We start from the raw sequence: 114,579 nt of genomic DNA on the forward strand, positions 1-114,579 counted from the left end.
ATGAATGAATTCTGGCAGTCCTGCGTTCAGAAATTGGAGCAGGAGCTTCCCCCCCAACAAATAAGTGCGTGGATACGTCCACTGGTTCCCCTGGACTTCGACAGCGAAGCCGGGGTGTTGCGCGTTTCTGCTCCTAATCGTTTCAAACTGGATTGGGTCCGCAAGAATTTCGCCACTCGCATAGAGGAACTGGCTTCGGATTTCTACGAATGTCCCGTAACGGTTCAGTTCGAGCTGCCTTCGGCCAGCGCGGCGCCTCGTCGCGCCCTGGCCGATCGTGCCGCTCCTGCGCCTGCAGGCAGCCCCGCCGGTGAAAACCTGGCCCCTCCTGTTGCCAACCCGGCCATGACGGCGGTGGTGGATGCGGTACAGGATCGTTCGCGCCTGAACGCCGAACTGACTTTCGACAACTTCGTGACGGGTAAAGCCAACCAGCTAGCACGCGCAGCGGCCTTGCAGGTGGCCGAGAACCCCGGTGTCTCCTATAACCCACTCTTTCTGTATGGCGGTGTGGGTTTGGGCAAGACCCACCTGATTCACGCGATCGGCAATGCGCTGGTCGCCAATGGCAATGGTGTGCGGGTACGTTACGTCCATGCCGACCAATACGTGTCGGACGTGGTCAAGGCGTATCAGCGCAAGGCGTTTGACGAGTTCAAGCGCTACTACCATTCGCTGGACTTGCTGCTGATTGACGATATTCAGTTTTTCGCCGGCAAGAACCGTACGCAGGAAGAGTTTTTCTACGCCTTTGAAGCGATGGTGGCTCAGCGCAAGCAGATCATCATCACCTCGGATACCTATCCCAAAGAGCTGGCCAATATTGATAGCCGCCTGATCTCGCGCTTTGACTCCGGCCTGACCGTGGCCATCGAGCCGCCCGAGCTCGAAATGCGCGTGGCGATCTTGTTGCGCAAGGCTCAGGCCGAAGGCATTGCCATGCCCGAAGAAGTGGCCTTCTTCATTGCCAAGCATCTGCGCAGCAACGTGCGCGAGCTGGAAGGGGCGCTGCGCAAGGTTTCGGCCTACGCGCGTTTCCATGGCCGCGATGTCTTGACGGTGGAAGTGTGCAAGGATGCACTGAAGGATTTGCTGTCGGTCTCCAATGGACAGATCACAGTGGAAAATATTCAGAAAACCGTGGCCGATTTTTATAAAATCAAGGTCGCGGATATGTACTCCAAGCGCCGCCCCGCCAATATCGCCATGCCGCGCCAGGTGGCCATGTATCTGGCCAAGGAACTGACCCAAAAGAGTTTGCCGGAAATTGGCGATCTTTTCGGTGGTAGGGACCACACTACGGTGCTGCACGCGGTGCGCAAAATCTCGGATGCACGCACCAAGCAAGCCGAACTGAATCACGCATTACACGTACTGGAACAAACTCTCAAAGGATGACCATGCAACTCGTTCAAGCTACCCGCGACGCATTGCTAAAGCCCTTATCCACAGTAGTTGGCATTGTGGAGCGCCGCCATACTTTGCCGATTCTGGCCAACATCCTGCTGCGTAAAAACGGCTCTGATGTCTCTTTCCTGGCAACCGACCTGGAAGTGCAGATCACCACCAATGCCGACTTTGGCGTGGGTGAGGACAATGCAGCCACCACGGTGGCGGCCCGCAAGCTGCTGGACATTCTGAAAGCCCTGCCCGACTTTGGCGATGTGCGCCTGGGCCTGGACAGCGGCAAGCTGACCATCCAGTCCGGCAAGAGCCGCTTTCAGTTGCAGACTCTGGAAGCTGCTGATTTTCCAGTGCTGAACCTGCCAGAGCAGTGGGACGTGTCCTTGAGCATGCCCCAGCGCACTTTGAAGCACCTGTTCAATACGGTGCACTTTGCCATGGCGCAGCAAGACATTCGCTACTACCTGAACGGTATGTTGCTGGTGTTTGAACCCGGCCTGGTACGTACGGTTACCACGGACGGTCACCGTCTGGCTCATAATGCCACCGCAATTGACGGCGTGCAGGAACGTCACGACATCATCGTGCCGCGCAAGACGGTGCTGGAAATGCAGCGTTTGCTGGGCGATACCGACGATCTGGTCAACATTGATGTGTCCAGCCGTCAGATTCGTTTCCGCTTTGGCGATGTGGAGTTGGTCTCCAAACTGGTTGAAGGCAAATTCCCCGACTTTGCTCGTGTGATTCCTTCCAACTACACCCGCCACTTCGATGTCAGCCGTGAAGTGCTGCAAGGCAGTTTGCAACGTGCTGCCATTCTGACCACCGACAAACTGCGTGGCGTGCGACTGCAACTGTCGCAAAACCAGCTGAAGATTTCTGCTTCCAACGCTGAACAGGAAGAAGCCGTCGAAGAGCTGGATATTGATTATGAACACGAAAGTCTGGACGTTGGCTTTAACGTCAGCTACCTGCTCGATGTGTTGGCCAGCATCAAGGACGAAACAGTCCGCTGGTCTGTGCAGCCCGATGCCAACGCCTCTGTGTTGATGACGCTGCCCGAGCAAGAAGACTTCAAGTACGTGGTCATGCCGATGCGCATTTAATGCAGCATGTTTGACCGGTATGGCCCGCCGGGCCATACCCGCTTGAAGCAGACAGGCTATTACAAGGTTTTATGCTATGACCGATCAAACCACGACCACCCAGCCAGCCGATTACGGCGCTGATTCCATCAAAATGCTCAAAGGCCTGGAGGCCGTGCGCAAGCGTCCAGGCATGTACATCGGGGACACCTCCGATGGCACCGGCCTGCACCACATGGTTTTCGAGGTGGTGGATAACGCGATTGATGAGGCCTTGGCCGGTCATTGCGACGATATCGTCGTCACCATCCACTCCGACAACAGCATTTCGGTGTGCGATAACGGCCGCGGTATTCCAACCGATATCCACAAGGACGACGAACACCAGCGCAGCGCCGCTGAAATCGTCATGACCGAACTGCACGCCGGCGGTAAATTCGACCAGAACTCCTACAAGGTGTCTGGCGGTTTGCACGGTGTGGGTGTGTCTTGTGTGAACGCCCTGTCCGAATGGCTGTTGCTGACCATCTGGCGCAATGGCAACGAACACCAGGTCGAGTTCCGCCGTGGCGAGCGCACTGCGCCCCTGGCGGTGACCGGTCCTGCAGAAGGCCGCACGGGTACCTGCGTGCGTTACCTGGCCGACGTGGAAATTTTCAGCAATATCGAATACCACCACGAAATTCTGGCCAAGCGCCTGCGCGAGCTGTCCTTCCTGAACAATGGCGTGAAGATTCGTCTGGTTGACGAGATTCAGGGCAAGGAAGAAGACTTTGCCTTCCTGGGCGGCGTCAAAGGCTTTGTGGACTTCATCAACCGCAACAAGACCCCGCTGCACCCTAACGTGTTCAGCGTGGCAACCGAGTCCAATGCCGGCGGTACGCCAGTATCGGTTGAAGTGGCCATGCAGTGGAACGACAGCTACGCCGAAACCGTGCTGTGTTTCACCAACAATATTCCCCAGCGCGACGGTGGTTCCCACCTGACCGGTCTGCGTGCGGCCATGACCCGCGTGCTGAACAAGTACATTGCCGACAACGAACTGGCCAAGAAAGCCAAGGTCGACACCTCCGGTGACGACATGCGCGAAGGCCTGGTCTGCGTGCTGTCGGTGAAGGTGCCCGAGCCCAAGTTCAGCAGCCAGACCAAAGACAAGCTGGTGTCCAGCGAAGTGCGTCCCGCCGTGGAAGAAGCCGTGGCCCGCACCCTGGAAACTTGGCTGTTGGAAAATCCGAACGACGCCAAGGCCTTGTGCGGCAAGATCGTGGAAGCAGCCCGTGCCCGTGAAGCGGCCCGTAAAGCCCGCGAAATGACCCGTCGCAAGAGCGTGCTGGAAGGCGCTGGCCTGCCCGGCAAGCTGGCCGACTGCCAGGAAAAAGATCCCGCCCTGTGCGAACTGTACATTGTGGAGGGTGACTCTGCAGGCGGCTCGGCCAAGCAAGGCCGAGACCGTAAATTCCAGGCCATTCTGCCGTTGCGCGGCAAGGTGCTGAACGTAGAAAAAGCCCGTTTCGATCGTCTTATTTCCAGCGAGCAGATCACCACCCTGATCACCGCCCTGGGTACCAGCATCGGTCCGGACTTTGATATCGACAAACTGCGCTACCACCGCATCATCATCATGACTGACGCGGACGTGGACGGTGCTCACATTCGTACCCTGCTGCTGACACTGCTGTATCGTCAGATGCCCGAGCTGATCGAGCGTGGCTATGTGTACATCGCGCAGCCGCCCTTGTTCAAGGTTAAGGTTGGGCGTGAAGAGATGTACCTGAAGGACGAGGCCGAGGAAGCGGAATTCATGTTGAAGCTGGCCCTGCGCGATGCAGTGCTGACGCCAGCTGAAGGTGCAGCTCCTATCACAGGCGAAGCCTTGTCCGACTATGCTCATCGCTACGTGAAGGCCAAGGCCGTGATTGAGCGCCTGTCGCGTCATATGGACGGTGATGCCCTGTCAGCATTGGCTGAAGGCGTGAAGTTGAACTTGGATACACAGGAAGCCGCCGAACAAACTGCTAAGGATTTGGAGAAGGCCCTGTTCGACGAAGCTGCCCCCACCGTCGTCAAAGTCTTTGCCGCCTTTGATGAAGGGAGCGAATCCTGGCGTGTGGTGGTGCAGCGCCTGCACCATGGCAACATCCGTGTCACGGTGTTTGACCGCAACTTCGTGCGTGGTGGCGATCACCAAACTCTGGCCCGCGCTGGCGAGACCTTTGCCGGTCTGATCGGTGATGGCGCCATGGTGGCTCGTGGTGAAGGCGAGAAGCGTCGTGAAACCGCCGTGGATGACTTCCGTGAAGTCATGCAATGGCTGTTGACCGAAGCCGAACGCGGGCTTAGCAAGCAGCGCTACAAAGGTCTGGGTGAGATGAACCCCAGCCAGCTGTGGGAAACGACCATGGACCCCACTGTACGTCGTTTGCTGCGTGTGCAGATTGCTGATGCTATTGATGCGGATCAGATCTTCACCACGCTGATGGGTGATCACGTTGAGCCACGTCGTGCCTTTATCGAGTCCCATGCCTTGCAGGCGGGGAACCTGGATATTTAAGGCTGTCGGTGTTCACAGTTCCTGAAAGCTGTTCGGTTTGATGAAAACTGATCTCAGAAATTTGTGAAAAACCTCGCAGTGATGCGGATAAGAAAAATGGGCTCCGGCGTTCCTGCTGGGGCTCATTTTTTTGGTGATGACTGATGAGCTCTGAGTCTTAAAGATTCAGCGTCTTTGGGCAGGCTCAATTAATTTTTGTCAGTAGACACGGACTGATCAATTGCCTGGTGGGGTGGTGGCAATGGCGTCACGCGCCAGGAATGGAAAGGTGCGGAATCAAGCTGATGTGGTCTACTTGCAGTGATACACCCTGCTTCAGAACGAATTAAAAGAAGGGGCGTGGGGATCTGATGGTGGTACCTGGCGTCGGCCTTGCAAGGCCTCTTGATCGATCGTAAAGACGCTGTAAATTATTCAATAATTCTTTGTTTGGAAATGGAATGCGACTGGACAAGTTTCTTGGTGAGAGCACGGACCTGAGTCGCTCAGACGCGCGTAAAGTGCTTAAAAGCGGAGAAATCACCGTCAATGGCGAGGTAGTGACCAAAGGCACTCACGTTGTACAAGAGGGTGATGTAGTGTGCTGGGATGATGAGCCGCTTGCCCTGATTGGCCTGCGTTACATCATGCTCAATAAGCCCGCTGGTTACGAGTGCAGCCTTAAAAATAGCGCCTACCCGTCCGTGATGATGCTGATTGATGTGGATAAGCGCGAGCGCTTGCACACCGTTGGTCGATTGGATGTGGATACCACCGGCTTGATTTTGATTACGGATGATGGCCAGTGGACGCATCGTATTATCTCGCCCCGCCATCAATGCGATAAGGTCTACGTGGCGACCTTGGCAGAGCCTTTGCCTGATAATGCAGAAGAATTGTTCAAGGCCGGTATCTTGTTGAATGGCGAGGACAAGCCGACGCTGCCAGCCGTGCTGGAACGCATTGATGAACGTACCGCAAGGCTAACCATCCAGGAAGGGAAATACCATCAGGTGAAGCGTATGTTTGCCTCCTTGGGGAATCTGGTTCAGACCTTGCATCGCGAGCGTATTGGCTCCCTGTCCTTGGACGACAGCCTGGAGCCAGGCGAGTCGCGCTACTTAACGCCTGCCGAGGTGCAGCAGTTTGTAGAAGAAGGCTGAACTCCTGGCCCTTGGTTCTGGATTTGATAAGTCAAAGGTGTATCAAGCCCAAGGCTTTGATGTCCTGACATTGGGAAACCAGTCAAAAAAAGCGCTCAAACACATTCTGTTTGAGCGCTTTTTTGTACCTGAATTAATTTTCAAAGTGGCTGGTGGCGCGGTGTCCTGCCTTATTTAAGCGCCTTGCGCATGATGCTGGTGTTGTGCTCATAACCCAGTTGCTCATATAGCGCGATAGCGCCCCGATTATTGCTCAAGACTCCCAGCTCGATGTAGTCCAGTCCACGCACTTGTGCCCACTCCTGGGCGGTCTGCATCAGCAGTTTGCCCAGTCCCATGCCTCGTGCCGATTCCGTCACGACAAGATCAATCACATAGGCAAAGTCATGCGGCGTGATGCAGTTGTACGGCGGGGTCTTTTGCTGCTGAACAATAATAAAACCCAGCGCCTGATCGTCCTTCTCGGCCACAAACAAGGCTGCCTGGTCCGACTCGATCATGGACTGGATAAAGCCCTCGTCCTGCCGTGCTTGCAGGTAGTAGTGCGGTTGCAAATGATGCATGTGGGCGAATAGCTCGGCGTACATATCTCCAATCGTGCCAATGTCAGCAAGTTGGGCGGGACGTAGGGTGGGCATGGTTGGGGCTCTTGGTCAGTAATAAAGCGGAAGCGAAAACAGAAGCGTCTTGATGGTAGGCCGGGCATGGGGAGGAGGCAAATCTTCTGTTCAGAATATCCCTTCAATAACAAGGGGTAATCCGCTTTCATGCAAGCCTGAAGCTTGGGTCCAGCTTCGTTCTCTGTACACCTTTTCGTCGTGAAAGCCGCTTCTGTACATTTACTCCTGTTTTTGTAAAGTATTTGTGCACGTACTTTACGACCGTCTTTTTCCTGCAAGCTCTTTGCCCGGGTTTCATAATGAGGCTCTGAAACCCTTGTGTATTCAGGTTTTTTATAAATATTTAATGGAAAACCCCAAGCTTATTTTTTTCAAAAAACTAGAGGTTTAAAGTAATATCACACTGTTTTTGGGCAAATTTTGTGTACATTTAATGCACGAAATTTACACGAGGCACTGAAATTTACACGAGGCACTGAAATTTACACGCAATGCCTATAGAGGGGAGGAGATTGATGCAGACCCGTTTCTTGCGTCATGTTTGTAGTTGGATGTTCGGGCTGTCCGCACTGGCCATTCTGGCCTTGATGGCGGTGGCCTTTGCCGATGTCATGATGCGCAGCTTCGTGCGGCCGCTGTCAGGCGCTTTTGAATTAACCGAGGTGCTGGTCGGGGTGATGGTGTTTGCCGCCCTGCCCTTTGTCACCTTGAGTGGCAAGCACGTCAAAGTGTCCTTGCTGCGCTCTCTGGTGGGCAAGAACGTGCTGGTGCAAGGTCTGTTGCGCTGGTGCAGCCGCGTGGCGACAGGCGTGCTGATGGCCTTTCTGGCTTACCACCTGTGGGCCCTGGGTGTGCAGTTTGCACAGACCAATTCGCGCGCGGTTTTTGCGGACCTGCCCCTGGCGCCTTTTGCTTACTTTGCAGCGGTGATGTGCGCCCTGTCCACGCTGGCCGCACTGTTCAGTGCCGACGGCGACGAGCTCGCTGAGGAAAAATAATGACTGTCGTTGTCACTGGCATGATCATCCTGATCGTGCTCATGGTCCTGGAAGTACCCATCGCCGTGGCGATGGCTCTGGTTGGTATTGGTGGCTTTGCTTACGTAGTTGATTGGGGTCCGGCTGCCTATATGGCCGCAGAAACCTCGTATCGTCTGGTTCACAACTATAACTTGTCCGTCATCCCGTTGTTCATCCTGATGGGCAATCTGGTGACACGGGCGGATGTCTCTAAAGATCTGTTCGATCTGGCTTATCGCTTTGTAGGCCATCGTCGTGGCGGTCTGGCCATTGCAACGGTGCTGTCGGGCGGTATGTTCTCGGCCGTATGCGGCTCCAGCTTTGCGACGACGGCCACTATGGCTCGGGTCGCCTATCCCTCCATGAAGCGCTATGGCTATGCCGATTCCCTGGCAGGCGGCGCTATTGCCTCGGCCGGTACCTTGGGTGCCATGATCCCGCCCAGCGTGCCCCTGATTGTCTATGGCGTGCTGACCAGCAATGACATCGGCAAGCTGTTCATTGCGGCTGTATTGCCGGGCATCCTGGGCATGGTGCTGTACATAGGCGCGGTTATGGTGGCCACTCGCATGACACCCGGCCTGGCTGGCGCGGGCGAGCGCAGCTCCTGGATGGAACGTGTCCGCGGCTTGAAGAGTGTGGGTTCGGTCTTGCTGCTGTTCCTGCTGGTGATTGGCGGGATTTACGGCAACTTGTTCACGCCGACTGAAGCGGCCGGTATTGGTGCGGTCGGTGCCCTGCTCATCATGATCTGGCGTCGCAAGTTCTCCTGGCAGAGCTTGATGGGTGCCTTGCGTGAAACCGCCATGACCAGTGCCGCCATCTTCGTGATTATGGTGGGGGCACAGATCTTCACCACCTTTGTGAACGTGGCCGGCTTTACCGCCCTGTTGTCCGATGCGGTCCAGCAATGGGACTTGCCGGGCTGGGGCATTTTGCTGGGCATTGTGGTGCTGTACCTGGTCCTGGGCTGCATGCTGGAAGGTATGTCCATGCTCTTGCTGACCTTGCCCATTGTTTACCCGCTAATCATCAACCAGGGTCTGGACCCGATCTGGTTCGGCATTCTGGTGGTCACCTTGATCGAAGTGGGTCTGATCACACCGCCCTTGGGGATGAACGTGTTTGTGCTCAATTCCGTGGTGCCGTCCATGTCGCTCAGCACTATTTACCGCGGCGTTATCTATTTTGTCTTTGCTGATCTGCTGCGCCTGGCGCTTTTGATTGGCATTCCCGGCATTGCTTTGTTTCTGCCCTCATTGATGTAAGCCATTTTTATTGAATCTGATTTTCTCGAAGGAATAAGCATGATTAAGCAAGTTAGCAAATGGGTGGGGGTAGCGGCAGTCGCCCTGGCAGCCAGCACCAACGTTCAGGCACAGAACGTCACGCTGCGTTTTTCCAATTGGTTGCCACCCACCCATCCCATGGTGACCGAGATGTTGAACCCCTGGGCCAAGGATGTGGAACAGGCAACGGAAGGACGGGTGAAGATTCAGGTTTTGCCGCCTCTGGGCACCCCGGCTTCGCACTACGATCTGGTGCGCAATGGCGTGGCAGACATGACGATTGGTGTGCACTCCTATACCCCGGAGCGTTTCAAGCTGACGGAAATGGTGGAGCTGCCCATGACGGCCGAGAACGCTCAGGTGAATTCGCTGGCCTACTGGCGTACCTATCAGAAGTACTTCATGGGCAAGAACGAACACGCCGGCACCAAGCTGCTGGGCGCGTGGGTTCCTGGCTCGTACCAGTTGTGGACCGCTGCCAAGGTAGACAGCCTGGACAAGCTGGATGGCACCAAGATCCGTATTCCCGGCGTGCTGGTGGAGCGTATCGCCAAGCTGCTGGGCCTGGTGTCGATTTCCTCGACGCTGACCGAAGCCTATGACCAGATTTCGCGCGGCATTATTGATGGCATGTTCCAGAACTACACCACGGTGATCGACTTCAATCTGGCGCGCTTCATGCCGAACTTGTTCGTCTTGCCCGGTGGTTTCTCTGCCTCCAGTCAGTTCATGGTGGTTAACGAGCGCAGCTGGCAGCGTATCAGCGAGGCCGACCGTGCCGCGATTGATGCCTTGTCAGGTGAAGCACTGGTCAAGCGTTTCTCGGGTATCTGGCAAAAGAACAATATGGCGGCTTTTGATCGCTTGAGCGCTGAAGGCATCAAGGTGCACCGCATTGAAGGCGAGCAGCTGGAAGCCATGAAGACCAAGCTGGCGGTGATTGAGCAGCAATGGTTGAGCGAAGCCAAGGGTGTGGAGGCTCAGGAAGCGCTGAACTTCTACCGTGCCGAGCTGGATCGCGTAGCTGCCGAACTGGGCGTTCCCAAGGACTAAACCCGTCATGACACAGCATCTGGAAAGTGAGTACAACGCCAGTTGGCATGTGCCCGACCATAAGGAGATTGTGGCCTCGTGGTCGGGATTGGCCGAGCAGTTTCGGGCTGGTTCGCGTCATGAAGCCAATCAGCCTTACGGCCCGGAAACGCGTAATGTCATGGACATCCACTTTCCGGCTGTGGAACGCCCGGATACGGCAGTGCTGATGTTCATTCATGGTGGCTATTGGCAGTCCATGGATCAGCGTCGTTTCAGCCATCTGGCACAAGGCAGCGTGGATAACGGCCTGATTACGGTATTGCCTACCTATACCTTGTGCCCGCAGGCGAGCGTGGCGCAGATCATTGATGAGCTGCGCCTGGCTTGCGCGACGGTCTGGCGACGTTTCAAGCGTCCGATCGTGGTGGCAGGACACTCGGCAGGGGGCCACTTGGCAGCTTGCCTGCTGGCTACGGATTGGCCCGGCTTTGCACCGGACCTGCCCCACGACATGTTGCAGGCGGGCCTGGGTTTGTCCGGCTTGTATGACCTGGAACCGCTGACGCATATCGGCATCAATGACGCCTTGCAGCTCAATGCCGATACCGCCCGAGCCTCCAGCCCCTTGTTCTGGCCTGCCCCTGCCAATGGGCAGCCTTTCGAGGCCTGGGTAGGCGGTGACGAAACCTCGGAATTTCATCGTCAAAGTCAGGAACTGGCCAAGGCCTGGTCGGGGCAAGGGGTGGATACGGTGTATCGCAGCTTGCCGGGAACGAATCACTACAACGTAATTGCGGCCTTGGCCGTTAAAGAGTCCGTACTGTCAGAGCGCCTGGTCGCGCTGGCAAGCAACTGAGTTATCTCTGTCTTTCGTTAGACACACCACTTTTACCGGGCCTTTGGCCCGTTTTTTTTGTGCCTGCTTGATTCTCTTTAACTTTGTTCATTGTTAATAATTCGTCTTTAAACGAAAATAACGCAGAAAGACCGCATGGGGCGCTTATTTATTGGCAGGACTGGCAGGAGAGAAAAGACCATGAGAAGCAGATCACATGATGAGGCTATGGCCGATCTGTATCGCAGTGATCCGGCCTTGGCATTAGAGACTATCAATCAGATTTTGGAGGACGGGGATCAGGCCGAACTCCTGATCGTGTTGCGTCAATTGGCACAGGCTTTTGGTGGTGTGCAGGCAGTTGCCGAGCAGGCGCAGTTAAATCCGACGCAGCTTTACAGGACCTTGTCCCCCAAGGGGAATCCGGCCTTGAGCAGCCTGACGGCCATTTTGAAGGCAATGGGCCTGCGTCTTGCGGTGCAGCCTTTGTAGGCTTCTGGCGGATCATGATTTAGCATGACATTTCCCGCCCTGGACTTATTGTGATTCAAAGCCATTCATGACTGAAAACACCCCTGATACTCGCCCTGTGCATAAAGCGGCCTGCCATTGCGGAGCCGTTCGTTTCAATGTGAAGCTGACCGATGGTCTGCGTTCGGCGCGCCGTTGCAATTGCTCCTATTGCCGCATGCGTGGCGCGGTGGCGGTGTCGGCTAACCTGGCCGATATTCAGGTGGAGCAAGGGCAGGATGCATTGACGCTTTATCAGTTCAACACCGGGCAGGCCCGGCATTATTTCTGTTCGCATTGCGGGATTTATACCTTCCATCAGCGCCGTTCCAACCCGGAGCAGTATGGAGTGAACGTAGCCTGTATTGAGGGCATGAGTCCCTTCGACTTTGAAGAAGTACCGGTTAATGAAGGCCGTAGTCATCCCAAGGATCGTCCGGGCGGTGGCAGTGTGATTGCTGGCTGGTTGCGTTATCAGGCAAATCCCCAGGCGCAGGACGACTGACGTTGCGTGCCTGCTTTGTGCTGCGACCAATAAGAAATACCCCAAAGCTGTACCTTCGGCTTGCAGCCCCCTCGAGGGGCGCTTTTACATGGGGCACCGAGTCTTGAGACGGCCAGGTGGTAAAAAAACGCCCCTGACGACTTACGTACAGGGGCGTATAAAAACAGATAGCGCGGAACAGAATCGCGTATCTACGGAAAAACAGTACAGCGAGTCAGGGTGTGGCCCCCGAAGGGGCGTCCCGCTTTAGAACTTGTGGTTAAAGGCTACGTACAGCTGTGTGGCGCGTGCGTCTGGCAGGAAGGTCAGGTTCTGTGCATAGCCGCCGTACACGTACACCATGGTGCGCTTGGACAGGTCGTACTGATAACCCACCGAGTACACATGCTGACGTTTGGTCTGCGCATTGGGGCCGGTAATGCTCTCTGGCAAGTTGCGTGGATCAGCCATGTTCCAGCCCAGCGAGAAGCGGCCGCCTGCCAATGGTGTGGTCACACCAAAAGAGTAGGAGTTGATCCGCAGGCCTGGCACTGCAGCAAAGGAAGGCAGCGGGTTGGTGACGTTACTCAGGCCAAAGACCTGGGTGGCGAACAGGCCGTCGCGAGTCTGGCCGATGCCGGCAAATACTTTGATCACATCAAAGTCGTAGCTGGCCGCCCCCGCCCAGGCGCTGACACGGGTAGAGTCGGCGGCAGGGCGTGCGCCGCTGGCAGACTGTTTATTGATGTGCAGTTGGTCGTAGACCAGAGCGGCGCTCAAGGGTCCGTTGTTGTAGCGCAGGCCGGTGGTCACTGCACGGATGTTGTTGTCCTTGCTGTTGGTGCCATCCGGGCGCTCGCTATCCCAGTGCTGCTGCCCGTTGATGTTGAAGGAATAGCCAATACCGAACTGAAAGCCGTTCAGCGTGGGCGATTGGTATTGAATCTGGTTGTCGTAACGCACCGTGTTGGCCACGCTGAAGGTCGATCCAAAGCCCACAATCCCACCACCGCCCCCCAAGGGGTGAGCCATGCTGAAGTATTCAGTCGGCATATTGTTCTTCAGGCCGAAATCCACCTGACCCCAGTCCTCGCCTGCCAGACCCAGTGTGGCCTGGCGGCCAAACAGGCGACCACCCTGAATGGACTTGCCGGTAGGCACATCAAAGCCGCTTTCCAGCACAAACTTGGCTTGCAGCCCGTTGCCCAGATCTTCCGTGCCACGGATACCCCAGCGGCTGCCAAAGTGCACCCCGCTGTTGGGGCCCAGACGCGAGGTCTTGAACTCGGTGGCATCAGTCCGGTCCCGGCTGTAGCTGCTATTACCCTTGTTCATGTCGTAGCCAACACCCGTATCCAAAATCCCGTACAGGGTGATGGATGCGTGGGCTGCCGAGCTGGCCATCAGTAAAAACAGGGCCGTACCGACAGCAGTTTTATTTCTTGTTTTCAATTCCTCTTCTCCTTCGTGGTAGATAAAAAAGCGTGCAGCAATCCCCCTACCGCAAGTGATGCAGCAAGAAACAGGCGCAACAAAGCAGGCAGGGCAAAGTGCCTGCGCCGTGTACCAGCGAAGGGGGTGTGGGGCGAGTACCGGCGGTACTCGCGGCAGGGGTCTTAGATCAGTTCAAGATCGACCAAAGTTTGGCGTATGACGTCTATCTCGGTGTCCTCGACCTCCAGAATGGGGCGGCGTACATAGGGCTGCACGGGTACGCCGCGCATCTTGAATGCAACTTTCAGCACCGAGGGCGAGGAGCCGTAGCGGCCGATCAGCTCAGGGGTGTACCAGCGTTGCAGAATCTGTATGTCTTTCTGGCCGCAGGCGCGGGCAGCGTCTATATCGCCGCGCCAGATGTGGTTGTAAAAATCGGGCTGATAACGGCCCAACACGCCGCCTGCGCCAATCGTGCCGTCGCCATCCACACTTTGCAGCAGGGACAGGCCGTGTTCGTCCATGCGAAAGCCGTACACACGGACCTTGTCTTTCAGGCGGAACAGCGTCTTGATGAACTGTTCAATGCTGGGGCTGGATTGCTTGATGCCGACGACACCATCGATATCGCTCAGTTGCTCCAGCAAATCCACCGACAAATCGATTCCGGTCCCGGCAGGCCAGTTGTAAATCACGATAGGCAGGGTGATTTCTTTGGCGATCTGCTGGTAAAAGGCCAGTATTTCCTTGTCATTGGGGCGTACATAGGGGGGCGGTGCAATCACGACCCCTTCATAGCCCAGTGCCTGGGCCTCTTGAGCAAGAGCGACCACTTCGGCGGGTGTGTAGCCGGTACAGCCTGCCAGTAAAGGCAATTTGCCGCGCATGGCGTCGGCACTGGCGCGGAACAGCTCTACCCGTTCCTGGTTGGACAGGCTGGTCCATTCGCTGGTGGTGCCGCCTACAAACAGACCGTGCATGCCCTCGGCATGCAGCCATTCCAGCATGCTGTGCAGTGCCGGTACATCCAGCTGTCGTGCTTCATCAAAAGGGGTGATGATGGTTGGGATATAGCCCTTCCAGTTCACCCGGTGTTTCTTGCTCATGTGTGTCACTTGTATGGGTTGAAGAAAAGAGGAGGCCTCTGGCTCAGGGCAGACGTGCCGTGGCTTCGATCTCGACCATCATGTCTGGCAGCGCCAGATTGGCCACTCCCAGCAAGGTGTTGGCAGCCGGTTCGGCCCCCTCGTAAAACTCGTTGATCAGTGCGCAGATCGGGCCCAGCTCTTCAGGTGTATGGCCGACCAGGTAGGTGCGCAAACGCACGACATCGCGCGGGCTGGCACCGGCTTCCTTCAGGACGGTTTTCAGGTTCTGTAAAGCCTGGCGGGTTTGAGCGATGCGATCGCCCGCGCCTACTAATTGTCCTTCGCCATTCCAGGCGACTTGTCCGGCCAGATGCACGGTGCGGCTGTTGTCCTGCACAACAGCGTGCGAAAAACCGAAGTTGGTGCTGTTGTAGAGCGATGCCGGATTCACGCATTCACGGCCCTGGGGGGCGTTCAGTGGTTGGCTGCGCTGGACCAGCTCAAAAATATTGCCCCAGGGGTCGGTGAAGTACTGGAATTGAGCACCGGCGGTCGGGCCAGAATCAAAGGCGATGCGGTCCAATACTGTGCAGCCGTGCTGTTCAAGTTGTGCCACCGCCTGATCCAGATCGGCCACCAGAAAACCCAGGTGATGTGCACCCACATGATTGGACTTCAGGGCCTTTTGGGTGTCGCTGGCAGGTTGTGCGTAGGCAAACAGCTCGATATGAAAGCCATTGGGCAGGACCATAAAGGCCAGTTCCAGCTTGGCATCGGGGACGTCCAGGTGAGCGTGGGTCCAGTCTTTGCCTTGAGCAGAACGGGGCAGATCGGCACTGTTGATGGGCCCCAGACGGTAGAGTTGGCGGGCACCAAACAGGCGTTCATAAAAAGCAATGGCCGCATCCAGATCGGGTACGGTCCAGGCGGCGTGATCAATTTGTTCAATAGCCAATGGCAAAACAGGCGATGTCATGAAGTCTCCGTTTATGCCCGTACGGGGGCTGTATACAAGATTGTGCAATAAAACTGCACATAATTTACGGTTAAATAATACTTTAGGCCTGTAGTTTTTTGTTGAAAAACCAGACTACGTATTTTCCCTAGGTAAAATATTGTTTATAAACAATGGCTTGTGATTTGTGTCTGTGAGGTCTATATCGATGTGACGTGTAAAGTGCTTGTGCACACGTGTAAAGTCTGGAAGAATTCAGCACTGAAACTGCACGGTTTGTGTAGTTTCGGAACATGCATTTGCACACCATTAGGCTGCCTCTCTTACCCTATAATTCGTGAAGTTCGGCTACACATAACTACACGAACATAGGACTTCAGAATGATAGGCAAACGACTTCATGAGCTGCGCGTGGCCAAGGGTCTGTCCCTGCGGGAGTTGGGTCAGATGGTCAAGCTCTCGCCCACGCTGCTCAGTCAGGTAGAACGCGGTGTCACCACACCCAGTTTGACGACCCTGCGCAAGCTCAGCGGGATCTTTGGGGAATCCATGTCTTCCTTGTTCATGGATACCAGCAAGGGGCCGTCGGTATGGATCAGCCGCCCTGGTGAACGCATGTTGTTGCGTGGCCCGCGTGGGGGCGTCGTTTATGAACGGCTCACCCGGGGCAATGGCGAGATGGAAGTGTTCCGGGCTGTTTACGAAGTCGGTCAACAGTCCATGGACGATATGTCGCACCCGTCCCTGGAAAGTGTCTATGTGGTCCGGGGTGTCATTACTGCAGAGATTGATAAGGTAAGTTTTGACGTCAAAGCTGGTGAGAACATCAGCTTTGATGCACGCCAAAGCCACCGTTACCTGAACCGGGGAACGGAGGAAGCGGAAATCATCATGTCGATTACCCCGCCCGTCCCCTGATTTGTCTTGATCCGGGGCGAACGGTGTACCGCATCACTACACTATGAGCCCCAAGCCTGATTCTCTTTCCCCCCTACCTGCCTGTGCCCCTGGCACCCTGCCCACCCGGACGGATGTCCTGATCATTGGCGGCGGGCTGCTGGGCTGCGCCGCTGCCTACTATTTGAGCCTGGCGGGAGTGCCCGTTACCTTGATCGAACAAGGTGAGCTGGGCCTGCAGGCATCCAGCCAGAATGCGGGCAGCCTGCATTTCCAGATGGAATACCGCATGATCGAGGCGGGGCTGGAGGCCAGCAAACGCGCCTTGCAAGCCATGCCCTTGCATGTGGACGCCATTGCCCGCTGGCGGGCTTTGGAGGATCAGTTGGGTGTATCTGTGGGTGTGCGCCAGAAAGGCGGCTTCATGCTGGCAGAGACGGCCCAGCAAGCCCAGGTTCTGGAACAAAAAAGCCGTCTGGAAAACCAGGCCGGCCTGAAGGTCGAGCTACTGGACCGGGCCGCTTTACAAGCCAAAGCGCCCTATTTGTCGGACTCCGTGCTGATGGGGGCTTTTTGTGCTGACGAAGGCAAGGCCGACCCGCGCCGTGCCAGTCTGGCCCTGGCCGCCGCCGCACGTGCCTTGGGAGCACAGATCGTCAGCCAATGCCAGGTGGTGGACTTGAGGCGAGTGGGTTCTGACTGGCAAGCCCAGGTGCTCAGTGGCGAGCAATGTCGCAGCAAGCAGGTTCTGATTGCGGCCGGTGTCTGGTCCGGGCGTATTGCGCAAATGACCGGCTCGCAGTTACCTGTCAGCCCGATTGCCCTGACCATGACCGCCACCGCACGCACCGCGCCCTTTATGGATTACCTGTTCCAGCACGTGGGACGACGTCTGTCCTTGAAGCAAACGGCTGAAGGCACGGTGCTAATTGGCGGCGGCTGGCCTTCCACACTGCATCACCGTAAGGGGATAGCGGATCTGGAACGCAAACCCAGTCTGAACCTGGATTCTTTGCAACGCAGCGTACAGACCGCCTGCAGTGTCGTCCCCCAACTGGCCACCTTGCCTGTCTTGCGCTCCTGGACCGGGGTGACCTCTCTGGTGTCGGACCAACTGCCATTGCTGGGCCAAGTGCCGCACCGCCCCGGTTTGTTCATTGCTACTGGTGGAGCCGCCTTCACCCTAGGTTTGACCTACGCCCACTTGCTGATAGCGCAGATGCTGGGCCAGCCGCCCAGCCTGGATATCTCTGCCTACGATCCTGATCGTTTTAGGAGTTTGACCTTTGCCTGACGCACAACGTTTGCTGCACAAACGCCAGCGCTTCGAGCCTGCCGTGGTGACAATCAATGGTCATGAGACAGCCTGTTATCTCGGTGAAACCGTGGCGACGGTTTTGCTGGCGGCCGGAGTCGGCGCTTTTCGTCGCACCGCCAGTGGTGCGCCACGTCGTCCGGTGTGCAATATGGGCGTGTGCTTTGACTGCATCGTGACCATTGACGGTATGCAGGGGCAGCGCAGTTGCATGACTACGGTGCGTAGCGGTATGCAGATCGAGGTAGCCGACGATGTCTGACATTCTGGACTTATTGATTGTGGGGGCAGGTCCGGCAGGACTGTCTGCGGCTCGAGTCGCCAGCTCACAGGGTTTAAGCGTGGCCGTGCTGGACGAGCAGCCGCGCTTTGGCGGACAGGTATTCCGGCAGGCACCCGAGGAGTTTGCGGCAGCGGACCCGGACTCCATGCACACTTATCCTTTTTCACACCGCTTGTTTGAATGGGCGCGTGGCACCACGGCCGTGCAGTGGCATTTCAGTACCCTGGTGTGGGGGATTTTTGACGACCCGCAGGATGAACATGTGCGTCAGATCGGCACTGCTGGCCCACAGGGTGCTTCCGTGCTGAAAGCTCGCCGGGTGTTGATTGCGACCGGGGCCTATGACTTGCCCGTGGCCTTTCCGGGTTGGACCTTGCCGGGCGTGCTGAGCGCCGGTGGGGTGCAAACCATGATCAAGAGTCAAAGCCTGATGCCGGGGCAGCGTTTTTTGCTGGTGGGCGGCCATCCCTTGCTGCTTCTGGTCGCTGAGTTGTTGCTGGATGCCGGTGCACAGATTGCCGAAGTTGCCATCGCCCGCAGCTTGCCGTCCATAAAGGAAATGCTGCGCGCTACACGTGCTCTACCGGGACAGTCACGACTGGTTAAACAGCTGCTGGCGATCTTGTTGAAACTGCGTCGCCATGGCGTGCCGTTGCGCTTTGCAACGGGCATAGAGCGTGCGCATGGGGACGAGTCTGTTCAGGCGGCTACGCTGTGTAAAGTGGATCAAAACTGGCACGCCATCGCGGGCACACAAAGACGTGTAGAGGCAGATACGGTGGTCGTGGGTTATGGCCTGCTCGCCAGTACGGAATTGGCGCGCCAGGCAGGCTGTGCCGTGCGGTGGGACAGTGCTGCTGGCGGCTGGCTGGTGCAGCATGACGACAGACTGCACAGCACCCAGTCAGGCGTGCTGGTTGCTGGAGAGCAGACAGGCATTGCAGGGGCATTCAATGCCCATTTGCAAGGTGAGTTGGCCGCGTGGCAATGTGTGCTGGAGTTGCAGCAGCCAGTTGCCGAGACAGAGATAGCAAAAACCATTGCTGACCTGCAGGTGCGCCTTGGTCGTAATCGTCGTTTTACCGACACCGTTATTGCCTTGTCTGCCCCCAAGCTGGAGGCACTGGCCCAGGCAATCACCCCGGATACAGTGGTGTGCCGCTGCGAGGAAGTCACGGCACAGGAGGTGAATCAGTTTCTGGACGCCCATCCTTATGTGACGGACATCAATAGCATCAAATTGGCCTGTCGTACCGGAATGGGCATGTGCCAGGGGCGCTACTGTCAACACACCGTGGCGCAGATGCTGGCCAGCCGTTTGGGCAGGGGTATAGATCAAGTGGGAATTTACAAGGCTCAAGCGCCAGTGAAGCCTGTGCCGGTCGCGGCGTTGGCGCATATGGAGTAAGAGGGGCTTCTAACAAAGGACGTACAGTGCAATGAAGAACGCCCCTTTTTTTACAGGGGCGCTTTGTCCTTGGTTTTGTATTGTTCTTACACCGGCTGTTCCAGTATTTCCTGCAGGCGAGTCAGCAGCTTGTCGCTGGCGTTGTGCATATGCCGTTCGCAGATGGCAAGGGCGCCTGCTTCGTCGCCCGATGCAATGGCCGCAGCCAGTTCCTCATGCTCGTCCCAGATGGACAGACGCTGTTCTGCTGATTGCAGTACAGCCCCCATGACACGTCGCAGGTGTACCCAATGAACCTGTGCGCTCTCGGCGATCATGGGGTTGCCCGACGCTTCGTAAATCGCTTTGTGAAAGGCTTCGTCGGCTTCGATCATGGCGCGTACGTCATGACCACGAGCAACCTTGCGGCCCAGACGGATCAGGTCCGGGTCCAGTACGGCACTTTGACGTGCCGCCAGCTTGGTTGCCAACGCTTCCAAGGCACCCCGCACCTGGTACAGATGCCCGATATGTTCCAGATCCAGCGGGGCCACCATGACGCCCCGCCCTTCGGCGTCTTGCAGCAATCCATCTTTCTTCAGGAGCTGGATGGCTTGCAGCACGGGCGAGCGGGACACGTTGAGCTGCTCGGCAATGTCTTCCTGAGTGATTCGCGAGCCGGGGGCCAGGGAGCCGTCGCTGATGGCATCGAGCAGGATGCGATAGACCTCGTCAACATAGTGTGGACGGGCCTGCAACTTACCGGAAAGCTTGGCATGCATGAGGTCTGGAACTCCGCTACAAACAAAAAACAAGTTAAGGCCGCAGCCTGGCTGCGGCCCTGGGTTTACATCAGGGCGTGGTCCGCATGGATTGCAAGAGCGCAGCCATGGGGTCCTGGTCTGACGTCGCTTGTACCTCGAACGGGTTGCTTAGCGGATCGTCTGCCTGTGTCGCACCTGGGCTGAGCATGGGGGCGGGACGGTTCAACTGGAGCAGGATTTCTTCTTCGCTCAGGCTGACTGTCTTGTGCAAGCCTCCCGTTACCAGTTGCGGATAGGCGATGACGATTCCTACCACCAGCAATTGTAGTACGACGAAGTAGGCTGAGCCCTTCCAGATCTGCTGGGTACGAACCCTTGGAATAGTTTGCTGGCTAACGGAATCCACATAGTCGGATCGGGGTGCCACGCTGCGCAAATACAACAAGGCAAAACCGAACGGGGGTGTCAGAAAGGATGTCTGCAGGACCAGGGCAATGACAATCCCGAACCAGATCAGATCAATGCCCAGACTGTTGGCAACGGGCGCTAACAGCGGGACCACAATAAACGCAATTTCGAAGAAGTCCAGGAACATGCCCAGCACAAAGATGATGGCGCTGACGGCAATGACAAAACCCAGTTCGCCGCCGGGAATGGCATCAAACAGGTGCTCTACCCACAGGTGGCCGTCTGCGGCACTGAATGTGAAGCTGAAGACGGTGGAGCCGATCAGGATGAACATCACGAAAATAGCCAGCTTGGCGGTATTTTCCAGAGCTTGATTGAGCAAGGACCAGTTCAGGCGTTTGCGTATCAAGGCCAGTATCAGCGCGCCAATTGCACCCATGGCCCCGCCTTCTGTTGGTGTAGCAATTCCCAGGAATATGGTGCCAAGGACCAGAAAGATCAGGATGACTGGCGGGATCAGGGCGAAGACGAAGCGTTCGGCCAGTTGCGAGAGCAGTCCCCATCCTGTCACGCGATTTACCGTCGCAAACAGCAGCGCACTCAGGGAGGCGACAACCAGGGCGGTGATGGCCACTTGATCCGTGGGGGCCTGAGCCGGCTGGGAAAAGACCTGGGCCATGACTTCGTTGTGCAGGCCTGCCCAGGTAAACCCGATGAAGGCGCACAGCAGGACCAACATGCCCAGCGACCGTCGTCCGCTTGCACCAGTGGCTGTCACCTGACTTCTGGCCTGTTCTGGCAGTGCGGGCATCCAGGAGGGACGGAACAAGGCCAGAACAATGACGAATGTAATGTAGATCACCAGCAGCAAGAGACCGGGGCCCAGTGCCGCTGCGTACATGTCTCCGACTGAGCGGCCCAATTGATCGGCCATCACAATCAGGACCAGAGACGGCGGCAACGCCTGTACCAGTGCTCCTGAGGCGGTGATGACGCCCGTAGCAATTTCCGGTTTGTAGCCGTAGCGCAGCATGACGGGCAAGGAGATCAGGCCCATGGAGATCACCACCGCCGATGTGACGCCAGTGGAGGCGGCCAGAAGGGCCCCTACCAGGACAACCGAAACGGCCAAGCCACCGCGGACAGCACCAAAGAGCTGGCCCATGGTTTCAAGCAGGTCTTCGGCCATGCCCGAGCGTTCCAGAATGATGCCCATCAAGGTGAAAAAGGGGATGGCCAGCATGGTTTCGTTTTGCATGATGCCAAAGATGCGTAGCGGCAAAACCTGGAACAGATTGGTCGGAAACAGGTCCAGTGCAATGCCTAGTACGCCAAATACCAGGCCGGTGGCGGCCAGTCCGAAGGCCACAGGAAAGCCGGTCAGCAAGAGCACAATCAGGCTCAGGAACATGATGGGGACGAAGTAGTCCGTGATAAAGGTGGCAATCATCGTGCGCCCTCCTGTGCGGTCGATAGCGCTTCGGCTGGCACATGAATAGGCGTGTCCTGGGCATTATCTTCAGCAATGCAGTCCGGCCCTTTGCCTGTCAGGAACAGGATACGTTTGACCAGCTCGGCCAAGCCCTGAAGCAACAGCAGGCTAAAGCCGGCAGGAATCAGCAGATAGGCGGGCCAGCGCACCAGCCCGCCGGCATTGCCGGACATTTCACCCGAATGCCAGGCGGCGGTGAAAAATCCCCAGCTCAGGTTGATGACAAAAATACAGAACGGGATCAGGACGACAACAATCCCGGCGATGTCCACCAGGTTGCGTCCCCGCGCCCCCAGGCGGGTGGAAACGAAGTCGATACGAACATGGCTGTTATGCAGAAATGCGTAGCCTCCTCCCAAGAGAAAGACAGCCGCATACAGGTACCACTGAGCTTCCAGCATGCCGTTGGAGCTCAGGTCAAAGGCTTTGCGAGTGATGGCGTTGCTGGCGCTCAGAATGGTGGTGGCCAGCAATAGCCATTTGATGATGAATCCGATACAGCGGTTCAGGTGGTCTATTCCCCCCACCATGGTTTTCAATGCAGTCATTTTTGTCTCCGCGAATATTGTTGTGTTCGTCGTTGTGCTGCCGGGGAGTGTTTGATGGCGGCCGTGTGCAAGCCGCTCTGTAGCAGGTGCTGTGGTGACTCCTTGGGCCATGAGCGTGCCCGAAGTAAATGGGGTGTGCCCTGGCGGGAGCCAGGACCAGGAGATGGCCTTACAGGTCCAGAACCAGTACGCCCGAGCGTGCGCGTGAAACGCAGGCGGTCAGGCAATGGCTTTGCTCGTCGGGACTGAGGATGTAGTCCTGGTGATCAACATCCCCTTGCAGGTAGTTGATGCGGCATGTGCCACACAGGCCCGATACGCAGGAGGTGGCAATAGGCACACCGGCTTGCGTCAAGGCATCGCTCAGGGATTGATCGGGAGCAACCTCAATGCACTGGCCGGTACTGGCAATCTGCGCCACGAAGGCACCGGGAGGCAGGGTATTGGCATTAGGGGCAGGTTCAGGCGCCTTGAAGTGTTCGCAATGCACGGAACCGGCAGGCCAATGCGAGCTGGCCTGCGCACAGGCTTGCATGAAGCCGGTTGGGCCGCAGTAATACACGTGAGTCCCTTCAACTGCATTGGCCAGCAGATCCTGCAGATTCAGACCTTGTGCGGGGTTGCCGTTGTCCAGATGCAGATGCAGGCGGCCTTGTTCTTGCCATGTGAGCAGTTCGGAGCTAAAGGCGGCCGTGTCGTGGCTGCGAGTGCAATAGTGCAATTCAAAGGGCTGACCCTGAGACTCCAGAAAGTGGGCCATCGCCTTGATGGGCGTGATACCTATACCCCCGGCTAACAGAATGGAACGGCGTGCATTCGGGTCCAGTCGAAAATGATTTCGGGGCGTGCTGACGGTGACTTGCTGCTGGACCTGCAAGGCGTCGTGCAAGGTGCGTGAACCGCCTCGTCCATTGGCATCACGCAGGACAGCAATGACGTAGCGATGACGCTCATGAGGAGGGTTGCACAGCGAGTATTGGCGGATCAGGCCGGGTTGAATATGTACGTCTATATGGGCACCGGCTTCGAAGGCAGGCAATTCGCCACCCTGAGGACAGCTGAGTTCATAAGAATTGATGCCTTGCGCTTCGTAGCGGATTTGCCGGATCCGCAGTGACAGCAGCCCGTCCGGGTTGGTAGCCGCCTGGACGGGAGTGGCGGGTTCTGCAATGGCGTTCATGGCGCTCTCCGTATGGGGCACCCGCCCCTTTGGAGCGGGTGCGGCAGGCGATCAGGATTCAGCAGCGACAGCGCTGAGCGATTGTTGAAGTTCTTGCATGCTTTGTTTGACGAAAGCCTCGCGTTCCGAGCCTTTCAGATTGTCGGCCGAGGTCAGGATGCGCACGATTTCGCGCGTGGCGTGTCGGCGGCGCGCGACTTCCTGGGCTAAATCCTCGGACTCGGGAATCGCCAGAACATTGCCCGAGCAATAGCTGTTGGGGGCACCCCCACAGTCTTTCAGCCATTGCGCAAAGCCTTCGGGGGTTGCCGCAGGGTTGGAGCCACGCAAGGCATCGCGCAACATCTTGCGGAACATGTACAGCCCGGCGTCGAACTTGGTCGGGTTCTCCAGAGCATGGACCGCAATCGGGCGCTGGCTGATGATGGCCTCGTAATCGCCCGGTGCCTGCTGGCATTCCTTGTAGTTGTGACGGGCACGGTGGTCGGACGGGATGGGTGGCAGATCTTCCAGCTTGTATTGCCCAAAGCGCTCGGGACGGCGCATCGCAACCTGCCCTTCCAGAAAGTCGATGGTCTCGTAGCCCACCATATCCTTGTTGCCCACTCCGCGTGTATCAATGCCAGGGCCCATGACGCGCCAGCCAATCATCTTGCTGTTCTGGTCGTCCACGGGGACGGTCCAGCGCACGATGTGAAAGCGGCTGAAAAACTTTTGCTGGGCACCGTCTTCGGAGGTGTAGGCATGCAGGCTCAGATTGGGTAGGACCTGGTGCTGAACACGGATAAACAGATTGTCCTTGCTGGCACGACGCGCACCCGCGCAGGCCAAGCTGCGGCCATTATGTACAGGGATGAACTGCATGTCGGGCGCCACTTCCATGGAGGCCGCGCCTACTTCGTCAAAGGTGGTGCCCTGGTAGTTGCCGCCTACCACGTTCTTGGCAGCGTGCAGTGCGGTGGGGTGGAAGTTGTCAGCGGCGTTGTCCTGTACTTGCAGCCAGTTGCAGTGCTGGAAGTTGCTGAACGCCACCAGTTCATCACCGGGCATGACGGTGAAGTTTTCCTCCCATTCGGGGAAAGGAGGTTCGGCATCGGGCGGGCCCATATAGGCAAAAATCAGGCCATGGCGCTCGAAGGCCTTGTAAGCACCCTGACGGATGGAGCAGGCGTATTTTTCGCCCTCGGCCTCTTCGCCTTTGGGGTAAGGGACATGCAGACAGGTTCCGTCTACGTCGAACACCATGCCGTGATAGCAGCACATAATGCCCTTTTCCTGGATGGCACCGTATTCCAGGGAGGCGCCACGGTGGGCGCAGTGGGCGTGCAGCAGCCCGATCTGGCCGCTTTTGTCGCGAAAGGCGACCAGCTCTTCCCCCATGATTTTCAGAAAACGCGGGGTATCAGTCAGTTCGGCGGCCATGCAGACGGGATGCCAGAAGCGGCGCATGTACTCGCCCATGGGCGTGCCTGGGCCGACTTCGGTCAACTCAGGGTCGTGATCAGGAATGCGGTTGGTGTAATAGCCGCCGTAGGGAATCAGTTTCTTTTCGGTCATGTCGTCCTCGTGTACAGATCAATGGTGGAAAGGGTCAGGCTACTTTTCGGTCGACCAGCGCCTGGGCGCTGATCCAGGGCATCATGGCGCGCAGCTGCTCGCCGACGATTTCAAGGCGGTGGCGCTGGTTCAGGCGTCGATGGGCATTCAAGGAAGGTTGGCCGGCACGGCTTTCCAGGATGAAATTCTTGGCATAGGTGCCGTCCTGGATGTCGCGCAGCAAGGCTTTCATGGCCTGGCGTGTGTCTTCGGTCACGATGCGTGGACCGGCCTGGTATTCGCCAAACTCGGCATTGTTGGAGATGCTGTAGTTCAGGTTGGCGATGCCACCCTCGTACAGCAGATCCACAATCAGCTTCAGTTCATGCAGGCATTCGAAATAGGCCATTTCTTCGGCATAGCCCGCCTCGACCAAGGTTTCGAATCCACACTTGACCAGATCCACCATGCCGCCACAGAGCACCGCCTGCTCGCCAAACAAATCCGTTTCGGTTTCTTCACGAAAATCGGTTTCGATGACGCCGGAGCGTCCGCCGCCATTGGCGATGGCGTAGGACAAGGCCAAGTCACGAGCCTGACCGGAACGGTCGGCATGAATGGCGATCAGGTGGGGAACCCCGCCGCCTTCCACGTAGGTGGAGCGCACCGTGTGGCCGGGTGCCTTGGGGGCGACCATGATGACGTCCAGATCGTCGCGGGGCTGGATCTGGCCGTAATGGATGTTGAAACCGTGGGCAAAGCCCAGCGTGGCGCCGGGGCGGATATGGGGAGCGACTTCCTGCTCGTAGACGCGGGCAATGTCCTCGTCAGGCAGCAGCATCATCACGATGTCGGCTTGTTGAACGGCAGACGCGATGTCTGCCACAGCCAGACGGGCAATGGCGGCCTTTTGACGCGAGGCACTGTTGGGGCGCAAACCCACGACCACTTCCACGCCAGAATCACGCAGATTCAATGCGTGAGCATGGCCTTGAGAGCCGTAGCCGATGATGGCAACCCGGCGTTGCTGCACCAGGGCCAGATCGCCGTCCTTGTCATAAAACACCTTCATACTGCCTCCTTTTTGTGAGTTCTGTGTTCTGTATACAGAGTTCAGTATTGTGGGGCGATATTCGAGGTGTCAAGGAAAAATTGGCAGGTCGGGGGAAATCCCTAGGACGGAAATTTTGCTTAGCGCATCGGGGTCAGGCTGGCCTCGCGCAGCAGCCATTCACGCAGGTGTTCCACGCGTTTGAGCGTGTCGCGGTGGTTGCGGTAGTAGAGAAAATGCATCTCGCGTTGCAGGCTGCGACCATTGGGGGCGGGCAAGACGATCAGTTCCCGATTGTCCAGTTCGCGTTCGGCAAAGCGTTGTGTTTCCAGGCAGACACCCAACTGGTCCACCGCTGCTGCAACTGCCATGGCACCGCGGTCAAAGGACAGACGTGGACCGGGGGAGGAGGCCATGCCATTGCTGCCAAACCAGTCAGCCCAGCTGACCGGACTGATGGTGGAATCGATCAAGGGCAAATGCAGGTACCAGGGCTGATGCAGAGCCAGACTGGCATAGAGTTTGGGCGAGCATAAAGGCAACAGGGGTTCAGGATGCAGCGACTCCACCACCAGCCTAGGGTCGTGGCTGGGGGCATGTCCGTAGCTGATCACGCAGTCAATGTCGGTGGACTGGTGCAGATCGGGCGGCGTGGCATCCGTGCGCAAATGGATGGCTAAGCCGGGATGATCCCGCATGAAAGCATGTAGACGGGGCCCCAGCCATTTCACTGCCAGGCTGGGAGCGCAATGCACGGTCAAGGCGTGCGTACCCCCGCTCTCGCCCTGTGTGTCCTCGCAAAGCCGGGCCAGCTTGTCCAGCAAGGGAGTCAGTTCCCGATAGAACTCCTGGCCTTGGCTGTTCAAGCTGACACGCCGGTTGTGACGGACGAACAGGCTGCGTCCCAGATGAGTCTCCAGGCTTTTGACCTGATGGCTGATCGCGGAAGGAGTCAGGTGCAGCTCATCGGCCGCCAGGCTGAAACTCTCCAGCCGGGCGGCCGATTCAAAGGCTCGTAGCCAGGCGAAATTAGGGATGGCTCGCATGAGGGTGCCTTAAACAGGTGAATATTTTTAATCAATAGCTGAAAAAGCTTCATTTGTCATTCATGGTTTTCGACCTCTACCATGGTTTTACGTTTCACCCGTACGCTGCGCTGGATGGGCTGGCGTGCGGGCAACGCAACATCTTGCCGAACCCGAAGGAGACCTTCCCATGAACGCTAAACCCGATATCAAAGAAATTTTGGCCATGACGGGCCGGAAGTCGATTTATCAGCCCGAACAGCAAGGCCTGATCTACCCGGAAGAGCCCCAGTTTGATTCTTTTGAAGAAGCGCGCACACATTTGAAGCAGCGCCTGGTGGCCGCTTGCCGCGCTTTTGCCCTGCACGGTCTGGACTATGGCTTTGCAGGCCATCTGACCATTCGCGATCCCGAGCATCCCAGCCTGTACTGGACCAATCCCATGGCCGTGCACTTTGCTGACGTGAAGGTTTCGAACCTGATCCTGGCTGACCATGAAGGCAAGGTGGTGGAAGGGGATTACGCCCTGAACCGCGCAGGGTTCGTACTGCATGCCGCCGTGCACGAGGCTCATCCTGACATTGTGGCGATGTGTCATGCGCACACCGTCTATGGCACTGCCTTTGCCTCGCTGGGTCAGGAAATCCTGCCCATTACGCAGGATGCCGCCGCCTTTTTTGAAGACCATGTCGTCATTCGCGAAGAAGCCGGTCAGGTGGCGGTGGAAACCAAGGCTGGTCACAAAGTGGCCAACGCCTTTGCGGGCGTCAAGGCTGCCATCCACCAGAACCATGGCTTGCTGACGGCCAGCCGCCACAGCATTGAAGCCGCCGCCTTCTGGTTCATTGCGCTGGAACGCTGCTGCCAGCAGCAATTGATGATTGCTGCAACCGGCATGACGCCCACATTGGTGACCCCCGAACGTGCCCGTTACAGCCGTGAGCACGTAGGGAGCGAATACATTGGCTGGCTGCACTTTCAGCCGATCTGGGAAAACCTGTTGCGCACCCAGCCCGATATGTTTGATTGATCCGTCCCGCAAGCAGCTTGATCCGTTGGGGGCAAGCTGCTGACTTTGCATAAATAAAACGAGGAGACACAAGCGTGGAACGACGAGCAATGCTGAAACTGACCGGCCTGGCCGGCATTGTGGCCACTGGCATGGCCCCTGCGGTCGTCAAGGCGCAAGAGAATTTGCGCTGGCGACTGGCATCCAGCTTCCCCAAGCACCTGGATACGATTTATGGCGGTGGGGAAGTCTTTGCGCAGAAAGTGCGCGAGCTAAGCGATGGCAAGTTCAATATCTCCGTTCATGCGGGCGGGGAACTGATGCCGGCCATGGGTGTGGTCGATGCGCTGGAACAGAACTCGGTGGAAGCGGCTCACACGGCGCCCTACTATTTCTTTGGGAAGAATGAGGCGTTTGCCTTGAGCTGTGCCATTCCGTTTGGCATGAACTCTCGCCAGCTGACGGCCTGGATGTATCACGGCAATGGCTTGAAACTGACACGTGATTTTTATGCCAACTACAACATCGTCAACTTCCCCTGTGGCAACAGTGGTGTGCAGATGGGCGGCTGGTTTCGCAAGCAGATCAATACCCCGGAGGACATACGGGGCCTGAAGATTCGTATCGGTGGTTTGCCAGGCAAAGTTATCGAGAAGCTGGGTGGTATTCCACAAAATATCGCCGGTGGCGAGGTGTATCAGGCACTGGAAAAAGGCGTTATTGATGCCGCCGAGTGGGTGGGGCCGTATGACGATTTGCGACTGGGCTTTCACAAGGTCGCGCCTTATTACTATTACCCAGGCTGGTGGGAAGGTTCAGTAGGGCTGGATCTGCTGGTCAACAAGAAAGCGTATGACGGTTTGTCGCAGCACTACAAAGATATTGTCGCGGCAGCCAGCACTTATGCGCATCTGGATATGCAGGCGAAATACGATGCCCGTAACCCAGGCGCCTTGAAGGAACTGGTTGGTCAGGGAGCCAAGGTCCTGCCTTTCTCCAAGGAAGTGTTGGATGCCTCATTCAAGGCGAGCGAGGAACTGTATGCCGAACTGAATGCAAGCAATCCGCAATGGCGAACGATTTATGCGGATTACCGTGCGTTCCAAAAGGATGAGCTGCTGTGGTTCCGCTTCGCGGAAGCGCGCTTTGATCAGTACATGCAGTCCGTGTCTTTATGACCCGAAGGCGGGGGCTGAATCGATTTGCTGCCTACGCAAGAAATACGAAGCCTCCGCCAGTTTCAAGAATCCCACCATCTCGGTACGCGCATACTCCGGATCCCCGCTGGTCAGGGCTTTGCCCAGCTTTTCCAGCGCCTCTACCGTGGCCTGGTAGTTATCGGTATCGCTGGTATTGGCAAAGCGCACCTGGTTGGCGTGGTCGGCGGACATGGCGATGGCGTCCAGCAGGCGCTCGTTGTGTACGCATTGCAGCCAGGCTTGGCGAAAGCTGGCGTTGGCGCTGAACATCAGGGCGGCGTCTTTGTGCACCATGGCTACTTTAGCCAGATCAATGGCTTTGCTAAGACCGGCATGGAGCTGATCGCGGTCGGCGATGTTGACGGCCAGCGCGGCAGCAGCCGGCTCCAGAATGCGGCGTAACTCAAAGATGTCGCGCACCATGGCGTCGGTCAGCACCGGGACCTGAAACCCCCGTGTGGTGCTATTCAATAAACCTTCGTTGACCAGTCGCAGCAGGGCCTGGCGCACGGGCATGCGAGTGCAGCCAAAGCGTTCGGCCAGCTCGTAATCCAGCAGGCGGTCGCCGGGGTGCCAGTCGCCTGCATTCAAACGCTTGCGGGTGTCCCGGTAAATGGTGTCTACCAGCGTTTCCGCCTTGCTTGCCTGTGTGGATTTACCAGTCGAAGTCGCCATACGAAACCGATCAGAAAAGAATGGATGATTGTATCGTACAGACTCTGCTGCGCTGATCGGGTTTGTGTCTAGAACTTGGTTCGTATCCCCACCCTTAACAAGGTCTGGTTACGCCCCGTGGAGCTGGGCATGCTGATTACGTTGGCCGTTGCGCCCTCGCCTTGCGCGTGCTGGATGATGGCCTGGGTATAAATATCCGTGCGCTTGGACAGGAAGTAGTCGGCCGTCAGGTTTAGTTGGTGGTATTTGTTCGATCCCAGGGTGGTCAGCCCATAGCCCGGTCCCAGTACCAGATTGGGTGCCGCGCGCCAGGCAAAACCCAGCTGATAGTTGCGGAAGGTATGGTTCTTTTGCTGGCCATCGGGAGCCACGTACAGGGCTTGTGAAAACACACCGTAGATAGTCACTTTGTCGAAGGCGTAGTTCGCTCCTATGCCCCAGTCGCGCAGGTAACGGCCACCAACTCGATTGGGCGCGCCGCCGCCGGTCAGCGGGCTGATGTCCAGGCTGGCTTCCTGCACCTCGGTATAAGCGGCACCCGTCGCAAAATTGCCGTTTTTATAGTTGGCCGTAAAGCTGATGGTGCGCCCGGTTTGTGCCTGCCCTTCGCGTCGTTCCGGGAAGCCGTACATGGCACCCAGCTCAATACCGGCAAAGGAAGGCGTCACGTATTTCACCGACTGATTGACCCGCTGGCCGCTCATGCGGTCGTTGTCCAGAGGGCTATTGGAATAGCCGCCTGCCGACCAAGTGGGGGTGTAAAAGGCCTGCAAGGTGTCGGTGAAGAAATCGTATTGTCTGCCCAGCTTGATGCTGCCCAGATAATCGGATTTCAGGCCCACCCAGGCTTGTCGGCCCCACAGGGCGCCGCCTTGCCCTGCTTCCCCAGTCGCCACGGAAAAGCCGTTTTCCAGTTGAAAGATGGCAGTCAAACCATTGCCCATCGACTCGGAGCCACGCAGACCCAATCGGTTGCCTTGCATGACGCCGGTATCCAGCGTGGTTTTGGAGGGGCCGTTGGCATTGCTGATCCAGGTCAGGCCCGCATCCAGAATGCCGTACAAGGTGACGTTGTCGCCGGTTTGCGCCGTGGCGCTGGAGCTGGCGATCAGCGTGGCCAGTCCGACACAGCTAGCCAAGACGATTTTGACGTGACGGCGCATCATTGGGCACCGCCTTTGCTGGGGACAGCGTGTAATTTAGCGGCCTGATCCAGGGCGTTTTGCTGTCGGGCAGATGGCAGGGCAAAGACGCACAAGCCACCCAGCACGGCCAGACCGGCAATGGTCAATACAGCGGTGCTGGTGCTGCCGCTCATTTCTTGTGCCAGCCCCATGGCGTAGGGGCCAAATAAACCGCCCAAGGCTGCTACTGCATTGATCAGGGCATAGCCGGTTGCGGCGGCGCGGCCACTCATGAAATTACCGCCCAAGGCCCAGACCAGGGGTGTGCCGCCAATGAACATGGCCGTGGCGATGATGACGCCAATAATGCGCACGGTCGGGTCCGGTGCCAGGGCAGTCATCAGCAGGCCGATAGCACCACCGGCGCAGGCAATGGCCAAGTGCCAGCGACGTTCCCCAAAGTAGTCGGAGGAGCGGCCCAGAATCAGCATGGCCAGAGCCGATGCGGCGTAGGGCAAGGCGGCAATATAGCCAATGTGGGTCAGGTTCTTGATACCGGCTTCCTGAATGATGGTGGGTGTCCAGAAGATCACCGCATAAATGCCCAGATTCAGGGACAGCAGCACGCAGGCCAGCCACCACACATTGGGTTTGCCCAGCACTTCAGCAATTTTGTCCTTGCGCGGCAGCTCGCGTTGCGCGTCCTGGTTCAGGGTGTGCAGCAAGGTTTTTTCTTCCTGGCTCAACCATTTGGCGTCTTCAGGACGGTTGGGCAAGGTCGCCCACAGCAAGGCCGCTACAAAGACAGCGGGCAGCCCCTGCAAGAGGAACAGCCATTGCCAGTTATGCAGGTGTTGGGACTCTGAAAACACATCCATGATCCAGCCCGAGAGCGGGCCTACGATCATGCCGCCCGCAGCAGCGGCAGTAACCAAGGTCGCCATGACGCGGCCCTGGCGTTGTGGGGGGAACCATTGCGCCAGGTAATACACCACGCCAGGCAGAAAGCCGGCTTCCGCCACGCCCAACAGGAAGCGGACGATATAGAACTGTGTGGGGGTGGTGACGAACATGGTCAGCACGGACAGGATGCCCCAGGTGACCATGATGCGTGTCAGCCAGGCGCGGGCACCAAAGCGGTACAGCAAGAGGTTGCTGGGGATCTCGAACAACAAAAAACCCACAAAGAAGATGCCTGAACCCAGGCCATAGACCTCGGCTGAAAAATTCAGGTCTTGCAGCATTTGCAGCTTGGCAAAGCCCACGTTGACGCGGTCGATGTAGGCAACGATGTAGCTGATGAACAAGATGGGCATCAGCCGCCAGAGGATTTTGCCGAAAAGCAGATCCTCGGCCTTGGAGGGGACCGGGTCTGCGGGGCGCGATTGTTGTCTCATGATAGTCCTTATTGGTAATCGCAGTAAGTGAATTCAGTTGAACTCATTTTTTGTGAATATATTCATTTTCATACTTGATGGTCAATAAGTGCTATAGGTATAAAACAAGTTAGAAATTACTTAATATTTTGAAATTAAAAGAATTTATAAAAATTAAAAAGCCAATTTCTAGTACAAACACCTAGGCTCGTTGACAGCGATATACCTGCTCTATAAACTGAATTCAGTTTTTAATAATAGCAATAAGGAGCTGGCATATGAGCAGGCAGGAGGCCCCTTCGGCCCAGGTGATCGAGCATGCTTCGTCCCTGATTGGCTTTGATACGGTAAGCAGAAACTCCAATCTGGCATTGATTGAATGGGCCGCCAACCGGCTCGAAGCGGCGGGTGCCCAAGTGCGTTTTGATTACAACGAATCGCGCTCCAAAGCCAATCTGCTGGCAACCTTCGGTCAGGGGCCGGGGGGCGTGGTCTTGTCTGGCCATACAGACGTGGTGCCGGTCGACGGGCAGGTATGGTCCAGCGATCCTTTTGAAGCCCAGATTCGTGATGGCCGCTTGTTTGGCCGTGGCGCTTGCGATATGAAAGGCTTTATCGGCGTGGCCATGGCACAGGCGCAACGCCTGGGTTCCATGACACTGCGCGAGCCCGTGCATCTGGCCTTGAGCTACGACGAAGAAGTGGGCTGTCTGGGCATTCCCGGCCTGATCGAGGAAATGCGTAAAGCCGGCATCCAGCCCAGCGGCTGCATTGTGGGTGAACCCACCAGCATGCGCGTTGTGGCGGCCCATAAAGGCGGCCGCATTTATCGCTGCCGCGTCAAAGGCTGCGCCGCCCATTCTTCTTTGACACCACACGGTCTGAACGCAATCGAGTACGCCGCCAATCTGGTTTCGCACATTCAGCATCTGGCGGATGAAGAGGCCCAGGTCGGCAAGCGCATTGAAGGCTTTGATGTGCCTTTTTCCACCATTTCCACCAACACGATTTCCGGTGGCAATGGCATGAATATTATCCCGGCCCATTGCGAGTTCTCCTTTGAATACCGCTATCTGCCTGGCGTGGACCCGGATGGCTTCATCGGCAATTTGCGCCGCTTTGCCTATGAGCAGGTCTTGCCGCGCATGCAGGCACGCCATGGTGATGCGGCGATCGAATTCGAATGTCTGGGCAGTATTCCTGCCCTGGATGACGAAGACAGCCAGGAGCTGAAAAAAATGGCGCTGGCTTTGCTGGGTGAGTCCGCCGCACAGCGTGTGGCCTATGGCACCGAAGCCTCGTTTTTCCAGGAAGCGGGCGTGCCCAGCATTGTCTGCGGGCCTGGCTCCATCACCGTGGCGCACAAGGCTGATGAATACGTCAGCCTGGAGCAGTTGGCCGCCTGCGAGTCCTTTCTGGGCAAGGTGATCCAGTCCTTGGCTGCTTAGGGCGGGATGGTTTCCGGCAGGTCTTGGGGCCTGTCTTATTTTGAAGGAATTTTTTTTCATGAAGCTAGCAAAACGCATTACCGGCACCTCCCAAAAATCCTTTGGCATGTACGAGCAGGCGGCTCGCCTGCAAGGCGATACCTCGGACCTGATTCATCTGGAAGTTGGCCGCCCGGACGCGGATACGCCGATGGCGATCAAGCAGGCGGCCGCCGATGCCTTGATGCGCGGCGAGGTGCATTACAGCGATCTGCGTGGGGTGCCCGCCTTGCGTGAAGCCTTGGCCGCCAAGCTGCGCAAGCAAAACAAGCTGGATGTCGGGCCGGATGATGTGCTGGTCACCAATGGGCTGACGCACGCCTCCTTTGCCGCTTTCTTCGCCATTCTGGACGAGGGTGATGAGGTGATTTTGCTCTCGCCGCACTACCCGCAACATATAGGCAAAATCGAGCTGGCCGGGGCGCATCCGGTGCTGGTGCCGCTGAATAAGGAACAGGGTTTTGCCATTGATGCGCACGCCATCGAAGCGGCGATTACGCCCCGTACCCGGATGGTGGTGCTGGTGAATCCGGCCAATCCTACGGGCCGTGTGTACCGTCGCAGCGAGCTGGAAGCTCTGGCGCAATTGGCTATCAAGCACGATCTGATCGTGGTCTCGGACGAAGTCTACGAGGACATTACCTATGACGATGCCGAGCACATCAGCATTGCCTCCCTGCCCGGCATGCAGGAGCGCACCGTGTCCATGTTTGCCTTCACCAAGTCCTACGCCATGGATGGCTGGCGCATTGGGTATCTGGCCGCGCCTGCCTGGTTGATGCCCGGCTTGTTGAAGATCACCGCTAACGATGTCACCCATGTGAATACCTTTATTCAGGCGGGCGCGCTGGAAGCGGTGGTTGGGCAGCAAGAAGCCTTGCGCGGGATGATTGCGGACGACGACGCCAAGCGCCGCCTGATGCTGCAACGTCTGAATGCCATGGCGAATGTCAGTTGCGCCCAGGTGGAAGGCACGATTTATGCCTTTGCCGATGTGCGCGCCACGGGAGTGCCTTCGCAGGAACTGGCCGAGCGCTTGTTAAAGGAAGCCCGCGTGGTGGTTGAAGCAGGCAGCTTCTACGGTCCGCAAGGTGAAGGTTTCTTGCGCCTGTGTTTTGGTTCTGCCTCGTATGAGCAGATCGAGCAGGCCATGGATCGTTTGCAACTGTTCTTTGCTCAATTGGAGGCTCAGACCAGCCAAACCGCCGCCTGATAGCGTGAGCCGACAAGATTTCAAGGCCGCTTTCTGTCATGGAAAGCGGCCTTTTTGTGTCTACCAGCGGGTGTTTTGCCCTGACGATCTAGCGAAATACATGCCCAGACCATGACTTTTTCATATAAATATATAGACTAAAGTCCGTACAAATAAACCGACAACCCATGTCGGTGTTTTCCCTTAAATTGGTGCGTATCCCCCTGTAGGAGCTGGTTATAAGGTCATTATCAATCCATATTTCCATAGACAAGTATCGGCTCCTTATTATATTGTTCGTATCAAACAACAATTATGTCCGGTCAATTAATAGGAGCAGGTCCATGAAATACGGGATACGGGGTGTACTGGCAGCAGCAGGGATGGTGGCCGCGCTGGGCGCGCAGGCTCAAACGCTCAAGCTGGGTGTGGTAGGAGGCATGACAGGTCCAGGCGCGCCCTGGGGTCTGGCTATTGATGGTGGCGTGAAAATCGCCGTGGATGAAATCAATCAGGCCGGCGGCCTGGAAGTGGGCGACAAGAAGTACAAGGTTGAAGTGCTGACCTACGACGACCACTACAAGGCAGCGGATGCAGTAACCGCCACCAACCGTCTGATCGATCAGGATGAAGTGAAATACATCATCGGCCCGATTGGCTCGGCTTCGGTCATGGCCATGAAGCCGATTACCGAGCGCAACAAGGTCATCATGCTGTCCAACAGCTACTCGACCGAAGTGCTGGATGCGAATACGCAATACATGTTCCGCGTGCTGCCTACGCAGTACGAATACAACCGTCAGCTGATCGGCTGGTTGAAGCAGGAACGCCCCGAGCTGAAGCGGCTGGCGATCCTGTCGCCTAACGATGCAACCGGCTGGAGTACGCAAAAGATCCAGACCGCTGCATACAAGGACGCCGGTTACGACGTGGCTGAAACCAAGTTCTTCGAGCGCTCGCAAAACGATTTCCGCACCTTGCTGACCAGCATTCTGGCCAAGAACGTGGACTTCATCGAACTGGATACGGTGCCACCCGGCCCGGCCGGGATCGTGATACGTCAGGCACGTGAAATGGGCTTCAAAGGCCAGTTCACCAAGTTTGGCGGCAATAACGTGGCTGAAACCGTGAAGTCTGCCGGTGCGGACAATGCGGAAGGAACCTTGGTGTATTTGTCTGCCGATCCGTCCAGCGAACCGTACCAGAAGCTGAGCCAGGCTTACGCCAAGGTCCACAGCAACAGCATGGATGACTTCGTTTTCTACTTCTACGATGCCACCCGCCTGCTGTTCAAGGCCATTAACGAAGCTGGCACCGTGGACGATACCGATGCCGTGCGTGCCCGCATTGAAGCCAATAGCAGCTTTGATGGTATTCAAGGCGCGATTGTCTGGGGCGGCAAGGATGTCTATGGCGTGAACCACCAGATCGCCACCCCGGCCTACCTGGGTGTGATCGAGGGCGGCAAGGCCAAGGTCATCAACAAGTTCGACGCCCGCTAATTACCGGTTTTGTTTCAGTACGCACTCCGCCACGGCGGTGGAGTGCACCTTGATACGGTTAGCAATTATGCAGATCGCAATGCAAATCGCCATCATCGCCCTGATGTCCACGTTCGTGTACGCCCTGGTTGCCCTGGGTTTCACGCTGGTGTTTGGCATCTTGCGGGTGGTGAACTTCGCTCACGGCGAGTTCTACATGCTGGGCGCTTACGCCATGTATGTGTTTTATGGTCAGTTTGGCTGGCCCTACCTGCCCTCTATCGCGGCCGCTGCCGTGCTGGTGGGATTTCTGGGCTTACTGGCTGAACGCGGCCTGTTCCGTCGCTTTGTGGGCGACGAGATGGGCGGCATGATCATGTCCCTGGCTTTGGCGATTACCTTGCAGGCGGGGATCTCGCTGCTGTTCTCGGTGGACGAGCAATCGGTACGCCGTCCGGTGGAAGGTGCATGGCAAATTGGCGAAGCCTTTTTCGCCAAGGATCAATTGCTGATCGTAGGCATGAGTGTGCTGGCGCTGGCCGCCTTCTATTTTCTGATCGAGCGCACCCGTATCGGCATGACGATACGTGCGGTGGCGCAGGATCGGGAAGTGGCACGTCTGCAAGGCGTCAGTTCCTGGAAGATCATGGCCTTCACCTTTGCCTTGAGCTGCGGCCTGGCCGGTTTGTCGGGTGCCCTGATGGCGCCGGTTTACACCGTGCACCCCTATATGGGCGAAGCCGTGGTGGTGAAAGCCTTCATTATTGTGGTTCTGGGTGGTCTGGGCAGCTTGCCCGGTGCGGTGGTTGCCGCCCTGATTCTGAGTGTTACCGAGGCCGTGGCGTCCACCTTCTATAACGCGACCGTGGCCACCATGTTGTCCTTCCTGATCGTGATGGCCGTGTTGCTGGTCAAACCCAGCGGTTTGATGGGGAAATCGTCATGAGCGCGATCAAAACTGCTTCGTTCTATCCGCGCGATGGCGCCCTGCAATGGGTCTGGCATGCCGTCGTGGTTGCGGTGCTGCTGGGCTGGCCCATGTGGGCCGGACAGCCTCGCTTTGCCCTGCATCTGGCCATCATGGTGTCGCTGTACGCCTGCCTGGCCATGAGCATGAATCTGGTTTTGCGCATCGGCCAGCTCTCGCTGGCGCATGGCGCCTTGTTCGGGCTGGGGGCGTATGCCTCAGCCATTTTGAGTCGAGATTATGGCTGGTCCTTTCCAGCCGCGTTTTTGGGCGCCGGAGTGCTGACGGCAGCATTAGCTGTGATCACCGGTCCCATTTTTATGCGTATCAAGGGTGTGCATTTCGCGCTCTTGACCTTCGCCCTGGGCGAAGCCGTGGTGCTGTGCTTTATCGAGTTCCACGAACTGTTTGGCGGCAATAACGGCTTTGGGCAGATTCCGGCCCTGCAAGCCAGCTTGCCGATTCCTGAAGGGCGTTACGGCGTTTATCTGGTGACGGTCAGCTTTGCCTTGGTGGTGTATTTCGTGCTGCGGGCCCTGTACCGCCGCGAATGGGGCATGGTGGCGGACTCCCTGCATCAGAACGAGCAATTGGTGCGTTCCGGTGGTTTGAATGTGCTGCGCTTTCGGGTCAGTGTGTTTGTCCTTAGCGCCCTGATTGCCGGCTGGACAGGCAGCTTGTATGCCCACTACCAAGGCTATATCTCGCCTGATTCCTTCGGTTTCTGGACAGCGGTGAATGCCGTCATCATGAATGTGCTGGGTGGTGTGGGTGCCCTGGCTGGTGCCGTGGTGGGGGCCGCAATCCTGATCCCCCTGCCCGAGTTGCTGCGCGACTTGCAGCAGTATCAGCGCCTGATCTATGGCCTGACTTTGATTTTGCTGCTCTTGTTCATGCCGCAAGGTTTGGCGGGTCTGTGGCGTAAGTGGCGCGGCGCGCGCAAGGAGGCAGCATGAGCGTGCAATTGAATGTTCAGGGGCTTAGCCGACATTTTGGTGGGATCCGCGCGGTGGACGAGGTGTCCTTCAGCACGGCTCCCGGTCAGATTACCGGCGTGATCGGCCCCAACGGCGCCGGTAAAACCACGCTGTTCAATCTGATTGCCGGTACGACCAAGCCCAGCGCGGGTGCTGTCACCATGGATGGTGCCGCGATTACGGGTCGCCCGGCCGCGTCCTTGGCGCGCCAGGGTCTGGTGCGTACCTTCCAGATGACGCATGTATTTGCAGGCCACACGGTATTTGAAAACCTGTATCGCGCGGCTCTGTTCCGTCAGTTTCCTTCGCCCTGGTCGTTGTTCAACCCTTGGGGTGTGCGTCGTGGCCGCGAAGAGGCCGCGCGACAGGCTGAACAAGCCTTGGCCTTGATTGGCCTGGAGTCTGTAGCCGATGAGCAGGCCGATTCGTTGGCCTACGGTTTACAGAAGATTTTGGGTGTGGGTATGGCCCTGACAGCCATGCCCCGCCTTCTTTTAATGGATGAGCCCGCTGCTGGTTTGAACCCGGTGGAAACCGTGGCTATGGCCGACCTGATTGAACGCATCCACGCCAGTGGCATTGATGTGGTGGTGGTCGAGCACGATATGGGCCTGGTGATGCGCCTGTGCCAAAAGCTGGTGGTGCTGGTTAACGGTCGTTTGCTGGCCGAAGGCCCGACCGCACAAGTGCGTCAGGACCCGAGGGTGATTGAAGCCTATCTGGGTGCGGATCTGGATAAGGAACCTGGTCTGGAACCAGCCGTGGAGGTCCGCGCTGCGCAAAACGGGAAGGGACACTCGGCTTCGGTCTCTACGACTGGTCAGGGAGCTGCCAAGGTCAGCAAGCCTGTGCCCATGCTGGAAATCAAGGACTTGAGCGTGTCCTATGGCGCAGTACGGGCCTTGGACAAGGTCAGTTTTGCGGTGGAAGAAGCCAGTGTGTGCGCCGTGATCGGAGCCAATGGAGCGGGTAAATCGACCCTGATGAAAGCCATTAGCGGTCTGGTGCCGGTTGCTGGGGGAGAAATCCTGCTGGAAGGCCAGCCTATCCAGAACTTGAGTGCAGAACGCCGTGTGAATCTGGGTATTGCCCTGTCTCCTGAAGGCCGTCGCCTGTTCCCGGAACTGACGGTACGCGAGAACCTCTTGATGGGGGCCTATCTGCGTCGCGATCAGGTCGACATTACGGTGGATCTGGAACGTATTTATGGCTACTTCCCGCGTCTGCTGGAGCGCGAGCAAAGCCAGGGTCGCCACCTCTCGGGTGGCGAGCAGCAAATGTGTGCGATTGGCCGTGCCCTGATGTCCCGGCCCCGCCTGCTCTTGCTGGATGAACCCTCCCTGGGTCTGGCCCCGGCGGTCACCTTGGAAGTGGCCCGTGCGATTCGTCAGATCAGCCAGGACGGCACCACGATTGTGCTGGTGGAGCAGAACGCTCGCCTGGCGCTGAAGTTGTCGAATCACGCCGTTGTGCTGGAAACCGGGCGCTTGAGTCTGGCCGGCGACAGCAAAGACATCATGAATAACCCACAAATTGCAGCAGCCTATCTGGGCCACGCCGCAGAGGCTTCGCATCATGCCTAATATTTACCAGGTCGCCATGTTTAATGCCGAACGCTACCCCGACAAGGTAGCGGTTTCGGACGAGCGCCAGGCCTTGTCCTTTGCTCAGTTCTGCGCCCGTGCGCGCGCCTTGTCGGCTTACTTGAAAGGGTTGGGCGTACAGCCGGGGGATCGGGTAGCCATCATGACGCCCAATTCCATCGACTATCTGGCCTTGCTGCATGCCACAGCCGTAGGCGGTTTTTCTCTGGTGCCGGTGAACACCCGTTACGGCGCTGCCGAACTGCGTTACTTGCTGGACGATGCCCAGCCTACCGTGTGTATTGTGGACCCGGCCTACCGTCCCTTGCGCGAGCAGATCGAGTCCGAAGGTGGTTTGAACAGCGCCGTCCAGTGGCTGGAACACCTGCCTGAGTCCTTGCCCGATCACCGTGCGGATGATCCGGTGCAGCACCGCTTTGGCCGTGTGGGGGATGAAGATGTAGCCATCATCATGTACACCTCGGGTACGACCTCGGCCCCCAAGGGGGCCATGCTGACACACGGCAATTTGTCGGCCAATGCGGTGAACTACATCATGGAGCTGGGCATTGATGCCAACAGCCGCTCCTTGCTGGCGACACCCTTGTTTCACATTGGCGGCTTCGGGGTGGTGAATGGCCCCATTCTGTATGCCGGTGGCAGCTTGCACGTGGTGCCGCGTTTCGAAGCCGATGCGGTCATGGACGCGTTGCGTTTGTACCAGCCTACGCATGTGTTTTTGTTGTCGGCCATGTGGGTGGGCTTGACCGATCATCCTGAATTTAAAGAGCTATCCCTGCCCGGTGCCCAGTTTGTGCAAACTGCGGCTGCGCCTTTGGGCCAGTGGCGTCAGGATTTGATCCGCACCGTGTTTCCCAATGCTGAATTCAGCTGGGGCTTTGGCATGACGGAAAGCTGTGTCACCACCATCAAGAATCGCTACACGCAGGAGATTCTGGAGCATCCCGGTTCCATCGGTTACCTGTGGCGGCATGTGCAGTATCGACTGGTTGATGCCGACGGCAAGGTGCTGCCCGATCAGCGCGGGCCGGGTGAAATGCAGGTGCGTGGCCCGACTGTGTTCAAAGGCTATTGGCGGCAGCCCGAGCTGACCGCCCAGGTGCTGGATGCCGATGGCTGGCTGCACACGGGTGATTTGATTCGGGTGGACGATGAAGGCTTTGCCTATTTCATGGGCCGCAGCAAAGATATGATCAAGACAGGTGGCGAAAACGTGGCCGCGCTGGAAGTGGAAAACTGTCTGGCCAGCCACACCGATGTGCGCGAGGCCGCCGCCTTTGGCCTGCCCCACGAATATTGGGGCGAAGAGTTGGTCGCCGCGATTGTGCCTGCCAATGGTCGTGAGCCGGATGTGGAAGTCTTGCGCGAGTTTTGCCGGGAAAAACTGTCCGGCTTTAAAGTACCCAAACGCATCTTTATTGTGGATTCCCTGCCTCAGTCCTCTTCGGGCAAAGTGCAGAAGTTCCTTCTTCGACAAAGGTATGTCTGATGCTGACGTCTTTATCTCTGTTTGACCCTGCTGTGCTGGCTGCCTGGGCCAAGCGCGCCCGCGCCGATGATTTTGTGCGGCAGCATAGTGTCCTGGCCGATGTTTGCGTGGCGCTGCGCAATACCGACACCGGCGAGCATAGTTGGCTGGCCGTGTCCGAACAGGATGTGCAGGCGGGCACCGGCCCGCGCGAGGTGCCGTTCTGGCTGGAAGGCGATAGTGCTGCTTTTGCGGATCTGGCCCAGGGCTTTCCATTTAACCGCTTGGTGCGTCAGCACCGTCTGGTTGTGGGAGGCGATTTGCGCGCCTGTGTGCAGAACTGGATGTTGTTGTACGCCCTGACCCGTCTGACGGGCGAGCTGGAGGTCTGAGCATGCCTTATGTGACAACTGCGGATGGTATCCGCGCCTATTACGATCTGGCTGGTTCCGGTCCGGCCTTGGTGATGGTGCACGGCGCCAGTCAGGACAGCCTGTCCTGGCAATATGTGCTGGACCACTTTGCGCCCTTTTACACGGTGTATGCGCTGGATTTACCCGGTCACGGCAAGAGCGGCATGCCATTGGGTGGACCTCATACCGCCACCTCGCAAAACGCTCAGTATCTGCTGCAATTTCTGGATGCGGCGGGTATTCAGAATCCGGTCCTGATGGGGCACTCCATGGGCGGGGGCGTTGTTGCCCAGGCCGCTGCCATGGCGCCCGAGCGTATTCGTGGCCTGGTGCTGGTCGATGGCGCTTCGGTGAACGTAGTGAAATCTTCCGGCTATAACCCGCGCATTCTGGAGATGGCGCGTATCAATCCGGGAGACTGGTTTGAAGTGACCTTCCGCACCTTGATGGGCACCTTGTCCGACCCGGCCCGTGCGCTGGAAGTGGTGACGGATGCCCGTCGTTGCATTCCGGCGGTGGCCTTTGCGGATATCTGCGCTTTTGGTGGTTTTCGCATGGAACAGATTCTGGACGATATCCGCTGCCCGGTGGTGATCGTGGAAGGCAGCGAGGACTGGTCCGTGCCGCCAGAGTCCGCCAGAGAGGTCGAACGCTTGCTGCGAGAAGGCAAAGTTCCGGTGGAATATATAGAATGGCCGGGCATCGGGCATTTTCCCCAAAGTGAATGTCCTGAGCAGTTCACCCGCGACACCCTGGCTGCGATGCGCCGCCTGTCTCTTTAAGCTGAAAACCGTATGGCAAACACCGAATCCCAGTCCAGCGCCAAGCCAACCCTGTATCAGAACATGAGCGATCGCTTGTTGGAGCTGATCCGTTCGGGCCATTACCCCGTCGGTTCCAAGCTGCCCACCGAGATGGAGCTGTGCGAGATGTACGGGGTCGGTCGGCACACGGCGCGTGAAGCCATACGCAAGCTGACCGATCTGGGTTTGATCGAGCGGCGTCGCCGTGCCGGTACCACCGTGATACGCCAGCATCCCAAGCCGCAATTTGGCCTGGCGCTGGACACCACGGATCAGTTGCAACGCTATCTGGAATTTACCGATTTGCACGTGCATAAAAGGGCGGTTTGTGTGGATAAGCAGCCACCCGAAACCGCGCTGGACGGTGAGCCGGCAGATTGGGTGAAGGTGGAAACCTACCGCAGTGTGCCGGGCAGCAAGCGCGGCATTTCCTGGACAGATATTTATCTGCGCAAGGAATACCAGGCGGTAGCTGACCTGATTTCGACCCAGCCTGGCGGTGTGTACCCGCTGTTGGAGGAGCACTGTGGCGAAGTGGTGGAAACGATCGAGATGGAAATCTCCGCCTCGCGTTTTCCCCCGCATGTTGCCCGCTTTCTGGGCTACGAGGACTCCGACCCGGCGCTGCTGATTATCCGTACCTTCCGCAATCTGGCGGGCAAGGTCATGGAAGTGGCGGTCAGCTTTTACCCACCTTATGAGTTCCGCTACGTCACGCGCCTGTCGCGCAGTGATGGGAGCCACCGCTCGCAGAGCTGATTTTTCCGAACCTTTGGGGAGACATTCATGAAACGCAAATATGGCCGCAGTGTGACGGTCAAGGTGACGGGCGACCATGCGCTGGTGCGCTTTGATCGCGGCGTGAACCGCAATGCTATTGATCAGGACACCTTGCTGGCCTTGACGCAGGTGGCGCAGGATCTGGCCTTGTCGCTGGAGATTCATACCGTGGTGCTGACCGGGGCCAAGGATATTTTCTCGGCCGGGATTGATCTGAAAGACCCGCAAAAGTGGAACGACGAGCAGGCAGGCTTGCTGGAACGCCGTGATGTGGCCCAGCGTGGTGCACGCTTGTGTCGCCTGTGGGAGGAACTGCCTCAGTTGACGATTGCCGCCATTGAAGGCGCCGCCGTGGGTGGTTCGGTTGCTCTGGCGCTGGCGTGTGATTGGCGTGTGGCATCGCAGTCATCCTTTCTGTATCTACCTGAAGCCAAGGTGGGCCTGAACATGGGCTGGGGTGCCATTCCACGCATGGTGAACATGCTGGGTGCCGCTCGTACTAAACGTGCCATCTTGCTGGCCGAACGCTTCGGTGCTGAACAGGCGCTGGACTGGGGTCTGCTGGATGAGGTCTGCGAACCCGGTCAGGCCGTGACAGTCGCGCAGTCTTTGGCCAAGCGGGCTTCGGAGTCGCCTGCGGCGATTATCCGCATGACCAAGGAGTCGGTGAATCAGGTCGCCAATGCCATGAACCGATTGGGTATTTATATGGATGCTGATCAGGCGCTGGTGTGTCGCGACAGCGTAGAGGGAGCCCAGGCGCGTGCGGGGTTTTTGTCCGCTGGTCGAGCCTAGATAAAACGGCTCTGCTTGGGGGCGGTCAGCGGACCGGCGACCAGGGCGGGAGAAGGTATTTTGTCGGACCGCGCTTGAGCGCACTGCGGGCGCATCGCTTTTGATGTTGCAGAGGTCTGAACAATAAATCCTGAAGCCAGTTGGGCGTACACCCCAGAAGTTGGAGACTGCTCCAGCCTCTGGGGTGTTTTTCATGGCGACGTACGATGAGCACAACACAAGCTGCGTGGCGTTAGTGTGCGTAAATAGTGTGTTACGTGCCCCTATCCGCGTTTGCGGACAAGGGGCTATCTACATCGAGGGATCAGGCGGTTTGACGCTCTTGTGCCAGTCGTCCCATCCCCTGCGGAAATAAATCCAGCCCAGCCGTCGCCACCAGATCCCAGAAGCCAGCAGGCGAGCTGGACACAACAGTGACGCCCAGCTTGTCCTCGACCTGACGCACGGCTTCCAGCGACACCAGGCCGCCGCAAGACAGCAGCAAACCTTGTGCCTGACCGGGGGCCTGCTCTTGGGCGATGTCCCACGTCTTCAGACACAGGTCTACCAGCTCCTGCGTGCTGATTTTCGACATGGCCGTGACGTCATTAACGCCCAGTCCATAGGCGCAGACGGCCTGGATCTGGTTCTGGTCCAGAAATCGGACCAGGCGCTGGTTTACGTCATCAATATAGGACGAGGCCACCGCTACCCGTTCGATGCCGCTGACACGCAGACCGCGCAAGATGGCATGGCTCATGGTGGAGCATGGCAAGCCGGTGGATTCGCGCAGACGTGCCACCAGCTCTTCGTTAAAGTCCGAGCCGCGGTAAAAGCTCAGCGATGTTCCCATCAGGGACACGGCCCGGGCGCCACGGGCAGCCAGTTTCTGGGCTGCTTCCACCACCTGGTCGATAACCTGGTCATAGCCTTCCTTGTCCACCGAACTGAGCGCCAGACCTTGGGCGATGAAATCGATTTCCGGGTACATTTCCGGACCTTCCGGAGGCACCAGACCGGCGGCCGGTGGCACGATCAGGCCCAGTACGGGGCGCTTGGTGTCAGAGTTGTCAGTCGTCATAACAGTAGCTGCTTATTTCATTGTTTAAAGTCGAGTTGGGCGGTCTTGATGACATTGGCCCAGCGTTCTGTTTCTTCACCTAGCCATTTTTCGGTGGCCTGGGCATCTTGATAACCGGCTACCGAGCCTTGGGCCAGGAAGGCATCCTGTACTTGCTTTTGCTGCATGCTGTTTTCCAAGGCCTTGCTGACGGTGGCGATCAAGGCCGGGTCCACGCTTTGTGGGGCCAGCATGAACAGCGACGGTGTCACGCTATAGCCAGGAATGGTTTCCGAGACGCTGGGCAGATCGGGCATGCCGGGGAAGCGGCGCTCGGACAAGGTGGCCAGCAGACGAATGCGGCCGGAGTTGGCCAGGCCAATCGAGGAGGCCAGGCTGGCAAAGGACATGGACACTTCACCGGAGGCCAGAGCCTGACTGGCGGGAGCGCCACCGCGGTAAGGAACGTGCACCAGTTCGGTTTTGGTCTGCAAGGCGAACAGTTCACCACCCAGATGGTGCACCGAGCCTACGCCCACCGAGGCGAAGGTTTCTGTTTGAGGAGGTGCCTTGCGAATAGCTTCGATCAACTCGGCCACGGTTTTGACAGGGCTGTCGCCCGGAACGGCCAACGCCAGATCAGACTGGCCCACCATGCCGATAGGGGCAAAGTCACGCTGCAAGTCGTAGCGCAGAGCCGGGTAAATATAGGGGGCGACCAGCAAGGAGGTATCGGCAAACAGCAGCGTGTTGCCATCGGCCTGGGATTTGGATACGTAGTCGGCAGAAATGGTGCCGCCTGCGCCGGATTTGTTTTCCACAATTACGGTGCGGTCCAGCTCCTTGCTTAGCGCCTGAGCGGTGACGCGGGCCAGGGTGTCGACCCCGCCGCCAGGGGCAAAACCCACGACAAGGCGAATGGGTTCGGCAGCGTGTAAAGCGGCCACAGGGCTTAATGTCAGGGCGAGCGCAGCCAGCGCACGCCGTGTGAAACGGCTTGCAAACATGAGAAAGTCTCCTCGGTATGAGTGGTAGTTTTTTTAGCTAATTATTAATTCAGTGCCGCATATAAAACCCGGCTAAAGGGTTGAGCTGGGCGTTTAGCCAGCTATAGCGCTCGCGCTTGTCGAACTCCCATTTTTCGGGATGGGCCTGGGCGACACGGCGCAGGGATTCGGCTCCGGACAGCACATGGCTGGCCGCGGCCTGCATGGCGCTGGGGCCGTCGCGTTGGGCCAGTGCCTGGGTCAGTGCCTGATGCTCATGCCAGGACTGCTCCATGCGGTTTTCCTGATCCAGATGGCGGTGGCGGTAAGGGTTGGTCAGACGGCGCAGATGTTCAATTTGCTGCACCATGAAGGTATTGCCGGCAATGCTGTGGATCAGGGCGTGCAATTCGGCGTTGTACGTGGCGTAATCAGCCAGGCTTTTTTCTTGCAGGGCCTTGGCACCGCGCTTTTGCAAACGCTCCAGTTCGCGAATCTGGGCATTGCTGATGCGGTAGGCCGCCAGCTGGGTACAGGCGCCTTCCAGCAGGGCCAGGGTTTCCAGCATTTCTTCCAGCTCTTCAATCGTGTGCTGGGTGACAAAAATACCGGCTCGGGGGGCAATGCGCACTTGTCCGGTGGCTGCCAACTGCAACAAGGCTTCGCGTACCGGCGTGCGTGATACCCGGAAAAAAGTGCACAGCAAGGATTCATCAATGGCGCTGCCCGGCGGCAGATCACCGCTGGCAATGCGGTGCTCCAGTTCGATTCGTACCCGGTCGGTATTGCTAAGCGTCATGTCTGTCTCCCAAGCCTTTTCCTGTTTTTTAGGCTTAAATGATTCTAGGGAGGGGTTTTTGATATATCAATTAAGGCTTATCCGAGGGTAAAGAAAGTTTTGCCCCGTTTTGATTCGGGGAAATTTCACGGATAATCATTTTTTGCGCCCCCTCTGGCCCTGTTCGGTCATAGGGAAAAGCACGCTATTTTTCGGATAAAAAAACCATGAGCGAAGAACGTAAACCGCTGGATGCGCTGGCCAGCAGTGCCATGCTGGTTTTGTGCCTGATCTGGAGCTTTCAGCAGATCTTGCTCAAGGCGACGGCGCATGACATGGCGCCTATTTTCCAGATTGGTTTGCGCTCGGGCGTTGCCTGTGTACTGGTCGCTTTGCTGGTTCTGGTACGCACACACAAGCTGGCCTTTACGGAAGGGGCCTGGCGGCCGGGGCTGATGGCCGGTTTGTTGTTTGCGCTGGAGTATTTGCTGCTGGGCGAGAGCCTGCGCTTTACCTCGGCAGCTCATGTCGTGGTGTTTCTCTACACAGCCCCCGTGTTTGCGGCCTTGGGTCTGCATATTCTCTTGCCTTCGGAGCGTTTGGCCCGCCTGCAATGGGTGGGGATCGGGCTGGCAGTGGCGGGTATTGCCATTACCTTTTTGGGCCCGGCCAGCATGGACGGGGCTGATCTGGGACGCATGTTGATCGGGGACCTGATGGCCTTGGCAGCCGGGGCCTTGTGGGGCTTTACCACCGTGCTGATTCGTAGCACGCGCCTGTCTGCCGTCCCGCCCTCGGAAGCTTTGCTGTATCAGCTGTTCAGCGCTTTTGTGATTTTGATGGTGGCCGCTGTCGTGACCGGGCAAACCGATATTCATTGGTCAGGCTTGTTGGGCGCCAGCCTGGTGTTCCAGTCTGTGGTGGTGGCGTTCTTGAGCTTTCTGGTCTGGTTCTGGTTGCTGCGTCAGTATCAGGCGTCGCGGCTGGGGGTGTTCTCCTTTGCCACTCCCTTGTTCGGGGTTCTGTTCGGGGCGTTTTTGCTCGGTGAAACGATCGAGCCGCGCTTTGTCACCGGAGCCTTGCTGGTGCTGATGGGTATTACGCTGGTCAGTGCTTATAGCTGGCTTAATCAATTGCGCAAACGCGTCCGTTGACTATGAGCGCTTACTTTTTACAGGTAGCAGGAATATGAAAGCGGCTGCCAAATCTGCGCCTATTCCGGTCACCTTGCTGACTGGGTTCTTAGGCAGTGGCAAGACCACCTTGCTGAACCGCGCTTTGCAAGAAGCGCAGATGGCCGACACCCTGGTCATCATCAATGAGTTTGGGCAGACGGCGCTGGACCATCATCTGGTGGCGCATAGCCAGGAAAATGTGATCGAGGCCATGGGCAGTGGTTGCTTGTGCTGCACCATACGGCGCGATCTGGTACAGACCTTGCGCGACATTACCTGGCGTTTTTCGCGGGCAGGCCAGAGACAGTTCCGACGGGTTCTGATTGAAACGACCGGGCTGGCCAATCCTGCCCCTATCTTGCATACCTTGTTAAGCGATCCGCAACTGGCCGGGAAGTACAGCCTGGCGGGTGTGGTGACGGTGGTGGATCTGGAGCATGGGCTGGAAACGCTGGCGCGCCATGCCGAAGCGCAACGACAGGTGGCTGTGGCTGATTTGCTGCTGTTCAGCAAGCGTGATCGGGTGGATGCAGGGGCGGAAACGGCGCTGCGTGAATACGTGCGCGGTTTGAATCCTTTGGCGCAGCAGCAGATTTTGTCGGCCGCGCAGCCCGTTGCGCCCAGTTTGTTGGGCTTGGGCGAGCAAGCCGGACAAGGTCGGGCCTGGAGCTTGGAAGCGTTCGAGGCATTGGGGCAAGATACTGGCGATCACGATCACGATCACGATCACGATCACGATCACGATCACGATCACGATCATGTGCATAGCCATAGCCATAGCCATAGCCATAGCCATAGCCATAGCCATAGCCATAGCCAAGGCACGGGCACCATGGCTGGCAACGGCAACGGCAACGGCAACGGCAACGGCAACGGCAACGCTGACCGCCTTGAGTCTGCTCACCTGCATGTAGCAAGCTCCAGCGCGTCTGCGGTCAGCCTGCCTGATGTCTCCCGCCATGGAGATTCCATCTATTCGTTAAGTGCCCTGTTCCCTCAATCTTTACCTGCTGACAAGCTGCAATCCTGGCTGTTGGATCTGTGCCAATGGGCAGGCCCTCGTCTATTGCGGCTGAAAGCTGTTCTGCCCGTGCTGGGCATGGACCAGCCGCAGGTGATTCATGCTGTGCAGCATCAGTCCTATCCTTGGCAGGCCGTGCCGCAGTGGCCCTGGCCGGATCAACAAGGGCGCATGGTAGTGATCACACAGGACCTGGATTTCCAAGGGCTTTGGGCGCGGTTGCAGGCTTTGGATACGGCGGTTCGAAAGACGGATTGATACTCGCAGAGTCCGAGCCTCTCTTGGCCGGATTTTCTCTAGTCGTTGACTTCGAGCCTTTCTTGATCGGATTTTCTTGAGTCGCCGGGAGCTTGATGGAGCGTTGTCTCTTGGTCATCCGAACAGGCTATCCACCGCTGCGGCAGACAGCACCCCAAAGCCGAAAAAAAGGACGCCTAAGCGTCCTTTTCAAAAGCCTTTGGGCTAACAGGTTTTATTGGGGCTCTACGCCCACTTTCTTGAACAGGGCGGCCCACTGGGGCACTTGTTGCTCCACCTTGGCCTGCAAGGCGGCCGGGTTGGCTTCCTTGTCCATGACCGTGGCTCCCAGAGTGGCCATACGGCTTTGGAAGTCCTTGTCAGCCATGCCAGCTTGAAGCGCTTTTACCAGGGTATCCACGACAGGTTGGGGTGTATCTTTCGGTGCCCACATGCCGTGCCAGATGCCTACTTCAAAGTCCTTGAAGCCGGATTCCTCCATGGTGGGGACGTCCGGGAAGGTCGGGACGCGCTCGCGGCTGGTGACAGCATAGACCTTCACCTTGCCGGATTTGATTTGCTGGGTGGTGTTGGTGGTTTGGTCACACATGATGTCCACCTGCTTGCCCATCAAATCCGCGATGGCCGGGGCGGTGCCTTTGTAGGGCACGGTCAGCAGTTCAATACCCAGTGCCTCAGTGAACATGGTGCCGCACAGGTGGCTGGCCGCGCCAATCCCGGCGTTGGCCAGGGAAACCTTGTCCTGGTTGTCCTTCAGGTACTGCACCAGCTCCTGAATGTTGTTGGGTGGGAAGTCCTCACGGGCAATGATGGTCATGGGAACGTCAACGACCAGGCCGATGGGAGACATGCCGTTGATGGCGTCATAGCCGGGCTTTTTGTATAGCGAAGGGGCGGTGGAAAAGCCGATGTGCATCAGCAGTATGTTGTAGCCATCCGGCTTGGCGCGGGCGACCTGGGAAGTGCCAATGGAGCCACCTGCCCCGCCTTTGTTTTCCACCACAATGGTTTCACCCAGAACTGGGCGCATGGCTTCGGCCAGAGCGCGTGCCACGTTGTCCGTGGGACCGCCCGCCGCAAAAGGCACCACCATATTGATGGGGTGGTCCGGATAACCGGCTGCCTGTGCGGTAACCGAGCAGGCCAAGGCCGCGCCCAGACTGACAAACAGCTTGTTTAATGCAACAGCCATAATGCCTCCTTGATAAGGATTACTTATTCTTTTGGGAGATACTTGGGTCCGGTCGCTCTGTGTTGCGAAGCGTTGCAGGAGTGGCTTTATTCTACTGAGGGTGGACGTGTTTCTTTTTCAGGTCTAACCCTAGTAAGGGGCCTGAATGGACTAGGGGAATATACGGGGGCTCGCATGGCGAGCAAGCCACAGCCAGAGGTTGTGGCTTGCCAAGGTGCCTGCTCAGGCAGAGGCCGGTTTATGCAGTACCGGCGTCAGATAGGCGATGATGGAAACAGTCAGTGCGGCGGTGGCGATCAGACTGCAGAAGATCATCAGGCCCTGGTCCAGACCCAAATGGTCGGCCAGCCAGCCCAGACCCAAAATAGGCAGGATGGCACCCAGATAGCCGGTGATCAGGTAGGTAGACGTCAGACCGGCACGCTGATGCGGGGGCGAGACACGCTGCACGATAGACATGCCGCCGTACATGCACAGGCCGTGGCCAAAGGCGGTCAGCAGCACGCACAGGATGAATAACAACGAGGAACTGGCCCACAGATTGATCAGCAAGGCGATACAGGCCAGGGTAAAGGACAGCAGGCCCACGATGACGCTGCGCTTGGCGGGCCAGCGGCGGATCAGCAGCTGAAAGCCCGAGGACAGGAACAGAATAATCCCGATGGAAAAGCCGCTGGTGGCCGGGCCGTGCCAAGGCACCATTTGCGCCATGAAGCTGGGCGCCAGAGAGGCGAACAGGCTGAACATGGCAAAGGCGCAACAGGCGGACAAGCAGCCAATCAGATAGGGGCGGCGCAGATGGGTGGCGGGCAGTGTCAGGCGCGGCATCCAGGTGCGCCAGTTGGTCTTTTGCGGTACCGGCTGTTTGCTGGCAATGGGCTTGATCTGAAACAGGGCATAGATGGCCAGCACACCCAGGGCCATGGAGGGGATATAGCTGGAGAACAGTGGATTTGGCACCCACTGTGCAATCAGGCCGCCTACGACCGGACCCAGACCAAAACCAAAGGCCAGCATCAGTGAGGTGGTAGCGGCAGCACGTTGCACGTCTCCGCCCCGGTTAAATTGCCCCAGACCGATGGAGGCTGAAGTCACAATCATGCTGGAGGCCATCCCGATCATGATGCGGCTGAACACAAAGCTGCCTACATCCCAGGCAAAGGCGGACAGGGTTACGCCGCTGGTCACCAGAATCAGGCCGGTACGCAGCACGGGCATAAAGCCTTTCATGTCGCTCAAGCGGCCCAGAAACAGTAGGCCCGTCAAACCAGCGGCCATATAGGCCACGTACAGTTGGGTAATGTGACTGGCGTTCAGGTCCCAGCGGTCCTGATACAGCGGGTATAGCGGGCTGGCCAGGGCTGTGCCCATTACCCCGATACACATGGCGATACTGATCCACACGTAGGGGTCCCACTTGCTCTTCTTGCACGCCGGGCGCGCAGCCGCAGGCTTGTCAGCAGCCTTTTGCTGGGCTGGATGGTTCAGGTTCTGTTCGACCCGTGCTTTTTGCAGGGTCTGAGCGGGGGCGCTGGCGTGAAAGTCCTTGCAGCTTTGGGAGTCTCGCCAGCTTTCATGCAGCACCCATTGTCCTGGGGGCTGGTCTTTGCGCAATACATCGAAGCGTAAACAGGCGCTGTTGGCCCGGGCTTGTTCAGCCAGCGAGTCTACATAAGCGGCCTGTGCCTGAGGGTCCAGATCGGTGAAATGGTAGTTTGTAGTGCGAAAGTACGTATCGCCCATACGGCGCAATCCTTGACAGCGAAATCATTCGGGACCATCAAGGATACTCTTTCGTGTCTGCACTGACATGGCAATTCGCTGACACTAGGCTGGCTGGCGTAAATCCAGATGTATATCAGCCACACGCACAATTTCGGCTTCGTGGTCCGGGTCGCGCCAGGTGTCCTGACAGGCCATCTGGTGCCAGCGCTGCATGGCAGGCAATTCCAGTATGCGATTCATGTAGTCCTGACAGGCTTCGTCCAGTTTCAGACCATAGGTTTGCAGGCGAAATACCACGGGAGCGTAAAAGGCATCGACGGCACTAAAGCGCTCTCCGGCCAGGAAAGGGCCGCCAAAACGGCTCAAGCCTTCTTGCCAGATGGTTTGCAGGCGTTCCAGCTCGCCTTGCAGACGCATGTCCTGCTGATGGTGGTGGGCGCGCAGGGCGACGGCAAAGGGGCAGAGATTCCGTAGCGAGGAAAAGTTGGCGTGCATTTCTGCACTGGCGCTGCGCGCCCAGGCGCGGGCAATAGGGTCTATGGGCCAGACGCCGGGATGCTGTTCGGCCAGGTATTCGGCAATAGCCAGACTGTCCCAAATGATCTGCCCATTGGTGTGTAGCACAGGTACTTGGCCCGCCGGGGCCATTTCATGGAAAGCCAGGGTGCTGAAGGAGGGGCCAAAATTGAACCAGCGTGCGTCAAAGTCTATGCCCAAGTGGCTCATTAATAACCAGGGGCGCAAGGACCAGGACGAATAATGGGGATTGCCCAGAACAAGGGTATAGCTTTTTGAGGGTTGCATGGCGGCAAGCTTTCACGAAGGTGATGGTGTTTGCACTTTAGTAGGCTTTGTTCTGCTTGGGTAGTACCAGTGCCGGCTTAGCGTTTTGGTATGCTGGTTTTTTTTGCGGATTTGGGGAGCGGTGTGCATGGCGTATGACCTGGAGAAACGGCTGGTGATTGGGCTGGCTTCCAGCGCTTTGTTTGATCTGAGCCAGTCTCATCAGGTCTTTCTGGAGCAAGGTGAGGCAGCGTATCGTGATTACCAGCTGGCGCGCGAGCATGAGCCCCTGAAGCCGGGCGTGGCTTTTTCCTTCATTCGGCGCTTGCTGGCCCTGAATGATCTATCGCCCGACGATCCCTTGGTCGAGGTCGTGCTGCTGTCCCGTAATGATCCCAATACAGGCTTGCGGGTGATGAATTCCATTCGCCATCATGATCTGGACATTACGCGGGCGGTGTTTCTGCAAGGGGGCGACCCCAGCCCTTACATCCAGCCGCTGTCCATCAGCCTGTTTCTGTCGGCTAATCAGGAAGACGTGCATCGGGCGGTGCAGCAAGGCTATCCCGCAGGTCAGGTTCTGAATTCCTCTTACGAGGATGCTTATGACGACCAGCCCATTCGCGTGGCTTTCGACTTTGACGGGGTGATCGCGGACGACGAGTCCGAGCGCGTGTATCAGCAGGAAGGTGGTTTGCCGGCCTTTTTCGAGCATGAAGTGCGTTTGGTGCAAAAACCGCATAATCCCGGCCTGTTACAGGCGTTTTTGCTGAAATTGGCGCATATTCAGGAAGTGGAGCAATTGCGCCAGGAGCAGGATGCCAGCTATGTGCCGCGTCTGCGAATTGCGATTGTGACGGCACGCAATGCGCCGGCTCACGAGCGTGTCATCAATACCATCCGCAGCTGGGGTATTGAAGTGAACGAGGCCTTCTTTCTGGGTGGCATTGAAAAACGTCGGGTGCTGGAGGTTTTGCAGCCCCATATTTTCTTTGATGACCAGACCACCCACCTGATTCCCACCGCGCAGACTTTGCCGTCCGTGCATATTCCGTTTGGGGTGGTGAACCATCCGCCAGTGAAAGTGGTGGTGCCGGAGAAAAAGAAAGGGCGGAAACAGGCCAAGACAAAGCCGCGAACTGATGCTTGATCAGGCGCGGCTTGGTTCCTGGGGGCACTCAGCCCTCAGACTTGGGCCAGGGCGCGGCTAACGGCGCGTGCAGCGGGCTGGATCAGGCTGGCTAGCGCTTCGGGGCTGATCGCCTCAAAGCGTTCCAGCGTACCCAACAAGGTCAGGCTGCCGAAGATACGTTTGGCATCATCAAAAATAGGCGCGGAAATACCGCCTATGCCCGGATTGATCTGCTCTTTGGTGATGCAATAGCCCGCACGGCGCAGTTCCTGCATATGGGCGGAAAACACCGGCCATTCCTTGCCCAGGCGCTGTACGTAATCAATCTCCTGATTTTTCTCGTACAAGCGGCGCAGATGGCGGGTGGGCAGATAAGCCGTGACGATACGGGCTGTGGAGCTGCGGAACATATCCATGGTGCGGCCCCGGCCAAACAGCAGCTCGAAACGCTCCGGCCCGGTTTCCTGATGGGTAGTCAATATGCGTTCGCCATATTGCTGGCCGATCAGGACGTCCAGTCCGGTCTGCTCGACCAGCGAACGCAGCAAGGGGCGGCAACGGCTGACCAGCGGATCAAATTCGCGGATCAGCAGATCCATTTCTATAAACCGGGGCCCCAGCGCGTAACCTTCGGGACTGCGTATCAGCAGGCCGCTAGTGCATAACTCTTTCAGGTAGCGATAGGTTGTCGCGGGAGGGTAATTCAAGCGAGCGCAGATGGTTTCCACATCCAGAACCGGAGTGTCTGCACCGTACAAGTCCAGAATTTGCAGCATGCGTCTTAGACTATTCATGTGCCCTCGTAGAAGCGGAGTTGTTGGTTCTCTATTCTAACCATGCTGCGGCGTGTCAGTGGAGCGCAACATCGGGCATTGGCCGAGTCTACTGGTTTATACCTAAACCATCAGATTATTCAAAAATTATTCTCAGACTGCGGTAATAATCTGAGGCATAAGCGGGTCTGTTAAGCATTTGCTTACACATGGCCTACTCCTTTTGTGGCGTCGGGTTCTACGCGGGCCCGAACCCGGTTTTTTTTGAGGCGGACATGGATCAGGCTCAGCCCAGTCAGGTGTCTTTAGAGATCAAGAATGTGCTGTTCATCATGTGTGACCAGTTACGTGCAGACCACCTGTCCTGTTATGCCCCTGGGGGCGCATTAAAGACCCCCAATCTGGATCGCCTGGCCGCCATGGGTGTGCGCTTTGATCGTGCCTATGTGAACTCTGCCGTCTGTGGCCCGTCGCGGGCCTCGTATTACACCGGCCGCTATCCCTTGTCGCACCGGGTCACCTGGAATCGCGTTCCCCACCCCATCGACGAGCTGTATCTGGGCGATTATCTGGCCCAGTCCGGGCGAGAGTGCCATCTGCTGGGCAAGACCCATCACGTGCCGGACCCGGCCGGGGCCAATGCCCGACGCTTCCAGGTTCAGCCCGAGGCGGCCGAGCGCTTCTGGCAAGGCGGCTTTACGGCGATTGAACGCTATGACGGTCACTTTGAAATGGGCCCGGATAGTGAATACCGCCAGTATTTGCAGGCTCAGGGTTACGACAGCGAGCGTCCCTGGGAAGACTATGTGATTGGCAGCCAGGATGCCCAGGGTCAGTTTGCCTCCGGTTGGTACATGCGTAATGCCAGCCTGCCAGCACGGGTACAGGCGCAGGACTCTGAAACCGCCTACTTCACCCAGCGGGCCATGGATTTCATCACGGCCAAAGGCGAAGAGCCCTGGGCCTTGCATCTGTCTTTCATCAAACCGCACTGGCCTTATAAAGCGCCAGCGCCCTACCACGATCGCTTTGGCGCGGAAGACGCCTGTACGCCCCTGCGTGCAGAGCACGAGCGCCAGAATGCACACCCCGTGCATGCGGCCTATCAGCAGCATGAAGAATCCCTGTCTTTTGCTCAGGACGAGGTCTGGCGCACGATCAAGCCTGTCTATATGGGCCTGGTTCAACAGATCGATGATGAAGTCGGCCGTTTGCTGGACATGCTGGAACAGCAAGACCGCCTGAAAGACACCCTGATTATTTTCAGTTCTGATCACGGCGATTTGCTGGGCGACCACTGGCTGGGCGAGAAAGAGTATTTCTTTGAAAACGCCATACGCGTTCCGCTGATCGTGGTTGATCCACGGACTTCAGCGAATGTCACACGTGGTCAAAGCAGTGAAGCTTTTGTCGAGTGCGTGGATGTCACCCCTACGATTCTGGATGCCTTGCACCTGCCCGCCCAGGAACACCGGGTGGAAGGCCGTTCGCTGATTCCCCTGTTGCACGGCCAGTCCGACTGGGCGCGTGAGTACACCGTGGCCAGCCTAGATTACGCCTATCGGGAAGCCCGCCAGATTCTGGGCCGTGGCGTGGATGAATGTCGTGGCCTGATGCTGCGCGATAGCGACTATAAATACATACATTGGCAAGGCTATCGGCCACAATTATTCGACTTGAAGCAAGACCCTGACGAGCTGCACGACCTGGGCGCAGACCCGGCGTATGCAGCGGTTTGTCGGCGTATGAAAGAAGGCCTGCTGGACTGGCATGACACCCTGAAAGGGCGTGCCAGCGAGAGCTGGGCTGCGGTAGAGGATCGTACCAATGCGCATGAGCGCATGATGAATATCTTGATTGGACGATGGTAAATGCGCTGCGGGGGGCTACCAGTCGGTGGCGGGCCGCAATCAATAACGATAAGGAGTGGACAATGAAGCAGCTTAAAAATACGACGCTGGCCCTGTTGTTGGCAGGTGTGGGTGCTTTGGCCCCGATGATGGCTCAAGCCGCCTGGCCGACTACGGACCAGGTGCGTATTGTGGTCCCCTACCCACCCGGCACCGAGCCTGACATTCTGGCCCGCGATCTGGGTGTGCATCTGAACAAGGCCACCGGCAAGGTCTTTGTGATTGAAAACCGTCCGGGCGCCAACGCCATTATCGGTACTGACAATATCGCCAAAGCCAAGGGGGACGGCTCGGCCCTGCTGATGGTCGATAGCCTGGCGGTATCGACCAACCCGCTGCTTTACAGCAACCTGCCCTACAAATGGGAAAAGGACCTGAAGCCGGTCACCACAGTCGCTGGCGTGAACCTGTATCTGCTGGTGCGTAATGATTTCCCGGCCAAGGACTACAAGGAATTTATCGCCCAGGCCAAGAAAGCCAATGGTGATACCAATGTGGGCACCGGTGGCCGTGGACACGTCACGCACCTGGGCATGGGCTTGCTGGCCCGTGAAGAAGGGGTGAATTTCACCTACATCCCCTACAAGGGTATGGCCCCGGCGACAAACGCCATTCTGGGCGGTGAGACAGATGCCATGCTGGTCGGTGGCATTCTGGCATCCCAGCACGTAGATGGCGGCAAGGTGCGAGTCTTGGCGGTAGGCGCTGACAAGCGTACTGAACTGCTGCCAAATGTGCCGACGGTGCAGGAAGCAGGTGGCCATGCCAACAGCATTCCGACGACGACTTTTGCGCTGTTTGCCCCCGGCACCACGCCGGATGACACCGTGAAAGAAATTCAGGAAAAGGTGGATGCTGCCCTGAAGACCCCCGAAATGCAGGCTGCCTTCAAGAGCCGTGGTCTGGCCCAGTTCTTCACCACCCCGGCCCAGACGCTGGAGCGCGTGCAGAACGACTCCAAGGTCTATTCCGAGCTGATCCCTACCCTGGGCATTCAGCCTGAGTAATGGGCTATCTGGCAGAGCCATACATCTGATCAGTAGCCTGGCTGCTGAAGGTTATGGCTCTGTGAATCCTCAAGGTTGGAAAGGATAAAAAAACACCACACACGCCCCGTTCAGGTGAGGCGTGTGTGGTGTCTCTTGAATCTGGAAGTCGCTACAGACCAGGTTCAGAACGCCAAGCCCGCGCTATGCAGGGTTAGAACCGATAGTGTGGCCGGGCGGGCTGCGTTTTACTGATCGTTGTAGTCGTGCTGCTCGGAGATCAGACGCCGCAAGGTGGTTTTGAGGGCGCCGACATCCAGCGGTTGCAGGCGCTGCACCACTTCCTGCTCGTGCAGGCGAGCCTTGGCAATCAGGCCGGAGATCAGCGTTTGGCCTTCTTCGGTGATACGTACCAAGGTGATGCGACGGTCCACATCGTGGGCCACGCGGCGCAGCAAACCTTGCTTTTCCAGGCGATCGAGCAAGCGTGTGACGGTGGGTTGCTTGGTGGTGGCAATGCGAGCCAGATGGCCGATGCTCACTTCGCCCGCGCCGGACAGGGTGGACAGCACACGCCATTCGGAAATGGACAAACCGTTGCTTAGCACCACTTCATGGAATTCGGCAGAGATCAGCTGGCTTGCCTGGGCCAACAAGGCGGGCAGGTAGTTTTCGACAAAGACGGTGTCGTGTTCGGTGGGGCTCATGGTGCTTATTGTCATTACAGGCTAATGGGTGCCGCAAGGCAGCAACAGGGCTCACTATAACCAAGCTGTCCGCTCGCGTGTCGCAAATAATTTAGCTACTTTACTAGGGAAAACCATGAGAATGGATATGTTGAGATATAAACATATTCCGATGAAAATAAATACCATGTTCACAATGAGCGGTAAGTAAGGAAAGAAAAATGGCTGAGCGATCGTTTGTCGAAGAAGTCAAAAAGCTGCGCCTGGGTGATGGAGACGTATTCAGTGGCGAAGGCATCCTGGCGGTGACCAAGGCCCTGCTGGAATCGGGCGTGTCCTACGTGGCCGGTTACCAGGGTGCGCCTATCTCGCACTTGATGGACGTGCTGGCAGATGCCCAGGACATCTTGCAAGAGAACGGAATCCGTTTTGAAAACAGTGCCAGCGAGGCAACGGCTGCGGCAACGCTGGCTGCATCGGTTAACTACCCGCTGCGTGGCGCCATTACCTTCAAGGCAACGGTAGGTACCAACGTGGCCTCGGACGCGCTGGCCAACCTGGCCTCCGGTGGGGTCAAGGGCGGTGCGCTGATCATTGTGGGCGAAGACTACGGTGAAGGCTCGTCCATCATGCAGGAGCGCAGCCACGCTTTTGCCATGAAATCCCAGATGTGGATGCTGGACCCCCGTCCCAATCTGCCCTGTATTGTGCAAGCAGTTAAAGACGGCTTTGATCTGTCCGAAGCGTCCAACACCCCCGTGATGTTGCAGCTGCGTATTCGCGCCTGTCACGTGCATGGTCAGTTTGTGGCCTCGGATAACCGCCGCGCCAAGTTCACCATCAAAGAAGCCATGGAGCAGCCCACACGCGACATCAATCGCATTGTGTTGCCGCCTGCCAGCTTCCTGCACGAAAAAGAAAAGATCGAACAGCGCTGGCCTAATGCCGTCAAGTTCATCGAAGAGCGTCAGTTGAATGAATTCTTTGCTGATGGCACCGATGACGTCGGTCTGATCGTTCAGGGCGGTGGCTACAACACCGTGATCCGTGCTTTGGAACACCTGGATATGGCTGACGTGTTCGGCGAATCCAAAGTGCCGATGTACGTGATGAACGTGGCTTACCCGCTGATCGAATCTGAAATCGTCCGCTTCTGTGAAGGCAAGCGTGCGGTGCTGGTGCTGGAAGAAGGTCAGCCCAACTTTGTGGAACAGAACATCTCCGACATCGTGCGTCGTCACAATGTGGACGTGACCTTGCACGGCAAGGATCTGTTGCCTCTGGCCGGTGAGTACAACACCGCCACTATGTTGAAAGGCCTGCGTGCCTTCATGGAAAAATACGAGCGCATTGAGCCCCTGCCAGCCCGCAAACCACGCGTGATCCCGATGAAAGTCGAGACCGTGGAGCGCCCCAAAGCTGAGCAAGCCAGCCTGGTGGAAGTGGAAGCGGCTGAAGTCAAACCCTTGGGCAGCCTGGACGAGAACGTTCACGCCCGTCCGCCAGGTTTTTGTACCGGCTGTCCCGAGCGTCCTATCTTTACCGCTTTGAAGCTGGTGGAGCGCGAGCTGGGCGAGCACCACGTGTCGGCCGACATTGGCTGTCACCTGTTCTCCATTCTGCCGCCCTTCAACCTGGGCAACACCACCATGGGTTACGGCCTGGGTGGCGCCGGTTCGGCCGCCTTGAACGTGGATTCGGACAAGCGTGCGATCTCGGTCATGGGTGACGGTGGTTTCTGGCACAACGGTTTGACCAGTGGTATTGCCAACGCCGTGTTCAACCGCAGCGACAACCTGACCATTGTGATCGACAACAGCTACACCGCGGCTACCGGTGGTCAGGACATTCTGTCCTCCAAGGCCAAGAACGAAACGCGCAGTACCGGTCACCTGATCGAGAAAGCCGCGCGTGGCGTCGGTGTGGAATGGCTGCGCATGATTCGTCGCACCTACGACTTGAAGACCATGACGGCAACCCTGCGTGAAGCCCTGACGACCAAGGAAAAAGGTCCCAAGGTGCTGGTGGCGCAAAGCGAATGTATGTTGAACCGTCAGCGCCGCGAGAAAGGCCAGGTGCGTAAAGCCGTGGCGGCGGGCGAACGCGTAGTGCGCGAGCGTTTTGGTGTGGACCCGGATACGTGTACCGGCGATCACTCCTGCATCCGCTTGTCCGGTTGCCCTTCGTTGTCGATTCGCCCCAATCCGGACGCTCTGCGTCAGGACCCCGTAGCGAATGTGATGAACAGTTGTGTGGGTTGCGGTCTGTGTGGTGAGGTTTCCCACGCGGCGATTCTGTGCCCGTCTTTCTACCGTGCACAAGTAGTCAGCAACCCGACCGGCTGGGACAAGTTCCGCGAAAAAACCCGCCGTAGCTTTATCGGCTGGTTGCAGCGTCGTGACGCTGCCCGTCGTGAACGTCTGGCCTTCTAAGCACACCCGTAGAGATTTTTATCATGCAGATCAAACCAATCAAGATTGCTATTTTGGCCATGGGTGGCGAAGGCGGCGGCGTGTTGGCCGACTGGATCGTCAACCTGGGCGAACAAAACGGCTACTTTGCACAGACCACCTCGGTGCCGGGCGTGGCCCAGCGTACCGGCGCCACGATTTACTACGTGGAACTGTTCCCGCACTCGGCCGCCGTGGATGGCAAAAAGCCTGTGCTGGCCCTGATGCCCATGCCCGGTGACGTGGACGTGGTGCTGGCTTCCGAACTGATGGAAGCCGGTCGCGCCGTACAACGTGGCCTGGTGACAGAGGACCGCACCACGCTGATCGCTTCCACCCACCGTGTCTATTCCATTGCCGAAAAATCGGCCATGGGCGATGGCCGTGTGGACGACAACGCCCTGATTGCGCACGCAACCCAGGCTGCCAAGCGCTTTGTTTACTTCAATATGGAAAAAGCGGCCGAGGATTCGGGCAGCGTGATTTCCGCCGTGCTGTTTGGCGCATTGGCCAGCACCGGCGTGCTGCCCTTTAGCCGTTCGCAGTTTGAACAGACCATCGAGCGCGGTGGTGTGGGCGTCAAGCCCAGCTTGAAGGCTTTTGGTGCCGCTTACGCCCGTGTTGCGGAAGGGGATGCAGGTAAAGCCGATTCGGAAAACAAGCCGGTTGATATGGCGACGCTGGCCCCCCGCGACCCTGCGGTGGCCAAGCTGATTGACCGCGTCCGTGCCGAAGTACCCGCGCAGGCCCAGCCTATCGTGGTGGAAGGTGTGCGCCGTGTGCTGGATTTTCAGGACGTGGCCTACGCCAATCTGTACCTGGACCGCCTGAAAAAGATCAGCCAGTTTGCCCGCCCTGACGATGTGGCCCTGATCCGCGAAACCGGCCGCTACCTGGCGCTGTGGATGTCCTACGAGGACGCCATTCGCGTGGCTGAACTGAAAACCCGCTCCAGCCGTTTTGACCGTGTGCATAAAGAAGTGCGCGCTGCCGACGGCCAGATCGTGGCAATCAATGAATACATGCACCCCCGTGTGGAAGAAATCAGCGAAATCCTGCCGTTTGCCAGCGTAGGCCGTTGGTTGATGCGTCCTACCTGGGGCAACAAGCTGGTGAAATCCCAGACCAAATCCGGTCGTGTGATTCAAACCAGCTCGGTGCGCGGCTTCATTCCCTTGTACCTGCTCTCGGGCTTCAAGCGCTGGCGTCGTCGTACGTTGCGCTACCAGGCTGAGCAGCAGCGTATTGAGGGCTGGCTGAAGCAGATTGAACAGGCTGCCGATGCTCATCCGGCCCTGGCTCTGGAAATTGCCCAGTGCCAGCGTCTGGTCAAAGGGTATGGCGATACCCATGCCCGTGGCTTGCGTAACTACCAGACCGTGATGTCGGCTCTGGAGCGCAACCCCAGCACCCTGTCACCTGCCATTTTGGGCGCCTTGCGCGATGCGGCTTTGGCCGATGAGCACGGCGTCAAGCTGGAGGCTGCACTGCGCCAGTACGCACTGGTGTAAGGGCAACACCGGGCCGCTTTCGGGCGGCCTTGGTGAAAACCCTTGAGGAAGCGTTTTTATCCCGCCAAATACTTTATTTCTAAAATATTCATAGTAGAATATAAATTCGGATTGGCACTGCGACCAAGGCCCTGAAAGCCAGACATCCCGTGTCTACTTGGCCACTTGTTCAAGCAAGAATATCCCGCCTGTTGGTCAAACTGAATTAGCCAAAGCTTGGGGGAAAAACAATATGAATCAAAGCGAAGCAGCACTCGAATTTTTGGTAGAACCGGCTGATGCCGGCTTTGAAGGCCGCGTCGGTCCAAAGGACCCCGCCAGCCTGAAATTGTGGTTGCGCATGCTGACCTGCACCAAGCAGATCGAAGACGAAATCCGTCGCCGCTTGCGCCAGAATTTTGATATTTCGCTGGCCCGTTTCGACTATATGGCCCAGCTGTATCGTTACCCGCAGGGCCTGAAGATGGGCGAATTGTCGCGCTATCTGATGGTAACCGGCGGCAATATTACCGGACTGACTGACGAGCTGGCCCGCGAGGGTATGGTGTCTCGCCAGAGCAGCCCCACCGACCGACGTGCTTGGGTGTTGCGTCTCACCCCCAAGGGCAAGAGCAGTTTCGAGGCGATGGCCCAGGCCCACAGCGACTGGATTGCGGAAATGTTTGAAGGTCTGGGCACGGAAGAGGTCGTGCACATCCATCAGCATCTGGGCCTGTTGCGGGTCCATCTGCAAAGCGCTGCTGGCTAGCATAAGGTGCATCCTGCCAGGCCTGTAAACCAGGCAGGATGCGGATAGCGTCACGAACAGGCGCACAAAACACTTGCTAAAAAGGTGTCTACAACATGGTTTCCAAGCTGTACGAACAAGAACATCGCATCCGTTTTTCGGAATGCGATCCAGCGGGTATCGTTTTTTATCCGCAGTACTTTGTGATGTTTAACGACCTGATGGAAGCATGGATCGACTCCATGACCCCCGAGGGTTTTCACAACATGATCGCCAGCAAACGGGTAGGCATGCCCTCGGTGCATATCGAAGCCGAGTTCAAGTCCATCAGCCGTATGGGTGATGATGTGGTGATGAGCCTGGGTGTGGAACGCATTGGCAATAGCTCCTTGAAGCTGCTGTTGCGCTGCATCGGTAAAGACGGTGTGTTGCGTATGCAAGTGCGCCAGACCGTGGTGACCACCTCGCTGGAGACGCACCTGGGTATTCCTATCCCTGATTTCCTGCGCAACCCCATGCAAGAGTATGTGATTGCCCAGCCAGAAAGCAGCAAGGCTTGATCTAGTTTGAAGTAGTAGCAGGCAGTGTGCAGGTCAGGTATTTTTTTTGATTTAAATAGTTGACTTGTATAATATTTATTAATAAATATACTATGCTCAGAAGCATGTATTCAGACCATACGGACATATCATGAATATCGTATGTATTGGCGGAGGCCCAGCCGGCTTGTATTTCGGTTTGCTGATGAAGTTGCAAAACCCTCAGAACGAGGTTTTTGTTGTCGAGCGCAACCGACCGTACGACACCTTCGGCTGGGGTGTAGTGTTCTCGGACGCGACCATGGAAAACCTGCGTGAAGCTGACCCTGTGTCCGCGCAGACCATCGGTGACGCGTTCAACCACTGGGACGACATTGAGTGCCATTTCAAGGGTAGCGCCGTGCGCTCCAGCGGTCATGGCTTTATCGGGATTGGTCGCAAGAAATTGCTGAACATCCTGCAGGCTCGCTGTGAAGAAGTGGGCGTCAAGCTGGTGTTCGAGACCGTGGTCACGGACGAAGCTGAACTGGCCCGCAAGTACAACGCCGATATCCTGATTGCTTCTGACGGCATCAACAGCGCCATTCGTACCCGCTACGAAGACGTGTTCCAGCCCGATATCGACACCCGTAACTGCCGCTTTGTGTGGCTGGGTACGGAAAAAGTGTTCGACGCCTTCAACTTCATTTTTGTTGAAACCGAGCACGGCTGGTTCCAGGCTCACGCCTACCGCTTCCAGGATGGCCTGTCCACGTTCATCGTGGAAACGCCTGAAGAGACCTGGCAGAAAGCCGGTATTGGCGAAATGTCGCAGGAAGAGGCCATTGCCTACTGCGAGAAGCTGTTTGCCGACCACCTGGATGGCAACAAGCTGATCAGTAACGCGACTCACCTGCGCGGTTCGGCCATCTGGATCCGCTTCCCACGCGTTATCTGCAACAAGTGGGTGCACTGGCAAGATTACGGCACCGGCAAGAAGGTTCCTGTGGTGCTGATGGGCGATGCCGCTCACACCGCTCACTTCTCCATCGGTTCCGGCACCAAGCTGGCCCTGGAAGATGCCATTACGCTGGCTCAGCACATGGACCATGAGTCCATGGAAGAGGCCCTGAAAGATTACGAAGCCGCTCGTAGCGTGGACGTATTGCGCATTCAGAACGCCGCCCGCAACTCGACCGAATGGTTCGAGAACGTGGCCCGTTACGCCAATATGAAGCCCGAGCAGTTCACCTACTCCATGCTGACCCGTTCGCAGCGCATCTCGCACGAGAACATGCGTATGCGTGACGCGGCCTGGCTGGAAAAATACGAGCGCTGGATGGCGACCGAAGCTGGCATGAAGCTGGCCGACGGTGAAAAGGCTCCCTCGCCCATGTTCACGCCCTTCAAGCTGCGCGATATGCAGTTGAAGAACCGTGTCGTGCTCTCGCCCACGCTGATGTACAGCGCCAAGGACGGCATGCCCGGTGCGACGCACCAGGTGCATTACGGCAGCCGCGCCATGGGTGGCGCAGGCCTGATCATGGCTGAAATGACGGCCGTGACGCCTGAAGGTCGTGTCACCCCCGGTTGTACCGGTCTGTGGAACGACGAGCAGGCCAATGCCTGGAAACCTGTGGTGGCTTTCGCCCACGAACAGGGTGCCAAGATCGGTGTGCAGCTGGGCCACGCTGGCCGTCGCGGTTCGACGCAGCTGGGTTGGGAAAAAGCCAATCAGCCGCTGGCTGAAGGCAACTGGCCTTTGGTGTCGGCCTCCGCCCTGCCTTACCAGGCTGGCGTCACTGCCGTGCCTGCCGAGATCACCCGTGCCCAGATGGACGAAATTCGTGACGCCTTTGTGGCCGCCGCCAAGCGCGCTGACCAGGCTGGCTTTGACTGCATCGAATTGCAAGCCGCCCACGGTTACCTCTTGTCCAGCTTCATCTCGCCGCTGACTAATCAGCGTAGTGATGAATTTGGTGGTAGTCTGGAAAATCGCATGGCTTACCCGCTGGAAGTGTTTGCCGCTATCCGTGCCGTCTGGCCAGAGAACAAGCCCATCATGGTGCGTATCTCGGCAACAGACTGGGCCGAAGGTGGCAACACGGCGGACGACGGGGTGGAAATTGCCCGCCTGTTCAAGCAAGCCGGTGCCGATCTGATCGACGTGTCCTCGGGTGAAGTGGTGCTGGAGCAGCAGCCAATTTACGGCCGTATGTACCAGACGCCATTCTCCGACCGTATCCGTAACGAAGCCGGTATCGCCACCATGGCGGTGGGTTCGATCATGGAAGCGGATCACGCCAACAGCATTATTGCTGCAGGCCGTGCTGACCTGTGCGCCCTGTCGCGAGGCTTTCTGGCCGACGCGAACTGGCCACAACGTCAGGCTGCGGAGCTGGGTTACACCGACCTGGCCTGGCCCGTTCAGTACGAATGGGGCAAGGACTGGTTGCAGCGCCAAATCAAACGTGCGCCAGTGGCCCAGGACGGCCCTGCCAAGTCATAAAACACGAAAGGAGACAGCATCATGTCGGAAGAACGTTTTGACACCCACCGCGAAAGCGTGCTCGGTCGTGCAGATGTTGAGGACACGCCCGAATTGGTGAAGTACTACCAGGATTTGACTCAGTTTGAGGCCGGTGCCCTGTGGACCGTGGCCAACAAGATCGAGCCCTGGGAGCCCAAGTCCGAATCCGTGCCTGTGGTCTGGCGCTACCGCGACCTGCGCGATTACGTGTTGCGTTCGGTGGATCTGGTCAGCCCTGAAAAGGCCGGTCGTCGTGTGATTTACCTGAACAACCCCGGTCGCCAGGAAGTTTCGGCGGCGGTGGGCTGGCTGTACTCCGGTTTGCAGGTCATGAAACCGGGTGAAGCGGCTTCCGCACATGCGCACTCCTCCTCGGCCCTGCGTTTCATCATGGAAGGCCGCGGTGCCTACACCATCGTGGACGGCCACAAGATGACCTTGGGCGCCAACGACTTCGTGCTGACGCCTAACGGTTGCTGGCACGAGCACGGTGTGGAAGCTGACGGCCTGCCTTGCATCTGGCAAGACGGTCTGGACATTCCGCTGGTCAACGCCCTGGAAGCCGGTTTCTACGCGGTTCATCCGGATCTGACCCAGGCCATTACGCACCCCGTCAACGACGCGGTGGGTATCTGGGGTGGTCGTGGTCTGAAGCCCACCTTGCACGACTGGCAAAAACCGTACTCGCCCCTGCTCAAGTACGAGTGGGAGCCCACCTACGAAGCCTTGTCGGCCTACGCCAAGGTAACGGACGGCAGCCCCTTTGATGGCGTCATCATGGACTACATCAACCCGCTGACCGGCGGCCCTGTCATGGCCACCATTGGTGCCAGCATGCAGATGCTGCGCCCCGGTGAACACACCAAGGCCCACCGTCACACCGGCAGCATCATTTACCAATGCGCCAAGGGTGAAGGCTATTCCATCATCAATGGCAAACGCTTTGACTGGCGCGAACGCGACATTTTCTGCGTACCATCCTGGATGTTCCATGAGCACGTGAACGGCTCCTCGTCTGATGACGCTTGCCTGTTCTCGTTCCATGACCTGCCCGTGATGCGCGCCCTGAATCTGTACCGCGAAGAAGCGCTGGCAGAGAACGGCGGCCATCAGGTCCTGCTGTAAGACTACTTGTTTAACTTATTTGGACGGCCTGCCAAGGCGGGCCGACCCGATTTATTCAAGCCATCTGCACAAGATGGCCCAATCTGGAGATAGAAATGCGTCTTGTAACGTACCGTAGTGAAGTTGCTGCCGCTGGCCGCTTGGGTGCCATTGTGGGTGATTTGGTGGTTGACCTGGGTTACCTGGGCGACGCCACAGGCCACATGCTGCCTGACAATATGCTCGATTTCATCGACCTGGGCCCAGCCGCTGTGACTTCCACGGCTCGCTTGCTGGAAACCTACGCCGACGATATGCCTTTTGGTGTGGCGCTGCCTCTGGCCAACGTCAAGCTGTTGGCTCCTATCCCACGCCCACGCAAGAACATCTTTGGTATCGGCCTGAACTACGTGGAACACGTGGCCGAATCCAGCCGTACTCTGGACACCTCCAAAGAGCTGCCCAAGCAGCCCGTGATTTTCTCCAAGCCACCAACCACCGTGGTTGGCCCTGGCGATGCCATCGAGCACAACAAGAACATCACTCAGCAAATGGACTGGGAAGTGGAACTGGCCGTGATCATGGGCACCCGTGCTCAGCGCGTGGCCAAAGAAGACGCCCTGAAGTACGTGTTCGGTTACTCCGTCATGATCGACGTGAGCGCCCGCGACTGCCGTCGTGCCGGTCAGTGGATCTACTCCAAAGGCCAGGACACCTACGCTCCTTTCGGCCCCGTGATCGTGACCGCTGACGAGCTGACCGACCCGCACAACCTGAACCTGAGCCTGACTCTGAACGGTGTGACCAAGCAAAGCTCCAACACCAAGCACATGCTGTTCAACGTGAACGACCTGATCGCTGACATCAGCGCCGGTATCACGCTGGAACCCGGTGACATCATCGCTACCGGTACCCCAGAAGGCGTGGGCGCTGGCCGTGATCCTCAAGAGTGGATGTGGCCTGGTGACGTAGTGCACGCTGTGGTTGAAGGCATTGGCGAACTGCGCCACCCCATCGTGGACGTCACCCCCCAAAACTAAGTAAAGGAGAGCATGATGCTGGAATTGCGTCAGTTCAAGGCCGCCGCCGTTCAGGCAGCGCCCGTGTTCCTGGATACGAATGCGACGATTGAAAAAGTATGTCGCCTGATCAACGAAGCGGCCGATAACGGTGCCGAGCTGATCGCCTTCCCCGAGGTGTTCGTCTCCGGTTACCCCTACTGGAGCTGGGTGATGAACCCGATCGACGGTAGCCCGTGGTTCGAGCGCCTGTGCAAATCGGCCATCGAAGTGCCCGGTCCCGAGATCCAGAAGGTTGCGCAGGTTTGTCGCCAGCGCAAGGTCAACGTGGTGTTGGGTGTGAACGAGCGCAGTCCCGTTGGCATCGGCACCATTTACAACACGCTGGTCACCATCGGCGCTGACGGTCGCATTCTGGGCCGTCACCGCAAACTGGTTCCCACCTGGGCTGAAAAGCTGACCTGGGCCAACGGCGATGCGTCCTCGATGCGCGTGCATGACACCACTATTGGCCCTCTGGGTGCCTTGGCTTGCGGTGAAAACACCAACACGCTGGCTCGTTTCAGCCTGTTGTCGCAAGGTGAACTGGTACACGTTGCCAGCTACATCGCCTTGCCCGTGGCACCGAAAGACTACGACATGGCTGAAGCGATTCGCCTGCGTGCTGCTGCTCACTGCTTTGAAGGCAAGGTGTTTACGGTTGTGGCTTGCTCGACGGTTTCCGAGGAAATCATCGAAGCCATGTCGGCCAGCCATCCTGAAGCACGTGATCTGCTGGCTCGTCCCAACAGCGCGTTCTCGGGCATTATTGGCCCCGATGGCCGCGTTCAGGGCGAAGCACTGATCGACAAGGAAGGCATTGCCTACGCCGACATCGATCTGTCGCGCTGCATCCAGCCGCGTCAAATGCACGACATCACTGGTCACTACAACCGTTTTGACGTGTTTGACCTGCGTGTGAACCGCAAGGCTTTGACGCCTGCCCGCTTTTACGAAGGCGACGCAGCGTCCCAGCCAGACCTGAACCCTGCCGAGTTCTCCGTTCTGGACGACAAGGAAGTGTAAGAGGGTTCAAGACGGTCCCTTTCCCCCAGTGGATCGGGACCGTTTTTTGACGGGTCTCTTTGCTCAAGCGACCTGCTCAAAAAAACCGCCGTGGCCTTGCCGCAGCGGTCCAAGATGCAAGCTGCCTTTGTAAAGAAGGCGGTGCCGGGCCTGAAGGAGCGGGCTGTTTTAACGGCTGGTCCCTATCCTGCGCCATGCAGGGCAGGCAACGATAACGACGACATAAGACCCAAGTAGGAGATGAAATGAGCGACAAGAACCCATTGGCAGCCTTTATCCAGGCGATCGACAGCAAGCAGGTCCGTTTTGTGGATCTGACCCAGACTCTGTCTCCCAGCTTCCCCGCCTTGCAACTGCCTCCCCAATTTGGCCAGACTGCCGGTTTCTCGATTGAGCGCATCAGCCAATACGACGAAAACGGTCCAGGCTGGTACTGGAACAACTTCACCTGTGGCGAACACACTGGTACCCACTTTGACGCTCCTGCGCACTGGATTTCCGGCAAGGACCATCCAGACAACACGGTCGACACTATTCCAGTCGACAACTTCCTGCGCCCTGCCGTGGTGGTTGATGCTTCTGCTGAAGTGGCCCAGAACGAAGACTTCATTTTGACCTCCGAGTTCCTGTTGAACTGGGAAGCCAAGCATGGCCGTATCCCTGAAGGCGCCTGGGTGCTGTTTCGCACCGACTGGTCCAAACGCGTGAACGACGCCGAAGCCTTCCTGAACATGCGTGAAGACGGTGCTCACACGCCTGGCCCAGCTCAGGAAGCGGTAGAGTGGATGATTCACGAGCGCAAGGTTCACGGTTTTGGCGTTGAAACCATCAACACCGACGCTGGCCAATCCTACTCCTGGCCTATTGGCTACCCTTGCCACACCCTGATGCACGGTGCCAACCGTTACGGTCTGCAGTGCCTGTGCAATCTGGATCAGCTGCCCCCTCAGGGTGCACTGATCATGTCGGCCCCGTTGAAGATTGAAGGCGGTTCCGGCAGCCCATTGCGCGTGGTCGCACTGGTTGCTCAGTAAGTAGAAAACGGTGGGGAAGTGGCAGAACTGTGTACCATGCGGTTCTGCTGTTTTCTCACCTAGTGGTTTTCCATTATATTCGGCAGTATATATTTATCCGTAAACTATTCATCAATAAAATAAATTCACAAAAGAATGAATAGAGATCCAGCCATACAGCCAGTCTTGGTGTCAGGCAGCCGGTTTTAGCGGAGACAGTAGACGAGCCTTACGCAGCCTTTTTCAGGTTACGCGATACCGTCCCATTGCCCCCTGCGGCGCTACATCATGCCACGGCTTGGCCTTTTTGGCTGGGTAATTGATGTAGTCATGCTCAATGGTAGGCACATGATGGATACTTTTGAACTCGTTATCCGGGACATCCAGAACGCATCCCCGCTGATTCGCAGTTTTACGCTAGAGCCTGCCCAGGCCGGTTCCCTGCCCGCGTTTGCGCCGGGTTCGCACCTGCAGGTACAGATTCCTGATCTGAACGATCACCGCTGCTATTCCCTGATTTCGCTGGACGCCGACACGGCACAGGGCCCGACCTGTTACCGTCTGGGCGTGCGCCTGGAAGACAACAGCTCGGGTGGTTCGCGCTTCATGCACAGCCTGAAAGTAGGCGATACGCTGCGCGTGGCTGGTCCCAAGAATGATTTCCCCTTGCATGCTGCCGCTGAAGGCGAAACCGAAACCGTGCTGATTGCCGGTGGTATCGGTATCACCCCCATTGCCAGCATGGCCGCTGCCTTGCATCACCAGGGCCGCCCTTATCAGCTGCACTATGCCGGTCGCAGCGTGGAACAACTGGCTTTTCTGGATGAGCTGAGCGCCCTGTCCGGCCCGGCCTTGCGCCACTACGCGGACGACAGCGAAGGCCGTTTCTGCCTGAATACCCTGCTCGACGGTCTGTCCAAAGACCAGCACATTTACGTCTGCGGCCCCAAAGGCATGATTGATGCCGTGATCGAAGCCTGCAAGCAACGTGGCTGGCCTAGCGACCATGTGCACTTCGAGCTGTTTGTGACGGCTGCTCCCCAGGAAGGTGACCAGCCTTTTGAAGTGGAACTGCGCCAAAGCGGCGTGACCCTGCAAATTCCCGCGGACAAGACCATTGTGGACGTGATGGAAGAGCAGGGCCTGGACCCTATGATCGACTGCAAACGCGGCGAGTGCGGCGTCTGTACCTGTGATGTGATCGAAGGCGAGGTTGACCACCGCGACTACTTCCTGAGCGACTCGGAAAAAGCCAGCAACAAGGTCATCCAGATCTGTATTTCCCGCGCCAAGACCCCGCGTCTGGTGCTGGATCTATAAGCCCAAGGGCGACGGAGAACATGATGGAAAAGTATCGTGATAATCCCCAGGCCATCCGCGAATTGGTACGCGAGGCCGAGGTCCACAAGGATTTGTACATCAATCAGGAGCTGTTTGAACTGGAGATGGAGCACTTGTTCGTCAATACCTGGGTCTACGTTGGCCATGCCAGCCAGGTGCCCAATAAAGGCGACTTCTACACCACGACGGTCGGTACGGAGTCCGTCATCATGGTGCGCCATACCGACGACAGCATCCGTGTGCTCTACAACCGTTGCCCGCACAAAGGTGTGCAAGTGGCGGGCGAGACCTGTGGCAACACGGGCAAATTCTTCCGTTGCCCCTACCACGCCTGGACGTTCAAGACGGACGGCTCCCTGTTGTCCATCCCTTTGAAGAAAGGCTACGAGAACACCGGCTTTGAATGCACCGAAGGCAGCAAGGGCATGGCCGCGGTACAGAACGTCAAGGTGTACCGCGATTTCGTGTTCTGTCGCCTGGCCGATGAAGGCATTGGCTTTGAGGAATTCTTTGGCGAGTCTCTGAGCACCATCGACAATATGGTGGATCGCTCCCCCGAAGGCCGTCTGGAAGTGGCCGGTGGCGTGATGCGTTACATGCACCAGTGCAACTGGAAAATGCTGGTCGATAACCAGACCGATACCTGTCACCCCATGGTGGCGCACGAGTCCTCGGCGGGTACCGCTGTGAAAGCCTGGGAAGCGGCCCCTCCGGGTACGCCCAAGCCCATGGCCGTTGAATTGTTTGCCCCCTTCATGTCGCCTTACGAGTTCTACGAAGGCATGGGCATTCGCGTGTGGGAAAACGGTCACGGCCATACAGGCGTGAGCAATTCCATTCACGCTGATTACTCCGAAATCCCCGGCTATTGGGACCAGATGGTCGAAGCCTACGGTGAGGAGCGCGCCAAAGCCATTTTGGGCGATACGCGTCACAACACTTGCTACTTCCCCAACATCATGGTCAAGGGCCCGATCCAGACCTTGCGTTTGTTCAAGCCGCTGGCCGCTGACAAAACCCTGGTGGAATCCTGGACCTTCCGCCTGGTGGGTGCACCTGACACCTTCCTGGAACGCACCCTGATGTACAACCGCCTGATCAACGCACCGACCTCCATGGTCGGTCACGATGACCTGGAAATGTACGAGCGTGCCCAGCACGGTTTGCAGTCGCGTGGTCGCGACTGGATGAACCTGGCCCGTCTGGTGGAAAAAGACGAAGACCAGCAAAAGAACGTGGTGATCAACGGCACCAGCGAAATGCAGATGCGCGCCCAGTTCCGCGCCTGGTTGAAGTTCATGCTGCCCGAGCAGCAGGCCAAGAAAGAAGAGGAATAACCATGAGCGAAATCAGCCGTCAGGCCCTTATCGATTTTGTATATGCGGAAGCCCGCCTGCTGGATGAGCAGCGCTACGAGCAATGGCTCGACCTGTTCACCGAGGATGGCTACTACTGGATGCCGCTGGTGCACGATCAGCAGGACGCCCGTTTACACGCGTCCCTGATGCACGAGGACAAGCTCTTGCTGCGTATCCGTGTGGAACGTCTGGCAGGCCGCCGTACCTTTTCCCAGCAGCCCAAGAGCCGCAGCCATCACCTGCTCCAGCAACCCACTGTGGAAAGCATGGACGAGGAAAAAGGCGAATACACCGTGCGTTGCGCCTTCCATTACACGGAAACGCGCGGCGACAACCAAGATATCTATGTGGGTTGGAATACCTACACCCTGGTGTGCCAGGACGACGCCTTGAAGATCCGTCTGAAACGGGTGGATCTGCTCAATTGCGACGCGCCTTTCGGCAATATCCAGTTGTTTATGTGACAGGACAGGAGAATTTTTGATGGCCAACACCACGGTCTACCAGGCTTTTCGAGACACCGCCCAGAAATGGGGCGACAAGCCCTTTGTATGTACCCTGCCTGAGACCGCCGAGATCTACGGTATTGAAGCGGGCGAGCTGACTTATGGTCAGGCGCTGGAGCGTATCGACGCCTTGCGCGCCGGCTACGCCGCTGCTGGCTACGGCCACGGCCACCGCGTCGGCATCCTGCTGGAGAACCGCCCCGTGTTCTTCCTGCACTGGTTCGCACTGAACAGCCTGGGCGTGTCGATTGTGCCAATCAATCCTGATTTGCGCGCTGCCGAGCTGGAATACCTGATCGGCCATTCGGAAATGATCATGGCCATTGCCCTGCCCAGCCGTCACCAGGATCTGGTGGAAGCGGCTCAGCGTGCAGGCCAGCCCTTTGCCATCATGGCCGATGGCGATGTGCCTCCGATGGTGGAGCGCGCCGCCTCCCGTTCCTGTGACATTCCTGACGAACACAGTGAATGTGCTCTGTTGTACACCTCCGGCACCACAGGCCGCCCCAAGGGCTGCATGCTGGCTAACCAGTACTTCCATTATGCTGGCGAGTGGTACCGCGACATTGGTGGTCTGGCTTCGCTGGAGCATGGCAAAGAGCGCATGCTGACTCCGCTGCCCCTGTTCCACATGAATGCGATGGCCTGCTCGACCATGGCCATGATCAAGACCGGCGGCTGCCTGATCTCCCTGGACCGTTTCCACCCACGTAGCTGGTGGGATTCGGTGCGCGAGTCCGGCGCAACCGTGGTGCATTACCTGGGTGTGATGCCTGCCATCCTGATGAAGGCCGAGGCCAGCGAAAAAGACCGTCAACACAGCGTGCGCTTTGGTTTTGGCGCCGGCGTGGACCGTGGTCTGCATCCTATCTTTGAAGAACGCTTTGGTTTCCCCCTGCTGGAAGCCTGGGCCATGACGGAAACCGGCGCGGGTGCCAGCATCATCGCCAATCACGAGCCCCGCTTTATCGGCACCTCCTGCTTTGGCAAGGAAATGCCCGTGGTGGAAGTGCTGTTGCGCAAGGACGATGGCGAACCCGCTCAAGCCGGTGAAAACGGCGAATTGCTGGTGCGCTCGGCCGGTGACAACCCACGCTACGGCTTTTTCTCCGGCTACTGGAAAGACCCGGCAGCAACCGACGAAGCCTGGGAAGGCGGCTGGTTCCACACGGGCGACATTGTTTGCCGCGACGAACAAGGCTATCTGCACTTTGTGGACCGCAAAAAGAACGTGATCCGTCGCAGTGGCGAGAACATCGCTGCCGTGGAAGTGGAAAACATCATGCAGCAGCACCCGCTGGTGCGCTCCATTGCCGTGGCCGCCGTGCCCGACGCCATCCGTGGCGACGAAGTGATGGCGCTGGTGGTGCCGCACAACCCAATTGAAACCCAGGAACAGCGCGAACAGGCTGCCCAGGAAATGGTGCAATGGGGCCTGACCCAGCTGGCCTACTTCAAGGTGCCCGGCTACGTTCTGTTTGTGGATGCCCTGCCGCTGACTTCGACCAACAAGATCCAGCGCGGTGAACTGAAAACGGTTGCTCTGGCTGCGCTGGAAAACCCGGCCTGCGTGAACACGAATCACCTGAAAAAACGTCAGGAGGCCTAAGCCCATGGCCTTGCCGCAAGCAGCCCGTCAGGGCTATGACGATGTGGTGCTGGTCGCTCCGGTGACCATTCCCTACGAGCGCCATTCCGAGCAGACCGCGCATTGGTGGCTGGGTGCGGCATTGGGCCAGTTGCTGGCCCAGTCCGGCCTGAAAAAAGCCGACGTCGATGGTGTGTGCGTATCCAGCTTCACGCTGGGTTCGGACACTGCCGTAGGCGTGATGCAGCATTTTCAGATGAGCCCACGCTGGCTGGACCACATCCCTATGGGTGGAGCCAGCGGTGTGGTGGCCATGCGCCGTGCGGCTCGTGCCGTGCAGTGTGGCGATGCGTCCATCGTGGCGTGTATTGCGGGCGATACCAATCACCGTGAGTCCTTCAAGAACACGGTGTCGGGCTTCTCGCGTTTCTCGCAGGATGCCGTCTACCCATACGGTGCCGGTGGCCCCAACGCCAGCTTTGCGCTGCTGACGGACTACTACATGCGTCACTATGGTGCCACGCGTGAAGACTTCGGCAAGCTGTGCGTCGCCCAGCGCGATAATGCGTTGCGCAATCCGCATGCCCTGATGAAAAAACCGCTGACGCTGGAACAGTACATGGAGGCGCGCGTCATTGCCGACCCCATCCACTTGTTTGACTGCGTGATGCCGTGTGCTGGAGCCGAAGGCTATCTGGTCATGCGTCGTGAACAGGCCGAAGCACTGGGCCTGCCTTATGTGCGTATCCGTTCTACCATCGAGCGTCACAACGCTTTCCCTGAAGACCCTGTGCAGCATCGCGGTGGCTGGGCCATGGACAAGGATGCGTTCTACGAACATGCGGGCCTCACCCCGGCAGACGTGGATTTCATGGAAACCTACGATGACTACCCCGTCATCAACGTCCTGCAGTTTGAAGACCTGGGATTCTGCGCCAAGGGCGAAGGCCCGGAGTTCATCCGTAAGAACACTTTTACGGTGGACGGCAGCTTTCCCTTCAATACCAGCGGCGGACAGCTATCGGTAGGCCAGGCCGGTGCAGCAGGCGGCTACCTGGGACTGGTTCAGGCCTTGCGCCAATTGACGGATACCGCAGGCGACACGCAAGTGGCCAATGCCCGCATCGGCCTGGTGTCCGGCTTTGGCATGATTAATTACGACCGCGGCATTTGTACTGCTGCGGCCTTGCTGGAACGGGGGCAGTGATGAGCGATACCCAAATCTTGCCACCGGGTGCACGCAGCGCCACGGCAGCCGGACTGACCGAAGCCGCCCAACGCGGCGAATTCGCCCTGCAAGTGTGCCCGTCCTGCGGCACGGTGCAGTATCCCGCCCGCGATGTGTGCGGCCATTGCCTGCACACGACGCTGAACTGGCAGGCCGTTGCCGACACGGGTGTTCTGCAGGCCACGACCACCTTGCATCACAGCAACGAACCCTACTTTCAGGCACGACTGCCCTGGCGTATCGGCACAGTTGCCCTGGATTGCGGCCCTTTTGCCATCGCCCACTTGCCCGAAGGCGGGCAGGCGGACGAGAAAGTGCGCCTGAGTCTGGAGCTGGATGCTGGCGGCGTAGCCGTGCTGGTGGCGCGCCCTGCGCCCTGAATTAGCCTGGAGACAATCAAGATGACACAAGCTCAATACACCGCCATTGTGACGGGCGGCAGCACCGGTATTGGTGAAGACATTTGCCGCAAGATGCTGGATCAGGGTTACACCGTGATCAGCATGGCGCGCAATGTCCTGCCCTGGACACACGAGCGTCTGCACTGCGTGCAGGTGGATTTGCTGGATGCAGCAGCAACCGAAAAAGCCGCCAAGGATATTGCCGAGCGCTTTGAAGTGACCCACTTCATCCACAACGCAGGCGTGATCTGGCCGGCCTTGCTGGACGAGGTCAAGCTGGAAGACTTGCAGGGTCTGACCCAGATTCACCTGGGTGCTGCCTTGCAGATTACCCAGGCGGTCGTTCCTGGCATGCGCGAGCGCCACTTTGGCCGCCTCGTGCTGATGTCCTCGCGGGGTGCGCTGGGTCTGCAAACCCGTACTGCTTACGCGGCGACCAAGGCAGGCATGTTGGGTATGGCCCGTACCTGGGCGCTGGAACTGGCGGACCAAGGCATTACCGTCAACGTGATTGCCCCCGGTCCCATCACTACCAATATGTTCTACGACGTGGTCGAAGCCGGTAGCGAGCGCGAAGCCAAGCTGGCTGCTGCGATCCCTGTGAAGCGTCTGGGCCGTGCGGATGACATCAGTCGCGCAACCATGTTCTTCTCGGACCCTGAAAACAGCTTTATCACCGGCCAGACGCTGTATGTCTGCGGCGGTGCCAGCGTGGGTACGCTGACGATCTGATTGATGGGCAAGGGGACTGCCCGTGATCGCGCTTTGAGTGCGTTCAGGAGCGAGTCCATTTGCTTGACGGCATATAAAACCCTCTTGGAAAACCAAGGGGGTTTTTTGCTTTTGGATGGCACAGCCCCCTTGATGGACTATCTGTTCCAGCATGTCGGGCGGCGAGTGTCGTTTAAACAAACGGCTGAAGGGACCGTCTTGATTGGTGGCGGCTGGTCAGCGGTGCCGGGATTTTTTGCTGCCTAAGTTTTTTTCTTTGTCGCAGAGGCCGATTTTGGCTTTTTATCCCCGGTTTTTGGTGTCAAAAGTTGCTGTTTCAGACCTGCTCGCATCGCATGGAAGTATGTCCAACACGTGAGGGGCCTGTTCATTTTCGGCTCTCTTTTTGTCACATGAAACACCTGGGCCTGAGGGTTTGGCTACCGGTCCGGATGCTGCCTGATTGCTAGTCGGCTGATGCTTTTATTGCTCTTCTTAAAGCCAATGTTCGCCTGCTCGACATTGCGCCAAGCCATGACTCACGCCTGTTCCGGCAGTTTTTATCAGCTCTTGCACAGGACAAGCGAGCTGGTTTGTGACCGTATTTCTTGCTATGTGAGATAGAAACCACGATTCCATGATTTTGGATGGAATTAAGGGTTTCTTTCTATTTACCTGGATTTGTTCATCTATAAACTATTTAGAACAGAAATATAACAATGCGCGTCGATTTTTCGGGGTGCATGATGACCCAAAAAACGGGCCTTCGCTGGCCAAAAAGAGTGGAGCTGTAATGAACGACGATCTGCCAGGAATGGAGCTGGTGCGTTCACGTGGAGTAGTACGAGTTGTAGAGACAATTCTGGATGCTGCCTGTGTGGTCATCTTGATCCTGATGACAGGGATCACTACCGTGGACGTGATAGGCCGGTATGTATTTCACGCCCCTTTGCTGGGCGCTTATGAAGCCAGCGAACTCTTGCTGGGCGTGCTGATTTTTGCGGCCTTGCCGCGTGTCACCTGGCACCAGCAACACCTGACCGTCAGTCTGATTGACGCCTGGCTAGGTCCAGTGGCGCGTCGTATCCAGCAATTTGTGATCAATGTGGTCTCTACCGTCATGCTGGCCGTGCTGACTGTCTACCTGTGGAGTCACGCCAACGAGTTGGCCGACTACGGCGATATGAGCAACGCCTTGCAAGTGCCTATTGCCCCGTTTGCCTACATCATCGCCACCATGACCGGCATTGCCACTGTGGCTTCCCTGTTCAAGATTTTTAGCTCTCCAAGCCGATAAAGACGGAGTTTTTTCATGTTGATTTCTATTATCGGACTGGCTGTCCTGCTGGGTAGCTTATTTCTGGGTTTGCCCATTGCCTGGGGCATGTTGCTGGTTGGTACGCTGGGTTTTGCCTTCTTTACCGGCATGGAAGCGGCCTTGACCATGGCGGCGCAGACCAGCTACGACACGGCCATGAGCTACAGCTTTACCGTGCTGCCGCTGTTCATCTTGATGGGTAATCTGGTCAATGCCTCGGGCTTGTCCAAGGACCTGTACAAAGCCGCTCACGCCTTTATTGGCCACCTACGTGGTGGTCTGGCGATGGCCACGATTGTTGCCTGTGGTGCCTTTAGTGCACTGTGTGGCTCCAGTATGGCCACCACCGCGGCCATGGGGCGTGTGGCCATGCCCAATATGCGCAAGTACAACTACGACGACCGTCTGGCTACCGGCAGTATTGCGGCAGGCGGCACGCTGGGCATTCTGATTCCACCCAGCGTGATGATGGTGGTCTACGGGATTCTGACCGAAACCGACATTGGCAAGCTGTTTGCGGCAGGCTTTTTGCCCGGCATGATCGCCATGCTGATGTACCTGATCACGGTGATGATCATTACCGCGATCAACCCGAATCTGGGCCGTCCTGGCGAGAAGGCCAGCTGGCGCGAGCGCTTTGAGGCGACCAAAGGCGTGATGGCCATTACCGTGCTGTTCATCGTCATCATGGGCGGTATTTACGGGGGTGTCTTCACCCCGACAGAAGCGGCGGGTATTGGCGCTGCAGCGACCTTCTTGCTGACCCTGAAGCGTCGTGGCTGGCAGCCTCGCATGTACCTGACGGTGCTGATTGAAGCCGCTCAAACCACGGCCATCATGTTTGCGCTGGTGATTGGTGCGCTGGTCTTTACCAACTTCCTGACCGTGGCTGGTTTGCCCAATCAGTTGCTGGGCTTCATCCAGGGTATTGATGTCTCGCCCATTGTGGTGATTCTGATTATCTGCGCCATTTACCTGGTTCTGGGTTGTTTCCTGGAAACCATGTCCATGGTCATGCTGACGGTGCCTATCTTCTACCCGATTGTGGCCTCTCTGGGCTTTGATCTGGTGTGGTTCGGCATCATCGTGGTGGTGGCTGCTGAAATCAGTCTGATTACCCCTCCGTTGGGTCTGAACATTTTCATGATCAAGAACGTGATGCCCGATGTTCCTTTGGGCACCATTATTCGGGGTGTGACTCCCTTTGTAATGATGGATATCGTGCGTTTGCTCTTGCTGGTGTTTGTCCCCTGGATTGTTCTGGTTGTCCCGAACAGTATGTAAACCCGGCCCGGATGCAGTTGTGATCCGGGCAGCAGTAAAGCCGCCGGGTGTGCAGGTCCAGGACCTGCTTAACGTCCCATCAAGTGGCCAAGACGCCGGGCTGTAGTGGCCCGGCAGCAAAATAATTTACGAGGAGTCGAGATGCGTGTTTTCAAAAAATTGGCCTTGAGCCTGGGCCTGGCTGCAGCAGCCCTGGCACCGACCATGCCTTCGGTTGCGGCTGAAGTTACCACCCTGCGGTTTTCCCAGTGGATGCCTCCAGGCCACTTTATTGTGACCAATATGTTCGAGCCCTGGGCCCAGGAAGTGGAAAAAGCCACTGAAGGCCGCGTGAAGGTGGAGTTCATCAACGCCTTGGGCAAGCCGCAGGCTCACCTGGATCTGGTGCGTAACGGTATTGCTGATATGGGCATGTCGGTACACAGCTACACGGCTAACCGCTTCCCGCTGATCGAATTTGCTGAACTGCCTTTCACCACGGATGATGGCGGCGTGAACTCGGTTGCCTACTGGCGCACCTACGAAAAATTCATGATGGGTGCCAACGAGCATAGGGGCGTGAAACTGCTGGGTATGTGGACCAGCCCCGCGACCGTTATTTTCACCAGCCAGGACAATGTGCAGAGCATTGATGATCTGAAAGGCAAGAAGCTGCGCTCGCCTAGCCCCTTGTTTGATGCCATCGGTAAAGCGTTGGGTATCGTGACGGTGAACGCGCCTGCATCGGACAGCTATGAAATGCTGTCGCGTGGCGTGATTGACGGTATGTACTTCCAGTACGACCAATTGGATAACTGGAAACTGGACAAGCTGGTCAAGACCGCGGTGTCCGTGGAAGGTGGCTTTGGCAAATCCAGTCAGTACATGTTCATGAACGAGCGCAAGTGGAAGAGTCTGTCTGAAGCCGATCGCGCTGCTATCGAAAAAATCAGCGGCGAATGGATTGCCAATGACTTCGGTTCCAAGTGGCAAGTGGCTGAGCAACAGGCCATTGAAAAGCACACTGCAGCTGGCTTGAAGACCCTGCGCATTGAAGGTGCAGCGGCTGATCAGCTGAAAGAGCGTCTGGCCTTTGTTGAAGAAGACTGGATCAAGGCCGCTGACAAGAAGGGCATCGACGGTAAAGCTGCGCTGGCCTACTTCCGCGAGCAGATCAAAGAGCTGAGCGCTGCCAAGTAATACGCAGCAAGAGACACACTACAGTCTTGGCCCCGCTTTCCTTTGGGAGAGCGGGGTTTTTTTGTGTTTTTTGGAGGGGCTGTTGTGAAGGCAAAGGATAGGCAGCCGGGTTGCTGCTGTAGTCCTGGTCGACGCTTCTCCCTGTAAAACGCCGCTTCCGGCCCCGACGGGTCTGGCTGGGCTGACCGCTTGCCGGTGCTGCGCGCCGGTGCCCTGGTCAAGAGATAGCTACGGGCGCATCCTGAACTCGCCGGGTACTTGGTCCCCCGGACCAAGTACAAGCGTCCGGCTCAAACAGCAGGATGCTTGCATCCCTACGCTCTCCCTTGCCTGCGGCAAGTAGTCTGACTCGCCCTGCCAGACCCCCCAGGGCCTGAATCGGCTTGCAGCGGAGGAAATGCACAAGTCCTCAAGCTTTAAGGCGTGGGCGGTGGTGCCCCCGTCTCCAGGTCATAGTGCTGATTGACGGCATATTCATTGATCACCGCCTTGCTCCGGAAGTATCGGGCCATGGCTTTGGGGTCAAAGTGCATATCGAAGCGATCCCGCGAACGCAACGTGGGCAGGAAAAAATACTTGGGTAGTTTTACGTGATGACGCTGATGCTTGTGGGCATCGGCCAAGATAGCGCGTCGTACCTGATCCTGCTCCCAGGTGCCGTGATAGCTGCGCAGCATTAATCCGCTGGACACCAGCCATAGCGTGCCGCAGGCCCCCAAGGTTACTAACAGGTTGCGCTGCATAGGTATAGCGCGTTGCCCTTGCGCCAATAAATCATGTCCGTAAATAGACAAGGCCACCAGCAGATACATCAAGCCGCCATTCAAGGCTCGCTTGGGGATATTAGGTGCCAGAACCAGAATGGCATTGGCCAGAAGCGATGCGCCAATGAGCAGCCACATTGCCCGGCGTACAGATTCAGAAGACGCAGGCCCTATGGCAAAGCGCCAAACCAGCATCACTAGAATCACCCCCCAGTACCGCAATAGGGCGTCCGGGAAACGACGACCAAAATGCTCCCCAATGCGCCATAACAAAGGCTGGTCATACCAATGAGCAAAGACCTCTGCGCGTGCTTGATTGCCCGGCGCCAGGACCAGCACGGCGACTCCCAGCCCCATACAGAGCAACCAAACCAGATGCCATGAACCGAGCGAACCTGTGCGCTGAAAGTGCCTTAGGCCCAGATACGCCAGCAAACACCAGCTGATAATGCCGGTGTTTTCATTGGAACAACCGGCTAGCAGGCCCAGAAGGCAGAGCGCCAAGCCTGTGATCACAGAGGGCTTGCCCTTTTGCAAGTAGTAAATAAAGGCCAGCACAAAACCGAAGTTGAACAGATTGGGCCACAGGTAGTTGGCGGCGCCTACCAACCAGAATGTGGTTTGCCCCAGATGGGGGTTGACCAGCCAATACAAGGTGAACACCAGCAGCAGTAAAGACGGGAGCAAGGCTCGTCCGGCCAGTTGGGCCCCCAGTGCTGTCAGCACCGTGACCAGGCCAAACAGGGCCGCTGTATTCAGTGTGGCTTTCAGCCATCCCGGAGCCAGCGTGAGCATGGCGCTGGAGAGCGTATCCGAGACCAGACGACCGCTCCATTGCAGATAATGTTGCTTGATCGACGTCCATGCAATGCCTTTGTTGGCGTAATTGAAGTCGTCCGAGATCATGGGGGTGAGCCAATAAATGGCCCACGTAGCCATCAGGGCCAGCACCGCAAAAGTAATAAAGGCCCAGGCACCAAAACGGCGGCCGAGCAAAGGCTGGCTGAATCGGGATTCAGCAAAAGAGAGAGTTGGGCTCATCGAGATGAAGCGGCGTGTTTGTGGCCAGGTCCACGACGACGGTATTACACATCGCTCGCCGTCCTGGGTGTTCAGGCCCAGGTGATATTGATTATTTACTGGGCGGGAAGCGAGGAATTATCTCAGATACCCGTTGAAACACAGCGTTTAACGGCCTTACTGATCGTCATCCTTTAAATCTAAACCAAATCGGGGTTTTCCCTGCTTTTGCGGCTTCTTGCGCTTATTGGCTAGGCGCTGCGCAAAGTGGATATACCGACAAAAAGAGCACTTCTACCATTGGCTCCATCGTCATACCTAAAAAACAAAAGGAGAACGGACGTGGGGGACATCAATAAAAAAATAGCAGCAGTGGTTCTGGGTGCAGGGGTATTGGGCGCTGGCCCGGCCTGTGCCATTGAGGGCAACGGCCTGCCTATTTATCCCGATGGTTTGGAAAACTTCATGAGTGGTGCCCTGCCGCCACCCGGAGTGCACTTGCTGATGTACGGCGGTGCCATGCGTTACGACTCGGTGCGTGACAAGAACGGCGACAAGTTGCCTATTCCTGACTTCAAGGTCGATGTGGCAATGGTTGCGCCGCGTCTGGTCTGGGTGACGGACCAGCAGGTGTTTGGTGGCCAGTTGGCATTTCATGCCCTGGCTCCCCTGCTGACCGTCAAGGCGCAAGCCGCCGGTCAGTCCCAGCGCCGTAGCGGTCTGGGTGACGTGGTGTTTGGTCCGGCCTTGGGCTTTCACCCCAGCGAGAAGATGCACTACATCCTGGGCGTGGACTTTGTTGCCCCGACTGGTCGCTACAAAGTGACCGACAGCGCCAACCTGGGCCGCAACTACTGGGCCATTCAGCCCGCTGCTGCGTTCAGCTACATGCAGCCCAGCGGCATCAACCTGGATTTGAAGATGATGGTGGACTTCAACTTCCGCAACAGCGACACCGAAACCCGTACAGGTAAAGCCATTCACGCCGATTACGCCGTGGGTTGGGGTTTTGGCAATGGGCTGGTGCTGGGTGTGGGTGGTTACGCCTATCAACAGATTGAAAGCGACCGTGGCCCCATGGCCGGTGACAGCAAGGCTCGTGCCTTCGCCATTGGTCCCAGCCTGCGTTATGCCAATGACAAGGGTCTGCTGATTACGGCCAAGTACCAGCAGGATCTTGGCGTACGTGGCCGTCCCGAAGGAAAACAATTTTTTGTAAAAGTAGCGGTTCCGTTCTAAGGGCCCGCGGCAGGAGAGCGACATGAAAGGACTGAAGGATAAGGTAGTCATCGTTACCGGCGGCGCAACGCGTGTAGGCGCAGGTGTGGTCGAGGTGCTGATGGGCTACGGCGCACGTGTGGCCGTGTTTGATATTGATGCTGCAGGTGGCCAGAAAGCCGTAGGCAACGATGCCGCCAAAGCCAAATTCTGGGAAGTGGACATTACCAGCGATGACAGCCTGAATGCCGCCATCGAGCAGGTGCAGGCGCATTTTGGCCGTGTGGATGGTCTGGTCAACCTGGCCTGTTCCTATCTGGATGAAGGCATGGCGTCCAGCCGTGCTGACTGGCTCAAGGCACTGGACATCAACCTGGTTAGCGCCGTGCAGGCGGCCAAGGCGGTGCGTCCCTTGTTGCCGCGTGGTGGTTCCATCGTCAACTTCACGTCGATCTCCTCCTCGATTGCTCAAACCGGGCGGTGGTTGTACCCGGTTTCCAAGGCTGCCTTGTTGCAACTGACACGCAGCATGGCGCTGGACTTTGCGCCTGACGGCATCCGCGTGAACTCGGTCTCGCCCGGCTGGATCTGGTCGCGTGTGATGGACGAGCTGACGGGCGGCGATCGCGCCAAAACCGATCGCGTGGCCTCGGCATTTCACATGCTGGGCCGCGTGGGCGATCCCCAGGAAGTGGGCGAAGTCGTGTCCTTCCTGCTCTCGGATTCCGCCAGTTTCGTGACCGGTGCCGATTACGCCGTTGATGGCGGCTACTCGGCCATGGGCCCAGAGCAAGGTGTACCCGCCATTCCCAAATTGGCTGAATAAGAAAAACCAGGACGCCGCCGCAGTGGCGTCCTTAGCTCCCTCAGAAGGAAAAAATCATGCGTAAAGTTGCTATTGTGGGCGCTGGCCAGGCTGGCATGCCCGTTGCATTCGGTCTTTTGGCCAAGGGCTACGACGTAGCCGTTTTCACCAACCGCAGTCCCGACGATGTTCGTGGTGGCCGCGTGATGTCCAGCCAGTGCATGTTTGCCGAGGCGCTGGACGTAGAGCGCCGTCTGGGCCTGAATTTCTGGGACGACGAATGCCCGCCTGTACAAGGCATTGGCTTTGCTCTGCCCAACCCTGAACAGCCTGACACCAAAGCCGTGGACTGGAGCGGCCGTCTGGATCGTGAAGCCCAGGCAACTGACCAGCGCGTAAAAATGCCTTACTGGCTGGAGCTGTTCGAGCAGCGTGGCGGCAAGCTGATCATGGAAGACGTGGGCGTGGCCGAACTGGAGCGCATCACCCAGGAGTACGACCTGACCATGCTGGCTGCCGGCAAGGGCGAAGTGGTCAAGCTGTTCGAGCGTGACGATCAGCGTTCCATGTACGACAAGCCTCAGCGCGCCCTGGCCCTGACCTATGTACATGGTCTGGAGCCTACGCCTGAATACTCGCGCGTGTCCTTTAACTTCATCCCCGGTGTGGGCGAATACTTTGTGTTCCCCTCGCTGACCCTGTCCGGTCCCTGCGACATCATGGTGTTCGAAGGCGTGCCCGGTGGCCCACTGGATCGTTTCCGCGATGCCAAGACGCCCGAAGCTCATTTGGAGCAAAGCGTTTCTTTCCTGCGCGAATTCCTGCCTTGGGAAGGCGACCGAGCCCGTAATGTGGAACTGACTGACGCTCAGGGTTACCTGTCCGGTGCTTTCCCTCCCACAGTTCGTAAACCTGTGCTGACGCTGCCTTCGGGCCGCATGGTGCTGGGTCTGGGTGATGCCGTGGTCGTGAACGACCCCATTACCGGCCAAGGTTCCAACAACGCTGCCAAAGCCGCCCAAGTGTATCTGGACAGCATCTTGCAACGTGGTGAAGGCGCGTTTGACCGTAACTGGATGCAGGAAACGTTCGAGCGTTACTGGGATTACGCCAATCTGGTGGTGCGCTGGACCAACTCCATGTTGAAGCCACCAACCGATTCTTCTTTTGCCTTGTTGACCTCGGCTCAGCAATCGCCCGCCCTGGCTCATTTCCTGGCCAACAGTTTCAACCACCCACCGGTTCTGTTCCCGGCCTGGGAAGATCTGAGTGCCGCTCAGGCATTGATCGAGAAGACTCGCAGCCAATCTGTGGCTGCCTGATAGATAGTATTCAAGGAGACGTATCATGACCCCCACCGCAACGCTGCAAGACTCCTCGTCCCAAACCGCTGCCCAGCGGCAGGCCGTGTCTGCCCAAGCGTTGGCAGCCGCTGACGCCAAACCCACACCGTCCAATTTGAATGTGGTCGATAGCCGTGCGTTTCGCCAGGCACTGGGCCATTTTCCAACGGGTGTGGCCATTGTCACGACTCGTTGTCCCGATGGCCGGGCGGTGGGTCTGACCATCAACTCCTTTACGTCCCTGTCGCTGGAGCCGCCCCTGGTGATGTGGAGCCTGGTGAATCACTCGCCCAGCCTGGAAATTTTCGAGAAGTGCAGCCACTTTGCGATCAACGTGATCAGCCAGGAGCAAGTGCCCGTGGCCCTGGGGTTTGCCAACTCCCAGGTCAAGGACAAGTTTGCCCTGGTCTCGCATGTGGATGGTGAAGAAGGCGTGCCACTGCTGGACGATTGTGTGGCGACCTTTGTGTGCGAGAACTACCGTCAGCACGAGGGTGGTGACCATACCTTGTTTATTGGCCGTGTGGTGCGCCACACCACGCTGACCGAACACGAGCCTGCGGTGTTTCACCGTGGCCGTTTCGCCAACCTGACCACGCCTAGCGGAGACCGTTGAAATGAGTGATGCGCACAGCGCTGATGTAGTCATTGTCGGCAGCGGGATGAACTCCCTGACCTGTGCCGCCTTGTTGGCCCAGCGGAGTTTGTCGGTGACAGTGCTGGAGCGCAATGCGGTGGCCGGGGGCTGCATCCGTACGCAAGAGCTGTTCCCCGGTTTTACCCATGATGTGCTGTCCAGTTGGTATCCCTTGTTCATGGGCGGTGCATCCTATGCCACTTTGGCTGAACCCTTGGCCAAAGCCGGTCTGGAGTTTGTCAAAGGCGAATACAGCACGGGTCTGGCCATTCCTGGTGGCCCGTCGCTGGCCTTGCGTCAGGATATGGACGACACCGTACGTCGCTTCAATGACTTGATGCCGGGTGAAGGCGATGCCTTGGGTGCCATGGCGGCTCGCATGTTTGGCCCGGATGCCGGTTTGGTATTTGGCTTGCTGGGCGGTGAGCCTTACCGTTGGCCCATGGCCAAACTGGCCTTTGGTGCCTGGCGCGAGCGGGGGCTGGATGGCTTGATGTCCTTTGGCTCGCAAGCGCTGGAAAGCTTTCGGCGCTGGGCCATGCGCGAACTGCGCAGCGACCTGGCCCGCGCCATGATTGCTCCCTGGGTGCTGCATAGCGGTTTGGGCCCGGATGAAGCCAGCTCGGCCCTGATCGGCAAGCTGACGTTCAGTGCTGTGGTCAGTGGCGGTATGCCTGTCGTCAAAGGCGGCAGTTATCAGATTGTGAAAGCCTTTACCCGCATTATTGAAGAAGCAGGTGGGGCGGTACTGACCAATTCCCATGTGGATCGCGTGCTGGTGGAAGGCAATAAAGCCACCGGCGTGTGTGTGGGTACGCAGCGCTATCTGGCCCGCCGTGCGGTGGTCTGCAATGTGACGCCCGGTCAGCTGTACGGCGACTTGTTGCCGGAAGTAGAACCCGAGCTGTTGAAGTCCGCCCAGGATTATCACTATGGCCGGGGCGGCATGCAGATACACTTTGCCTTGAATTCCCCGCCCGACTGGCTTGACCCGGAGCTGCGCCATGTCCCTATGGTGCATGTGACGGAAAGCATGGAGCAGGTGTGCTCTTCGGTGGTGACGGCCAGCAATGGCTATCTGCCTGCCAAACCGACCTTGGCCGTGGGCCAGCCGGTGGCGGTGGATGTGACTCGTGCACCGGAAGGGCACTGGATTCTATGGGTACAAATGCAGGAGCTGCCGCGTCACATCAAAGGCGATGAAGCGGGCGAGATTCCTGTGCCAGCGGATGGACGCTGGAACGAAGCCGTGCGCGAGGCGATGGCCGATCGCGTTCAGGCCCGTCTGGAAACCGTCATGCCTGGCCTGGCTGCCAAGATTATCGGGCGTCGTAGTGTCAGCCCGGCGGATCTGGAAGCCTTGAACATGAATCTGGTGGGGGGCGATCCGTATAGCGGGGTGTGCTCACCGGATCAGTTCTTTTTCATGCGTCCTTTTGCAGGACACAAGAACGCGCGCAGTGGCACCACGCCCTGGCGCAATCTGCATCAAATTGGTGCGTCGGTGCATCCAGGCCCTGGCCTGGGTGGTCAATCCGGCTATCTGGCAGCCCAGCGTATCTTAAAGGGGTGAGAGGACGGGTGAGGCGGTCAGCTTAGTGCTGGCCGCCGCGCACTCGTTGCAGGGTCTCGCTAGGCGTTTCGCCAAAGCGGCTGCGGTATTCGGCGCTGAAACGGCCCTGGTGTGCAAAGCCCCAGCGCATGGCCAGGTCGGCCAGCGTCAGGTGAGGTTCGTTGGAATGGATCAGTTCGTGGCGCAGACGGTCCAGACGAACCTGACGCAGGTACTGCATGGGGCTGACGCCGTAGTGGTCTCGGAAGGCTTGTTGCAAGGTACGGGAGCTCACGCCCGCAATGGTGCTGAGTTCGTCTACTGTGACCGGCAAATGAGCCTGCTCATGCAAATGGCTGGCTACTTTCTTCAAATGGCGCGGCAGGATGCGAGTGGGGTTCAGGGCCTGAATCTGAGTCGGTGGGTGCAGATCCAGCAAGGTTGTCACCGCCAATTGCTCCAGCTGGTTGATAATCAGCGGCGAGCGGCGAATGTCCTCGTAGTTGCGTGCACAGTCCAGCACGTAGCGCAGCATGATTTGCCAGGAAGGCTGGGTATGCGCCTCCAGGCGTACCGGAAACAGCAAACCTTGCGGGCCTACGTCCAAGCCCATGCCACGGGCAGCCTGTTCCACCAGATTGCGGTCTATCTTGAGCATTAATTGCTCATTATTGGCGTGCCAGACCATGTCCACATCCTCGTTGGGATTCAGGATCGTGGCGGCGTAGGGACTGGAGTCCACAGTTTGGCCACCGCAGCGAATTTTGGCGGTGCCGTATTGGGGCATCTGGACCAGGTAGAAACCGGCCAGGTGATCAGGTTGTATGTGTACGTCGGCGCCATAGCCCAGGCGGCTCAAGGCGACCTGACCAAACTGGGCGTGACGCAGCCGGGTTTGCAGGGTCTGATCGGCACGTAGCTGCTTGAGCTGGTGCGACTTGAACATATCGCTGACAGATTTGCGCACGTGTTCCAGGTCAGCAGAAGCTACACGTGCCCAGTGATCGGGCTTATTTTCCATGTTTCATGTGCCTAGATGGTTCTGAAAGGCAGGAAGGATACGTAAAACCTTGAGTTTCAACGGTTTGCAGCGGCTTTATTTTAGTTGTAAAGTATATCAGTGGGCCACCGGGATTTCCCGCAGTCCCGTTTAGTTTGTTGTGTTTATTAACAGAGAGAACCGTGCAGAAAGACTTTCACTTCTACGAACCCACACAAGGCCATGGACTGCGCCACGACCCGATCAGTTCTATTGTGGGTCCCCGTGTCATCGGCTGGATTGGCACCAAAAGCAAGGAAGGTGTGCTGAACCTGGCTCCATACAGCTTCTGCAACGTGTTCAACTATCGCCCGCCTGTCATCGCTTTTTCCAGCGTGGGCTACAAAGACAGCGTGCGCAACGCAATTGAAACCGGCGTCTTTACCTGGAATCTGGCTACCCGTGATCTGGCCGAACCCATGAACATGACCAGCCTGGAACAAGATGTGCGCGAGTTTGAAGTCGCGGGCCTGACGCCTGTGGATTCCCGCCTGATTGATGCCCCCCGCGTGGGCGAGAGCCATGCCTCGCTGGAGTGCAAGGTGACGACGCACTTTCAGCTGAAAGACTCGGAAGGCAAGGATCTGAACACCTGGATGGTGCTGGGTGAAGTGGTCGGCGTGCATGTGTCGCCCAACAGCATCGTGGACGGCATTTACCGTACCGCGATCCCACGTCCGATTCTGCGTGGTGGTGGTCCTGGCGATTACTTTGAGATTACGGACCTGGCCTTGTTTGATATGCCACGTCCCAAGTCCTGATAGCAGGGCTGTAGTCAGAAGCTGCTGGTTGGCGGCTTCATTAGGATGGTTGCAAATGCATAACGGCGCCGCAAGGCGCCGTTTGCTTTATGTCTGCTCAGAGTGTGGCCGAAGTCTTTGGGCTGTTGTACCTGCTGATATACATTCGGCTGTCTGGCGATCCGGCGGCCCGGCGATCCGGCGGCCCGGCGATCCGGTTTTTCGATGTTTCCGTCGTGTCGCAGCCTGGCAGGCTTGGCGAACCTACTGCTTCGCGATTGCTCGGTGACTGGTCGATCCGATCGACCCAAGGGGCAGATAGCCAGTCACAGACCCGTCAATCCGTATTGCGCGCCGTAGGCGGGCACCTTAGCCCTTGGACGAACCGCCCGCCGCCAGAAATTGCGCCAAACGGGGGCTGCGTGGCGACACCAGCACTTCTTCTGGCGGGCCTTCTTCCTCGATTTGACCTTCGTGCAGATACACCACCTTGCTGGAGACGTTGCGCGCAAAGCTCATTTCGTGGGTAACCACCACCATCGTGCGCCCTTCTTCGGCCAAATTCTGCATAACGCGCAGAACCTCGCCCACACGCTCGGGGTCCAGTGCCGAGGTTGGCTCGTCAAACAGCATCACTTCAGGTTCCAGCGCCAGCGCTCGGGCAATCGCCACACGCTGCTGCTGGCCGCCCGACAAGAAGGCCGGGTATTGTTTGGCCAGATCGCGCGACAGGCCCACCTTGTCCAGATACAGCTCCGCTTTGGCAATGGCCTGCGCCTTGTCCATGCCCTGGACATGAATGGGCGTGGCGGTAATGTTTTCCAGCACCGTCATGTGGGACCACAGATTGAAGTGCTGGAACACCATGGCCAGGCTGGTGCGCAGGCGCTTGAGCTGTTGTTTATCTACCGCAACCAGTTCATCCGTTTTGGGGTCCAGACGGGTTTTCAGTTCCTCGCCCTTAATGACGATACGGCCGGAATTGGGCGTTTCCAGAAAGTTGATGCAACGCAGAAACGTACTTTTGCCCGAACCACTGGACCCGATCAGGCTGATGACATCGCCCGGCTCCGCGCTGAGAGAGACTCCCTTGAGGACCTCCAGGGAACCATAGCGTTTGTGAATATTCTCGATGAGCAGGTTGGGCATGGAAAACGGTATCGTATTGAAAATAAAAAAGACCGGCGCGACGCGGCAGAGGGGATTACAGCACAGACTGGCCGTCAGGCAAATCATTGATGCTGTGGTTTTCCCGTACAAATCTGTGGGTCTAAACGGATTTGCGCGCATTTCTGGGTTTATGATGCAGTCTTTCCCGCAGCCCTGATCGGGCTAAGGGCGCAGCGCAAGCCGCGTTTTAGCCAAGCTTAGGTGTCCGTTACAGGGGACCTGTTTCTAGAGAGTGTTGTCATGAAAAAAGTGGTCCGTGCCAAGCTGCATGGTATCAAGGTGACCGGTGCCGACTTGAACTATCACGGCTCGATCACACTGGATCCTGAAATCTGCGAACAAGCGGGCATTTTACCCATGGAGTTTGTGGAAATCTGGAATAAGGACAGTGGCGCCCGTATTTCTACCTACGTGATCTTCGGTGAACCCGGCTCGCGCTGTGTGGTCCTGAACGGTGCGGCGGCCCGTACCTGTCAAAAGGGCGACACCGTCATCATCTGCGCAACCGAATATGTGATGAACTCCGAAGACCTGTATTCCCTGCGCCCTACCGTGCTGACCTTCACGCCGGAAAACGAAGTGGATGAAGTCATGCACTACGAAGTGGCCAAGACCGCCCAGCGCGATTACGACTTCCGCGTGGTTCGCGACGACCGCCCTCGCGGTGCAGAGCGTCCACTGGCTCGTGTGGATGTGGACGCCCTGTCCGCAGACCTGCGCTCCCGTGGCCTGGATGATCGTGCCATTGCCGACATCCTGTCCTGCCACCTGGCCGATTTCGCACCTGCGAACCAGAACTGATTGAATGTCACCGGGCCGCATCAGGCCCGCTGATGGCTTTATTAAAAAATGCGGTGTTCACTGCCTCTGGCAGCAAACACCGCGTTTTTTGCATTTAGCCCGTTCGTGGCCCAATGACTTCTGGCGCTCAAGCCTGAATATGGCATTTGGTGCAGCGCCGTAGTGCAGCGTATCGTCGACCACAAGATACCCAGAGCGCTGCGATCAGAGCGCTTGAGTACCTTGTTCATCACGTTCAGCGTCAATATTGGGCGCGCAGCGTCAGCATCACGTTGCGTGGGTCGCCGTAGTAGTTGTAGGCGCGTTCGTGGGCAATATAACGGTAGTACTTCTTGTCGAACACGTTGTTCAGGTTGAGGGTGGCTGAAACCTTGGGCGTGAAGTCGTAGCGCACCATCAGATCAGCCACGGCGTAAGGATTTTGCTCGATACGGATCGTGCCGGCCGTGTTCTCGTACAGGAATTTGGTCTGCCACGTGAAGCCGCCACCCACCGTCCACTGACGCAGCGAGCCGGGCAGGCGGTACGAGGTAAAGAGCTTGAACATATGTTCTGGCGTGCGCGTGTTGAAGGGCTTGCCCTGGTTGGCCGCATCTTTCACGTACTTGGTGGTGTTGTAGGTATAGCCAGCCGTCAGATTCCAGCCTGGGGCCAGTTCACCTGTCAACTCCGCCTCAATCCCTTCGCTGCGCACTTTGCCTGAGGCAATCGAGCAGTAGTCGCTGGTGGTGTAGGGGCACGGTTTGGGGCCGTCCAGATCGGTCTGGGCGCGGTTGGTTTCTTCGATACGGAAGGCCGCCAGCGAAGCCTGCACGCGGCCATCCTGGAATTCACCCTTGATACCCGCCTCGTAGTTGGCACCCACGATGGGCTTGAGCAAGGAGCCGTTGCGATCGATGGCGTTTTGCGGACGGAACACGTCGGTATAGCTGGCGTACAGCGAGTAGTTATCGTTCAGATCGAATATCAGACCGGCGTACGGTGTGAACTCGCCACTGACCTTGTAGCTCGAGGAGGCCGTGTTGGCGCCGGTGAGCAGATTGGTGCTGTCGCTGCTGTAGTCCCACCAGCTCCAACGACCACCCACGATCAAGGTGAGCGGATCGGCAAGGCTTAGACGAGCAGCGGTATAGATGCCCGACTGCTTGGTGGTGGTGGCGGTGCGCGATTCATAAGGCCCAATATTGGGCGGAGGCAGCGAGGTGGGGTCCCAGTTAAAGACATCGGGCCGGATGCTGGCGTATTCACGCAGCGGCACCTGGTCGGTTTCGGTGGGATTGCGGCGCATGTTCGCACCCACCACCAGCTCATGCTTGCGGCCCAGTAAGGAGAATGGGCCCGAGGCGTACAGGTCCACGCTGGTCTGGGTGCGGTTCAGGCTGCTGGCTCGTGCGTAGTTCAGGAGTGGGCCCTGGTGCGTGTTGCGGTCCACGCCCGCGCCCGAGGCGGACAGAAACACCGTGTCTACGTCGTAGTGCTGGCGGTTGGCCGACAGCTTGGTCTGCCAGCCGTTGTCCATCTCCCAGGTCAGGTCGCCGAACACGGTGGTGCTGCGGGTGGCCCGGTGGTTCCAGTCGGCACCCAGGTAAGTGCTGCGTGGCAGTTCGAGATCGCCGCCATCGTCAAAGAAGACGACGCCAGTGCCGTTGGGCGTACCCTTGGTGCGCTGATGGTCCACCCCCACGGTGGCCGTGATCGAGGGAGTGAAGTCGTATTGCAAGACGCCATACAGCACTTCCTTGCGTTCCTTGACGTGATCCACGAAGGAGTCGCGGTCGTCGTGCACGGCCACCACCCGCCCACGCAGATCACCGCTGTGGTTGAGTGGACTGGAGACGTCGGCTTCCACACGATAGCTGTTCCACGATCCCACCATCGCGCTGCCGCTGGCGGCAAATTCACGGGTGGGTTGCTTGCGCACCAGATTGAGCGTGCCGCCCGGGTTGCCGGCCCCCTGCAACAGACCCGCCGCGCCGCGTACCACTTCCACACGGTCGTAGATGGCCATGTCGGCGGCCGCTTCCGAGCCGCCTGCGCCCAGCGAGACAGGCACGCCGTCAAGCTGTGCCGTATCCAGTGAGAAGCCGCGGATCTGATAAGTCGTGCCCAACACTTCGCCTTCTTGTACCTTGACGCCGGTGGCCTGCTTGAGTGCGTCATTAAGCGTGAGTAAACCCTGGTCGTCGAGCCGCTGGCGCGTGATCACGCTGACCGACTGCGGGGTTTCACGTGCAGTCAGGTTCATGCGCGTGGCCGAGCTTGCCGATGCGTTGGTGTAGCTGCCTGTGCCTTCGGTTCTGGGATCGAGTCGTCCCCGTACGGTTACGGTGCTCAGCTGGGTGACGTCACCGGCAGGTGCCTCTGGGACTTGGCGCAGATGGTAGCTGCCATCCGAGCTGGCAACAGCAGTCAGGCCAGTACCGGCCAACAGTGCATCCAGTGCGGCCTGGGGCGAAAACGTGCCGGAAACGCCTGGGCTGTTTCTGTCCCTGGCCAGCTCACCGGCTCCAGCGACCAGTACGCCGGATACGCTTGCAAAGCGAGCCAGCGCTGTGCTCAAGGGGCCCGCTGGAATGCTGTAGCTTTGTTGTTTGGCAGACGCACTGTTGATGGTTTGGGCGTGGGCTTGAGGATGCCAGCTTGCCAGGCTCAATGCACCGCTGGCCAGGGCGAGTTGCAGCACGCAGGCCAAGGGGCTTAGTTTGAAACCGGGTCGGAAAAAGTGCATGGCACCAAAAGAGTTCGCCCCTCGGGCGACAGGCTGGGAATAGCCGGGCATGATGAATTCTGCTCCTTGGAAGCGGTGTAGTCGGCGAGAGCGAGCCGGTTTGCATGTGTCCTGGTCAGATTCTGGTTTTGTGCCAGGAGACGGGTAAAACGATGCCCTCATCAGGTATATCGAACACGCCAAGGAAAAGCGGAACTCGGAAAAGTGGAAATAGCCGGTTTGAAGCATTGGGCCGCTTGAATAGGCCCGTAAACCGGCTTGTCATGCACGGCGGCTGATGCCCGTGAATGTGTGTCTGAATCAAGGTCAGTGCTTGGCAAGTTCAATGCTGACCCACCAGGGCAGGGTTCGTTTGATGCGAATGGGCAGCACCCCTTCCAGCATTCTCAAGGCCCGGTCCGGATCGGTGGAGGGATAGCTGCCAATCACAGGCAGCTGGGCCGCCTCGGGCGAGACGCTAAGGTGGCCGCCGCGATAGCGCTGCAATTCGCGCACGACCTCGATCAAGGGCGTGTTGTCGGTGACGAGGATGCCTTTGGTCCAGCTTTGTCGCTCGGGCAGGACAGCAGTGGTAGCCGCAATCTCGGTACGCGAAAGCTGTGTCTGCTGACCGGCATGGATAATGTGCTGCTGGCGCTTGTTTGCCGTGTCCACCTGTACCGCGCCTTGATACACCGCCAGAAACGTTTCCTGACCGTCCAGTCGCACCGTAAAGCGTGTCCCCAAGGCACGCAGCAAGCCTTGACGGGTTTCGACCAGAAAGGGCCGTGCAGGATCGGCCGCTGTATCGATCAGAATTTCACCCTGAACCAAGGAGAGCAGCCGTTGATTGCCTCGGTAGTCGTGGTTCATTGCAGTGTCGGAGCTGAGCCAAACGGTAGAGCCATCGGGCAAAGTCAGTTGGTGGACTTCACCACGGGCGGTGCGATGCTCGGCTGACCAGGCCATTACTGTGCCGGGCAAGGACGTATGCTGCCAGGCCAGCCAACTGCCCAAACTGCTGCCTGCCAGTGTGCCCAGGCCCAGCAGCAATTGGCGGCGGCGTCCCATTCGTCGGTTGGCCAGGCAATAGCTTTGGACGGCAGCCTGGCGGCTGTCGCTGCTTTGTATCGGTTCAAAGCGGCCACTGATGCGCTCTACATACTGCCAGGCCTTGCGATGCTCGGCCTGAGCGGCCAGCCAGCGTTGCCAGCTTTGTCGATCCTGGGCCGAGGCCTCGTCCGAGCGCAGCAGGGCAAACCATTCGGCGGCCTGCTCCAGCGCGTCAAATGAAGGCTCCAGCGTATCGTTGGGATGCAGTTCGGAGGTGCTCATGGGGGCGGGTAATCAGCGTGGCTCGGGCACGCAGGAGGCCTGATGCACGGGCATGTCAGAGGCGGTATGGCGGGCTTCCAGCTTCAGGCAGCACAGCATGGCCTGGCTAAGGTATCGGTGCACCATGCGTGTGGACACGCCCAGCGCCTCTGCAATTTCCCGGTTGCTCATGCCGTCGGCCATGGCCATGAAAAAGGCATTGCCCACTTTGGCAGGCAGGGTGCGCAACATGCTGTCTATCTCTTGCAGGGCTTCCAGCACCAGGGCCTGGTGTTCGGCAGAAGGAACCAGGGCGGCCGGGCGGTTGGCCAGCTCTTCCAGCCAGGCTTGTTCAATCTGACGGCGTCGCCATAAGTCCACGCACATGCCATTGGCCATGAGCCGCAAATACACACGTGCTTCGGGTTCGCTGCCGAATTGACGGGGTTTTTGCAGCAGTCGGACAAAAACGTCTTGGGCCAGATCGGCCGCATCAAAGGAATTACCTAGCCTTCGTCGTAGCCAGCTATGCAACCAGCCGTGGTAATTCCGGTAGAGCGATTCTGTGTCGGGTGAGAAGGCGGCATTGTGCATGATGCGTTCCAGTAGTGCCTGCTCAACCAGAAAAATGGTAGAGAATCGGGCAATGAGAACTGAGAATAATTCTCAATTATCAGAAAAAACCGCCCATTCGGCAAGTTGCCGTGGGCGGTTTTACTGTTGGCATCGCAAGCGATCAGGCCTGATCGCGCCCTTCTTCTACAGCATGACAAGCCACTTCGTGCTGCCCGGTTTGCAGCAAAGCCGGGGCTTCGCGGCGGCAGCGATCATTGGCCAGCGGGCAGCGTGGATGGAAGGTACAGCCCGATGGCGGGTTCAGTGGATTAGGCACTTCACCAGCGACCGGGATGCGGCTTTTGCCCGCTCCGCTCATGTCGGGAATGGCTCCCAGCAACATGCGCGTGTAGGGGTGGCGAGGCTGCGCGAACAAATCGTCGCGTGGCGCAATTTCCACAATCCGGCCCAAATACATGACGCCAACCCGGTCGGCCACGTGATGCACCACGGCCAGGTTGTGTGAGATGAACAGATAGGTCAGCCCCAGTTCGCGCTGCAAATCCTTCATCAGGTTCAGTACCTGTGCCTGGACCGACACGTCCAGCGCCGAGGTGGGCTCGTCACAGACGATGAACTCGGGTTGCAGAGCTAGAGCACGGGCAATGGAAATACGCTGGCGCTGGCCGCCGGAGAACTGGTGCGGGTAGCGCTGGGCGTCGCTGGGGTTCAGGCCCACTTGCGTCAGCAGCTCGGCCACTTTGGCGTCTTGCTGGGCGCGGCTCATGTCCGTGTGGGTGACCAGTGGTTCTGCAATGATGCGACCCACGCGCCAACGAGGATTCAGGCTGGCATAGGGGTCCTGAAAAATCATCTGACGGCGTTTGCGCATGGCCTTCTGGCTGGCCTTGTCCATGGTTTTCAGGGACTGGCCATCAAACAGAATCTCGCCACGTGTCAGCGGATACAGGCCCGTCAGCAGACGGGCCACGGTGGATTTCCCACAGCCGGACTCACCCACCAGCGCCAGGGTTTCACCCTTGTTCAAGGTGAAGCTGACGCCATCGACCGCACGCAGGTTTACCTTGGGTTTGCGGTAGACCAGACGTTCCAGCAAGGGCGGGGACACATCAAACCAGCAGGCAGCGTCCTTGACCTGGACCAGGGCTTGTTTAGGGGCGCTCATGCGGACTCCTGTGCATGCAGCCAACAGGCCGCCTGTGTTTGTGGGGGAACAGGCAACAGCTCGGGGCGTTCGACCAGGCAGCGATCAAAGCGACGATCACAACGCGGATTAAAGGCACAGCCGGGCGGAATAGCGTTCAGGCGTGGCATGCTGCCGGGGATTTGCTCCAGACGCTCCAGCCCCGCGTGCAGATTGGGAATGGAACGCATCAAGCCACGGGTATAAGGGTGGCTGGGGTTCTGGATTACATCCTGTACAGGGCCGATCTCGATAATGCGACCGGCGTACATCACGGCCACGCGGTCGGCGGTTTCCGCAATCACCCCCATATCGTGGGTAATCAGCATGACCGAGGTGCCTTGCGAGCGACAGAGCTTTTTCAGCAGGTCGATAATCTGCGCCTGAATGGACACGTCCAGTGCCGTGGTGGGTTCGTCCGCCACGATCAGCTTGGGCTCGGCCGCCAGGGCCAGCGCAATCACCACCCGTTGGCGCATGCCGCCGGAGAACTGGTGCGGATAGTGGTCGATACGCTCGCGCGCTGCCGGAATGCCGGTAGCTTCCAGCAATTCGATGGCGCGTTCTTGTGCCTGTTTCCAAGACAGAGGCAGGTGCGTGACGATGGTTTCGGCCAGTTGATGGCCCACGGTATAGAGCGGGTTCAGCGAGGTCAGCGGGTCCTGGAAAATCGCGCCAATCTTGCGGCCACGAATCTTGCGCATCTGGTCCTGGTTCAGATTGTCGATGCGCTCGCCTTCCAGCAGAATCTGGCCGCCGCTGATGCGACCGGGGGCATCGAGCAAACCAATAATGGAGGAACCCGTCAGGGATTTGCCGGCACCGGACTCCCCCACCACACCCAGCACTTCGCCGGGGGCGATGGAAAAGGACACATGATCCAGGGCTTGGAGCACACCACGCCGGGTCGGGAATTCGACACACAGGTCTTGGACAGTTAAGAGTGCAGTCATGGCTTAGCTCAATTTGGGGTTCAGGGCGTCACGCAACCAGTCGCCCAGGAGGTTGACCGACAGCACCAGCAGCACCAGCATCAGGCCAGGGAAAATCGTGATCCACCATTCGCCCGAGAACAGGAAGTCGTTACCGATCCGGATCAGGGTGCCCAGAGAAGGCGAGGTGGCCGGAACGCCGACGCCCAGAAAGGACAGCGTGGCTTCGGTGATGATGGCGGTGGCCAGATGCACGGTGGCCAGCACCAGCACGGGGCCCATCACATTGGGCAGCACATGGCTGAACATGATGCGCGGGGAGGACACGCCAATCACGCGGGCAGCCTGTACGTATTCACGGTTTTTCTCCACCAGCGTGGAGCCACGCACGGTACGGGCATATTGCGGCCAACCGGCCAGCGCAATCGCCCCGATCAGCACCGGGAAGGCGACTACATCGTGCATGTTCAAGGGGAACACGGCACGGGCCACCCCGTCGATCAGCAAGGCAATCAGGATGGCCGGGAAGGACAGCTGCACATCGGCCACACGCATGATGAAGGCATCCACACGGCCACCGGAGTAACCGGCCAGCAGGCCCAGCACGATACCGACCACCATGGACAAGGCTACCGAGGCCAGACCGATCAGCAAGGAGGTGCGCGTCCCGTACAACAGGGCCGAATACAGGTCACGCCCCTGGCTGTCTGTTCCCAACCAGTATTGGGGCGACCCGTTTTCCGACCAGGCCGGGGCCAGCAAGGCATCCATCAGATCGATGGAGGTCAGATCGAAGGGATCGTAAGGAGCCACCCAGCGGGCACCCAGCGCGCCGATAAACAGCAGCAAGGCCATGATGGTGGCCGCAATGGCCACGGGGGAATGACGCCAGGACCAGACCAGATCGCTATCCCAGGCGGTTTTCAATTTAGCGAACATATTAGTGCCCCTTGGCGCCCGACAATTGGGTGCGCAGACGTGGATCGACCAGGAAGTACAGCAGGTCTACCAGCAGGTTGATCACAACAAATACCAGGGCAATCAGACAGAGATAGGCCGCCATCACGGGGATGTCGGCAAATTGCACGGCCTGGATAAACAGCAGACCCATGCCCGGCCATTGGAAAACGGTTTCCGTCACGATGGCAAAGGCGATGATGCCGCCCAGTTGCAGCCCCGTGATGGTGATAACCGGCACCATGGTGTTTTTCAGAGCGTGACCAAAGTGGATGGCGCGTTGCGACAGGCCACGGGCACGAGCAAATTTGATGTAGTCGGCGCGCAGTACTTCCAGCATCTCGGAGCGCACCAGACGCAGGATCAGCGTGAGCTGGAACAAACAGAGCGTGATGGCGGGCAGGATCAAATGCTTGATCCCGTCCCAGCTAAGCAGGCCGGTACTCCACCAGCCAAACTTCAGGACTTCGCCCCGGCCATAACTGGGCAGCCAGCCCAATTGCACGGAGAAGATCAGGATCAGCAAGATACCGATCAGGAAGGTGGGCAGTGATATGCCCAGCAATGAAAAGGCCAGAATGCTTTGCGCCAAGAAACCATTACGCTTCAAGGCGGTGTACACGCCCAGTGGCAGGCCTATCAGCAAGGCCAGTATGGCGGCCACCACGGAGAGTTCTACGGTGGCAGGCAGGCGGTCTTTGAGCAGGGTGGAAACCGGTTGGGCTTGCCGCAGGGACAGGCCAAATTCGCCTTGTACGGCCTGGGACACAAAGCGTCCGAATTGCACGGGGGCGGGTTGGTCCAGCCCCAGGCTGGCACGCAGTTCCACGCGATCTTGTTCGGTGGCGTCCTGTCCCAGCATGATGGTGACCGGGTCACCAATGTAGCGGAACAGCACAAAAGCCAGAAGGCTGACCGTCAGCATCACCAGAACAGCCTGGATCAGACGGCGAATAATAAATACCAGCATAGGCGGTCTCCTGGTAGAGCGCGAGGATCACTCGCGACCAGTGTCGTCCTTAATGTGTAGAAAGGGCCCGGCAAGGGGGCTGGTGTAGAAACGGATGACTACAGCGTAATGGGAACCAGCCCCGCACGGAGGCGGGGCTGGGGTATGAAAACAACTTAGTCGATGGTGGTCCATTGGGCCAGCATGCGGTTGTCCGCACGATGTACCACGTTGACCTTCTTGGCCATGGCCCAAGGAATGATCTGGTCATGCAGGGGAATGTGGCCCACTTCCTTGGCATGAATTTCCAGAACCTTGTGGATGGCGGCATCGCGCTTGGCGGTGTCGGTTTCGGTCTTGATCTGGTCGATCAAGGCGTCCACTTCGGCGTTTTCGTAGCCACCAAAGTTAAAGGAGCCGTCAGCGCCCTCGCCCTTGCTGTGCATCAGGCTTTGCAGGGTGTACAGCGCATCAAAGGTCGGCACGCCCCAGCCAAACATGTAGGCGCTGGAGTCAAAGCTTTGTACTTTGGGGAAGTAGGTGGCGCGTGGCATGGCGTTCAGGTTGGCTTTCACGCCGACCTTGGCCCACATGCCCACGATGGCCTGGCAGATGGCTTCATCGTTGATGTAGCGATCGTTCGGGCAATCCAGGGTGAAGGTCAGGGAATTGTCGTAACCGGCTTCTTTCAGCAGTTCCTTGGCACGATCCTGGCTGTAAGGCAGGCGCTGGGCCAGTTCCTTGGTGTAGCCGTGAACCTGAGGGGCCACCATGGTGCCGGTGGGGGCGGAAGAACCGCGCATCACGGCTTTCTTGATGGCTTCAATGTCGATGGCCACGTACAGGGCTTCACGCACACGCTGGTCAGCAAAGGGGTTCTTGCCCTTGATGCTGCTGTACTTCAGTTCCGGATTCTTTTGGTCCAGACCCAGGTAGATGGTGCGGTACTCGTTGCCTTCCACAATCTTGGTTTGCTGGCGCAGACGCTGCAAGTCCTGCGCAGGCGGGTCCAGAACCAGGTCCACTTCGCCCGACAGCAAGGCGGCGGTACGGGTGGCGTTCTGCTTGATAGGTACGTAGATCACTTCGGTGACGTTACCCACCTTGTTGCCCTTGTTCCACCATTCTTCGTTTTCGACAAAGACGGTGCGCACGTCCACTTCACGCGACTTCAGCTTGTAAGGGCCGGTACCGTTGGTGTTGCGAGCCGAGTAGGTTTCTTCGTTCTTGTTGAAGTCCTGAGGCTGGGTGACATTGTTCTTTTCCGACCAGGCCTTGTTCATGATGAACACACTGGTCAATTGGCGCAGCAGAACCGGGTTGGGCGCGGCGGTGATGATGTCCACCGTCTTGTCGTCCACTTTTTCAGCCTTGACGATGCCGTTCACGTAGGCCTTGAAGTTGGACGTAGGGGCCATGGCGCGCTGAATGGAGAACACCACGTCATCGGCGGTAAAGGGAGCGCCATCGTGGAATTTCACCCCTTCGCGCAGCGTAAAGCGCCACACTGTAGGTTCACGTTGTTCCCAGGCCGTGGCCAGGCTGGGCACAATCTGGAAATCCTTGTCGTAGTCCACCAGCGCCTCATAGACATACATGCTGCCTGTGATCGTGAGGTTTTCGTTCTGTGCGTGTGGGTCCAGCGTCATGAAGTCGCCCTGGCTGGACCAGGTAAGCGTTTTGCTGTGGCCCACCAAGGGCAGGGCGACCAGAGCTGCCAGCGCAGCAGCCAATACTGTTTTTTTCATGAAAACCTCCTGTTGGGGTGCTTGGTGTCGCTGATAGAGAGGCTGCATAGTAACCGGGCGCTTGCTGCCGATTCAATACGTAGTTTCAGCCTGCTGTCAGCTTAATGATGTTTAGTGATTTATATCATCCCGGCGCTTATTCAGTGGCTCTCGGTGCACCGCAGACTTGTCGCTATAATGGTGTACATATATACAGTTAATGGGCTGATCAAGGTGGCGGCACAAGAAGAAAAACCTCTGGAGCGGCGTATTGCTCATGTGGATATGGATGCGTTTTATGCCTCGGTGGAGCTGCTGCGCTACCCGCATTTGCGCGGCAGTCCCGTGGTGATTGGCGGGCGCAGTGCTGATGCGCCCAGGCAATTGCCCGATGGCAGCTGGCAACATGCCCGTCTGGCTGATTATGTTGGGCGCGGGGTGGCCACGACTTCTACCTATGAAGCGCGTCAGCTGGGTGTGTTCTCGGCCATGGGTTTAATGAAGGCGGCCCAACTGGCCCCCGATGCCATCTTGCTGCCTGCCGATTTCCAAGCTTACCGCCATTATTCGCGCTTGTTCAAACAGGCCGTAGCCACGGTCTCGGACCATATCGAAGATAGGGGTATCGACGAGATCTATGTGGACCTCAGCCATAAAACCGAAGACAGCCACGAGCTGGCTGAGCAGATTCGACAAGCCGTGAATCAGGCTACGGGCCTGACCTGTTCGGTAGGCATCACTCCCAACAAATTGCTCTCCAAAATTGCCTCAGAACTGAACAAGCCCAATGGGGCCTGTGTGCTGACCATGGACGATGTGCCTACCCGCATCTGGCCGCTGGCTGTGGGCAAGATCAATGGCATTGGTCCCAAGTCCGTTGTGAAACTGACGGAAATGGGCATACAGAAGATCGGGGAACTGGCCGCCACACCTGCAGAAAAATTGCAGGAACATTTTGGCCTGCGCTACGCGCAATGGCTAATGGCCGTGGCTCAAGGCCAGGACGAGCGCCCCTTATCCACCGACCGCACGCCTAAATCCATCAGTTGTGAAACCACCTTCGAGCGTGATCTGCACGTGCGCATGGATCGGTCCCGCCTGTCTGCCGTGCTGGAGTCCCTGTGTGAAAAGCTGGAGCAGGATTTACGCAAATCCGCCATGTGCGCCCAAACCATAGGCATCAAGCTGAAGTTCGAGGACTTCAAAACCGTGACGCGCGACCTGTCCCTGCCCGCTCCCGTGCTGGCGGCGGATGCCATTCTGGCTGCTGCCCGCCAGAATTTGAAACGCGCCGTGCTGGACAGACGCTTGCGTTTGCTGGGTGTGAAAGCCAGCGCTCTGCTACCCATCAGTGAAATGCCGCAGGAGCAGCCCCGGCAGCTGGATCTGGACGGTTTGTTTTAGGCAGGCAGATCCTTGGAAGGCTGTTTGGATGACAGGGTTTATACAAGCGCGTCCTGGCGACTCCCACCCCGATACCGTGCAAAGATTTCAGGCTTAAAACGCTTTGGCGCCTGCCAGGGCGCGGATGTGTACCAGAAAAGGGACAATCCACGGCCAGATGGCCATTGTCCCAGGCATAAGCGTCCTGCCGGGGGTGTGCTGCGTTAGAATTAATTGTCCAGCCGCCGGGCTGGTTTATTTTTTCTTCTTTCATTTTCATCAAGGTTTGCCGTTATGGAATTCGATCGGGCCGGTGTACGTGCATTAATGGAAATTACCCAGCGTCCGGAGTTGGTCTTTGTGCGAGGAGAAGGTTCCTGGCTGCAAGATCACAACGGCAAGCGATACCTGGACACCGTCCAGGGCTGGGCCGTGAACGCGCTGGGCCACAGCCCTGCCAACGTGATCAAGGCGATCACCGAACAAGCGTCCAAATTGATCAACCCCTCGCCTGCGTTCTACAACGAGCCCTCTATCGAGCTGGCCAAACGCATCGTGGAACACTCCTGCTTTGATCGCGTGTTCTTTGCCAACAGTGGTGGCGAAGCCAACGAAGGCGCCATCAAGCTGGCGCGCAAATGGGGTCAGATCAACAAGAACAACGCTTACAAGATCATTTCTTTTGAGCACTCTTTCCATGGCCGTACCCTGGCCACCATGTCCCTGTCCGGCAAGCCCGGCTGGGATCGCATGTTTGCTCCACAGGTCGACGGCTTTCCTAAAGCCAAACTGAACGATCTGGAATCCGTGCGCGCGCTGATCGACGATCAAACCGTGGGCATCATGCTCGAACCCGTACAGGGCGAGGCCGGTGTTATTCCCGCGACCGTGGAATTCATGAAGGGTCTGCGCGCGCTGGCTGACGAGCACAAGCTGCTGCTGATCGTGGACGAAGTGCAAACCGGCATGGGCCGTACCGGCACCATGTTTGCCTACGAACACTCGGGCATCCGTCCTGACATCATGACCTTGGGTAAAGGCATTGGTGGTGGCGTGCCGTTGTCGGCACTGTGCGCCCGCGAAGAAGTGTCCTGCTTCCAGCCAGGCGACCAGGGCGGTACCTACAACGGTAACCCCCTGATGACCGCTGCTGGCGTGGCCGTGTTCGACGAACTGGCTGCTCCTGGCTTCCTGGCTTCGGTCAACGCCCGCGCCAAGCAGCTGTCCGAAGGCCTGCTGGCCATTAGCGCCAAGTGGGGCATGAATGGTGAGCGTGGTGAAGGCCTGTTGCGTGCTCTGATCCTGGATCAGGACGACGGCCCGGAAATCGTGGCTGCTGCTCGCGACCGTGCTCCAGAAGGCATGTTGCTGAACTCGCCACGTCCTAACCTGCTGCGTTTCATGCCAGCTCTGAACATCACGGCCGACGAAATCGACCTGATGTTGGCCTGGCTGGACGAAATCCTGGTCAAGGTTCGCGGCTAAGCGGCCAGCTTGCTGTAAAGAAATCCGCCTTCGGGCGGATTTTTTTTGGTCTTGAGAGGCTGTAGACGTATGTGGGTAGCACCGCGCTGCTAACTTGAAACGCGCATGAAATATCACAAATGCCATCGTTGGCAGTATTTAGTTTATTTTCAAAAATAATATAAATATCAATAACTTGAGGTAATTTCATCCAGCAGTTAGCCAGCATAAGTAAATGATTGTTCTGTTGTGGTGCCAAGGGAATGGAGTCGATGTAATAGAAGCTTCCAAGATTTGCCTGCAAGCGCAGGCCCACCTCGTGAGGCACTGTTTACCATGCTCCAGCAACTGTCCAAACTCATCGTAGCTAGTGCCCTTGTGCTGGCTGTTTCTCCGGCCATCGCCGCCGACTCCTTACGCATTGGCGTGGTGCCGGGCGCCTATGCCGATTCCATCAATGCCGCGGCCCAGGATGCCAAGGCCCAAGGCATTAATGTCGAGGTGATCGAGTTCACCGACTGGACCACGCCCAATGTGGCGGTGGATAACGGCGATATTGATATCAATTACTTCCAGCATCAGCCTTTCCTGAAGAACGCCATCGAGAAAAACGGCTACAAGCTGGCCAGCGCGGGCACGGGTATTTTGGCCAATGTGGGAGTGTATTCGCTCAAGCATCAGGCGGTGGACCAGGTCCCTCAGGGCGGCAAGGTAGGCATTGCCAACGACCCCGTGAACCAGGGGCGTGGTCTGCTCTTGCTGCAAAAAGTCGGGCTGATCAAGCTCAAGCCAGAGGTCGGTTATCTGGGCAGCCTGGATGACATTGTCGAGAACCCCAAAAAGCTCAGCTTTGTGGAAGTAGAAGGCCCGCAGCTGGTGCGTATTACGGGTGATGTGGATATTGCCCAGGGCTATCCGCATTTCATCGTGGCGGCCAAAGCCTTTGATCCTTCCAGTGGTCTGGCCTACTCGGGTATTGAAGATGCGCAGTTTGCCATTCAGTTCGTGGTGAAAGCGGACCGCACTAACGATCCTGTCATTCAAAAGTTCATCTCCATCTATCAAAACTCGCAGTCTGTGCGTGACGTGTCGCGTGCGGCATTCAATAACGACGAGCGCCTCTACACCCTGGCCTGGTTGAATGCACAAGGAGGGGCGAAATAATGACGGCGATTTTCTCCTCTCGCGTGCAGCGTTGGGCGCTGGGCATTCTGTTTGCCGCTGCCCTGCCGTTCAGCAGCTCTGCCGCCGTGATTAAAGTGGGCTCCATTCCTGGTGCAACCTCGGATGCGGTGCAAGCGCTGATCCCGGAAGGCAAAAAGCAGGGTCTGGATATTCAGTTGGTGGAATTTACGGATTGGACGCTGCCCAACGAGGCCGTCAACAACCGCGATATTGATGTGAATTTCTTCCAGCACCAAGCCTTTCTGAACAATGCCATCAAAGAGCGTGGCTACGACCTGGAATTGATTGGTCTGGGCTTGCTGCAAAACATTGGCTTGTACTCGAACAAGTACCAATCTTTGGACCAGGTGACCAAGGGTGCAACCGTGTCCTTGCCGAATGATCCGGTCAATCAGGGCCGTGGCCTGTTGCTGCTGCAAAAAGCGGGCCTGATTACCTTGCGCCATGGTCTGGATACCGGGGCTACGGTCAATGATGTGGTGGACAACCCCAAGCAGCTCAAGTTGGTGGAAATTGAAGGCCCGCAACTGATCCATTCCCTGCCGGATGTGGACCTGGCTGTCGTCTGGCCCAGCTATTTCGTCAGCGCTGGCCGCAAGGCGGATGCGGGCAAGGCCCTGGTCTATTCCGGCATTGCCGACACCTTTTATGCAATGGGTTTTGTCACGCGTAAAGACCGCGTCAACGACCCTGCCCTGAAACAGTTCGTGGAGCTGTTCCAGCAGTCGCAAGCGGTACGCAACACGATTGCAGACCGCTTTGATCACAATCCCCATCTGTACACCTTGCCCTGGCAAGGCAGCAGCACAGCGAGCAAGTGATATGGCATACACATCAGCACTACGGCGTAATTTGGACGAGCTGCGGGACACCGCCGAACAGGCCGCAGGACAGCGCGAGGTTCACAAGGCCAGTGCGTCTGTCAAAGCGGAACTGGAACAGCAGCCCAGCGTCGTCAAGGCGGGCAGCGTGGCCTTCCGTAATCTGTCCAAAATCTATCAGTCCTCGGCCGGCACCGTGCCTGCCTTGCAGGACATTGATCTGGACATCGCGCCAGGCAGCATCTTCGGCATTATTGGCCGCAGCGGCGCGGGTAAATCCAGCTTGCTGCGCACTATCAACCGGCTGGAGCGCCCGAGCAGCGGCCAGGTACTGGTGGATGGCGTGGACATTGCCCGTCTGAATGAGTCGGAGCTGGTGCAGCTGCGTCGCCGCATTGGCATGATTTTTCAGCACTTCAATTTGCTGTCTGCCAAGACGGTGTACGAGAACGTGGCTTTGCCCTTGAAGGTGGCCGGGGTGTCGGCGCAGGACATTGCCCAGCGTGTTCAGGAGCTGCTGCAACTGGTCGGCTTGCAAGATAAGGCCGATACCTATCCCAGCCGTTTGTCGGGCGGGCAAAAGCAGCGCGTGGGCATTGCTCGCGCCTTGGCAACTGGCCCGGAGATTTTGCTGTGTGACGAAGCCACTTCAGCGCTGGACCCGGAGACTACGCAATCCATTCTGAGCCTGCTCAAGGACATTAACCGCCGCCTGGGCATTACCGTCGTGCTGATTACGCACGAGATGAGCGTGATCCGTGAAATTGCCGACCGCGTGCTGGTGCTGGAAAAAGGCCGCATTGCCGAGCTGGGCGAGGTCTGGCGTGTGTTTGGCAAACCGCAGCATGACGCCACCAAGGCACTGCTGGCACCTTTGCAGCACACACTGCCGGAGGACTTGCAGGCACGTCTGGTGCAGCAGCCTCCCAAAACAGGCACGTACAGTCGCATTCTGCAATTGAGCTATAGCGGCGAAGGTGGCTGGGAGCCGGATTTGCTGCGCATTGCCCGCAGCCTGCCCGGCCAGCCGCAGCTGGTTCATGGTGGCGTGGACCGGATTCAGGGCCATGCACATGGACGTTTGCTGGTCGCCATTGAGGGGCATGTGAGCCTGCCCGATTTGACATCTTTGACGCAAGGCCCGGCGGCCATCGCGCATCACATTGAGGACATTGGATATGTTGTGGAATCTGAGTATCCCCGCTGAGCGTTATTGGCAGGCTTTTCTGGACACGCTGATGATGGTGGGCGTGTCGGGGGGCATTGCCTTTCTGGCCGGTATTCCGCTGGCGGTGCTCTTGATTGTGACGGCCCCCCATGGTTTTTGGGAGTCGCCCAAGATCAACCGGGCGGTGGGTAGCGTGGTCAATGGTTTCCGGGCCACGCCCTTCATTGTTTTGCTGGTTGCGCTGATTCCTTTCACGCGCTTGCTGGCAGGCACCACGATTGGGGTGTGGGCGGCCATTGTGCCCTTGGCGATTAGCGCCACGCCTTTCTTTGCCCGTATTGCCGAGGTCAGCCTGCGTGAGGTGGACTCGGGCCTGATTGAAGCGGCTCAAGCCATGGGCTGCAAGAAGTGGGACATCGTGCGCCATGTCTACTTGCCCGAGGCGCTGCCCGGCATTGTGGGTGGTTTCACCATCACTATCGTGGCTTTGATCAGCTCGTCGGCCATGGCCGGTGCGGTCGGTGCCGGTGGCCTGGGTGACTTGGCGATCCGCTACGGCTACCAGCGTTTTGATACGCAGGTGATGTTGATCGTGATTGCCGTGTTGATTGCTTTAGTGACTGTGGTGCAGTTTGCCGGCGACCGCTACGTGCAGTGGCTGCGCGCACGTTGATCCGAGTTTAGCCAAGGGCTGGCGCACTTAGTGGCGTCGCCTATCCCTACCGTTTTTAGTCATTGAAAAGAGTGCCGTATGAATGATCGGATTACTCAGGGCGGAGCTTTGCCCGAAGCATCTGCAAAGCCGCGTCTGCCCTTGCCCCCCCAACAGCCTCATGTGATTGGCAGTGAAGCCGAAGCCATCGTCATTGCCCGGCAATTGGCTGCTGAATTTGCGCAAACTGCTGCCGAGCGCGACCGCCTGCGCCAGCTTCCCTGGGACGAGATAGAGCGCTATACCGCCAGCGGCCTGGGTGCCATCACTATCCCCAAAGCCTATGGCGGCCTGGAAGTTTCCAATGAAACGCTGGCGCAGGTTTTTGCCATCATCAGCGCGGCTGATCCTTCTCTGGGCCAGATCCCGCAAAACCATTTCGCGCTGATCCAGAACCTGAAAGACACCGGCACTGAATCTCAAAAGCAGCGTTGGTTCAAGGCGGTGCTGCAAGGCGCGCGTTTAGGTAATGGCGGACCGGAAAGAAAGGGCAAGGCAGCGGTGATTACCGAGATCACTGCCCATCTTGCTCGGGCAGCGGATGGCAGCTTGCGCGTTAGCGGCACACGCTTTTATTCAACCGGGGCCTTGTTCGCCCATTGGATTCCTTTCCGGGCTGCGGATGAGCAAGGCCGTGGCGTGCAGGTCTGGGTGCGTCGTGATGCGCCCGGCGTGCAGGTGATTGATGACTGGAATGCCTTTGGGCAACGCACCACCGCCAGTGGCAGTGTGGTGTTCGACCAGGTCCTGGTCGAGGAAGACCATGTGCTGGAAAGCTGGCGTTTTGCGGACAAGCCTTCCCTATCGGGTCCTATTTCTCAACTGATTCAAGCCAGTATTGATGCCGGTATCGCCCAGGGTGCCTTGCAGGATGCGCTGGAATTTGTCCGCAATCGTGCGCGCCCCTGGACCGATTCGGGGGTGACCAGTGCCACGCAGGACCCTCACATCATTCAGGAAGTGGGTGCCTTGCAGATTGAGGTGGATGCCGCTCAGGAAGTTTTGCTGGAGGCAGCGCGTCTGTTGGATGAGCTGGCTGCCAAGCCCGTGGATGCAGACAGCAGCGCCCGTGCTTCCGTGGCTGTTGCCGAGGCCAAAATCCTGACGACGGAAGCGGCCTTGAATGCCAGCGAACAGCTCTTTGCCTTGGCCGGCTCGTCGTCCACCCGTGCGGCTCATAACCTGGATCGCCACTGGCGCAACGCCCGCGTGCACACCTTGCATGACCCGGTGCGCTGGAAATATCACTTGCTGGGCAATTACCTGCTCAATGGCGCCTCGCCGTCTTATCACCAATGGAACTGAGGCCATGACAACACAGCTTTCTACATTCGTACACATCATCACGTCCGAGCCCGAAGCGCTGCAAGCCGCCGAGCAGTTTGCACAATCCATTGCCCAACATGCGCTGGAGCGTGATCGCGACCGTATCTTGCCGCATCGAGAGGTGGAGCAATTCAGTCAAAGCGGTTTGTGGGGCATTACGGTCCCCAAAGAATACGGGGGCGCGGGCGTTTCCACCGATGTGCTTACCCGTGTCGTGCAGCGCATCGCCCAGGCTGATGGCAACTTTGGCCATATCCCGCAAAACCACTATTACGCGTTGGAAGTGTTGCGCGTGGGGGCGACGCACGAGCAAAAGGCCTTTTTCTACGATCAGGTGCTGCAAGGCAAACGCTTTGGCAATGCATTGGCAGAGATCGGCAAGAAGGACTTTGTCCGTCGCACGCAATTGCTGAAAGAACCCGATGGCTGGTTTGTGGATGGCCGTAAATTCTATTGCACGGGTTCGCTGTTTGCACACTGGATTCCCACGCTGACGACCTCGCCTGATGATGGCCGCCTGTATCTGGTTTTTGTACCGCGTGGGGCTGCAGGCGTCACGCTGACAGACGATTGGGACGGCTTTGGCCAACGTGTGACAGGCAGCGGCTCGGTGGAGTTCACACGTGTTCCTGTGCAGCCGCAATGGGTCGTGCCGTTCACGGACTCCTTCGAGCGTCCGACCACTATTGGTCCCTATGCCCAGATCATCCATGCAGCACTGGATTTGGGCATAGGCCAAGGGGCTTTCGAGGCCACCTTGCCCTTTATCCGCGAGCACAGCCGCCCCTGGATTACCGCTGGCGTGGATACCGCCGCACAGGACCCCTTGCTGCTGCAGGAGGTGGGCAATGTGCATGTGCGTTTGCGTGCCGCGCAAGCGCTACTGGCCCGCGCCGCCCGCTTTGTGGACGCCGCCCAGCAAGCACCGGATGAGGACAGCGTGGCTCAGGCCACCATTGCCGTTGCGCAGGCCAAGGCTTTGGCGACCAGTGCCAGTGTGCTGGCAGGCAGCAAGTTATTTGAACTGGCAGGCACCAGCGCTACGCAGGCCCAGCATGGGCTGGATCGCTACTGGCGTAACGCCCGAGTCCATACCTTGCATGACCCGGTGCGCTGGAAGTACCACGCCATTGGCAATTACGCCCTGAATGGCGTGCGCCCGCCGCGTCATGGTGCTTTGTGATGCCACCTGGAAAGCTGTGTTTGGGCATGGCTGCAGGGGTGAAGAAGCGTTGCGCAGTATGGCTCAAAGCATGTCAGTAAATACGTTCTAGCAAGACACATATGCGCTTCGATATGGCCTGTTTTCCAGGCCACGAGCCTTTCTCTTTTATCTGGATGTTGATTGATGACTATCTCGAAGATTTTGAAAAAACTGACGGCGTTTAGCCTGGTTTCTACTGCCGTTTTGTTGAGCAGCACAGCGACCGCTGCGCCATTGAAAATCGGCGTTGTTCCCGGCATTTTTGCGGACTCGGTGGCCGTTGCCGCGCAGGAGGCCAAGAAGCAGGGTGTGGATGTGCAGGTGATCGAATTTACCGATTGGGCCACACCGAATGTGGCGCTGGATGCGGGCGATATTGATTTGAACTACTACCAGAACAGTAATTACTTGGCCAATGCGGTGCGCGACAAGGGCTTCAAGCTGGTCAGCGTGCAGCCGGGCATTTTGTCTTACCTGGGCCTGTATTCTCTCAAGCACGCCACGCTGGCCGATTTGCCCGATGGCGCCAAAGTGGCGATTGCCAGTGACGCCGTCAACGTAGGCCGTGGGTTGCGTCTGTTACAGCATGCAGGTTTGATCACGCTGCGCCCCGAGACCGGCTTGCTGGGCACTCCCGATGACATTGTTTCCAACCCCAAGAACCTGAAGTTTGTGGAAGTGGAAGGCCCGCAATTGGCACGTGCCACGCAGGACGTGGATCTGGCTCAAGGCTTTCCGTATTTCATCCTGGCCTCCAAAGCCTTTGATGCTACGAAAGCCTTGTCCTTGACCAGTTACGAGGACGACTCCTGGGCGATTCAGTTTGTGGCCCGTAGTGACAGGACGAAAGACCCGCGCATTGCCCAGTTCCTGGAGGTCTACAAAACATCGCCTGCGGTGCGCGAGGCAATCGATCAGTTCTACCAGGGCGAGAAAAAGCTGTATCGCCTGACCTGGTTGCCGCATTAAGCAAGGAGAATGCCCCATGACGCAGCCCAAGAAACACATCCATATCAACGCTTTCAACATGAATTGCGTCGGCCACATCCACCATGGTTTGTGGACGCATCCGCGTGATCAATCCACGCAGTATCACACTCTGAAGTACTGGACGGATCTGGCCCAAACGCTGGAAAAAGGCTTGTTCGACGGCATCTTTCTGGCGGATGTGGTCGGCTATTACGACGTTTACCAGCAAGGTGTGGACTTGACGCTGCGCGAGGGTATTCAACTACCGGTGAACAACCCCTGGCTGCTGGTCTCGGCCATGGCAGCCGTCACGCAACATATTGGCTTTGGTCTGACAGCGTCAGTGGCGGCGCATCACCCTTACACCTTCGCACGCGATGTCAGCACGCTGGATCAGCTAAGCAATGGCCGCATAGGCTGGAACATCGTGACTGGCTATGTGGATAGCGGGGCGCGGGGTTTGGGGCAGGATGGTCTGGATGCACACGACAGTCGTTACGACCGGGCCGAGGACTTTCTGCAATTGGCTTACAAGCTGTGGGAAGGCAGCTGGGAAGATGGCGCGCTGATTGCCGACAAGCAGCGTCGTATCCATGCCCTGCCCGAGAAAGTGCATACCGTGCATCACGAAGGGCCGTTTTATCGCAGCAATGCAATTCATATGAGCGCGCCCTCTCCTCAGCGCACGCCTCTGCTGTTCCAGGCAGGCACTTCGGCGCGGGGGCTGCAGTTTGCCGGGCAACATGCTGAAGGGGTTTTCATCGGTGCGCGGGACCCGGAAGCGGCCAGGGACTCGTCCCGCAAGCTGCGTCAGGCAGCGGTCAATGCGGGACGGCAAGCGCAGGACCTGAAGATTTATGCGGGTGTAGCGGTCGTTACGGGTGCTACGGAAGCCGAGGCTAAAGAGAAGTATGCCGACTATCTGGCCCAT

102 protein-coding genes (1 of these 102 only partly in view) are annotated in these 114,579 nt (G+C 57.8%); 68 read left to right on the forward strand and 34 right to left on the reverse strand.

The features are described from left to right. From dnaA to NIZ92_RS00020, 4 genes are all read left to right on the forward strand, one after another. Window positions 1-1,398, forward strand: a complete 1,398-nt coding sequence (gene dnaA / locus NIZ92_RS00005) for a chromosomal replication initiator protein DnaA (RefSeq protein ID WP_009461437.1) — start codon at window positions 1-3, stop codon at window positions 1,396-1,398. Window positions 1,399-1,400: 2 nt separating this feature from the next. Further along, complete coding sequence (gene dnaN / locus NIZ92_RS00010; protein ID WP_009461439.1) at window positions 1,401-2,510, forward strand: DNA polymerase III subunit beta; 1,110 nt, start codon at window positions 1,401-1,403, stop codon at window positions 2,508-2,510. 76 nt (window positions 2,511-2,586) lie between these two features. Beyond that, complete coding sequence (gene gyrB / locus NIZ92_RS00015) at window positions 2,587-5,040, forward strand: DNA topoisomerase (ATP-hydrolyzing) subunit B (protein WP_083055118.1); 2,454 nt, start codon at window positions 2,587-2,589, stop codon at window positions 5,038-5,040. A 440-nt stretch (window positions 5,041-5,480) separates the two neighbouring features. Beyond that, on the forward strand, window positions 5,481-6,182 hold the full coding sequence (locus tag NIZ92_RS00020) for a pseudouridine synthase (RefSeq protein ID WP_060186789.1): 702 nt from the start codon (window positions 5,481-5,483) through the stop codon (window positions 6,180-6,182). 170 nt (window positions 6,183-6,352) lie between these two features. Here NIZ92_RS00020 and NIZ92_RS00025 read toward each other — a convergent pair whose 3' ends face one another. Further along, entirely contained in the window at window positions 6,353-6,820 is a 468-nt protein-coding gene (locus tag NIZ92_RS00025) for a GNAT family N-acetyltransferase (RefSeq protein WP_060186788.1), read from the reverse strand. Between the two features lie 497 nt (window positions 6,821-7,317). Between NIZ92_RS00025 and NIZ92_RS00030 the strand changes: the two genes are divergently transcribed. From NIZ92_RS00030 to NIZ92_RS00055, 6 genes are all read left to right on the forward strand, one after another. Next, a complete protein-coding gene (locus NIZ92_RS00030) occupies window positions 7,318-7,800 on the forward strand; it encodes a TRAP transporter small permease (protein WP_247966215.1) in 483 nt (160 codons plus the stop codon). Further along, a complete protein-coding gene (locus NIZ92_RS00035) occupies window positions 7,800-9,089 on the forward strand; it encodes a TRAP transporter large permease (protein ID WP_254002483.1) in 1,290 nt (429 codons plus the stop codon). The genes NIZ92_RS00030 and NIZ92_RS00035 overlap by 1 nt, the downstream gene beginning before the upstream one ends. Window positions 9,090-9,128: 39 nt before the next feature. Continuing rightward, entirely contained in the window at window positions 9,129-10,163 is a 1,035-nt protein-coding gene (locus NIZ92_RS00040; protein WP_254002484.1) for a TRAP transporter substrate-binding protein, read from the forward strand. Window positions 10,164-10,170: 7 nt separating this feature from the next. Further along, the gene (locus NIZ92_RS00045; RefSeq protein ID WP_254002485.1) at window positions 10,171-11,001 is read left to right on the forward strand and encodes an alpha/beta hydrolase; all 831 of its coding nucleotides are present in this window, start codon (window positions 10,171-10,173) and stop codon (window positions 10,999-11,001) included. 180 nt (window positions 11,002-11,181) lie between these two features. Further along, on the forward strand, window positions 11,182-11,472 hold the full coding sequence (locus NIZ92_RS00050; RefSeq protein WP_042485083.1) for a DNA-binding protein: 291 nt from the start codon (window positions 11,182-11,184) through the stop codon (window positions 11,470-11,472). A gap of 67 nt (window positions 11,473-11,539) precedes the next feature. Beyond that, entirely contained in the window at window positions 11,540-11,995 is a 456-nt protein-coding gene (locus NIZ92_RS00055) for a GFA family protein (RefSeq protein ID WP_060186784.1), read from the forward strand. A 246-nt stretch (window positions 11,996-12,241) separates the two neighbouring features. On the opposite strand, the gene NIZ92_RS00060 is transcribed toward NIZ92_RS00055, so the two are convergent. The 3 genes from NIZ92_RS00060 to NIZ92_RS00070 all read right to left on the reverse strand — a co-directional run bounded on the left by NIZ92_RS00060 (window position 12,242) and on the right by NIZ92_RS00070 (window position 15,472). After that, entirely contained in the window at window positions 12,242-13,426 is a 1,185-nt protein-coding gene (locus NIZ92_RS00060) for a porin (RefSeq protein ID WP_254002486.1), read from the reverse strand. A 164-nt stretch (window positions 13,427-13,590) separates the two neighbouring features. After that, window positions 13,591-14,514 carry a dihydrodipicolinate synthase family protein gene (locus NIZ92_RS00065; protein WP_035269456.1) on the reverse strand — a complete coding sequence of 308 codons (924 nt, stop codon included), beginning with the start codon at window positions 14,512-14,514 and terminating at the stop codon, window positions 13,591-13,593. Window positions 14,515-14,557: 43 nt separating this feature from the next. Further along, complete coding sequence (locus NIZ92_RS00070; RefSeq protein ID WP_254002487.1) at window positions 14,558-15,472, reverse strand: Rid family hydrolase; 915 nt, start codon at window positions 15,470-15,472, stop codon at window positions 14,558-14,560. Window positions 15,473-15,832: 360 nt separating this feature from the next. Here NIZ92_RS00070 and NIZ92_RS00075 point away from each other — a divergent pair, with 360 nt between their 5' ends. Genes NIZ92_RS00075 through NIZ92_RS00090 form a run of 4 tightly spaced genes read left to right on the forward strand, consistent with a single transcriptional unit; the run spans window position 15,833 to window position 19,354 of the window. After that, window positions 15,833-16,369, forward strand: a complete 537-nt coding sequence (locus tag NIZ92_RS00075) for a helix-turn-helix domain-containing protein (RefSeq protein ID WP_026483973.1) — start codon at window positions 15,833-15,835, stop codon at window positions 16,367-16,369. A gap of 43 nt (window positions 16,370-16,412) precedes the next feature. Further along, window positions 16,413-17,642: an FAD-binding oxidoreductase gene (locus tag NIZ92_RS00080; RefSeq protein WP_254002488.1), complete on the forward strand. Its 1,230-nt coding sequence runs from the start codon at window positions 16,413-16,415 to the stop codon at window positions 17,640-17,642. Next, window positions 17,635-17,925: a (2Fe-2S)-binding protein gene (locus NIZ92_RS00085; protein WP_254002489.1), complete on the forward strand. Its 291-nt coding sequence runs from the start codon at window positions 17,635-17,637 to the stop codon at window positions 17,923-17,925. The genes NIZ92_RS00080 and NIZ92_RS00085 overlap by 8 nt, the downstream gene beginning before the upstream one ends. Beyond that, window positions 17,918-19,354 (forward strand): NAD(P)/FAD-dependent oxidoreductase, encoded by a 1,437-nt coding sequence (locus NIZ92_RS00090; protein WP_254002490.1) that lies wholly within the window; start codon window positions 17,918-17,920, stop codon window positions 19,352-19,354. The genes NIZ92_RS00085 and NIZ92_RS00090 overlap by 8 nt, the downstream gene beginning before the upstream one ends. Before the next feature lie 86 nt (window positions 19,355-19,440). On the opposite strand, the gene NIZ92_RS00095 is transcribed toward NIZ92_RS00090, so the two are convergent. The 7 genes from NIZ92_RS00095 to NIZ92_RS00125 all read right to left on the reverse strand — a co-directional run bounded on the left by NIZ92_RS00095 (window position 19,441) and on the right by NIZ92_RS00125 (window position 27,358). Further along, complete coding sequence (locus NIZ92_RS00095) at window positions 19,441-20,115, reverse strand: GntR family transcriptional regulator (protein WP_026483969.1); 675 nt, start codon at window positions 20,113-20,115, stop codon at window positions 19,441-19,443. A gap of 70 nt (window positions 20,116-20,185) precedes the next feature. Beyond that, window positions 20,186-21,955 carry a TRAP transporter large permease subunit gene (locus NIZ92_RS00100; protein WP_254002491.1) on the reverse strand — a complete coding sequence of 590 codons (1,770 nt, stop codon included), beginning with the start codon at window positions 21,953-21,955 and terminating at the stop codon, window positions 20,186-20,188. Then, window positions 21,952-22,545 carry a TRAP transporter small permease subunit gene (locus tag NIZ92_RS00105; protein WP_060186779.1) on the reverse strand — a complete coding sequence of 198 codons (594 nt, stop codon included), beginning with the start codon at window positions 22,543-22,545 and terminating at the stop codon, window positions 21,952-21,954. The genes NIZ92_RS00100 and NIZ92_RS00105 overlap by 4 nt, the downstream gene beginning before the upstream one ends. 169 nt (window positions 22,546-22,714) lie before the next feature. Beyond that, window positions 22,715-23,725 (reverse strand): PDR/VanB family oxidoreductase, encoded by a 1,011-nt coding sequence (locus tag NIZ92_RS00110; protein ID WP_254002492.1) that lies wholly within the window; start codon window positions 23,723-23,725, stop codon window positions 22,715-22,717. A 51-nt stretch (window positions 23,726-23,776) separates the two neighbouring features. After that, the gene (locus NIZ92_RS00115; RefSeq protein WP_063690038.1) at window positions 23,777-25,282 is read right to left on the reverse strand and encodes a Rieske 2Fe-2S domain-containing protein; all 1,506 of its coding nucleotides are present in this window, start codon (window positions 25,280-25,282) and stop codon (window positions 23,777-23,779) included. Between the two features lie 34 nt (window positions 25,283-25,316). Continuing rightward, window positions 25,317-26,378 carry a ketol-acid reductoisomerase gene (gene ilvC, locus NIZ92_RS00120; RefSeq protein ID WP_223254111.1) on the reverse strand — a complete coding sequence of 354 codons (1,062 nt, stop codon included), beginning with the start codon at window positions 26,376-26,378 and terminating at the stop codon, window positions 25,317-25,319. Window positions 26,379-26,452: 74 nt separating this feature from the next. Further along, window positions 26,453-27,358 (reverse strand): LysR substrate-binding domain-containing protein, encoded by a 906-nt coding sequence (locus tag NIZ92_RS00125; protein WP_083055143.1) that lies wholly within the window; start codon window positions 27,356-27,358, stop codon window positions 26,453-26,455. Between the two features lie 169 nt (window positions 27,359-27,527). On the opposite strand from NIZ92_RS00125, the gene NIZ92_RS00130 reads away from it, so the two are divergent. Next, window positions 27,528-28,367 (forward strand): class II aldolase/adducin family protein, encoded by an 840-nt coding sequence (locus NIZ92_RS00130; protein WP_063690023.1) that lies wholly within the window; start codon window positions 27,528-27,530, stop codon window positions 28,365-28,367. Between the two features lie 74 nt (window positions 28,368-28,441). Beyond that, window positions 28,442-29,524 carry a TRAP transporter substrate-binding protein gene (locus NIZ92_RS00135; protein WP_179136484.1) on the forward strand — a complete coding sequence of 361 codons (1,083 nt, stop codon included), beginning with the start codon at window positions 28,442-28,444 and terminating at the stop codon, window positions 29,522-29,524. On the opposite strand, the gene NIZ92_RS00140 is transcribed toward NIZ92_RS00135, so the two are convergent. The 3 genes from NIZ92_RS00140 to NIZ92_RS00150 all read right to left on the reverse strand — a co-directional run bounded on the left by NIZ92_RS00140 (window position 29,519) and on the right by NIZ92_RS00150 (window position 32,741). Next, a complete protein-coding gene (locus NIZ92_RS00140; protein WP_052159255.1) occupies window positions 29,519-30,220 on the reverse strand; it encodes a GntR family transcriptional regulator in 702 nt (233 codons plus the stop codon). The genes NIZ92_RS00135 and NIZ92_RS00140 overlap by 6 nt on opposite strands. Window positions 30,221-30,288: 68 nt before the next feature. Next, entirely contained in the window at window positions 30,289-31,386 is a 1,098-nt protein-coding gene (locus NIZ92_RS00145; RefSeq protein ID WP_254002493.1) for a porin, read from the reverse strand. Next, the gene (locus tag NIZ92_RS00150) at window positions 31,383-32,741 is read right to left on the reverse strand and encodes an MFS transporter (protein WP_086060705.1); all 1,359 of its coding nucleotides are present in this window, start codon (window positions 32,739-32,741) and stop codon (window positions 31,383-31,385) included. The genes NIZ92_RS00145 and NIZ92_RS00150 overlap by 4 nt, the downstream gene beginning before the upstream one ends. A gap of 257 nt (window positions 32,742-32,998) precedes the next feature. Here NIZ92_RS00150 and argE point away from each other — a divergent pair, with 257 nt between their 5' ends. From argE to NIZ92_RS00205, 11 genes are all read left to right on the forward strand, one after another. Beyond that, window positions 32,999-34,168, forward strand: a complete 1,170-nt coding sequence (argE, locus tag NIZ92_RS00155) for an acetylornithine deacetylase (RefSeq protein WP_254002494.1) — start codon at window positions 32,999-33,001, stop codon at window positions 34,166-34,168. Window positions 34,169-34,226: 58 nt separating this feature from the next. Then, window positions 34,227-35,420 carry a pyridoxal phosphate-dependent aminotransferase gene (locus tag NIZ92_RS00160; protein ID WP_251196927.1) on the forward strand — a complete coding sequence of 398 codons (1,194 nt, stop codon included), beginning with the start codon at window positions 34,227-34,229 and terminating at the stop codon, window positions 35,418-35,420. Between the two features lie 323 nt (window positions 35,421-35,743). Beyond that, on the forward strand, window positions 35,744-36,901 hold the full coding sequence (locus NIZ92_RS00165; RefSeq protein ID WP_035269405.1) for an ABC transporter substrate-binding protein: 1,158 nt from the start codon (window positions 35,744-35,746) through the stop codon (window positions 36,899-36,901). 79 nt (window positions 36,902-36,980) lie between these two features. Next, the gene (locus NIZ92_RS00170) at window positions 36,981-37,826 is read left to right on the forward strand and encodes a branched-chain amino acid ABC transporter permease (RefSeq protein ID WP_254002495.1); all 846 of its coding nucleotides are present in this window, start codon (window positions 36,981-36,983) and stop codon (window positions 37,824-37,826) included. Beyond that, window positions 37,823-38,803 carry a branched-chain amino acid ABC transporter permease gene (locus tag NIZ92_RS00175; protein WP_226349093.1) on the forward strand — a complete coding sequence of 327 codons (981 nt, stop codon included), beginning with the start codon at window positions 37,823-37,825 and terminating at the stop codon, window positions 38,801-38,803. The genes NIZ92_RS00170 and NIZ92_RS00175 overlap by 4 nt, the downstream gene beginning before the upstream one ends. Further along, window positions 38,800-40,407: an ATP-binding cassette domain-containing protein gene (locus NIZ92_RS00180; protein ID WP_021447156.1), complete on the forward strand. Its 1,608-nt coding sequence runs from the start codon at window positions 38,800-38,802 to the stop codon at window positions 40,405-40,407. The genes NIZ92_RS00175 and NIZ92_RS00180 overlap by 4 nt, the downstream gene beginning before the upstream one ends. Then, entirely contained in the window at window positions 40,400-41,917 is a 1,518-nt protein-coding gene (locus NIZ92_RS00185) for a class I adenylate-forming enzyme family protein (protein WP_254002496.1), read from the forward strand. The genes NIZ92_RS00180 and NIZ92_RS00185 overlap by 8 nt, the downstream gene beginning before the upstream one ends. Beyond that, window positions 41,917-42,288: a hypothetical protein gene (locus NIZ92_RS00190; RefSeq protein WP_021447155.1), complete on the forward strand. Its 372-nt coding sequence runs from the start codon at window positions 41,917-41,919 to the stop codon at window positions 42,286-42,288. The genes NIZ92_RS00185 and NIZ92_RS00190 overlap by 1 nt, the downstream gene beginning before the upstream one ends. A gap of 2 nt (window positions 42,289-42,290) precedes the next feature. Beyond that, the gene (locus NIZ92_RS00195; RefSeq protein WP_254002497.1) at window positions 42,291-43,091 is read left to right on the forward strand and encodes an alpha/beta fold hydrolase; all 801 of its coding nucleotides are present in this window, start codon (window positions 42,291-42,293) and stop codon (window positions 43,089-43,091) included. 12 nt (window positions 43,092-43,103) lie between these two features. Next, window positions 43,104-43,871: a GntR family transcriptional regulator gene (locus NIZ92_RS00200; protein ID WP_254002498.1), complete on the forward strand. Its 768-nt coding sequence runs from the start codon at window positions 43,104-43,106 to the stop codon at window positions 43,869-43,871. A 27-nt stretch (window positions 43,872-43,898) separates the two neighbouring features. Then, on the forward strand, window positions 43,899-44,687 hold the full coding sequence (locus NIZ92_RS00205; protein WP_254002499.1) for an enoyl-CoA hydratase/isomerase family protein: 789 nt from the start codon (window positions 43,899-43,901) through the stop codon (window positions 44,685-44,687). Window positions 44,688-44,991: 304 nt separating this feature from the next. Here the strand turns inward: NIZ92_RS00205 and NIZ92_RS00210 are convergent, their stop codons facing one another. From NIZ92_RS00210 to NIZ92_RS00220, 3 genes are read right to left on the reverse strand one after another with little or no spacing between them, the layout of a single operon-like run. Beyond that, window positions 44,992-45,747 carry an arylmalonate decarboxylase gene (locus NIZ92_RS00210; protein ID WP_254002500.1) on the reverse strand — a complete coding sequence of 252 codons (756 nt, stop codon included), beginning with the start codon at window positions 45,745-45,747 and terminating at the stop codon, window positions 44,992-44,994. A 17-nt stretch (window positions 45,748-45,764) separates the two neighbouring features. Then, on the reverse strand, window positions 45,765-46,733 hold the full coding sequence (locus tag NIZ92_RS00215; RefSeq protein ID WP_226349097.1) for a tripartite tricarboxylate transporter substrate binding protein: 969 nt from the start codon (window positions 46,731-46,733) through the stop codon (window positions 45,765-45,767). Window positions 46,734-46,782: 49 nt separating this feature from the next. After that, window positions 46,783-47,511 (reverse strand): GntR family transcriptional regulator, encoded by a 729-nt coding sequence (locus tag NIZ92_RS00220; RefSeq protein ID WP_026483950.1) that lies wholly within the window; start codon window positions 47,509-47,511, stop codon window positions 46,783-46,785. A 206-nt stretch (window positions 47,512-47,717) separates the two neighbouring features. Here NIZ92_RS00220 and NIZ92_RS00225 point away from each other — a divergent pair, with 206 nt between their 5' ends. Together NIZ92_RS00225 and NIZ92_RS00230 are read left to right on the forward strand one after the other, a co-directional pair. Next, entirely contained in the window at window positions 47,718-48,644 is a 927-nt protein-coding gene (locus NIZ92_RS00225; protein ID WP_254002501.1) for a DMT family transporter, read from the forward strand. Between the two features lie 34 nt (window positions 48,645-48,678). Then, the gene (locus NIZ92_RS00230; RefSeq protein ID WP_254002502.1) at window positions 48,679-49,944 is read left to right on the forward strand and encodes a GTP-binding protein; all 1,266 of its coding nucleotides are present in this window, start codon (window positions 48,679-48,681) and stop codon (window positions 49,942-49,944) included. 214 nt (window positions 49,945-50,158) lie between these two features. On the opposite strand, the gene NIZ92_RS00235 is transcribed toward NIZ92_RS00230, so the two are convergent. From NIZ92_RS00235 to NIZ92_RS00245, 3 genes are all read right to left on the reverse strand, one after another. Further along, complete coding sequence (locus NIZ92_RS00235) at window positions 50,159-51,136, reverse strand: tripartite tricarboxylate transporter substrate binding protein BugD (RefSeq protein ID WP_035269381.1); 978 nt, start codon at window positions 51,134-51,136, stop codon at window positions 50,159-50,161. Window positions 51,137-51,358: 222 nt separating this feature from the next. Further along, window positions 51,359-52,879 (reverse strand): MFS transporter, encoded by a 1,521-nt coding sequence (locus tag NIZ92_RS00240; protein ID WP_115634709.1) that lies wholly within the window; start codon window positions 52,877-52,879, stop codon window positions 51,359-51,361. Window positions 52,880-52,963: 84 nt separating this feature from the next. Then, window positions 52,964-53,665, reverse strand: a complete 702-nt coding sequence (locus tag NIZ92_RS00245; protein ID WP_035269379.1) for a glutathione S-transferase — start codon at window positions 53,663-53,665, stop codon at window positions 52,964-52,966. A gap of 127 nt (window positions 53,666-53,792) precedes the next feature. Here NIZ92_RS00245 and NIZ92_RS00250 point away from each other — a divergent pair, with 127 nt between their 5' ends. After that, window positions 53,793-54,794 (forward strand): 5'-nucleotidase, encoded by a 1,002-nt coding sequence (locus NIZ92_RS00250; RefSeq protein ID WP_115634711.1) that lies wholly within the window; start codon window positions 53,793-53,795, stop codon window positions 54,792-54,794. A 35-nt stretch (window positions 54,795-54,829) separates the two neighbouring features. On the opposite strand, the gene NIZ92_RS00255 is transcribed toward NIZ92_RS00250, so the two are convergent. Beyond that, a complete protein-coding gene (locus tag NIZ92_RS00255) occupies window positions 54,830-55,570 on the reverse strand; it encodes an IclR family transcriptional regulator (RefSeq protein WP_254002503.1) in 741 nt (246 codons plus the stop codon). Between the two features lie 254 nt (window positions 55,571-55,824). On the opposite strand from NIZ92_RS00255, the gene NIZ92_RS00260 reads away from it, so the two are divergent. Then, entirely contained in the window at window positions 55,825-57,420 is a 1,596-nt protein-coding gene (locus NIZ92_RS00260) for a sulfatase-like hydrolase/transferase (RefSeq protein WP_254003234.1), read from the forward strand. Window positions 57,421-57,482: 62 nt separating this feature from the next. Continuing rightward, the gene (locus NIZ92_RS00265; RefSeq protein WP_009463828.1) at window positions 57,483-58,466 is read left to right on the forward strand and encodes a tripartite tricarboxylate transporter substrate binding protein; all 984 of its coding nucleotides are present in this window, start codon (window positions 57,483-57,485) and stop codon (window positions 58,464-58,466) included. Between the two features lie 227 nt (window positions 58,467-58,693). Here the strand turns inward: NIZ92_RS00265 and NIZ92_RS00270 are convergent, their stop codons facing one another. After that, window positions 58,694-59,152 carry a MarR family winged helix-turn-helix transcriptional regulator gene (locus NIZ92_RS00270; protein WP_009463827.1) on the reverse strand — a complete coding sequence of 153 codons (459 nt, stop codon included), beginning with the start codon at window positions 59,150-59,152 and terminating at the stop codon, window positions 58,694-58,696. A 200-nt stretch (window positions 59,153-59,352) separates the two neighbouring features. Between NIZ92_RS00270 and NIZ92_RS00275 the strand changes: the two genes are divergently transcribed. From NIZ92_RS00275 to NIZ92_RS00365, 19 genes are all read left to right on the forward strand, one after another. After that, window positions 59,353-61,563 (forward strand): indolepyruvate ferredoxin oxidoreductase subunit alpha, encoded by a 2,211-nt coding sequence (locus NIZ92_RS00275; RefSeq protein WP_035269366.1) that lies wholly within the window; start codon window positions 59,353-59,355, stop codon window positions 61,561-61,563. Between the two features lie 23 nt (window positions 61,564-61,586). Then, entirely contained in the window at window positions 61,587-63,092 is a 1,506-nt protein-coding gene (locus NIZ92_RS00280) for an indolepyruvate oxidoreductase subunit beta family protein (protein WP_035269365.1), read from the forward strand. A 232-nt stretch (window positions 63,093-63,324) separates the two neighbouring features. Then, entirely contained in the window at window positions 63,325-63,840 is a 516-nt protein-coding gene (locus NIZ92_RS00285) for a MarR family winged helix-turn-helix transcriptional regulator (RefSeq protein WP_009463824.1), read from the forward strand. Between the two features lie 95 nt (window positions 63,841-63,935). Next, on the forward strand, window positions 63,936-64,379 hold the full coding sequence (locus NIZ92_RS00290; protein WP_035269363.1) for a thioesterase family protein: 444 nt from the start codon (window positions 63,936-63,938) through the stop codon (window positions 64,377-64,379). Window positions 64,380-64,509: 130 nt separating this feature from the next. Continuing rightward, on the forward strand, window positions 64,510-66,846 hold the full coding sequence (locus NIZ92_RS00295) for a bifunctional salicylyl-CoA 5-hydroxylase/oxidoreductase (RefSeq protein WP_247966193.1): 2,337 nt from the start codon (window positions 64,510-64,512) through the stop codon (window positions 66,844-66,846). 21 nt (window positions 66,847-66,867) lie between these two features. Beyond that, window positions 66,868-67,992, forward strand: a complete 1,125-nt coding sequence (locus tag NIZ92_RS00300; RefSeq protein WP_009463821.1) for a cupin domain-containing protein — start codon at window positions 66,868-66,870, stop codon at window positions 67,990-67,992. A 95-nt stretch (window positions 67,993-68,087) separates the two neighbouring features. After that, on the forward strand, window positions 68,088-69,011 hold the full coding sequence (locus NIZ92_RS00305) for a fumarylacetoacetate hydrolase family protein (RefSeq protein ID WP_009463820.1): 924 nt from the start codon (window positions 68,088-68,090) through the stop codon (window positions 69,009-69,011). 15 nt (window positions 69,012-69,026) lie between these two features. Further along, a complete protein-coding gene (locus NIZ92_RS00310; protein WP_042484948.1) occupies window positions 69,027-70,055 on the forward strand; it encodes a carbon-nitrogen hydrolase family protein in 1,029 nt (342 codons plus the stop codon). 245 nt (window positions 70,056-70,300) lie between these two features. Beyond that, window positions 70,301-71,089, forward strand: coding sequence for a cyclase family protein (locus NIZ92_RS00315; protein WP_009463818.1), 789 nt, complete (start codon window positions 70,301-70,303; stop codon window positions 71,087-71,089). 330 nt (window positions 71,090-71,419) lie between these two features. Further along, window positions 71,420-72,388: a PDR/VanB family oxidoreductase gene (locus tag NIZ92_RS00320; RefSeq protein WP_083055294.1), complete on the forward strand. Its 969-nt coding sequence runs from the start codon at window positions 71,420-71,422 to the stop codon at window positions 72,386-72,388. A 23-nt stretch (window positions 72,389-72,411) separates the two neighbouring features. After that, complete coding sequence (locus NIZ92_RS00325) at window positions 72,412-73,746, forward strand: aromatic ring-hydroxylating dioxygenase subunit alpha (RefSeq protein ID WP_254003235.1); 1,335 nt, start codon at window positions 72,412-72,414, stop codon at window positions 73,744-73,746. Between the two features lie 2 nt (window positions 73,747-73,748). Further along, window positions 73,749-74,231 carry an aromatic-ring-hydroxylating dioxygenase subunit beta gene (locus NIZ92_RS00330; RefSeq protein WP_254002504.1) on the forward strand — a complete coding sequence of 161 codons (483 nt, stop codon included), beginning with the start codon at window positions 73,749-73,751 and terminating at the stop codon, window positions 74,229-74,231. A 19-nt stretch (window positions 74,232-74,250) separates the two neighbouring features. After that, complete coding sequence (locus tag NIZ92_RS00335; protein ID WP_254002505.1) at window positions 74,251-75,882, forward strand: AMP-binding protein; 1,632 nt, start codon at window positions 74,251-74,253, stop codon at window positions 75,880-75,882. Between the two features lie 4 nt (window positions 75,883-75,886). Beyond that, window positions 75,887-77,068, forward strand: a complete 1,182-nt coding sequence (locus NIZ92_RS00340; RefSeq protein WP_021447145.1) for a thiolase family protein — start codon at window positions 75,887-75,889, stop codon at window positions 77,066-77,068. Next, entirely contained in the window at window positions 77,068-77,469 is a 402-nt protein-coding gene (locus NIZ92_RS00345; RefSeq protein ID WP_026483927.1) for a Zn-ribbon domain-containing OB-fold protein, read from the forward strand. The genes NIZ92_RS00340 and NIZ92_RS00345 overlap by 1 nt, the downstream gene beginning before the upstream one ends. 21 nt (window positions 77,470-77,490) lie before the next feature. Beyond that, window positions 77,491-78,222 (forward strand): SDR family NAD(P)-dependent oxidoreductase, encoded by a 732-nt coding sequence (locus NIZ92_RS00350; RefSeq protein WP_254002506.1) that lies wholly within the window; start codon window positions 77,491-77,493, stop codon window positions 78,220-78,222. Window positions 78,223-78,994: 772 nt separating this feature from the next. Further along, window positions 78,995-79,498: a TRAP transporter small permease gene (locus NIZ92_RS00355; RefSeq protein WP_009464436.1), complete on the forward strand. Its 504-nt coding sequence runs from the start codon at window positions 78,995-78,997 to the stop codon at window positions 79,496-79,498. 15 nt (window positions 79,499-79,513) lie between these two features. Then, entirely contained in the window at window positions 79,514-80,803 is a 1,290-nt protein-coding gene (locus tag NIZ92_RS00360) for a TRAP transporter large permease (RefSeq protein WP_021447142.1), read from the forward strand. Window positions 80,804-80,944: 141 nt separating this feature from the next. Beyond that, entirely contained in the window at window positions 80,945-81,982 is a 1,038-nt protein-coding gene (locus NIZ92_RS00365; protein ID WP_035269350.1) for a TRAP transporter substrate-binding protein, read from the forward strand. Between the two features lie 416 nt (window positions 81,983-82,398). On the opposite strand, the gene NIZ92_RS00370 is transcribed toward NIZ92_RS00365, so the two are convergent. Then, window positions 82,399-83,787 (reverse strand): DUF6056 family protein, encoded by a 1,389-nt coding sequence (locus NIZ92_RS00370; protein ID WP_254002507.1) that lies wholly within the window; start codon window positions 83,785-83,787, stop codon window positions 82,399-82,401. A gap of 330 nt (window positions 83,788-84,117) precedes the next feature. Between NIZ92_RS00370 and NIZ92_RS00375 the strand changes: the two genes are divergently transcribed. The 5 genes from NIZ92_RS00375 to NIZ92_RS00395 are packed head-to-tail and all read left to right on the forward strand — an operon-like array spanning window position 84,118 to window position 89,342. Then, window positions 84,118-85,005, forward strand: a complete 888-nt coding sequence (locus NIZ92_RS00375) for a transporter (protein ID WP_035269964.1) — start codon at window positions 84,118-84,120, stop codon at window positions 85,003-85,005. 22 nt (window positions 85,006-85,027) lie between these two features. Next, a complete protein-coding gene (locus NIZ92_RS00380) occupies window positions 85,028-85,810 on the forward strand; it encodes an SDR family oxidoreductase (protein ID WP_035269344.1) in 783 nt (260 codons plus the stop codon). A 56-nt stretch (window positions 85,811-85,866) separates the two neighbouring features. Beyond that, window positions 85,867-87,111, forward strand: coding sequence for a styrene monooxygenase/indole monooxygenase family protein (locus NIZ92_RS00385; RefSeq protein ID WP_009461224.1), 1,245 nt, complete (start codon window positions 85,867-85,869; stop codon window positions 87,109-87,111). A 25-nt stretch (window positions 87,112-87,136) separates the two neighbouring features. Continuing rightward, entirely contained in the window at window positions 87,137-87,748 is a 612-nt protein-coding gene (locus tag NIZ92_RS00390; protein ID WP_009461223.1) for a flavin reductase family protein, read from the forward strand. A 1-nt stretch (window position 87,749) separates the two neighbouring features. Beyond that, the gene (locus NIZ92_RS00395) at window positions 87,750-89,342 is read left to right on the forward strand and encodes an NAD(P)/FAD-dependent oxidoreductase (protein ID WP_254002508.1); all 1,593 of its coding nucleotides are present in this window, start codon (window positions 87,750-87,752) and stop codon (window positions 89,340-89,342) included. A gap of 22 nt (window positions 89,343-89,364) precedes the next feature. Here NIZ92_RS00395 and NIZ92_RS00400 read toward each other — a convergent pair whose 3' ends face one another. After that, the gene (locus NIZ92_RS00400) at window positions 89,365-90,342 is read right to left on the reverse strand and encodes an AraC family transcriptional regulator (RefSeq protein ID WP_035269338.1); all 978 of its coding nucleotides are present in this window, start codon (window positions 90,340-90,342) and stop codon (window positions 89,365-89,367) included. 161 nt (window positions 90,343-90,503) lie between these two features. Between NIZ92_RS00400 and NIZ92_RS00405 the strand changes: the two genes are divergently transcribed. Beyond that, the gene (locus NIZ92_RS00405) at window positions 90,504-91,121 is read left to right on the forward strand and encodes a flavin reductase family protein (protein WP_035269337.1); all 618 of its coding nucleotides are present in this window, start codon (window positions 90,504-90,506) and stop codon (window positions 91,119-91,121) included. A 348-nt stretch (window positions 91,122-91,469) separates the two neighbouring features. Here the strand turns inward: NIZ92_RS00405 and NIZ92_RS00410 are convergent, their stop codons facing one another. Continuing rightward, window positions 91,470-92,249 carry an ABC transporter ATP-binding protein gene (locus NIZ92_RS00410; RefSeq protein ID WP_009461219.1) on the reverse strand — a complete coding sequence of 260 codons (780 nt, stop codon included), beginning with the start codon at window positions 92,247-92,249 and terminating at the stop codon, window positions 91,470-91,472. A 261-nt stretch (window positions 92,250-92,510) separates the two neighbouring features. Between NIZ92_RS00410 and panD the strand changes: the two genes are divergently transcribed. Then, window positions 92,511-93,071 carry an aspartate 1-decarboxylase gene (gene panD / locus NIZ92_RS00415; RefSeq protein ID WP_009461218.1) on the forward strand — a complete coding sequence of 187 codons (561 nt, stop codon included), beginning with the start codon at window positions 92,511-92,513 and terminating at the stop codon, window positions 93,069-93,071. Window positions 93,072-93,312: 241 nt separating this feature from the next. Here the strand turns inward: panD and NIZ92_RS00420 are convergent, their stop codons facing one another. The 8 genes from NIZ92_RS00420 to NIZ92_RS00455 all read right to left on the reverse strand — a co-directional run bounded on the left by NIZ92_RS00420 (window position 93,313) and on the right by NIZ92_RS00455 (window position 103,437). Continuing rightward, the gene (locus NIZ92_RS00420; RefSeq protein ID WP_254002509.1) at window positions 93,313-95,850 is read right to left on the reverse strand and encodes a TonB-dependent siderophore receptor; all 2,538 of its coding nucleotides are present in this window, start codon (window positions 95,848-95,850) and stop codon (window positions 93,313-93,315) included. 255 nt (window positions 95,851-96,105) lie between these two features. Further along, window positions 96,106-97,113, reverse strand: coding sequence for a FecR domain-containing protein (locus NIZ92_RS00425; RefSeq protein ID WP_254002510.1), 1,008 nt, complete (start codon window positions 97,111-97,113; stop codon window positions 96,106-96,108). A 12-nt stretch (window positions 97,114-97,125) separates the two neighbouring features. Then, window positions 97,126-97,686, reverse strand: a complete 561-nt coding sequence (locus NIZ92_RS00430) for a sigma-70 family RNA polymerase sigma factor (protein WP_226349110.1) — start codon at window positions 97,684-97,686, stop codon at window positions 97,126-97,128. A 142-nt stretch (window positions 97,687-97,828) separates the two neighbouring features. Continuing rightward, on the reverse strand, window positions 97,829-98,833 hold the full coding sequence (locus NIZ92_RS00435) for an ABC transporter ATP-binding protein (protein ID WP_254002511.1): 1,005 nt from the start codon (window positions 98,831-98,833) through the stop codon (window positions 97,829-97,831). Then, a complete protein-coding gene (locus NIZ92_RS00440; protein ID WP_021447138.1) occupies window positions 98,830-99,804 on the reverse strand; it encodes an ABC transporter ATP-binding protein in 975 nt (324 codons plus the stop codon). Before NIZ92_RS00440 ends, NIZ92_RS00435 begins: the two co-directional genes overlap by 4 nt. Window positions 99,805-99,807: 3 nt before the next feature. Next, window positions 99,808-100,722: an ABC transporter permease gene (locus NIZ92_RS00445; RefSeq protein ID WP_009461211.1), complete on the reverse strand. Its 915-nt coding sequence runs from the start codon at window positions 100,720-100,722 to the stop codon at window positions 99,808-99,810. Between the two features lies 1 nt (window position 100,723). Next, entirely contained in the window at window positions 100,724-101,710 is a 987-nt protein-coding gene (locus NIZ92_RS00450; RefSeq protein WP_254002512.1) for an ABC transporter permease, read from the reverse strand. Window positions 101,711-101,865: 155 nt separating this feature from the next. Next, window positions 101,866-103,437, reverse strand: a complete 1,572-nt coding sequence (locus NIZ92_RS00455; protein WP_009461209.1) for an ABC transporter substrate-binding protein — start codon at window positions 103,435-103,437, stop codon at window positions 101,866-101,868. A gap of 177 nt (window positions 103,438-103,614) precedes the next feature. Between NIZ92_RS00455 and dinB the strand changes: the two genes are divergently transcribed. Further along, window positions 103,615-104,820 carry a DNA polymerase IV gene (gene dinB / locus NIZ92_RS00460; protein WP_254002513.1) on the forward strand — a complete coding sequence of 402 codons (1,206 nt, stop codon included), beginning with the start codon at window positions 103,615-103,617 and terminating at the stop codon, window positions 104,818-104,820. A 273-nt stretch (window positions 104,821-105,093) separates the two neighbouring features. Then, window positions 105,094-106,284 (forward strand): acetylornithine transaminase, encoded by a 1,191-nt coding sequence (locus NIZ92_RS00465; protein ID WP_035269332.1) that lies wholly within the window; start codon window positions 105,094-105,096, stop codon window positions 106,282-106,284. Here the strand turns inward: NIZ92_RS00465 and NIZ92_RS00470 are convergent. Next, a complete protein-coding gene (locus tag NIZ92_RS00470) occupies window positions 106,268-106,591 on the reverse strand; it encodes a hypothetical protein (RefSeq protein ID WP_254002514.1) in 324 nt (107 codons plus the stop codon). The genes NIZ92_RS00465 and NIZ92_RS00470 overlap by 17 nt on opposite strands. An 8-nt stretch (window positions 106,592-106,599) precedes the next feature. On the opposite strand from NIZ92_RS00470, the gene NIZ92_RS00475 reads away from it, so the two are divergent. The 8 genes from NIZ92_RS00475 to NIZ92_RS00510 form a co-directional block, all read left to right on the forward strand. Continuing rightward, window positions 106,600-107,427, forward strand: a complete 828-nt coding sequence (locus NIZ92_RS00475) for a MetQ/NlpA family ABC transporter substrate-binding protein (RefSeq protein WP_254002515.1) — start codon at window positions 106,600-106,602, stop codon at window positions 107,425-107,427. After that, complete coding sequence (locus NIZ92_RS00480) at window positions 107,427-108,269, forward strand: MetQ/NlpA family ABC transporter substrate-binding protein (protein ID WP_254002516.1); 843 nt, start codon at window positions 107,427-107,429, stop codon at window positions 108,267-108,269. The genes NIZ92_RS00475 and NIZ92_RS00480 overlap by 1 nt, the downstream gene beginning before the upstream one ends. A 1-nt stretch (window position 108,270) precedes the next feature. Beyond that, complete coding sequence (locus tag NIZ92_RS00485) at window positions 108,271-109,476, forward strand: methionine ABC transporter ATP-binding protein (protein WP_254002517.1); 1,206 nt, start codon at window positions 108,271-108,273, stop codon at window positions 109,474-109,476. After that, window positions 109,448-110,110, forward strand: coding sequence for a methionine ABC transporter permease (locus NIZ92_RS00490; RefSeq protein WP_009461203.1), 663 nt, complete (start codon window positions 109,448-109,450; stop codon window positions 110,108-110,110). The genes NIZ92_RS00485 and NIZ92_RS00490 overlap by 29 nt, the downstream gene beginning before the upstream one ends. A gap of 78 nt (window positions 110,111-110,188) precedes the next feature. After that, entirely contained in the window at window positions 110,189-111,454 is a 1,266-nt protein-coding gene (locus NIZ92_RS00495; RefSeq protein ID WP_254002518.1) for an SfnB family sulfur acquisition oxidoreductase, read from the forward strand. Window positions 111,455-111,458: 4 nt separating this feature from the next. Continuing rightward, window positions 111,459-112,658, forward strand: a complete 1,200-nt coding sequence (locus NIZ92_RS00500) for an SfnB family sulfur acquisition oxidoreductase (protein ID WP_254002519.1) — start codon at window positions 111,459-111,461, stop codon at window positions 112,656-112,658. A 165-nt stretch (window positions 112,659-112,823) separates the two neighbouring features. Beyond that, window positions 112,824-113,648, forward strand: coding sequence for a MetQ/NlpA family ABC transporter substrate-binding protein (locus NIZ92_RS00505; protein ID WP_137431080.1), 825 nt, complete (start codon window positions 112,824-112,826; stop codon window positions 113,646-113,648). 16 nt (window positions 113,649-113,664) lie between these two features. After that, on the forward strand, window positions 113,665-114,579 hold the 5' portion of the coding sequence (locus NIZ92_RS00510; RefSeq protein ID WP_060186585.1) for an LLM class flavin-dependent oxidoreductase. Its footprint extends 513 nt past the window's final position; only the first 915 of its 1,428 coding nucleotides appear in the window; it begins with the start codon at window positions 113,665-113,667; the stop codon falls past the right edge of the window.

Source organism: Alcaligenes sp. 1735tsa3, assembly GCF_024134565.1.
GTDB lineage: Bacteria > Pseudomonadota > Gammaproteobacteria > Burkholderiales > Burkholderiaceae_B > Alcaligenes > Alcaligenes phenolicus.

Bases quoted from the DNA above. Each gene is read 5' to 3' on its own strand.
- argE (WP_254002494.1), top strand. From the start codon at position 32,999: ATGAGCAGGCAGGAGGCCCCTTCGGCCCAGGTGATCGAGCATGCTTCG.
- NIZ92_RS00140 (WP_052159255.1), bottom strand. From the start codon at position 30,220: ATGGCGACTTCGACTGGTAAATCCACACAGGCAAGCAAGGCGGAAACG.
- NIZ92_RS00100 (WP_254002491.1), bottom strand. From the start codon at position 21,955: ATGATTGCCACCTTTATCACGGACTACTTCGTCCCCATCATGTTCCTG.
- NIZ92_RS00325 (WP_254003235.1), top strand. From the start codon at position 72,412: ATGGAAAAGTATCGTGATAATCCCCAGGCCATCCGCGAATTGGTACGC.
- NIZ92_RS00410 (WP_009461219.1), bottom strand. From the start codon at position 92,249: ATGCCCAACCTGCTCATCGAGAATATTCACAAACGCTATGGTTCCCTG.
- NIZ92_RS00230 (WP_254002502.1), top strand. From the start codon at position 48,679: ATGAAAGCGGCTGCCAAATCTGCGCCTATTCCGGTCACCTTGCTGACT.
- NIZ92_RS00350 (WP_254002506.1), top strand. From the start codon at position 77,491: ATGACACAAGCTCAATACACCGCCATTGTGACGGGCGGCAGCACCGGT.
- NIZ92_RS00280 (WP_035269365.1), top strand. From the start codon at position 61,587: ATGCAGATCAAACCAATCAAGATTGCTATTTTGGCCATGGGTGGCGAA.
- NIZ92_RS00455 (WP_009461209.1), bottom strand. From the start codon at position 103,437: ATGAAAAAAACAGTATTGGCTGCTGCGCTGGCAGCTCTGGTCGCCCTG.
- NIZ92_RS00320 (WP_083055294.1), top strand. From the start codon at position 71,420: ATGGATACTTTTGAACTCGTTATCCGGGACATCCAGAACGCATCCCCG.
- NIZ92_RS00450 (WP_254002512.1), bottom strand. From the start codon at position 101,710: ATGCTGGTATTTATTATTCGCCGTCTGATCCAGGCTGTTCTGGTGATG.
- NIZ92_RS00425 (WP_254002510.1), bottom strand. From the start codon at position 97,113: ATGAGCACCTCCGAACTGCATCCCAACGATACGCTGGAGCCTTCATTT.
- NIZ92_RS00145 (WP_254002493.1), bottom strand. From the start codon at position 31,386: ATGATGCGCCGTCACGTCAAAATCGTCTTGGCTAGCTGTGTCGGACTG.
- NIZ92_RS00210 (WP_254002500.1), bottom strand. From the start codon at position 45,747: ATGACGACTGACAACTCTGACACCAAGCGCCCCGTACTGGGCCTGATC.
- NIZ92_RS00080 (WP_254002488.1), top strand. From the start codon at position 16,413: ATGAGCCCCAAGCCTGATTCTCTTTCCCCCCTACCTGCCTGTGCCCCT.
- NIZ92_RS00115 (WP_063690038.1), bottom strand. From the start codon at position 25,282: ATGACCGAAAAGAAACTGATTCCCTACGGCGGCTATTACACCAACCGC.
- NIZ92_RS00050 (WP_042485083.1), top strand. From the start codon at position 11,182: ATGAGAAGCAGATCACATGATGAGGCTATGGCCGATCTGTATCGCAGT.
- NIZ92_RS00225 (WP_254002501.1), top strand. From the start codon at position 47,718: ATGAGCGAAGAACGTAAACCGCTGGATGCGCTGGCCAGCAGTGCCATG.
- NIZ92_RS00430 (WP_226349110.1), bottom strand. From the start codon at position 97,686: ATGCACAATGCCGCCTTCTCACCCGACACAGAATCGCTCTACCGGAAT.
- NIZ92_RS00440 (WP_021447138.1), bottom strand. From the start codon at position 99,804: ATGACTGCACTCTTAACTGTCCAAGACCTGTGTGTCGAATTCCCGACC.
- dnaA (WP_009461437.1), top strand. From the start codon at position 1: ATGAATGAATTCTGGCAGTCCTGCGTTCAGAAATTGGAGCAGGAGCTT.
- NIZ92_RS00250 (WP_115634711.1), top strand. From the start codon at position 53,793: ATGGCGTATGACCTGGAGAAACGGCTGGTGATTGGGCTGGCTTCCAGC.
- NIZ92_RS00505 (WP_137431080.1), top strand. From the start codon at position 112,824: ATGACTATCTCGAAGATTTTGAAAAAACTGACGGCGTTTAGCCTGGTT.
- NIZ92_RS00205 (WP_254002499.1), top strand. From the start codon at position 43,899: ATGAAACGCAAATATGGCCGCAGTGTGACGGTCAAGGTGACGGGCGAC.
- NIZ92_RS00045 (WP_254002485.1), top strand. From the start codon at position 10,171: ATGACACAGCATCTGGAAAGTGAGTACAACGCCAGTTGGCATGTGCCC.
- NIZ92_RS00025 (WP_060186788.1), bottom strand. From the start codon at position 6,820: ATGCCCACCCTACGTCCCGCCCAACTTGCTGACATTGGCACGATTGGA.
- NIZ92_RS00330 (WP_254002504.1), top strand. From the start codon at position 73,749: ATGAGCGAAATCAGCCGTCAGGCCCTTATCGATTTTGTATATGCGGAA.
- NIZ92_RS00055 (WP_060186784.1), top strand. From the start codon at position 11,540: ATGACTGAAAACACCCCTGATACTCGCCCTGTGCATAAAGCGGCCTGC.
- NIZ92_RS00065 (WP_035269456.1), bottom strand. From the start codon at position 14,514: ATGAGCAAGAAACACCGGGTGAACTGGAAGGGCTATATCCCAACCATC.
- NIZ92_RS00040 (WP_254002484.1), top strand. From the start codon at position 9,129: ATGATTAAGCAAGTTAGCAAATGGGTGGGGGTAGCGGCAGTCGCCCTG.
- NIZ92_RS00270 (WP_009463827.1), bottom strand. From the start codon at position 59,152: ATGAGCCCCACCGAACACGACACCGTCTTTGTCGAAAACTACCTGCCC.
- NIZ92_RS00335 (WP_254002505.1), top strand. From the start codon at position 74,251: ATGGCCAACACCACGGTCTACCAGGCTTTTCGAGACACCGCCCAGAAA.
- NIZ92_RS00160 (WP_251196927.1), top strand. From the start codon at position 34,227: ATGAAGCTAGCAAAACGCATTACCGGCACCTCCCAAAAATCCTTTGGC.
- NIZ92_RS00355 (WP_009464436.1), top strand. From the start codon at position 78,995: ATGAACGACGATCTGCCAGGAATGGAGCTGGTGCGTTCACGTGGAGTA.
- NIZ92_RS00345 (WP_026483927.1), top strand. From the start codon at position 77,068: ATGAGCGATACCCAAATCTTGCCACCGGGTGCACGCAGCGCCACGGCA.
- NIZ92_RS00490 (WP_009461203.1), top strand. From the start codon at position 109,448: ATGTTGTGGAATCTGAGTATCCCCGCTGAGCGTTATTGGCAGGCTTTT.
- NIZ92_RS00130 (WP_063690023.1), top strand. From the start codon at position 27,528: ATGAACGCTAAACCCGATATCAAAGAAATTTTGGCCATGACGGGCCGG.
- NIZ92_RS00370 (WP_254002507.1), bottom strand. From the start codon at position 83,787: ATGAGCCCAACTCTCTCTTTTGCTGAATCCCGATTCAGCCAGCCTTTG.
- NIZ92_RS00295 (WP_247966193.1), top strand. From the start codon at position 64,510: ATGAATATCGTATGTATTGGCGGAGGCCCAGCCGGCTTGTATTTCGGT.
- NIZ92_RS00090 (WP_254002490.1), top strand. From the start codon at position 17,918: ATGTCTGACATTCTGGACTTATTGATTGTGGGGGCAGGTCCGGCAGGA.
- NIZ92_RS00095 (WP_026483969.1), bottom strand. From the start codon at position 20,115: ATGCATGCCAAGCTTTCCGGTAAGTTGCAGGCCCGTCCACACTATGTT.
- NIZ92_RS00260 (WP_254003234.1), top strand. From the start codon at position 55,825: ATGGATCAGGCTCAGCCCAGTCAGGTGTCTTTAGAGATCAAGAATGTG.
- NIZ92_RS00340 (WP_021447145.1), top strand. From the start codon at position 75,887: ATGGCCTTGCCGCAAGCAGCCCGTCAGGGCTATGACGATGTGGTGCTG.
- NIZ92_RS00495 (WP_254002518.1), top strand. From the start codon at position 110,189: ATGAATGATCGGATTACTCAGGGCGGAGCTTTGCCCGAAGCATCTGCA.
- NIZ92_RS00360 (WP_021447142.1), top strand. From the start codon at position 79,514: ATGTTGATTTCTATTATCGGACTGGCTGTCCTGCTGGGTAGCTTATTT.
- NIZ92_RS00255 (WP_254002503.1), bottom strand. From the start codon at position 55,570: ATGAATAGTCTAAGACGCATGCTGCAAATTCTGGACTTGTACGGTGCA.
- NIZ92_RS00240 (WP_115634709.1), bottom strand. From the start codon at position 52,879: ATGGGCGATACGTACTTTCGCACTACAAACTACCATTTCACCGATCTG.
- NIZ92_RS00300 (WP_009463821.1), top strand. From the start codon at position 66,868: ATGTCGGAAGAACGTTTTGACACCCACCGCGAAAGCGTGCTCGGTCGT.
- NIZ92_RS00485 (WP_254002517.1), top strand. From the start codon at position 108,271: ATGGCATACACATCAGCACTACGGCGTAATTTGGACGAGCTGCGGGAC.
- NIZ92_RS00435 (WP_254002511.1), bottom strand. From the start codon at position 98,833: ATGAGCGCCCCTAAACAAGCCCTGGTCCAGGTCAAGGACGCTGCCTGC.
- panD (WP_009461218.1), top strand. From the start codon at position 92,511: ATGAAAAAAGTGGTCCGTGCCAAGCTGCATGGTATCAAGGTGACCGGT.
- NIZ92_RS00305 (WP_009463820.1), top strand. From the start codon at position 68,088: ATGCGTCTTGTAACGTACCGTAGTGAAGTTGCTGCCGCTGGCCGCTTG.
- gyrB (WP_083055118.1), top strand. From the start codon at position 2,587: ATGACCGATCAAACCACGACCACCCAGCCAGCCGATTACGGCGCTGAT.
- NIZ92_RS00110 (WP_254002492.1), bottom strand. From the start codon at position 23,725: ATGAACGCCATTGCAGAACCCGCCACTCCCGTCCAGGCGGCTACCAAC.
- NIZ92_RS00105 (WP_060186779.1), bottom strand. From the start codon at position 22,545: ATGACTGCATTGAAAACCATGGTGGGGGGAATAGACCACCTGAACCGC.
- NIZ92_RS00475 (WP_254002515.1), top strand. From the start codon at position 106,600: ATGCTCCAGCAACTGTCCAAACTCATCGTAGCTAGTGCCCTTGTGCTG.
- NIZ92_RS00125 (WP_083055143.1), bottom strand. From the start codon at position 27,358: ATGCGAGCCATCCCTAATTTCGCCTGGCTACGAGCCTTTGAATCGGCC.
- NIZ92_RS00200 (WP_254002498.1), top strand. From the start codon at position 43,104: ATGGCAAACACCGAATCCCAGTCCAGCGCCAAGCCAACCCTGTATCAG.
- NIZ92_RS00265 (WP_009463828.1), top strand. From the start codon at position 57,483: ATGAAGCAGCTTAAAAATACGACGCTGGCCCTGTTGTTGGCAGGTGTG.
- NIZ92_RS00165 (WP_035269405.1), top strand. From the start codon at position 35,744: ATGAAATACGGGATACGGGGTGTACTGGCAGCAGCAGGGATGGTGGCC.
- NIZ92_RS00290 (WP_035269363.1), top strand. From the start codon at position 63,936: ATGGTTTCCAAGCTGTACGAACAAGAACATCGCATCCGTTTTTCGGAA.
- NIZ92_RS00245 (WP_035269379.1), bottom strand. From the start codon at position 53,665: ATGCAACCCTCAAAAAGCTATACCCTTGTTCTGGGCAATCCCCATTAT.
- NIZ92_RS00220 (WP_026483950.1), bottom strand. From the start codon at position 47,511: ATGACGCTTAGCAATACCGACCGGGTACGAATCGAACTGGAGCACCGC.
- NIZ92_RS00170 (WP_254002495.1), top strand. From the start codon at position 36,981: ATGCAAATCGCCATCATCGCCCTGATGTCCACGTTCGTGTACGCCCTG.
- NIZ92_RS00400 (WP_035269338.1), bottom strand. From the start codon at position 90,342: ATGGAAAATAAGCCCGATCACTGGGCACGTGTAGCTTCTGCTGACCTG.
- NIZ92_RS00075 (WP_026483973.1), top strand. From the start codon at position 15,833: ATGATAGGCAAACGACTTCATGAGCTGCGCGTGGCCAAGGGTCTGTCC.
- NIZ92_RS00315 (WP_009463818.1), top strand. From the start codon at position 70,301: ATGAGCGACAAGAACCCATTGGCAGCCTTTATCCAGGCGATCGACAGC.
- NIZ92_RS00395 (WP_254002508.1), top strand. From the start codon at position 87,750: ATGAGTGATGCGCACAGCGCTGATGTAGTCATTGTCGGCAGCGGGATG.
- NIZ92_RS00150 (WP_086060705.1), bottom strand. From the start codon at position 32,741: ATGAGACAACAATCGCGCCCCGCAGACCCGGTCCCCTCCAAGGCCGAG.
- NIZ92_RS00310 (WP_042484948.1), top strand. From the start codon at position 69,027: ATGCTGGAATTGCGTCAGTTCAAGGCCGCCGCCGTTCAGGCAGCGCCC.
- NIZ92_RS00390 (WP_009461223.1), top strand. From the start codon at position 87,137: ATGACCCCCACCGCAACGCTGCAAGACTCCTCGTCCCAAACCGCTGCC.
- NIZ92_RS00195 (WP_254002497.1), top strand. From the start codon at position 42,291: ATGCCTTATGTGACAACTGCGGATGGTATCCGCGCCTATTACGATCTG.
- NIZ92_RS00365 (WP_035269350.1), top strand. From the start codon at position 80,945: ATGCGTGTTTTCAAAAAATTGGCCTTGAGCCTGGGCCTGGCTGCAGCA.
- NIZ92_RS00285 (WP_009463824.1), top strand. From the start codon at position 63,325: ATGAATCAAAGCGAAGCAGCACTCGAATTTTTGGTAGAACCGGCTGAT.
- NIZ92_RS00500 (WP_254002519.1), top strand. From the start codon at position 111,459: ATGACAACACAGCTTTCTACATTCGTACACATCATCACGTCCGAGCCC.
- NIZ92_RS00380 (WP_035269344.1), top strand. From the start codon at position 85,028: ATGAAAGGACTGAAGGATAAGGTAGTCATCGTTACCGGCGGCGCAACG.
- NIZ92_RS00070 (WP_254002487.1), bottom strand. From the start codon at position 15,472: ATGACATCGCCTGTTTTGCCATTGGCTATTGAACAAATTGATCACGCC.
- NIZ92_RS00235 (WP_035269381.1), bottom strand. From the start codon at position 51,136: ATGGCTGTTGCATTAAACAAGCTGTTTGTCAGTCTGGGCGCGGCCTTG.
- NIZ92_RS00445 (WP_009461211.1), bottom strand. From the start codon at position 100,722: ATGTTCGCTAAATTGAAAACCGCCTGGGATAGCGATCTGGTCTGGTCC.
- NIZ92_RS00175 (WP_226349093.1), top strand. From the start codon at position 37,823: ATGAGCGCGATCAAAACTGCTTCGTTCTATCCGCGCGATGGCGCCCTG.
- NIZ92_RS00465 (WP_035269332.1), top strand. From the start codon at position 105,094: ATGGAATTCGATCGGGCCGGTGTACGTGCATTAATGGAAATTACCCAG.
- NIZ92_RS00180 (WP_021447156.1), top strand. From the start codon at position 38,800: ATGAGCGTGCAATTGAATGTTCAGGGGCTTAGCCGACATTTTGGTGGG.
- NIZ92_RS00420 (WP_254002509.1), bottom strand. From the start codon at position 95,850: ATGCCCGGCTATTCCCAGCCTGTCGCCCGAGGGGCGAACTCTTTTGGT.
- NIZ92_RS00385 (WP_009461224.1), top strand. From the start codon at position 85,867: ATGCGTAAAGTTGCTATTGTGGGCGCTGGCCAGGCTGGCATGCCCGTT.
- NIZ92_RS00480 (WP_254002516.1), top strand. From the start codon at position 107,427: ATGACGGCGATTTTCTCCTCTCGCGTGCAGCGTTGGGCGCTGGGCATT.
- dinB (WP_254002513.1), top strand. From the start codon at position 103,615: ATGGTGTACATATATACAGTTAATGGGCTGATCAAGGTGGCGGCACAA.
- NIZ92_RS00030 (WP_247966215.1), top strand. From the start codon at position 7,318: ATGCAGACCCGTTTCTTGCGTCATGTTTGTAGTTGGATGTTCGGGCTG.
- dnaN (WP_009461439.1), top strand. From the start codon at position 1,401: ATGCAACTCGTTCAAGCTACCCGCGACGCATTGCTAAAGCCCTTATCC.
- NIZ92_RS00020 (WP_060186789.1), top strand. From the start codon at position 5,481: ATGCGACTGGACAAGTTTCTTGGTGAGAGCACGGACCTGAGTCGCTCA.
- NIZ92_RS00215 (WP_226349097.1), bottom strand. From the start codon at position 46,733: ATGTTTGCAAGCCGTTTCACACGGCGTGCGCTGGCTGCGCTCGCCCTG.
- NIZ92_RS00185 (WP_254002496.1), top strand. From the start codon at position 40,400: ATGCCTAATATTTACCAGGTCGCCATGTTTAATGCCGAACGCTACCCC.
- NIZ92_RS00035 (WP_254002483.1), top strand. From the start codon at position 7,800: ATGACTGTCGTTGTCACTGGCATGATCATCCTGATCGTGCTCATGGTC.
- NIZ92_RS00190 (WP_021447155.1), top strand. From the start codon at position 41,917: ATGCTGACGTCTTTATCTCTGTTTGACCCTGCTGTGCTGGCTGCCTGG.
- NIZ92_RS00275 (WP_035269366.1), top strand. From the start codon at position 59,353: ATGGCTGAGCGATCGTTTGTCGAAGAAGTCAAAAAGCTGCGCCTGGGT.